62 protein-coding genes (2 of these 62 running past the window's edge) are annotated in these 115343 nt (G+C 37.0%); 40 read left to right on the top strand and 22 right to left on the bottom strand.

What is annotated here, in order from left to right; all coding sequences use genetic code 11:
• From E1J38_RS02215 to E1J38_RS02185, 7 genes are all read left to right on the top strand, one after another.
• On the top strand, positions 1-2064 hold the 3' portion of the coding sequence (locus tag E1J38_RS02215) for a GH92 family glycosyl hydrolase (protein WP_133354337.1). 198 nt of this gene lie to the left of the window's left edge; only the last 2064 of its 2262 coding nucleotides appear in the window; its start codon lies beyond the left edge, outside the window; it ends in the stop codon at positions 2062-2064.
• A 113-nt stretch (positions 2065-2177) separates the two neighbouring features.
• Entirely contained in the window at positions 2178-6992 is a 4815-nt protein-coding gene (locus E1J38_RS02210; protein ID WP_133354339.1) for a T9SS type B sorting domain-containing protein, read from the top strand.
• Positions 6993-7506: 514 nt separating this feature from the next.
• Positions 7507-10590, top strand: coding sequence for a SusC/RagA family TonB-linked outer membrane protein (locus E1J38_RS02205; RefSeq protein WP_133354341.1), 3084 nt, complete (start codon positions 7507-7509; stop codon positions 10588-10590).
• Positions 10591-10601: 11 nt separating this feature from the next.
• Positions 10602-12149: a SusD/RagB family nutrient-binding outer membrane lipoprotein gene (locus E1J38_RS02200; RefSeq protein WP_133354343.1), complete on the top strand. Its 1548-nt coding sequence runs from the start codon at positions 10602-10604 to the stop codon at positions 12147-12149.
• Between the two features lie 8 nt (positions 12150-12157).
• Positions 12158-14023: a LamG domain-containing protein gene (locus E1J38_RS02195; protein WP_133354345.1), complete on the top strand. Its 1866-nt coding sequence runs from the start codon at positions 12158-12160 to the stop codon at positions 14021-14023.
• Positions 14024-14108: 85 nt separating this feature from the next.
• Positions 14109-15413 (top strand): L-fucose:H+ symporter permease, encoded by a 1305-nt coding sequence (gene fucP, locus E1J38_RS02190; protein WP_133354347.1) that lies wholly within the window; start codon positions 14109-14111, stop codon positions 15411-15413.
• 34 nt (positions 15414-15447) lie between these two features.
• On the top strand, positions 15448-16533 hold the full coding sequence (locus E1J38_RS02185; protein ID WP_133354349.1) for a peptide-N-glycosidase F-related protein: 1086 nt from the start codon (positions 15448-15450) through the stop codon (positions 16531-16533).
• A gap of 136 nt (positions 16534-16669) precedes the next feature.
• Here the strand turns inward: E1J38_RS02185 and E1J38_RS02180 are convergent, their stop codons facing one another.
• From E1J38_RS02180 to E1J38_RS02085, 20 genes are all read right to left on the bottom strand, one after another.
• On the bottom strand, positions 16670-17152 hold the full coding sequence (locus tag E1J38_RS02180) for a RidA family protein (protein WP_133354351.1): 483 nt from the start codon (positions 17150-17152) through the stop codon (positions 16670-16672).
• Between the two features lie 15 nt (positions 17153-17167).
• Positions 17168-18067: a RidA family protein gene (locus tag E1J38_RS02175; RefSeq protein WP_133354353.1), complete on the bottom strand. Its 900-nt coding sequence runs from the start codon at positions 18065-18067 to the stop codon at positions 17168-17170.
• Between the two features lie 262 nt (positions 18068-18329).
• Positions 18330-20129, bottom strand: a complete 1800-nt coding sequence (locus E1J38_RS02170) for a class I mannose-6-phosphate isomerase (protein ID WP_255449758.1) — start codon at positions 20127-20129, stop codon at positions 18330-18332.
• Complete coding sequence (locus tag E1J38_RS02165; protein ID WP_133354355.1) at positions 20107-21405, bottom strand: GH36-type glycosyl hydrolase domain-containing protein; 1299 nt, start codon at positions 21403-21405, stop codon at positions 20107-20109. Before E1J38_RS02165 ends, E1J38_RS02170 begins: the two co-directional genes overlap by 23 nt.
• A 35-nt stretch (positions 21406-21440) precedes the next feature.
• Positions 21441-22376 carry an ROK family protein gene (locus E1J38_RS02160; RefSeq protein WP_133354357.1) on the bottom strand — a complete coding sequence of 312 codons (936 nt, stop codon included), beginning with the start codon at positions 22374-22376 and terminating at the stop codon, positions 21441-21443.
• A gap of 20 nt (positions 22377-22396) precedes the next feature.
• Positions 22397-24787, bottom strand: a complete 2391-nt coding sequence (locus E1J38_RS02155; RefSeq protein WP_133354359.1) for a GH92 family glycosyl hydrolase — start codon at positions 24785-24787, stop codon at positions 22397-22399.
• Positions 24788-24799: 12 nt separating this feature from the next.
• The gene (locus tag E1J38_RS02150) at positions 24800-27517 is read right to left on the bottom strand and encodes a GH92 family glycosyl hydrolase (protein ID WP_133354361.1); all 2718 of its coding nucleotides are present in this window, start codon (positions 27515-27517) and stop codon (positions 24800-24802) included.
• 1 nt (position 27518) lies between these two features.
• The gene (locus E1J38_RS02145; RefSeq protein ID WP_133354363.1) at positions 27519-30929 is read right to left on the bottom strand and encodes a glycoside hydrolase family 38 N-terminal domain-containing protein; all 3411 of its coding nucleotides are present in this window, start codon (positions 30927-30929) and stop codon (positions 27519-27521) included.
• A gap of 60 nt (positions 30930-30989) precedes the next feature.
• Complete coding sequence (locus E1J38_RS02140; RefSeq protein WP_133354365.1) at positions 30990-32003, bottom strand: LacI family DNA-binding transcriptional regulator; 1014 nt, start codon at positions 32001-32003, stop codon at positions 30990-30992.
• 339 nt (positions 32004-32342) lie between these two features.
• On the bottom strand, positions 32343-34646 hold the full coding sequence (locus E1J38_RS02135; protein ID WP_133354367.1) for a hypothetical protein: 2304 nt from the start codon (positions 34644-34646) through the stop codon (positions 32343-32345).
• Between the two features lie 6 nt (positions 34647-34652).
• Positions 34653-36080, bottom strand: a complete 1428-nt coding sequence (locus E1J38_RS02130) for a glycoside hydrolase family 125 protein (RefSeq protein WP_133354369.1) — start codon at positions 36078-36080, stop codon at positions 34653-34655.
• Positions 36073-37413: a GH36-type glycosyl hydrolase domain-containing protein gene (locus E1J38_RS02125; protein ID WP_186525800.1), complete on the bottom strand. Its 1341-nt coding sequence runs from the start codon at positions 37411-37413 to the stop codon at positions 36073-36075. The genes E1J38_RS02130 and E1J38_RS02125 overlap by 8 nt, the downstream gene beginning before the upstream one ends.
• 54 nt (positions 37414-37467) lie before the next feature.
• Entirely contained in the window at positions 37468-38892 is a 1425-nt protein-coding gene (locus E1J38_RS02120) for a glycoside hydrolase family 125 protein (protein ID WP_133354373.1), read from the bottom strand.
• A 7-nt stretch (positions 38893-38899) separates the two neighbouring features.
• A complete protein-coding gene (locus tag E1J38_RS02115; protein ID WP_133354375.1) occupies positions 38900-40225 on the bottom strand; it encodes a hypothetical protein in 1326 nt (441 codons plus the stop codon).
• Positions 40226-40261: 36 nt separating this feature from the next.
• Positions 40262-41308 carry a mannonate dehydratase gene (locus E1J38_RS02110; RefSeq protein ID WP_133354377.1) on the bottom strand — a complete coding sequence of 349 codons (1047 nt, stop codon included), beginning with the start codon at positions 41306-41308 and terminating at the stop codon, positions 40262-40264.
• Between the two features lie 20 nt (positions 41309-41328).
• Positions 41329-43518, bottom strand: coding sequence for a glucosidase family protein (locus E1J38_RS02105; protein ID WP_133354379.1), 2190 nt, complete (start codon positions 43516-43518; stop codon positions 41329-41331).
• 13 nt (positions 43519-43531) lie between these two features.
• A complete protein-coding gene (locus tag E1J38_RS02100) occupies positions 43532-47872 on the bottom strand; it encodes a glycoside hydrolase family 38 N-terminal domain-containing protein (RefSeq protein WP_133354381.1) in 4341 nt (1446 codons plus the stop codon).
• Between the two features lie 263 nt (positions 47873-48135).
• Positions 48136-49023 carry an AraC family transcriptional regulator gene (locus E1J38_RS02095; RefSeq protein WP_133354383.1) on the bottom strand — a complete coding sequence of 296 codons (888 nt, stop codon included), beginning with the start codon at positions 49021-49023 and terminating at the stop codon, positions 48136-48138.
• Between the two features lie 105 nt (positions 49024-49128).
• Complete coding sequence (locus tag E1J38_RS02090; RefSeq protein WP_133354385.1) at positions 49129-52710, bottom strand: glycoside hydrolase family 38 N-terminal domain-containing protein; 3582 nt, start codon at positions 52708-52710, stop codon at positions 49129-49131.
• Entirely contained in the window at positions 52707-56279 is a 3573-nt protein-coding gene (locus E1J38_RS02085) for a glycoside hydrolase family 38 N-terminal domain-containing protein (protein WP_133354387.1), read from the bottom strand. Before E1J38_RS02085 ends, E1J38_RS02090 begins: the two co-directional genes overlap by 4 nt.
• A gap of 378 nt (positions 56280-56657) precedes the next feature.
• Between E1J38_RS02085 and E1J38_RS02080 the strand changes: the two genes are divergently transcribed.
• From E1J38_RS02080 to E1J38_RS01980, 21 genes are all read left to right on the top strand, one after another.
• The gene (locus tag E1J38_RS02080; RefSeq protein WP_133354389.1) at positions 56658-57602 is read left to right on the top strand and encodes a 3-keto-disaccharide hydrolase; all 945 of its coding nucleotides are present in this window, start codon (positions 56658-56660) and stop codon (positions 57600-57602) included.
• A gap of 115 nt (positions 57603-57717) precedes the next feature.
• Complete coding sequence (locus E1J38_RS02075; RefSeq protein ID WP_133354391.1) at positions 57718-58737, top strand: LacI family DNA-binding transcriptional regulator; 1020 nt, start codon at positions 57718-57720, stop codon at positions 58735-58737.
• A 153-nt stretch (positions 58738-58890) separates the two neighbouring features.
• The gene (locus tag E1J38_RS02070; RefSeq protein WP_133354393.1) at positions 58891-62295 is read left to right on the top strand and encodes a glycoside hydrolase family 38 N-terminal domain-containing protein; all 3405 of its coding nucleotides are present in this window, start codon (positions 58891-58893) and stop codon (positions 62293-62295) included.
• 102 nt (positions 62296-62397) lie between these two features.
• Positions 62398-63522, top strand: a complete 1125-nt coding sequence (locus E1J38_RS02065; RefSeq protein ID WP_133354395.1) for a Zn-dependent alcohol dehydrogenase — start codon at positions 62398-62400, stop codon at positions 63520-63522.
• 4 nt (positions 63523-63526) lie between these two features.
• On the top strand, positions 63527-64324 hold the full coding sequence (locus tag E1J38_RS02060; RefSeq protein WP_133354397.1) for an alpha/beta hydrolase: 798 nt from the start codon (positions 63527-63529) through the stop codon (positions 64322-64324).
• A gap of 11 nt (positions 64325-64335) precedes the next feature.
• Positions 64336-65292 carry a phytanoyl-CoA dioxygenase family protein gene (locus E1J38_RS02055; RefSeq protein ID WP_116524466.1) on the top strand — a complete coding sequence of 319 codons (957 nt, stop codon included), beginning with the start codon at positions 64336-64338 and terminating at the stop codon, positions 65290-65292.
• A gap of 41 nt (positions 65293-65333) precedes the next feature.
• Positions 65334-66749, top strand: coding sequence for a sugar porter family MFS transporter (locus E1J38_RS02050; RefSeq protein WP_116524465.1), 1416 nt, complete (start codon positions 65334-65336; stop codon positions 66747-66749).
• A gap of 208 nt (positions 66750-66957) precedes the next feature.
• Positions 66958-69096 (top strand): GH92 family glycosyl hydrolase, encoded by a 2139-nt coding sequence (locus tag E1J38_RS02045; protein ID WP_369407148.1) that lies wholly within the window; start codon positions 66958-66960, stop codon positions 69094-69096.
• Positions 69097-69364: 268 nt separating this feature from the next.
• A complete protein-coding gene (locus E1J38_RS02040) occupies positions 69365-69709 on the top strand; it encodes a glycoside hydrolase domain-containing protein (RefSeq protein ID WP_116524463.1) in 345 nt (114 codons plus the stop codon).
• The gene (locus E1J38_RS02035) at positions 69636-69836 is read left to right on the top strand and encodes a glycoside hydrolase domain-containing protein (protein WP_116524462.1); all 201 of its coding nucleotides are present in this window, start codon (positions 69636-69638) and stop codon (positions 69834-69836) included. Before E1J38_RS02040 ends, E1J38_RS02035 begins: the two co-directional genes overlap by 74 nt.
• Positions 69837-70301: 465 nt before the next feature.
• The gene (locus tag E1J38_RS02030) at positions 70302-71681 is read left to right on the top strand and encodes a sugar porter family MFS transporter (protein WP_116524461.1); all 1380 of its coding nucleotides are present in this window, start codon (positions 70302-70304) and stop codon (positions 71679-71681) included.
• Between the two features lie 2 nt (positions 71682-71683).
• A complete protein-coding gene (locus tag E1J38_RS02025; RefSeq protein ID WP_133354399.1) occupies positions 71684-72460 on the top strand; it encodes an SDR family NAD(P)-dependent oxidoreductase in 777 nt (258 codons plus the stop codon).
• An 11-nt stretch (positions 72461-72471) separates the two neighbouring features.
• A complete protein-coding gene (locus E1J38_RS02020) occupies positions 72472-73695 on the top strand; it encodes a CaiB/BaiF CoA transferase family protein (RefSeq protein ID WP_116524459.1) in 1224 nt (407 codons plus the stop codon).
• The gene (locus E1J38_RS02015; RefSeq protein WP_133354401.1) at positions 73689-76763 is read left to right on the top strand and encodes a GH92 family glycosyl hydrolase; all 3075 of its coding nucleotides are present in this window, start codon (positions 73689-73691) and stop codon (positions 76761-76763) included. Before E1J38_RS02020 ends, E1J38_RS02015 begins: the two co-directional genes overlap by 7 nt.
• A gap of 15 nt (positions 76764-76778) precedes the next feature.
• Positions 76779-79469 carry a GH92 family glycosyl hydrolase gene (locus E1J38_RS02010; protein WP_133354403.1) on the top strand — a complete coding sequence of 897 codons (2691 nt, stop codon included), beginning with the start codon at positions 76779-76781 and terminating at the stop codon, positions 79467-79469.
• 9 nt (positions 79470-79478) lie between these two features.
• Positions 79479-82109 carry a GH92 family glycosyl hydrolase gene (locus E1J38_RS02005; protein WP_133354405.1) on the top strand — a complete coding sequence of 877 codons (2631 nt, stop codon included), beginning with the start codon at positions 79479-79481 and terminating at the stop codon, positions 82107-82109.
• A gap of 14 nt (positions 82110-82123) precedes the next feature.
• A complete protein-coding gene (locus tag E1J38_RS02000; RefSeq protein WP_133354407.1) occupies positions 82124-82537 on the top strand; it encodes a VOC family protein in 414 nt (137 codons plus the stop codon).
• A 237-nt stretch (positions 82538-82774) separates the two neighbouring features.
• Positions 82775-85075, top strand: coding sequence for a GH92 family glycosyl hydrolase (locus E1J38_RS01995; RefSeq protein WP_133354409.1), 2301 nt, complete (start codon positions 82775-82777; stop codon positions 85073-85075).
• Between the two features lie 53 nt (positions 85076-85128).
• Positions 85129-86523, top strand: a complete 1395-nt coding sequence (gene uxaC, locus E1J38_RS01990) for a glucuronate isomerase (RefSeq protein ID WP_133354411.1) — start codon at positions 85129-85131, stop codon at positions 86521-86523.
• 5 nt (positions 86524-86528) lie between these two features.
• Entirely contained in the window at positions 86529-87980 is a 1452-nt protein-coding gene (locus E1J38_RS01985) for a tagaturonate reductase (protein ID WP_133354413.1), read from the top strand.
• A gap of 6 nt (positions 87981-87986) precedes the next feature.
• Positions 87987-89612, top strand: a complete 1626-nt coding sequence (locus E1J38_RS01980) for a UxaA family hydrolase (RefSeq protein WP_133354415.1) — start codon at positions 87987-87989, stop codon at positions 89610-89612.
• Positions 89613-89618: 6 nt separating this feature from the next.
• Here E1J38_RS01980 and E1J38_RS01975 read toward each other — a convergent pair whose 3' ends face one another.
• Positions 89619-91193, bottom strand: coding sequence for a solute:sodium symporter family transporter (locus E1J38_RS01975; protein ID WP_133354416.1), 1575 nt, complete (start codon positions 91191-91193; stop codon positions 89619-89621).
• Between the two features lie 33 nt (positions 91194-91226).
• Complete coding sequence (locus tag E1J38_RS01970) at positions 91227-92084, bottom strand: inositol oxygenase family protein (RefSeq protein WP_133354418.1); 858 nt, start codon at positions 92082-92084, stop codon at positions 91227-91229.
• Between the two features lie 334 nt (positions 92085-92418).
• On the opposite strand from E1J38_RS01970, the gene E1J38_RS01965 reads away from it, so the two are divergent.
• The 12 genes from E1J38_RS01965 to fucP (E1J38_RS01910) all read left to right on the top strand — a co-directional run.
• The gene (locus tag E1J38_RS01965; RefSeq protein ID WP_133354420.1) at positions 92419-95475 is read left to right on the top strand and encodes a SusC/RagA family TonB-linked outer membrane protein; all 3057 of its coding nucleotides are present in this window, start codon (positions 92419-92421) and stop codon (positions 95473-95475) included.
• Between the two features lie 19 nt (positions 95476-95494).
• Positions 95495-96202, top strand: coding sequence for a RagB/SusD family nutrient uptake outer membrane protein (locus tag E1J38_RS01960; protein WP_133354422.1), 708 nt, complete (start codon positions 95495-95497; stop codon positions 96200-96202).
• 12 nt (positions 96203-96214) lie between these two features.
• The gene (locus E1J38_RS01955) at positions 96215-97153 is read left to right on the top strand and encodes a RagB/SusD family nutrient uptake outer membrane protein (protein ID WP_133354424.1); all 939 of its coding nucleotides are present in this window, start codon (positions 96215-96217) and stop codon (positions 97151-97153) included.
• 114 nt (positions 97154-97267) lie between these two features.
• Positions 97268-99352, top strand: a complete 2085-nt coding sequence (locus E1J38_RS01950) for a GH92 family glycosyl hydrolase (protein ID WP_186525799.1) — start codon at positions 97268-97270, stop codon at positions 99350-99352.
• Positions 99353-99355: 3 nt separating this feature from the next.
• Positions 99356-100984, top strand: a complete 1629-nt coding sequence (locus E1J38_RS01945; protein WP_133354428.1) for a glycoside hydrolase family 28 protein — start codon at positions 99356-99358, stop codon at positions 100982-100984.
• A gap of 4 nt (positions 100985-100988) precedes the next feature.
• The gene (locus E1J38_RS01940; protein WP_133354429.1) at positions 100989-103286 is read left to right on the top strand and encodes a GH92 family glycosyl hydrolase; all 2298 of its coding nucleotides are present in this window, start codon (positions 100989-100991) and stop codon (positions 103284-103286) included.
• Between the two features lie 43 nt (positions 103287-103329).
• Entirely contained in the window at positions 103330-104769 is a 1440-nt protein-coding gene (locus tag E1J38_RS01935; protein WP_133354431.1) for a glycoside hydrolase family 125 protein, read from the top strand.
• Positions 104770-104771: 2 nt separating this feature from the next.
• On the top strand, positions 104772-105836 hold the full coding sequence (locus E1J38_RS01930) for a phosphatidylinositol-specific phospholipase C1-like protein (protein ID WP_133354432.1): 1065 nt from the start codon (positions 104772-104774) through the stop codon (positions 105834-105836).
• A complete protein-coding gene (locus E1J38_RS01925; protein ID WP_133354433.1) occupies positions 105829-108780 on the top strand; it encodes a glycosyl hydrolase 115 family protein in 2952 nt (983 codons plus the stop codon). The genes E1J38_RS01930 and E1J38_RS01925 overlap by 8 nt, the downstream gene beginning before the upstream one ends.
• Positions 108781-108787: 7 nt before the next feature.
• Positions 108788-110572: a metallophosphoesterase gene (locus E1J38_RS01920; protein ID WP_255449757.1), complete on the top strand. Its 1785-nt coding sequence runs from the start codon at positions 108788-108790 to the stop codon at positions 110570-110572.
• Between the two features lie 4 nt (positions 110573-110576).
• A complete protein-coding gene (locus E1J38_RS01915; RefSeq protein ID WP_133354434.1) occupies positions 110577-114614 on the top strand; it encodes a hybrid sensor histidine kinase/response regulator transcription factor in 4038 nt (1345 codons plus the stop codon).
• A 139-nt stretch (positions 114615-114753) separates the two neighbouring features.
• Positions 114754-115343 carry the start of an L-fucose:H+ symporter permease gene (fucP, locus tag E1J38_RS01910; protein ID WP_133354435.1) on the top strand. 736 nt of this gene lie beyond the right edge of the window, so 590 of the gene's 1326 nt are visible here — the first part of the coding sequence; its start codon is at positions 114754-114756; its stop codon lies off the right edge, out of view.

The raw sequence follows: 115343 nt of genomic DNA, 5'->3' as shown, positions 1-115343 counted from the left end.
GGTATGGCAAATGTATCGCCATTTAATGTGGCAGGCCCTCAAAATTTACCATTAGAAAAAGACAGTCGTTGGTTATCCACACCATATGTTCATGAAAACACATTTTTAACAGGCTTCAGCCATGTCAATTTAAGTGGTGTAGGTTGCCCTGAACTTGGAGTTATTTTAGCAATGCCAACCACAGGAGATGTGGAGACCAATCACTTAAATTATGGGTCAACATATTCAAAAGAAAAAGCAACAGTAAGCTACTATTCCAACCACATTGATAAATACAATGTGAAAGTTGAAGCTACAGCAACAACACGCGTTGGGGTTAGTAAATATCATTTTCCAGCTGGGAAATCCAACATACTTTTAAATTTAGGTTTAGGTTTAACGAACGAAGAAGGGGCTATGGTAAAAGTAGTGTCGCCTACTGAAATTGAAGGTATGCGGTCTGTGGGTTCATTCTGCTATTACAAACCCGAAGAAGCATATCCTGTATATTTTGTAGCACGTTTTTCTAAACCAGCAGATACTTTTGGTGTATGGAAAACCCCAAGAACTTATGATGGTGTAGAAGGGAAATGGATGGGCTATAACGGTAAGAATCGTTTAAAAGAAAATTATACTAAAGAAGTCGTTGGCGATAGTATTGGTGCGTATATGCGTTACAATTTTGATAAACCATCAACAGTTGAAATGAAAATAGGCGTATCCTATATAAGTATAGAAAATGCCCGTGAAAATTTAGAGAAAGAAACGGCTAACAAAACATTCGATGCTGTTTTAGCTGATACCAAAAATGACTGGAACCAACATTTATCTAGAATAGAAGTTGAAGGCGGAACAGCCGATGATAAAACTATTTTTTACACCGCTTTATATCATACCTTAATTCACCCTAACACCTTAAACGATTTTAATGGCGAATATCCCAAAATGAAAACACGGGAAACTTTAAAAACCGATGGGACACGCTATACTACCTTTTCTTTTTGGGATACCTACAGAAATTTACACCAGTTGATGAGTTTGGTATACCCCGAACAGCAATCCAATATGGTTAAAAGTATGCTACAGATTTATGATGAATCTGGGTGGTTGCCAAAGTGGGAACTTAACGCCACAGAAACCACTACCATGGTAGGCGACCCCGCAGGAATCATCATTGCAGATACCTATTTAAAAGGTATTCGAGATTTTGATATTGAAAAAGCATATCAAGCTATGAAAAAAAGTGCAACGCAATTAGAAAATAATCCTTTACGTCCTGGACTCAAAGACTATATTGAAAAAGGTTATTTAACAACAAGCACTATACATAGTGGCTCTGTTTCTACTACTCAGGAATATAATATTTCAGATTTTGCCATTGCCCAATTAGCAAAAGCATTAGATAAAAAAGACGATTACAACACCTTTTCAAAACGATCTATTTCATATAGAAATCTTTTTGATAAAGAATTTAATTTACTTAGACCAAAAAATGAGGATGGCAGTTGGTTAACGCCCTATAATCCTGAATATGGCGCAAACTTTGTTGAAAATGTAGGTTTTATCGAAGGGAACGCATGGCAATACACATTTATGGTTTCACATGACACCAAAGGGTTAATTGATTTGATGGGAGGCGACGATGCTCTTGCTAACCAATTGGAAAACGTATTTTCAAAAAAGCAGTTTGATATGGCTAATGAACCTGATATTGGTTATCCGTTTTTGTTTAAATACATAAAAGGTAAAGAGCACAAAACAGATGCATTGGTACAGCAACTTTTAAGCACCTATTTTAAAAACACACCCGACGGATTACCAGGAAACGACGATACAGGTACCATGAGCGCATGGGCCGTATTTTCAATGATGGGTATTTACCCTGTGTCTCCAGCGGAACCTAGCTATGCAATTTTTCCATCAAAATTTGATAAGGTTATCATTCATTTAAACAATACCTACTACAAAAACAACAGACTAATATTATCTAAAGAATCGACACCAGAGGGTAACAAAGTTAAAGTTAATAAGGAGATTTATAAAAACCATTTTATAACTCATAACGCAATTACAAGTTCAAAATAAATTTTGGCTCCATTGGCTTTCGCTTTAGTTAAATACGCGATTATAAGTAAGTATCCAATTTGAACATTAAAAAATTATACACGTTAATAGTATTTATAATTATCTCTTTTGGTATGGGCATGCTAGATATGTATGGTCAGGATTCAGATGGAGATGGTGTTTTAGATGTTGTGGACCTGTGTCCTGGTTTTGATGATATGGCCGATAATGATGGTGATGGGTATCCAGATGGCTGTGACTTAGATGATGATAATGATGGTATTTTAGATATCAACGAGTGCGGAGCATTTGAGTTCGATTTAACTTCTTTTTCTATCCCTTCTCCTTTTACAAATGTAACTAATTGTAGCGGACAAAGTATTTGGTTTCAGTCTAATCCTGTTTATACCATAGCGCCTCCCAACCATCCCTGTTTTGACCCTATGGGTGCTATGGGAGTTGTTACAGACCATACCACAGGTTTAACTACAGGAGGTACCATTATTGGTATACAGGCAGGTGTGGGGTCAGATTTTTTACCTGTAATTAACATTAATAGAACCGTGGAGCCTAATAGTGATTACCTTCTTGAATTTGCCCACATGATATGGGCTAGAAGTGACGAACCAAATCCAGACTTTCGTGGGGCTATTCAACTTTATGTAAATGGTGTCTTGAATACAACATGGCAAGGTACTCCTGGATTATTATTTGGGGTTTGGGAAGATGGTAATGTCATAATTAATTCAGGAACTAATACAACAATTAATATAGAGTTAAGGGTAAGACGGGGAGGTACTATTGGGGGTAATGATTATATGATTGATGATTTGCGTTTTAGTCCACTTGCTCAATTTTGTGATACAGATAAAGATGGTATACCAAATCAATTTGATTTAGATAGTGATAATGATGGTTGCAATGATGTAATTGAATCTGGGGGTGTAGATACTAATAATGATGGCATACTAGATGGGTCAGGAATTGATTTAAACGGACAAGTTGTTGCGGGCACTGGTGGCTATAATAGCTACAGTGGCGATGAAACCACAGCAACAGCTATTTCAGTTATAAACACACCGCCTAATGTAATTTCAATAATAGAAGGAGATAATACATCTATTAATGCTTCATTTAGTAAGATAGATACAGGTGTATTTAATTCCGGAGTGCCCAATTATAGTTCAAGTACACCTTCTGTATCAGGGTTTGTATATCAGTGGTTTTTGGGAGACCCCAATTTAGGGGGTATGCCTTTAACCGAACTTTCACCAAATTATAGCGATGTTACATCAAATACACTAAACCTAATCAATGTTCCTCAAGCTTTTGATGGTAATATTTACTATCTGGTTGTTAATCATACAGATTACTTATGTTTTTCTGAAACTTATACTACAGCACTAAATGTAAATTCACAGCACCCGTGTGACCCTATACTTTCTGGTAATTTAGATTCAGATGGAGATGGTATAAGTGATATTTGTGATATTGATGATGATAACGATGGTATACTAGATAGTATAGAGTGTGCTAGCCAGACTGGAAATTTAATAGAAAATGGAGACTTTGAAATGGGCAATATGGGTTTTAGTACCTCTTATCTGCTAGGAATGTGCAATTTTGGAGGATTTACACCAGATGCCGGTGAATATTTAATTGTTAACAATCCTTTTAATTGCCACCAAAATTTTAAAAATATAGGAGACCATACTTCTGGTACAGGTAATATGATGGTAATAAATGGTAGTGAGGCAGGCAATTTTCCATTTTTTTATAGCCAAACCATTACACAAGGCATTGTTCAAAATAGATTATACGAATTTTCGGTATGGGTATTAAATCCCGTTAGAGTAGAGTTTAATGCTATAGATCCCATAATCGAACTTTATATTAATGGGATTTTAGTAGGCGGGCCCATAACAGTACCCGAAACAGTAGGCTGGACACAAATTGCTGGCGAATGGTTTTCTGGAACAAATGCATCAGCTGTCCTAGAAATTAGAACAAGGTCCTCCGGAGCCAATGGTAATGATGTTTTGCTGGATGATGTTGAGTTTTTTTCATGTACGACTGATACCGATGGGGATGGAGTATTAGATAGTGTTGATTTAGATAGCGATAATGATGGGATTCCAGACTTTATTGAAAATGGAGGAACATTAACTTTGCTTTCCAATAGCGATGTGAACCAAAACGGTTTAGATGACGCTTATGAAGCAAATCTAGCACCTATTGATACGGATGGAGATTCAATACCAGATTATCTAGATTTAGACAGCGATAATGATGGTGTTTTTGACATTGAAGAAACAGGGCCATTAGGAATTTTATTGTTTGATGCAAATAATGATGGAAGAGACGATGGGCCTTACGGAACTAACGGGTGGACAAACAATGCAGAAACATTTCCAGATTCTAGTGTTTTAAACCACATGCTTAACGATTTTGATGCTGATACTGTCTTTAATTACATAGATGCAGATAGCGATGGCGATGGCTGTAACGATGTTATAGAAGCAGGATTTTCTGATGCAAATAGCGATACCTATCTTGGAGATGTCTTACCCACAGTAGGCGTAAACGGTCTTGTAAATAACGCTTCTGATGGTTACACTACACCAAATAGTGATTATTTAAATGTTGCGCCTATATCTATAACCACGCAACCTATGGATACTGCGGTTTGTGAATTTTCAACAACAACCATAAGTATAATTTCTCCAGACCCTGAAAACTATCAATGGGAATTAAGCATAGACGGAATTAATTGGACAGTAATTTCAGATAATACCACATATTCAGGTACATCGAGTTCAAATTTAACAATAAGTAATACACCTCTATCCTTTAATAACTATAAATACCGCGTTAAATTAGATAGAAGTGGAAATACTTGTGGTTTATATTCAAATGAAATAAACCTAACCGTAAATGAGCTACCGGTTGTTAATAATCCTGAAACGTATATGCAGTGTGATGATGCTTCAAATGATGGTCAAGCAGTTTTTAATCTTACACTCAACCAAATTAAAGAAGAAATCAATCCCAATTATATTGCTGAGGGTTTGGATTTCAACTATTATGAAACCCAGATTGATGCGGAAAATGGAATCAATGCCATTCAATCGCCAGAGAATTATCAAGATGCTCTTGGATTTACGCCAGAAACTGTTTGGGTAAGAACCGAAACCATAAATGGATGTTTTAGGATAGTGCCATTAACTTTAGTAGTAAACCCATCTAGCATTGCTTTGCGAGACTACACCCCAACACCATTGTATCAATGCGATGACGGATTAGATGAAAGAGACGGTGTAGCAACGTTTAATTTCTCATCGCTTCGAAACGATATTTCTTCAAATGTGTTTCCAACTATTAATGTTACGGTTCATTTTTACGAATCACAAATGGATGCTGAGTTAGAAATTAATGAAATACAAGACATTTCAAACCATCAAAATACAAATGCACCAGTATCTCAAAATATATGGGTACGCGTAAAGAGTAATTTAGGAAATACTTGTTTGGGACTTGAAGAATTTCCCAACCTTTTAAATGTAGAAGCGTTACCTGTTGCAAACCCTGTTTTAATAGATAGTCAATGTGATTTTGATACAACAGATTCGTATATATCTTATCCATTTGATACGTCGTTGGTTGAGGATACCGTTCTAAATGGACAATTGCTTACAAATGTTACTATCACTTATGACTATTTAGATATTACAGGTATGGCCGTGAGTACAAACACGTTACCAAATCCGTTCCTAACAGAAACTCAAACCATAACAATTACGGTTACCAATACCACTACGCAAGATACCAACGGTCCTTGTAGTGCTAGTACAACTTTGGATTTTGTTGTAGATGAACAGCCAATAATTACCAATACTGTTATGCCTCAAATAGTATGCGATGGTGATAATGGAGATATTGATGACGACGGAATGTTTGCTTTTGATACGTCATCATTTGCTAATACCATCCTAGGTGCACAAACTGATGTGGACATTTATTTTGATTTTATTGACGAAAACGGTGTTTTAATTTCAGATAGTCCAACACTGCCAAATCCATTAAATTCAAAAACGCAAACAATTAATGTAAGGGTTGTTAACCCTATAGAAGTTAATTGTAGTGCAAGCACATCAATTGATTTAATAGTAAATCCACTACCTGAGTTTACGATAAACTCGGAATATATTGTATGTACTTCCGACCCTACTTTTATGGTGGAATTAGATCCCACAGAAGCCACTTCAGAAACGTTTAGCTATGAATGGCGTTGGACAAGTTTAGATGGCAGCATAGTAAAACAATTATTACCCCAAAGTACTGCAACTCTATTTGTGTCTGCTCCAGGAACATATCAGGTTACCTTAACAAAAACAGATGGTTCAAGTTGTTCCAGAACAAAGGATATTTTTGTAAATGCCTCAGAGAAAGCAACTATTACTCAAGATGATGTAACCATAGTTGATTTTACAGAAAACAGCAATAGTGTAACAATTAGTTCAGCAAATCTTGGACAAGGCAATTATGAATATGCTCTAGTTGATAATGGTTCTGGCTTTAAAGTGTATCAAGACCAACCAGAATTTAGAAATGTTAAACCAGGCTTTTACACTATTTATGTGAATGATAAAGATGGGTGTGGAGAAACTGCCTTAGATATTTCGGTATTGGGTTATATGAAATTTTTCACCCCAAACAATGATGGTTTTAACGACTATTGGCAAATTATAGGTGTTAGTGCTTCGTTTCAGTCAAACAGTAGAATTCTAGTGTTTGATCGCTATGGCAAACTACTAAAACAAATTTCATCTCTACAAGAAGGTTGGGATGGCACTTATAACGGGCAACGTATGCCAACCGATGATTATTGGTTTAAGGTGTATTTAGAAGATGGACGCGAGTTTTCTGGTCACTTTACTTTAAAGTATTAAACCCGTTTTGCATTTTGATAAAATTTTGTCAATTCGAGTTGATTTTACGATTGTAATGAGTAAAATTTGTATCGAGAATAAAAATTTTAATATTTTTAAACGTTCTCGATACAAATTTTCGTGTCTCAAAATCACTCAAACTGACATAATTTATGATTATTAGCCAAAATGCACAACGGCTTATTAAATCTCTTTATAAGAAGATTTTACTTTTATAAATTTATAACTATCCATTTAGTTGTCCATAATTCATTATGGAGTTGTTGTGAGTACATAAAACGATTAGAATAATTAATGCTTTATAGGGGTTGTTAATCAATTTTTTGAAATGAGTTACGTTAAGTGATTCACTATTTGTGTTTAAATTATGTTATAAAAATATAGTAGTAAAAGCCCAACTCCTTTTCAAAATTGTTGTTTGTCGAAAAACTGTTGTGCTTCTATGTTTTTTTTATTCCTTTAGAGTTGACAAAAAATTAAATAATATTTAACGAAAATTTAAACTAATCAAATTATGACAAAAAATTTACTAAAACTACTGTTTGTTTTTTGTGTACTGCTCAGCTATAGTATGCATGCACAGACTACGGTAAGCGGAACAGTTGTAGACGCAAATAGTAACTTAAGTTTGCCAGGAGTGAACATCATAGTGAAAGGTACAAGTCAAGGTGTTACTTCAGATTTCGATGGAAAATATTCCATAGAAGTTTCGGGTAAAGATGTTGTACTGGTCTTTTCCTATATAGGATATGCTTCTAAAGAGGTTCCTTTGAATGGGCAAACAGTAATCGATGTTAGTCTTGTTGAGGATGTCTCTCAATTAGATGAAGTAGTCGTTACAGCTCTTGGTATTAAAAAGGAAAAGAAAGCGCTGTCTTATGCTGTACAAGAGGTTGACTCCGAAAGTTTAACAGCTGCTGCAAATCCTAATGTAACATCAGCATTACAAGGGAAATCTGCTGGTGTTGTTGTAACTAACTCAGGAGGTATAGGTGGTAAGCCTAGAATAGACATTCGTGGAGCTAGTTCGTTAACAGGTAACGATAAATTACTTTGGGTAATAGATGGTGTGCCTTTTTCAACAGAAGATACAGCTACCGATGCACAAGGTTTATTTGGTGGTACTTCTAATGGGGGTGGATATCTTGATATCAACCCAGATGATATTGAGTCTATGTCAGTCCTAAAAGGAGGTCCAGCTGCTGCTTTATATGGGTCGCGTGGTGCAAATGGTGTGGTTCTAATTACCACCAAGAGCGGTGCTAAATCAAAAGGTTTAGGTATTTCTTACACGGGTTCAACAACATTTTCAAGAGCAGCCTATTTTCTAGATTTACAAAGAGAATATGGTCAAGGAACCAATGGTGTTTATGATCCGCAATCTAGAGTGTCCTGGGGGCCTCGTTTTGATGGCGTAGAACGCATTGCTTGGACAGGAGAATCTTTACCTTATCAGGCTGAAGACAATTTACTAGAAGACTTTACCAGAACAGGTGTTAGTACCAGAAACAATTTAATATTTACCAAAGCAGGGGAAGATGGTAATTTTAAGGTATCCATTGGAAAAGATAAAACAGAAGGGGTTTACGATGGCTTTAATGTTGATAGATTGAATTTTGATTTAAGAGCAAGTTATGACATTAATCCTTGGATGAATGTAGATGCAAAGGTTTCATATATTAACACAAAAGGTGAAGGTAGACCAACTATTGGGGTTTACAGTAGTGTGTCTTATTGGAACGGCATGCCAGCAAATATAAGAACACGTGACTTAGCGCCTGGTTTTGTGTTTGAAGACAATCAAACAAGAGAGTATTTGTTTGGGCCAAGTACTATTTTAACAGAAAATCCTAATGCCGATAATAGAAACCCGTATTTCTTAAGAGCGTCAAGCTTTAATAGTGATGAGCGCAATAGAATGTTTGGGTATTTGGCAACTACTTTTAAGTTTACAGATGATTTAAAATTAATGTTAAAATATGGTCTTGACCTTTATAGGTATGAGTCAATAAGTGGTGCGCGTTATGAAGATCTTATTTTCTTAAATAGTACGCCATCACTTAATACATCGGAGTCCTTCTTTAAAGAAGAAAACTCAGAGTTTTTATTATCTTATAACAAAGAAATCAATGAAGATTTTACAATTGGATTAAGTGCGGGAGGTAATCTAATGCGCCGAGGTATCGAAGCCTTAAATGCAGCTTCAGGTAAATTGTCGTCAGAAAACAATTTGTTTCTAAATGCAGCTACTAATTTTGGGGTAAATGAAACCTTTAACGATCGTGAGATACACTCTTTATATGGGTTTGCAGATGTTTCTTACAAGGACTTTTTATATTTAAACGCTACAGCAAGAAATGACTGGTCTTCTGCTTTACCAGTAGATGCTAATTCTTATTTCTATTCATCTGTTGGTTTAAGTGCTTTGTTGTCTGAAATATGGGAAATGCCAAATTGGTTAAATTACTTAAAAGTAAGAACATCTTGGGCAGAGGTAGGAAAAGACACCGACCCTTATCAAACAAACCCAGTATTTACCTTAGCACCTAATAACTTCTTGCTTTTAGCAACTACTACACCAGATTCAACGGTAAGCTTAGGTTTACAACCAGAGATATCTACTACAACAGAGGTAGGTCTTGAGTTTAAATTATTTGACAACAGACTAGGTTTTGATATTACTTACTATCAAGAAGATACTAGAAACCAAATCATTCCAGTAGTTGTTGGACAATCTGGAGGATTTACTTCAAGAGTTGATAATTTGGGGTTAATTAGAAATAAAGGATTGGAAGTATTTGCTAATGTGGTTCCGGTGAGAACAGAAGATTTTAACCTAGGTTTAACGTTAAATTTTGCAACTAACGTAGGAACCATAGAAGAGTATATAGCAGATCAACCAGAGGCTTTTCACCGTTTTTTCGGTACTACGGTGCAAGGTAGACCAGGTGAAAAATATGGTGATATTTATGGAACTGCTTACCAAAAAGATGACAATGGTAATGTAATAGTTGGAGCTGATGGTTTACCAGTAACAAGCCAACAAGATGTAAAACTTGGAAACATTCAAGCAGATTTTACGGGTTCTGTAGGTATAAATGCTAATTATAAAGGACTTTCTTTTAATGCGCTTTTCATTATGCAACAAGGTGGTGATATTTACTCATTAACAGAATCATCTGCAACTGGTAGTGGTAATACACCAAAAACATTGTCTTTAGGAAGAGACCCTTTCTTTGTTCCAAACGGTGTGTTAGCAGACGGAAGTACTAATACAACTATTGTAACGCCTCAAGCGTATTGGCAGGCTGTAACAAATATTACTGAAGAATTTATGTATGATGCGTCTTTCATGAAACTTGGAGAGATTTCTCTTGGATATTCATTGCCAAAGTCTTTACTTAATTCTATAGGGAATGGATTTTTGAGTGAGGTTAAAATCTCTGCAGTGGGTAGAAATTTATTCTATCTTTATAGAAATACACCTGGAACCGTTCCAGATACTGTTTATAATTCTGATATTGGTTCACAAGGTATTGACTTTTCACCAGTGCCAGTTGAAAGAACCTATGGTTTTGCCCTAAACGTTAAATTGTAAAAAAAAGTAATATGAAAAAATCAATTTTATTAATATTAAGTGTACTACTAACCATAGTTAGTTGTACCGAAGACTTCGAGGAGGTAAATACGCGTAAAGATGCTATTGTTACTCCAGAGGCGGGAGAGCTGTTTACCATTATAGTAACAGTACCTGTATATAATTATCAAAGAAATGTAAACCTATTTGCTGACTTTTATTCACAATACTGGGCTAATACCATTTCTGGTTTTGAATCTGGTAGATACGAGTATGTTGATGGATGGGTAGGTAATAAATGGCGTGAATGGTATACTATAGGATTATCAGATATCAGAACATTACAGAGATTATATGGAGAAGACCCAGCTTATAGTAATTTAATGCAAGTTTTAGAAATATGGGAAGCTTCTGAGTGGTTAAGAATGACAGATTACTACGGAGATATTCCTTATTTTGGAGCAGGCTTGGGTGAAAGTGTACCTTATAATTCGCAACAAGAAATTTACTATGACTTGTTTGATAGAATTACAGCGGCTGTTAATGCTATTGACACCAATGATCCTAGTCAAATTTCGTTGGCTAAAGAACCTGGACAATTAATAAGCCCTGATTTAATTTATGGTTGGGATTTAGAAAAGTGGAAACGTTTTGGGAATTCCCTTAAGTTACGTATGGCTATGCGTATTTCTAATGTAGATCCAGGAAAAGCACAAGCAGAAGCAGCAGCAGCTATTAATGCAGGGGTTATGCAAAGTAATGCTGATGTAGCACATATTCCAGCCTGGAATAGAGGGTTTTATGATTATTTAAGAAATATGGCGGTTTTTTGGGATAACATAAGATGTTCTAAAACATTTTTAGATTTTATGTATTCAGAAACATCCATGGAAGATCCAAGAGCTAGAATTTGGTTTGCTTACAAAGAAAGTTCTCCATTGGCAGGAAGTGATCGTTTAGAAGGGGTTGCCAATGGTTATAACATACTACCAGTAGACGCCAATGACTTTGCTACCCTCAATGCAGATACCAATTATATTGGTTTTGCAGGAGACGGCGGTGAAATTGATCACTACCAACCTGTTATGATGTATACTGAAGTGTTATTTCTACAAGCAGAAGCTGCTTTAAGAGGATGGACTGCTGGTGATGCTAATGCACTTATGTTAGAAGGGGTAAGAGCGTCTATGGAGTTTGTAGGTGTAGATCCTGCAGATGCTACGGCATATATCAATGAACTGACTGCCTTGTCAGGTTCTAATGAAGAACAGTTAAAGCACCTAATAACTCAGAAATATATAGCTAATTTCCCTAACGGAAAAGAAGCATGGGCAGACTTTAGAAGAACAGATTATCCAGACTTAACATTACCTATTGATGGTGTGAGTAGTGCTTCTTCTGTGAGTCCAGGTACTTGGGTTAAACGCATTAGATATGCTAACAATGCTCATGAATTAGAGCAAGAGTTCATGCCAGCAGGTCAAAACACGATAGATTCAGATAGAATGGATATTAGGTTATGGTGGGATACTGCAGACACTAAAACAAAGTCTAATGGTTTAATGAATAGTAATTTCTAAAAAATAGTATGATGAAGATAATTAATAATTTAAAAAAAATAGGGGTTTTAATCCCCTTGGTTATGGTGTTTTTTACCGTATCCTGTGGCGATGATGATGCGCCTACACAATCTTTTGATATAGCCCAATTGCAATCTAGGATTGCTGAGGCTGAAAATTTAATTGCCACAGGTGTTGAAGGTATTAATGCCGGTGATTATCAACCAGGGTCAAAAGACGCATTGCAAGATGTAGTAAACTGGATTTATAAACGTATTGAAAGTTCTAAATCTCAGGCTGATATTGATGATGCGGTTATTAAGCTTAATGCGGCAATCGATAAGTTTTTGGTTAGTGTAGTGTCTGAGGCTTTCCCATGGATTCAACATGGCGTTGGTTCTTCAATAGAGTTTTCTGCAAATGTTAAGCAGGCTATGTATCAACCTTCAACTTTGGAAATGGAGATTTACATTGTAGATTTAAACCAGGCAGGTTATTCTAATAACCTGATAAGTACCGAAGATGAGCCATCTAGAGGTATGACGGCACGTTATTTTGGGACTGGAGAAATTGAGTTGGTTGCTGGTACCACAGAAGGTTGGCCAGTGTCCCCAAGATCTCCTGCGGGAACTTTAAAATCCGGAGAGTGGATGAATGTAGCATATACCAATTCTGGAACTGAGCAAAATCTATATATCAATGGACAGTTGGTAGCTACCTTAGCAGGTGTTCCTGAAGTGACCGACGTACCTTGGGTATTGGGTAATAGTCCGACATTCACTGATCGTTCTTGTAATACGCTTTTTAAAGAAGTAAAGGTTTGGAATTCGGTGTTCGATCAAAGTACAATTCAATCCAACATTGGAGCTACAGTTGATGGAACCGAATCGGGCTTGGTAGCTTATTTCCCGTTTAGTTCAAACCTGGGGACCAGTTTTTCTGATGTAGTTGGTAATTCTACCGCCACACTAAAAGGAAATTTTGAATGGGTTGCCGAACCTCCAATCATTGTATTAGATTATACAAACCTGAATGCAGCTATTCAAGAGTTAACAGATTTTAGAGCTACTGTTGTTGAGGGAGATATGGATGGTGATTACCCAGTAGGCACTCTAGACTATATTGATAGTTTACTTGAAGGAGCTAATGATGTACTGGCTAATGAAACCAGACAAACAGCTTTAGATGATACTGCAGATGCTTTAGGAGATGCTATAACGTTAATAAATGCAAATTTGGTAGGACCAGCAGATGGTGTTTATGTAGATAGTCAAGACCCAAGTGCTGTAGGTTTAAGAATTACCCCTAATTATACGCCTCAGGGAGATTATACGTATGAATTTTATGTAAAATTACAAACCTTGAACCTAACAACCAACCCTCCAATTGGGGATATTATGGGTAATGGAACCGTTGGTTTTAGAGTTAATGGATATGCAGAATTGACAGAGGAAAATGTTCTGAATTCAGGAGGTGGATGGAACTGGACAGCTATTGAAGGTGTTGGTTACATAGGACCAATGTATCCAGCTGGAACAATGAAATCAGGTACATGGCAGCATGTTGCTATAGTACATGACAATACTGCCCTCACAACTGCTATTTATGTAGACGGAGAGATGGTTGGAGAATCTACTGATATAGGAGCTCCACAAGTATCAGGTTGGGGTGAAATATGGTTAGGAAATTCGTTCGGTTTTAAAATGAATGGCTCCATTAAAGACTTCAGAATTTGGGATGAAGTACGTAGTCCAGCTCAGCTTGGTGCAGATATAGACGGTTCTGAGCCAAATCTTCAAATATATTTCCCGCTAGATAGAGTTAAAGGTATTCAGTTTGCTGATGAAACTGGAGATTATAGTGGTGAAATGCGCGGTATAGTTTGGAATAATTAATAATTATTTTGAGTTAGTTTAGTTTTAGAGAAAGAAGAGCCCATAATGGGTTCTTCTTTTTTTTAATTAAGAATTAAATATTGATATGCAAAAGAAACAAAATGTAATAGTTTCAAAGGAAGTGTTGATTCCTTTTATTTTGGTAACCTCTTTATTTGCATTATGGGGATTCGCCAATGCTGTAACAGATCCTATGGTCCAAGCCTTTAAAAAGGTGTTGGAATTATCAAACTCACAAGCAGCATGGGTGCAGATGGCATTCTATGGGGGTTATTTCTGTATGGCATTGCCTGCCGCCATGTTTATGAGAAAGTACTCCTACAAAGTTGGGATACTCATTGGATTGGGCCTTTACGCTATGGGCGCATTGATGTTTTACCCAGCGGCAGTTACAGAACAGTTTTGGTTTTTCTGCTTGGGTCTTTACATTTTAACCTTTGGTTTAGCCTTTTTAGAAACGGCAGCCAATCCTTATGCTTTGGCAATGGGTTCCAAAGAAACGGCAACGCAACGATTAAACTTAGCGCAGGCGTTTAACCCAGTGGGACTAATTGCTGGCTTGTTTGTGGCACAACAGTTTGTATTAAAAAATTTAAAATCTGATGATATCTCAGATTTTAGTGCTTTAGACGAAGCTTCTAAAACCTTAATAAAAACATCCGATTTATTGGTTATAAGAGACCCTTATGTCATTCTTGGTCTTGTAATACTTGGGGTTTTTGTGTTGTTTTTGGTAAACAAAATGCCACAATCAAAGGAAGAAGGAGGGATGCCAAATATCTCAGAAACCTTTACGGTTCTTTTTAAGAACAAAAAATACACTTTGGGTGTTTTAGCACAAGTGCTTTATGTAGGCGCACAAATTATGTGTTGGACCTATATTTATCAATATGCTGAGGCTATCAATATGGATAGTGTGACTGCCGGCTATTATCAAATGGGGGCCTTCATAATTTTTACCATAGGAAGGGCTATTGGCACCTACCTTTTAAAGTTTATGAGTTCTGGTAAATTATTAATGTACTTTGCCCTATTGGCTATGTTGTTTGTCTTTGGTACTATTTTCATTAGAGGTGTTGTTGGTTTATATAGTTTAGTGGGTGTATCTTTTTGTATGTCCTTAATGTTTCCAACCATATATGGTATAGCATTAAAGGATTTAACCGAAGAACAATCTAAAGTAGGGTCTGCAGGTCTGGTCATGGCCATTGTAGGAGGGGCATTGATGCCAAAGTTGCAAGGTATAATTATAGATATTGGAGGTAATGGGGTCGCCGATGTAAATGTATTATCGGTGCCAGAGGTTAATATCTCCTTTGTTTTACCGCTGTTGTGCTTTACTTACATTGCTTGGTACGGTAAAAAGGTGTTTACTAGTTATGATAGATAGAAAAAAACAGATTTTAAAAAACTAAAAAATAATTATGAAAGAGATATTTTTGAAAACAGTCATCAGGGTTTCATTTTGCCTTATGTTTATTTTAGGCTTTAGTTACTGCAGTAGTAGTAATGATACAGAAAATGGTGGTAATAATTCCGAAGAGAATAATCCACCTCAAGATTTTAAAACATTAAACTATAAAACCTTCAGTCAAACCAGAATAGCATTTGGGGCAGGCCTTAGCCAAAGTAAAATAGCCACCTTTACTTTGAATGAAGATAATACTAATGTTAAGTCGGTAAAAATGTTTATACAACTAGACTGCCCCAGTGTTGGATGCAATATTTGGGATGTTTATGCCAATATTAGTATTAAGGACAAAAAAACAAATAAGTGGTTTGAATTAGGAAGATATATAACACCTTATGGTGTTGATACATCTCAATTGACAAGAGGTATTGAAATAGATGTTACAGATTTTAAGACGATGCTACAAGGCCAGGTAGAATTACGGGCTTTTATCGAAACTTGGGGAGATGATGGTTGGAATTTATCTGTAGATTTTGATTTTGAAGAAGGCATCCCAGACTATCCATATTATGCCGTTTCTGAAGTTATTGCATATAATGGTTTGTCTTTAGCAGGTGTACCTTATGGAAGTAGTACTGCGGGTTTTGATTTAACAAAAACCATAGCCATACCTAGTAACGCCTTTAGTACGCATTTAAGAACCGTAATTTCTGGATGGGGACATGCCACTCCTGCTGATAGTGATGGTAGAGGTTGTGCAGAATGGTGCTTTAGAACTCATCAAATTAAAATTGATAATGCCCCCAAATTTACACACGAGTTAAAACCTATTGGCTGTGGTAGTAATAAAATAAATCCGCAACGTGGTAATTGGTCACCAGATAGGGCAGGGTGGTGCCCTGGAATGGCAGTACCTGTTAGAATTGATAAGTTTGATAGGGCAAACTCAAATGTAACCTTTAATTTTGAATACGATTTTGAGGATTGGGTATCGGATGGAGGTACACAAAGCGGACAAACAGGAGCCTTTTATGCTATTTCCACTTATGTAGTTGTTAAAAGTAAAACCCCAATTGATGCCCCGATAATTACAAACTAAAAATTGACTACTAGTAATTCTTTTTTTAATTTACCAAAGACTAGAGCATTTCATAATACTTTTAAAGTTATTCAAAAAAACCCATAATGAACTAGCATTATGGGTTTTCTAGTGGGATGGTAAATCATTTTACTTTTTATTTAGCTGCTATAGCTTCAATTTCCAGTAGCCAGTTTTCATTGTATATACCTGTAATTACAATGGTTAACGCTGGTTTTATATTTAAAAGCTTTTGTTTTCGAAGTTGACCAACTTCGGGCAAATATTTTCTGTCAGAAACAAAAAAGGTAACTTTAACGAGATTATCTAAGGTCATGTTAGCCTCTTTTAATTGGGCTTCAACGTTGGACCATGCCATAGTGCACTGATCTTTAATATTATTTGGAACTTCTCCTTGGGCGTTTATGGGAACTTGACCGCTAATAAATAATAATTCAGAGAAGTCTGATATCTTAACCGCTTCCGAATAACTCCAATCTGCTCCACCGCCTATGTTCTGTTTTTTAAATTTACTCTCTTCTGGATTTTGACCAAAACTAAGGTTAAGACATAGAATGGTAACAGTTAAAGCAATAAATTTCTTAATTCCTGGTTTTTTATTTTTCAGTTTTAGTGTCATAGAAATAAGTTGGTGTTATTTAATAAGAACTGCTGTTCCTGATAACTCAATTAATTTTTCTTTACTATAAAGGGATGAAATTCCAATAAATACATTTGGAGGCATCTTTTTTTTACCGTAGAGTTTTTCTCTAACCCTAAAAAACATATCTAGGTCTTTCTCTGGGTCATAATCGACTATGTAGATTTTCATTTCCACTAAGTCAGAAAAAGATGCTCCAGCCTGTGCTAACCTTTTTTCAATAGCTTTATATGCTGTTTCAAGCTGTTGTTCTTTCGTTTTTCCAGTACCTACTTGACCTGCTATATATATGTTTTTGAAGTTTTCATGTTCTACGCATACAACATTGGTCAATGCTGTAATGGGATCTATATACTCTTTAGTAATTGTTTCTTTTTTTCTAGAAAATGAATAGTTTGAGGGTCCTGGTTGTAAAATATCTTCAAAATATTTTCTCCATATTCCATTTTTTAATGTCTCTCCATATTCGTGGAACTCACCATATTTAGTCTTTTCAAAAGTAAGTCGATTTTCAGGGTTAAAGTAAACTAGAAATTTACCATCCATAAAATATCCTTTTGATTTTTTATAACTTTCAGTTTTACTTGTAGGTTGGTAATAATAACAGCTATCATTCGCGCTATAGGTTATTACCGTATGAAGTTGAACACTAGAAGAATTAACATCTAAGGTAATTGCATTGCCGTCTAAAATATAATTTGCACTTTCACTTACTTTAACTTTTGTAGTGTCATTTTTTTGGAACGAATAAGAGTTTCCAGTCCAATTTCCAATCAAGAAGGATAATTTGGTCATATGTTGTTTTTCAATTTCTTGTGCGTACACAAGGCTTATTGCAGTTTGTAGCGCTAAAACCAGTAGAGTCAATCTAGTTCTTAATATTTTTTTAGTCATTTTAATTAAAAATTTTAAATGTATCCTTAGTCAAGGATTATTATTATTGAACCCGTTGTGCATTTTGAAACATTCAAACGAAAATTAATGTCAGTTCGAGTGATTTTGAGGAACGAAAAATTGTATCGAGAACTTTTTTCTTACAAAACTCTTAATTCTCGATACAAATTTCACTCATTTCAATCGTGAAATCCACTCGAATTGACAGAGTTTAATTAAAATGCACAACGAGTTATTATTTATTTCAAAGATAACCCGTTTATTATTTCATAAAGGCCTTAACAACCATAATTTCGGTGTCAGACTCATTAATAATTTTATAAGAACCTGCATGAGCTGGAATCACAAAGGTTTCGGCGTAATTAAAACGTTGGCGCATGCCATTTTCAGTTTCAACTATAATGCTTTTGCCTTCTACTAAAGATAATACATGGCAAATGTTATTGGTTTTAACCTCTACATTAGTTTTTAAATGAAAACGGTGTACATCGTACGAGTGTTTCTCATGGGTTGGTAAGTGATACAAGGTCCAATCTTCTCCTTGTTCTAAAACATACGGATGCGAAATTAATTTCTCTTTTACATAGTCTCCTTTACGCTCAAAGGATAGGTTCTCCATACCACGTTCAATATTTATAGGTCTTGGTTTTCCATCTAAATCTACACGCAACCAATCGTACATTTTAAAAGTAAAGATATAGGGTGTGGCACTAATTTCTAATACAAGGTTATCTGTACCAGAACCATGAATGGTCCCTGGAGGAATTAAAAATAAATCGTGCTTATTAGAATCATGAACCTGTACGTGTTTTGTAATATCTATCTCTTTGTTGTTTTCAAAACTATATCTTAAATCAGCTTCAAAAGCTTCAGGGTTGATATCCTCTTGAAAGCCTAGGTAGCATTTTGCGTCTTTTCCAGCATCTAAAATATAATAGGTTTCCTCTTGGGTAATGGGTTCTCCAAAATGCGTCTTCATGTAATCTAAATGCGGATGACATTGTATAGATAGGTTGCCCCCATCAAACGTATCAAGAAAATCAAACCGAATAGGGAATTCGTAACCATATTGGTTGGCATGTTTACCCATTACAGCGTTTAATTCTTGATACATTAAGCAATCAAATGATATCTCAAGCAAATTATCATCACTTTCAAAAAGCAAACCGTTTTCTGGTACTATTAGTTCGAAAGACCAAGCATAATTAATGACGTCTTTGTTTAGGCCATCAATCTTATTAATTATCCATTGACCACCCCATGCTCCTGGTTCAAACCAAGGACGCACTCTAAACATGTTTTGAGACATTTGTTTTAAACCCGCTCTAATATCGCTTCCTTTGGCCCATGTAATGTTATTGATACGTTGCTCATCAATAAAATAATCTACGTCTTCTAAAATATCTTTTTTATGTGCATTTAAAACAATCCAATCTATAAAATAATAGCGTTTGTACATGGGTTTGATAGCCTCTGGTTTAGAAGCCCCAATGTTTAAAATACTTTTTGCCCTGGCTCTAAATTGAAGCTCGTTTTTTGGTAAATCTATATATACCAAAGCACCTTCCCATCTGGCTAAAGTGGCTCCTACACCTATAATGATGTTTACATCAGCATCAAGATTAGGTTTTAAATGGGCTAGTTTTTCTTTGCTAAAGAAATCTTCTAACTGTAGGGTTGTGCGCTTTCCAAAAATGGGGTCGTCTCCTCCAAGAAAAGGTGCTATCAGGGTATCAATTTCTGCTTCTGGCCTTAGGGCAGTTTCGGTATTAAACCAAGCCACATCTTTTCCTTTGCTTTTAAATGCTTCAGTTATCTGGGTTTTTATCTTATCGAAAAATACACCAATGTAGCCATCAATGATAATAGTTTTTTGGTCTGCAAGTTCATCTACCAAACTGTTGATATTTGATGAAATTTTTCCAGTTTCTAAACGTATTGAAGGATATAAATCATACATCCCAATAGGCGATTCTTCCTTTTTCTGTGGTAGTAAGTATTGGTCTGATTTTCTTAGTGTTGAATGGCTCATAGCGCTTTTATTCATTTTTAATGTTTGCATAATTTTCTAATAGCTGTATGGCTTTGTAAAGCACACCAGCCGAACCACGAAAAGTTCCAGAACCTGTGGGCTTATTCTCTACGGTATACCACTCGTAAAAACCGTTGTTGTCTTTAACGCGTTTTACCATGGGTTGCAGTTGTTGATAGGCTTCTTCAACAAATCCGTTTTCAACAAGTTGCTGTATCATACGACCACCAAACCAGGTCCAGTCGCCTCCATTTTGATAACCGTAAGGCACCATTCCGGGGCTTTCAAACATACCTTTCGGATATGGAGGATACATGGTTAAGCCAATGGAGCCTGCTCCAGATGCTTTAACGTTTTCAATCATCTTTTCCAGTGAAACCTTAATCTGCTCTTTTGATAATAGTCCAGCTTCTATGGCTACTGCAGTACCGCCATGGTATAAAATTTCATTTTCATTAAACTCTTCGGGAAATGGCGACCCATTTAAGTATACGTGCGGAATGAATTTTTTATTTTCTTCATCCCAAAGGTGCTCCATCGTGTTTTTTGAAATATTGTTGCGTATGGGTTTCCATTTTAATTTGGTTTTTGGCACGAGCTCCATCATATTATCTAGGGCAATTAACATCATGGCATTGTCATAAATATCTACACAGTACTTTGTGCATTCTGTAAGATATACTCCCCAATTATGACAATGTTGTACATCACCCCAATCTGCTGTAGTAGCTCCCCAGATTAATCCGTGCTCTTTACTCCAACGATGATTCAACAAAAACTCCATAGACCACTCCAAACGTTCTGCAATGGTTTTGTCTCCTATTTTTTCGTTGAGAAACTCAATATCTCCTGTTTTGGTAACATATTTATAAACTGACTGTACAAGCGACGACTCATGGTCTGTTTCTACTGTATTTTTATGACCCGTATATATTGGCTCTAAATCGGTTTCATAATACGTATAGCCACCTTCTGTATGTACTGCTTTTTCTTTTGGTATAAAACCATCTAAAATATTTCCATCATCGCCTTGCAATCGGAAAAACACGCGAAGGTTTTCCTTTAAAGTTTCCTTTGGATATACTTCAGCAGAAAGCTCAATAAAGGTGTTGTAGTCTCTAATCCAAACTTCTCCATAGCCATCGCCGGCATTGAAACCAGTTTTAACAACTTCTAGAGCTTTTTGTTTGGTAAAAGTAAAGTACTCGTTAGATAAAATCTGTTCTTTTAAAACAGGGTTTTCGTTTTTTGTATTTGCTTTACAGCCAATTAAAAGGCATACTAAGATTAAGTTTAAATATTTCATTAATTATTTAATTTATTTAGTCTGTGATATACTAATTACATTTTTTGCAAAACAGGAAGTATCGTATCATAGGTTTTATTATCTATTAAAATAGCACTTCCCATAAATGCCGATTTTTCCTTTAAATCGGATACTACGATATCTACACGCAAGTCTACGCTATTAAAATAACTTTTAAGAGATTTTCCAAATAAAGGGTAGGCCCTGGAAATATTACCTCCTAGTACTATTACCTCTACATTTGATTTTCTTATCCATGGATGAAGAAAGCTTGCCATTTTTTCGCCAAAATCTTCAAGTAGCTGTTTTGCATCTGTGTTAGTTCCACATAATGCTACGATGTCTTTTACACCCTCGCATTTATATCCTGTTTTTTGTTCAAACCTGTTAATTAAACCACGGGTGGAAAAATAATCGTCAGCAACTGAATTTTCAAATGGCAAGTGCCATAAGCACCCACCTTGTGGCACCTCATTACCATGAACAACCGGCACGCCATTTTTTATAAAAGCAGAACCAAACCCAGTACCTAAGGTTATGGATAGGATGGATTTGTAGGTTTTGGCCTTTCCAAATTTGGCTTCGCCAAGGGCAAATGCAGTGGCATCATTTATAAATCTAATTTTTACCGGCTGGGATAGGTTTAAAAATTCTGTTAGCCGTTCTCTAACATTCATACCGTAGGTGTGCTCGTATTTACCATTTTGCCCATTAAAACAAGAAATGCCATTTAAGTAATCAAACGGTCCTGGCATTGCAAAACCTATACCTGCAACATTGTTTACCCCAATTTTAGCAATGCTATGTTTAATTACCGTGCCCCAGGCTTGTATTATAGCGTTGGGCATAGCATGGTTATCAATACAATTTTCGGAAAAAGTGTCAGGCAGTAATTGCTGGTTTTCTAAATCGAATCCCATACAACTTATGTGGCTTCCGCCAACATCTACTCCAATAGCTATATTTTTCATTTTATTGTTTTCTTAAATGATTACTTTACTGGGGTAATTGTTTTAAATGCCTCAATAGTTTTTGGTATCGAATCCATTTCTAATTTTAACATACCACCTTTTAAAACTGAATCGCGGTATATCCAACGCTTATCTACATCTTTATTGTTGAATGTGACTTTTTGTACATATTTGTTTTTAAGCGAATTATTATTAGCTTGGATTATTAAGTTTTTCCCGTTGCCTAATTTGATATCTATATGGTTAAATACTGGACTACCTATTTGAAAAGTGGCATCCTGTTCTACAAGTCCTTGTACATCAAATAACCCTAAAGAAGCCATTACGTACCAAGCACTTAACTGCCCTTGGTCTTCATCCTGACCATAGCCGTAACCGTGTATGCCATCTGTTCCATAAAATTCATCACAAATGGTTCTAGTCCATTTTTGTGTTAACCAGGGTTTTCCCGAATAGTTAAATAGCCAAGGCATGTGTAAGCAGGGTTGATTACCATGGTTATATGCAAAGCTTAAACCTGAAAATGCATCAATATTTTCAGCCCCGCCACAAAAGGCATTTTTTTGTGACGCTTCAAAAACCTGATTCAAGCGCTTGTTAAACTCGTCTCTTCCCAGTTTTTCAATTAACCCTTGAGGATTATGAGGAACAAAAAAGGTATAGGAGTTGGCATTTCCCTCTTGAAAACCTCTCCAGGGCTGAGTAGGGTCAAAGTTATCAACAAACTTTCCATCTAAATCTCGAGGGCGCACAACAGCTAACTCCTCATCAAACAAATTTCTCCAGTTATCTGATAAGGCCATCAACGTATTGTAATCATCTGTTTTACCTAACGCTTTTGCCATTTGTGCACCGGCGTAAGAGCTAAAGCTGTACTCTAAAGACCGAGATACCGAATACTCTGAAGCAATTGAATCTTCTCGACCCATCTCTAAAGGAATATAACCTTTGGTTAAGAATGGTTTGATATCAATTTTTCCTGCACCTCGTGCCCTGTTATTATATTCAAGATTATCCTTTAAAATAGCTTCATATGCTAATTCTACATCATAGTCTTTAATCCCCGAATTATAGGCACCAGCAATAACCAAACCAACAAAGTTAGTTCCAACACCTGATACATAACGGCTGTTAGCCAACCCATCTCCTAGCCATCCGGCATCTTTATATACTTGCAAATGTGTTTGTACAAAATCATTTAGGTATTCAGGCCAAACCAACGTCCACAATTGGGTTAAGTTCCAGTAGCCTCCCCATATAGCATCGGTATTGTAAAAATTAAACTTTGGGTTTCCATCTTTATCTAATGGTATCTGGCCAATGGTACCATCGTTTTTAGGATATGCACCATTCACATCATTTGCAATCCCTCTTCCAAGTAGTACATGGTATAAAGCTGTGTAAAATTTTATTTTATCGGTTTCATTATCTCCTTCTACCTTTATTTTACTTAACTCATTATTCCATATTGTTTCAGCTGAAGCTAAAGCATCTTCGAATTCTAAATCTTTGGCTTCTGCTTCTAAATTTAACTTTGCATTTTCTATAGAAGTATATGATAAACCAACTTTCACATCAATAGCTTCGTTCTGTTCTGTATGGAACGTTAAATATACACCTGCACCCAAGCCTGTGGTTTTGGATTTGTTATTTTGTATTTTATCCCCATTAAAAACTCCAAAAGTTTCAGGTTTTTTGTTGATTTGAGCGATAAAATACAAAGGTACTTCGGCACCATTTTGATATTTATTTACGTACTTAGGTGTCGTAATAACGTAACCTTTTACATATTGAGCGCCGTCAAACTCTACAAAGGCATCTTTTATATTACCGCTTTCGCCCAATTCATTTCCTATATCAAAAAGTATATTTGATTGGGAAGATTTGGGGAAAATGTACCGATGAAAGCCCACACGCTTCGTTGCGGTTAATTCGGCAGTTACATTGTAGTCTTTTAGTTTTACCTTATAGTATCCTGGCTTCGCTACTTCATCAGCGCGGTCAAAGTTGGAGCGGTAGCCCTTCTCAACCTCTTCCAGTTTTCCTGGTATAGTAATTAGTTTTCCTGTTGTGGGCATTAACTTAATACCACCAATTTGAAATTCGTGTAGGTTAGCGAACCCTTCTATTGATGTGTGCCTTTCATCGTATCCCACGGCCTCAAAGCCATGAACGTTGCCATAATGCCCATCGGTTGTTGGTGCTAATTTTGCCATACCAAAGGGTAGGGAAGCTGGGGTGTAAAAAAACCATCGGCTGTGGGCGGTTCCTATATTTGGATTGACATATTGAATTGTATTAAATACTTTTTCATTGTTATTTTTGGTACACGATTCTAATCCTAGGAAAATGAGACACAGTAAAACAGTATAAAGTTTTGATTTTTTGATTAAAAAGTTCTCTTTAAACATTTTGTTTGATTTTTAATTATTAACTGGAGGTGGTGTTTTGGTTCCCCATTTTTTATTTGGTTTATTACCCAACCATATTTCTAAGGTGCCTCCTTCGGCAAAATCCTTATGTAAAAACCAGAAGTTTTTAAGTTTTTTACCGTTTAGTTTTGCCTTTTTAATGTAGCAGTTCTCTTTGCTGTTATTGTAGGTTTTGATAACAAACTTATCTCCCTTGTAATAGTCATTATTTAATGCGATAGTAATTTGGTCAAAAATCGGTGCTGTAATTTCGTAGTACGGGGTTTGAGACTCTGTACCAATAATATTAAATAGCCCGATAGACATTAAAGCACTAACGCCACCCATTTGTCCTTGGTCTTCATCGTGACCGCCATAACCTAAATCTGGTGTAATTCCGCCATAGGCTTTTTCATTAACCTTGCGTACCCAGTATTGGGTTAACCAAGGTGCATTGGCATAGCTAAACACATGTGCATTCGAGCATCCTGGTTGGTTGGCATAGCTTATATGTCCTGAGCCATAGCTGTGTACAAAACTGTTTTCTTCTTCCTGATCAAAGGCGTAGTTTAGTTTTTTTGTGAGTTCGCTATCGCCTCCCATAAGCGCTGATAAAGTAGAGATATCATGCGACACGCCCCATGTGGCTTGCCACGCATTGGCTTCTACGTAGCCCCATCCTTTTAACGGGTCTTCATGTACAAAATTTCCTTTAGGGTCTACTGGGAATAATAATTTCTGTTCTGGATTGTAACACTTTTTCCAAGACTGCGAACGTTTAAAAAAGTAATTGTAGTCTTCTGTTTTTCCTAACTTTTTGGCCATTTGGGATGCTCCCCAATCTTGAAACGATGCTTCTATAGTAATACCCGCATTATTAGGCCACCAGCCGTTTTTATCATAAAAATCTAGGTCGTTTGCAAAGAATGTTCCTCCTCCCATCATACCTCCAGGGAAATGGTTGTTTTTTATTTGTTGAAATGCATTTTCATGGTCTGTTTTTGTTAAAATATCTTTCATAAAAGCACTTACAATAAGATTTGTTGCTGGGCATCCCGTCATAATAAAAGAATATCCTCCTCCTGAAGGTCCCCTTGGAAGCAAACCACCATTATTGGAATAGGCTACCATTGATGAAGCCATATCATCTTGAATCTCTGGCCATGCTAAGCCCCAAAGCACATTTAAATTCCATTGTGTTAACCAAAAAGCATCTGAGTTATACATATTATGTTTAACCTTACCTTCTGAATCTAACCCTGGATTTTTAACAAGAAAATTAGCGTCGGTTACAAAGCCATCTGTTAAATTTCCTGTATTGGTTTTTTCGCCTGTAGTTCTGTCAGGGTAGTCGCCGTTAACATCGTTTATGCGATGTCTTCCTAATAACACATGCCATAAATCGGTGTAGAATTTAATACGCTGTGCTACTGTGCCTCCTTCAACATCAATTTTATGTAGCCATTCGTTCCATATATTTCTACTATCTTCAGCTACTTTGTTGAAGTCCCAAGTGGTACATTCTGTGTTTAGATTATTCCTTGCATTTTCTATGCTTGTATAAGAAATGGCAATTTTCATTTGTATTTCTTCTCCAGCTTTTACATGATGTATGGAAGACACACCAGCCTCGTTCCCTTTTAGGGTTTTAATGTCTTGAAACCTCTCTTTGCCATCCCAACCTTCTAATGTTTTCCATGGTTTGTCTAATTGAACAACAAAATAAATTTTCACATCCTTAGGGCCAACATTATATGCTCTGTCCACAGAACTAATTGAGCCTTCATATTCTTGCGTATTGATTTTCTTTACATCTGCATTGGTCATTCGGCTGTTGCCCAACAATCCGCTTAGCGAAAGTAAAATTTGGGCTTCTGTGTTTTCTGTCCATTTAAAACGGTAAAAGCCAACTCTATCAGTGGAGGTTTGCTCCACCCAAACCTTACTGTCTGGTAAGTAAACACGATGGTATCCCGGTTGTGCTATTTCATCGTCATGTTTAAATTTCGATTTCCAAGCGTTTTCGCCTTGGGTGGGGTCAACACTAGCCAATGTTGGCATAAGGTTCAAACCAGAAAGTGTCCATGCATGGATTTGCGGGAAGCCTAATATTTCATCTGAAAAGTAGGCATAACCACCACCGCCGTTATTCCAGTTTTTGGTCATAGGCGCAGAGCAAGTAACCCCATAAGGTCTGGAGCCTGTTGCAAATAAAAAAAAGCGACCTCTATTTGTTTCAATAAAAGGGTCAACCCACTCTACGGGTTCTTTGTATTGTTTGGGCGATGAGAATACCTCTATTTCTGAAAGGCCAGCGTTTTCATTTACTGCATCATTAATAAGAAAGCGCACAAACGCTACTTTTTTATCTGAAAACGTAACGGCTTTTGCCGTACCACCTTCGGGTAGTTCTACAGCCATAGTACTACCATCACTAAATTCTAAAGTACCATTTAGCACTCTCCCTTCTGATGTGGGATAATTGTAAATAACCACTTTGTTAACCCATTGCGATGTTTCCCAAGTAAGTTTTACCCATGCGTTCTCTTTGTTTGCCAACCAGTTACCTTTGCCATGAATTGCTATAACGTTGTCGTTTATATGGTCATGGGATGACTGATTGATAGAAGAAGAAGCCGATGCTTTAGCTGTTGTAGCAATATTTTTAGACCCTGAATACGCAAATTGCGCTATTGATGCTATTACTAATATTAAAAACTTGTATTTCATTTTAATTTGTTTTTAAAAGGATAAATCGTGTTTCAAAATGCTCTACCAAGAAGGGAGCGGTTAGTTTCTCAATTTCTTCGCCTAAACTGTTTACCAGATATACCTCGCTAATGCCAGGGTTTTCAAGAAATTTATTGATATCTAAAATAGCATGATCACCTTCGGTTTCGCGAAGGTGTAGAATAACGCCATCGTTCGTTTCTGTTGGTCTGGCGTTCACTAATAGTAAATTATCAACCAAACCGAGGTCAATTAGTGATTCTGATATTTGATTGTTCTTCGATTTTTCTTTACCGCTATTTGCTTTACTTACAAAAGGCACACGGTTGCCCCAACCAAATTTGGTAGCAAAGGTGTTTGATTTGTTCTCTGAAGAGGTTATTTGATATTTCCAGTTTAACTCTCCAAACTGGCTAGCCCTAAAGTTGGTTACCCAATAATTATTAAGTACCCACGAGTAAATATGGCCTTTGTTTTTTACGGGGTTTTTATAGTAATACCGTCCTGTATTTATACCACCAAATTGCACCAGTGGTGTATCTTCGCTACAAAATAGAATTTGCGAATCGTCGAATTTTACCGAGGCATAATTTTGAATGGTATTCCAATCTGATGCAGACCCCGCCAATTGGTCTATACCAGGGCGAACCGGCCCACCTTGAGCTTCAAAAACCAATTGTGCATTTTTATTTGAAAACGGAAATGCGACATATAATCCTTCGGGTTCTATTATATCGAGCTTTTTCATATTGTATAAAAACTCAATCTCTTTTTTATGATGGTACAGTCGAATTTCTAAAGTGATGCCCGAGGATTCTTCGGCACATTCAGGAAGTTGTGCTTTGCATATAATAGATTTCCAGATGTTACCATCTGTGATTTTTTCAATTTTGAAGCTCGAAAACTCGTAATGTTTTTCATTTAGCGGTTTAAAAACAGTATCTCTTCTCGTGGCTGTTAATCGCTCTAAATCCCTTCTGTCACGGATTCTTTCGTAGACCATAGTACCTAAAGAATGTTTACTTTCCGTATCGAGAAGTTCTTTATTTAAGGCTTTGTCATAAATACTGGTGATGCCTTTTTTAGCTTCGTCAATTTGAATCGTATAAAAAGAATTTTCAACGGTAGTTGCAACCGGTAATTTTAAATCTTTTAAAGTTGCCTTTTCATCTAAAACCTTTATGGTGTATGTTGCATAGCCCAGAGGCGGGACATCTTTTACCCAAAGTGCCCAATAGGTGCCCTCGGCACGTTGTCTGATAATCTGTGTTGGGATTTCATTTCCGTTACTATCAACAATGCTCGATTTCTTATCTAGTGGTAAAATGTCGTAATCTATAAAGACTTCGGCTATACCACTTCTAGACCAATTTAAAGTATTGAAAACTGTTACTGATGGTGCTTTCGGAACTTTTACATGGGGCTGAATTAAACCGATGGCTTTTTCTCTTAATAAATTTGCCTGCTGGTTGGCCGACCATATATAAGAGGATTTTTGGCTCCATTGGTCCATCGTATTTTTATTGTAAGGGTCTCTTATACTTTCTGCGGCCCCGAAGGTGTGTTCGCTGTAAAGCAAAAGGTTGTCATAGCAGTTTCGTATTTCATCATGTATTTGTTCTGGTATGTCTCCACCCGATGTTTGTACCATAGACAATAATCCCATGGTAGCTAACATTTGTGAGTAGCTATTACGAAGCACTTTGGTTTCTTTCATAGCAGAGCCAAAACCATCGGTCCACCAATCTGGCCATGATACTTTTTTTGTTTCTATATCATCGGGATGGTTTTTTTCGATGTGTACCATAAACTCGCTGGCTAAGGCAGATTTTAACTTAGGCCACTCGTAAGTTTCATTCCATTTTTTAATGATGTCGCAAGCTTTTGTTGATGGTGGAGAATTGTCTGTGGTATAACCAGAAAACTGAAATGCCACCCTATCAAAAGGATAGTCTTTATCTTCAAGTCCGTCAAGGTATTTGGATAAATTAGTTCCAAATACATCCATTTCTCCAGATACCAGAGCCAATGCATTACCATGCATATAGTGCTCACTTCTGTAGGCTAAGAGTCTTTTACCAGAAGGCGATTCCCACCAAAATGAGGTTGGTTTATTAAATGGCAATCTAGCCCGATGTGCATGTACCCCCATGGTCAAGTATTTTACTCCTGTATCTTCGTACATATCTGGCATACACCAGCCAATGCCATTAACATCGTTTTGCATTGCTGTTGTTACGTCTATGCCTTTAGCTTTAAATTTTTTAAGGGCTTGTAATTGAATGGCTAATGCGGTTTCATCAATAGTTTCAGAGTAGTTTAAAAACATCCCTGTAACCTCAATTCTGCCTTCTTTTACACGCTGTAGAAGGCGTTCCACTTGTGCTTTTGGTCGGCTGTTGATGTATTCCCGAACGGTCCAAGCCACTTCACAGGTCCAACGAAATTGTGCTTCTTTTGGGTAGTGGTCTGTTTGGTCGCAGTAATCTAAGGCATCATCAATATATCTTAAATGTTCTGCTAAAATTTCAGACTGTTGGCGTGTGTAACCAATATCAGTATGGCTATGTTGTACCAAATAAACCGTCCATTCTTTTGTTGGTTTTAGAGCTACTTCTATACGTTCTTTTATTTTGCCATATTCTATTTGTGCATTAACGGTTCTAGGTACTTCCACTTTCGGTACTAAAACATCAATTTCGTTAAGCCCTGTATTTAGTTTTACTTTTTTCGATTTACCTTCAACGGATACCCTAGCATTAATAGGTTCTCCTAAATGCACCATACTAAAACGAATGACACTAAAAAGTTTATCAGCTTCTTTTTTTATAACCTTTAATTGATGCGCGTTAAAGTCATTTTTTGGATTTATCTTAAACGTCATATACCACGCGTTACTATTGTTAGGTACACCTTCAATTTTTAATCGTACGGGAGCTCCAAGGGTAACCATTGATGTTGGCATTGTAAGTACAGCATAGCCCATTTCGTCTCTATTAGAATCTACCATAGATTGAATGAAGTTGAGCGATACACCATTGTCGCCATGAGTGGTTCTGGACTTTTCCTCAGTGGTAACAGGGTTTTTAAAGGTTAATACTTTTTTATCGTTTATTGATAAATCAAATGCCTCAGGGTTGTGAGTAACATCCATACCATAGACCCAAATGAAGGACACGGTTTTACCATTGTATGATTGAGGAATGGCAACTGTTTCCCATTCCATGGGGCCTACATCTTCGGTAGCTCTAGTTAAATAACACGGGTCGTTGTAGGAATGAGGAGAAGGGTACGCAAAATTCACCCCTGACACATCTTTACCATAACCATTTAGATATTTTGACTGTGCAGAAACATCTAAACTAAAACTAACCAACAATGCAATGAAGCATACATAATTTAATAATTTCATGATAGTATTATTTAGTATTAAGTTACTTAACCGGTTAAGCAATTTTGCAAATAAAAGGGATTAGCTTCCGCAAGATTGTTTAATATCCAGTTTCGTTTTCATTATTATATTTTTATAATTATTTGTTCTATTTTCAATAGTATCCAATAACAAATCTACAGCAGCATCTCCCATTTCTATGATGGGGAAATCAACAGATGTAAGTGGAGGGTCAAATAAATCAAAGCCTCTATCTTTTCCAAAACTTACTATGGCTACTTCCTCGGGGACATTTATGTTGTTAAGCTTTAATAAACGCAACCCTTCTTCAGCTAAATAGTGTGTTGCAAATACAATACCATCTACTTTTTCTTGTTGCACCAATTCGTGCATAGCTTCTTTAAGACTGGCTTCTACATCGTTGTAAGTTACGTGTTTCACAACATTGGTGTTGTAGGCAATATCTTTATTTTTAAGTGCTTCTTTATAACCTTTTAAGCGGTCTTTTATAGAATCTAAATCTAGGGAAATGGTTATAAAACCTATATGTTTTCTACCGTTATCTATAAGTAGTTCTACGGCAGAAGTCACGCCTTCCTTATCTTCTAAGGCTACTACATTGGTTTCTATATCGGTGTATTTTCTACCCACAATTACAAAGGGAAAGTTCCCTTTTTTTAATTTTAAAATATCGTCGTGGTTTTTTTCACTAGATACTATTATAAGACCATCTACTTGTCTATCTAACATAGACTGTATGATTTTTGATTCTCTTTCTGGAGATTCGCCTGTACTACTAAACACCACATTATAACCCAGTTTTTCTGCTTTTTTTTCAATGCGTCTGGCTATTTGGGCAAAAAAGCTATCGGATATATTAGGCACAATTAAGCCTATCATGTTACTTTTTCCTAAGCTTAAACTTCTGGCTAATTGATTGGGTTTGTAGCTGTGCGCTTCGGCATACGCTTTTATTCTATCTTGTGTTTCTTTGCTAACCCTTTTTTCATCGCCTCTGTCGTTCATGACATATGATACTGTTGTCTTAGACAGATTTAATGCAATGGCAATATCTTTAAGGGAAATACTTTTCAAATGAATATATTAGTTTAACCGGTTAAGCAAATATATAAAAGTTTTCCATAAAATTTGAATTTCCAGAAGAAATATAAAGATTTTAACACTGATGATTTTCTAAATTATAGGATGGGAATTAAGGGTGTGTTAATGAGGTACAAATATCAAATCCAATTACTTTGCCGTTAATTATAGTATATTTTTATTGACATTTTAATGTGTAGTGACCTAAGAGAACTCTTGTCTTTATGAGATATCTCGTCGCTCATACTTCGCTATGTCGATATGACAAAACATTGTTTTTTAGTTTTGAAAAAATAAGTTATGTATTAAAATTCAAATTACGTTACCTCAGGGTTATTCTTTAACCATAACTGGTTTGTTATCCATAAATTCAATACGATAGTACTTTTCATTGAAATACACATGATGTAGTTTGCCCCTTCCCTTAAAAGGCCAATCATCATGATTCATATCCAAAGGTTTTTCTGAATCGATTTGAGGATTGAATCCAAAGAAGTTTTTCAGCATTACTTGAGAAATCCCTATACCAGATGAACTCTCACGATTATTCCATCCACGGTCTGCTATACGTACTTTTGCTGTTTTATTTAATTTGTCTTCTCCCCATAATTCCCTAGCCTGAGCCCAAGCACCTTCATAGGTAACGGGTTCTATATCATGATAAAAAGTAAGTGCGTCTTTGGCATAATCCATATTCACCATGGCGTCCATCACTTCTGGCACCCAACCATCAAAACTGCCTAAAGGCCCATGGTCTGGTCTGTCTGAATCTTTTGCGGCAATATCATCCAAAGACTGGGCCCGCATCCATAAATCTGTTCGTAGCTCCGTATTTAAAAAATCCATCATCTCCTTTCTAATTTTTGGATCTACATCGTTTGAGAGATATTTTCCAAAATATATAAAATCTAGCACATGCCGAACCTCTACTTTTTTATTGTTAGGATAAAGGCTGTTCCAAACACCGTTTCCTGCATAAAGTTCTAAAATTTTTTTTGACATTTCATCTGCTTTGTTCCGTAGTGAAATGGCTTTGGAGTTGTTGCCCCTTTTCTCGTGTAACTTAGCGGTTTCCCTCATCATCCATACATACCCTATGTTAAAGGATGGTACGGTATGAATATAGGTAGGTACACACTCTAATAAATTCCATGGATTAGCACCAAAATCGGCAAGTTTGTACAAGTCATTTTCGTATCCCGCTTTACCGTAATTTGACAAGTTTTGCCAATTTAAGGCATAAGATTCCAAATGCGAAATTACGCTTTTATCACCTATTTCATCATCAAGAAATGCATAGTCTCCCGTGGCAGCAATATAAGCCCTAATAATTCTAAATAAGCACCAATAATTGGCTGAATAGCCATTGCCGACCCCATTACCGCCAAAATTATCTTTCCCGTAATGCAAATTTGGGTCTATTTCTATCCAGGCCATGATGTGTTCTTTCATCATTTCTGGGTCTACCACGGCCCAAAGTTCTGACCAAATGGCTATATCCCAAAAAAATGTGGTGGTTGCACCCCACCTTGGGCCTCCCGTTAAATACACACGGTCATGTTGGGGTAAATTTGTATTTAAAAGATACAACATGGTCAGTGGACCGTTGTAATACACCCTTTTAGCTTTTGCATCATCCGTTTCCAAAACCGGAAAACATCCAGATACAAGGTCGTTGTTTGGTGTAAATAGCTGTTGCCACTTGTTTTCCCAATTTGTCTTTGTGCTTAAAAACAAAGAATCAAATTTTATGGTCCAATCGTTAACGTTTCGATGTATGGTGGTTGCATTATCCCCATAAGTTAAAAAATACTTGATTTTTTTGGATTCATTTGGACCCAGTTCAACATGCCAACCTGCCGTACCACCGCTATTCATTACCCTTAGATTATCAGGAGCTGTGGCCAGGGCAAATGCCGAAACTGCCGTGGTATTATTATCCTGTATAACAACACTTTGATTTACCTTTTGTGCTTGAAAATGTGTTGCGTTTAGTATCTCATTATCTGAGGGCCAACTCATCTCTGGTTCGGTTTCACCATCTACAATATGCCTTCGCATAGCTTCAATATTACCGTCTCTTCCTTCTGAACGTTTTCCCTCCCAATCTGGGAATGGATACCACCATTTCCAGTCTCCTTCCTTGTATTGACTTATATATCCTATCATATCCAAGTCTATCTGAACGTTTTTTCTGATTTTTTCAGTGTTGATAATTTCTACTTCCCACATAATGGCATCGTTTTCTACCAGCATTCGTGTAGCAGAAGTTATATCCAGTCCATCCATATTTCCTTTACGAAGTGCTTGATAAGGTTGCCACCGAAATAAGGAAGCTTTAGGTGTTTTACCGTTGATTTTCAATGTTCCTGTATGGTGTCCTCCGGAGTAGGGAGCAGAAACAAACCAACTTACGGAAGTCATATCCCGATTTAGTAGGGCTTGCCCACGGAAATTGCGAACGGAGGGTTCTATGGCCATGGTATCTGAAGCCATCCAAATGCCTGATACTTCATCTAAGGTGGGTACATTGGTAATGGTATCAACATCGCTTTTTGATTGATTTTTACAACCAACTATTGCTAACGTTAAAATAATTGCAGCGAACCAAAAATTAGGTGTTAAGATATGTTTCATGTTAATTTAGGTAAGCAATTTTGGATGTTTTTCTAACAGAATTAATATCATCTCTCCAAAATACGTATTAACCCATGAAAACCAAGGGCGTGTAAAATCTTCGGGGTGGTCTGGTAAATATGATTCATGAATAAAACCGGTACCTGCGTTACTGCGCTTTAGTTGCTCTATACAAAATAGTATTTCATCTTCATTATTGGCGGTTAATGCTCTTGAAATTGTACTTAATGGCCAAATCATTTTAGGAGGTTCAGCATAATGTGTGCTACCAATCCCTTCATCGCGCTTACCTCTCACAAATTTTGGATTCCAATCGCTTAATAGCCACTTTCTGGTATTCTGGTAAACGGGGTCATCAATTGAACAGGCACCAATATAGGGTAAGGACATAAGGTTGGGTACTGTAGATTCTTCCAGTAGTATGTGGCTACCATAACCGTCTACCTCAAAGGCATACATTTCTCCAAATACACGATGGTTGATAATGGCGTAATCTTTTACGGCTTTATCTACTTGGTCAGCCATTTCAAGACATAAACGCGCATGTTTTTTATTGTTCCTTATGTTTTCAAACATTTCTGCAAGATGCTTCAATTCTACAACAGCCATAAGGTTGTCAGGTACGTAAAGTGGAAATACACAGGCATCGTCTTGTCGGTGTGTGGCATGTATCATGCCTATTTTACGGGTAGGTCGGCCATATCCATTATTGGCAACTACTTCATTAGCACTAACAGATTCTCGCATAAAAGAATAGGGGCCGGGACTTTCAAATCGTTGCTGTTCTTTCAACGTATCGTAAATAAGTACCATGGCTTTTTCCCAGTTGTCATCAAATACTTGAGTATCGCCAGTTACCTTCCAGTATTCGTAGGCCAAACGAATCACAAACAGTAAGGAATTTATCTCCCATTTTCGTTCATGCAGTTCATCCTTCATGTCTGTTATGTCATTAATCCAATGGGTTTTTTCAGATATGTCTTTTTTAAATGCGTTTGCGTAAGGGTCTACTAAAACACAATCTGCTTGCCAGTTAATTAACCCAGCAACTATCTTTTTAAGCTTTTTATCTTTTTTGGTATATGGTATATATGGCCATACTTGGCATGTAGAATCTCTTAACCACATGGCATTTATGTCACCTGTTATAATGTGGGTTAAAGGCCTGCCGTTTTCTTCTTTGTAGAATACGGTGGTATCTAAGGTATTAGGGAAACAGTTTTCAAAAAGCCATGCCAGCTCTGGGTCTTTAAGTTGTTTTTTTACTTTTTTTATGACCTCTTCGACAGCTTTACTGGTAAATAACCGCTCTTTCTTTGGAGGTCTTTTAGATATAAAATCCTTATACGTTTTTTGCGAAAGTGTAAATTGAGGAGTTAATGCCAGCCCCATAGTGCCCAATGCTGTTTGCTTTGCAAAAATTCTTCTATTCATTATTTTTTTTTATTTGCAAAGCTTCAGCTTTCATTAACTTAATAGCCTTCCCCAGTGCTCCTGCTGCACCAAGAAAAAGATGGTTACCATAATGCTTGTGGTCAATTACGGAATACCATTCATAAAAGCCCTCGTTTTTAATCACACGGTCTAAAAAGGGGCTTATTTCTTGATAGGCCAATTCTAGGTGCCCAGTCTCAATCATTGCTTCGATAGTGCGACCACCCCACCAAGTCCAGTCGGCAGTATTAACGTAGCGATAGGGTATAGTACCGGCTCCTTCATAGAAACTTCCTAATGGGTAAGGTGGCCAGTTAATAACAGCAATGGTCATCGCGCCTGACAATTCTTTGATGGCAATCATTTTGCGGTAACTGAGTTCTATCTCTTCTTCTGTTAAAAAGCCAGCCATGATAGCGTATACGGTTCCGCCTAGGTAGTATATTTCGTCTTCATCAAATCCACTAAAAGGTGAGTCTTCAAGATATCTGTGCGGTATAATTTTCTTTCTTTGCTCATCCCAAAGGTGCTTTCTTACATTGGTTTTAATGGATTCTTTTTCAGCACTCCAGAACTCATATTTTTCCGTATCCTCTTTTATCCATTCAAGGTATTCATTAAGGGCAAGCACGTAAATAGCGTTATCGTAAACATCCACACACCAATGGGTGTCCTCTGTGATGTAAACGCCCCAGTCACTCTCGGGTTGTACATCGGTCCAGTCTATAGTAGTAGCTCCAAATATTAATCCGTATTTTTCAGAATACATTTTTGTTTTCAAAAAATTGAGTGCCATTTCGCAACGTTCTAGCACTGTTTTGCCAGCTATTACCTCATTTAGAATATCCTTTTCACCTGTAGATCTAATGTATCTTCCAATAGCTAATATCAAAGAAGATTCCTGATCGGTTTCTACTGTGTTTTTATGACCCTTAAAATCGGGTGCCGTTTTAGATAGTCTATAATCATAACCTCCAACTGTTGAAACCTCCGTGTAGCCGTCAATTATGTTACCATCATCTCCTTGAAAGTCGAAGAAAAGCAACAACCTTTCTTTAATCAACTCTCTAGGGTTTACTTCTAGTGCCACCTCAATGAATGTGGCAAAGTCTCTAATCCAAGTTTCTTTGTAGGCGTGTCCAGCTTGAAATCTTCCATCTTCTGGTTTTAAGGTTTGTTCAGCTTTTGCCAAAACCTTATCTAAGCGTTTGTCTGCCAAAATAGTCTCAGCTAATTGTAGCTTAGGATTATCTTGTTTTTCAGTTTCTTTTACAGAATTGGTACAAGAACAAATGATTAAAAGTACTAGTGATAATTTAAGAAATTTGCTCAAAATTAAAATTTTTGATTTATTAGGCTATTATTGATTAGTCTCACTAAAATTTGTCTACGTTAACAAGTGCGGTTTTTCTTTTAAGAATTTCAGTATCATCTCCCCATAAAAAGAGTTTACCCAGGCAAACCACGACCTTGTATAATGTTCTGGGTCATCAACGACATAAGATTCATGGATAAAACCAGTTCCTGCATCGGTATTTCTTAATTGATCGAGACAGAATTTAATTTCATCATCATCCTCGGTGGTTAATGCCCGTGAAATGGTACTAAGCGGCCATATTCTTTGGGGTGGCTGCGGATAGTGCGTACTACCTATGCCTTCTGTCCATTGGCCTTTAATGTATTGTGGATTATATTCACTTAGTAACCATTTTCTGGTATTTTGGTAAACGGGATAGTCAATATCGCAATAGCCAATGTAAGGCAGGTTCATCAAATTAGGAACTGTTGATTCTTCTTCAAGAATACGCCCCCCGTAGCCATCTACTTCAAAGGCAAATATTTTTCCAAATACCTCATGATCTATAATAGCATCTTTTTCTACACCGTTCCTAATTTGTTTTCTCATGAGTTCGCAGGACTTAGCAGCCTCCTCGTTGTTTTTGAATTCGCGGAACATTTTGGCAAGATTCTTTAATTCAACAATGGCCATCAGGTTATCAGGTACATAAAGCGGTAAAATACAAGGATCATCCTGACGGTGTGTGGCATGTATCATTCCGTTTTTCCTTGTAAGTCGACCATAACCATGGTTCACAAAGTATTCATAATTATCACCATAATTTCTGTAATGTTTATAGGGTCCGGGGCCATCAAAGCGTTGTTGTTCTTTCAAGGTTTTGACAATTGTTAACATAGCTTCCTCCCAAACATCGTCAAAAGGAGAGGTATCCTTGGTTATTTTGTAATACTCGTCACATAATCTGATGACGAACAATAGCGAATTGATTTCCCACTTTTGATGATGCACCCCCGGCTTAACTGGATATTTTTCTGTTGACCAGAAGCTAACCCGTTCAAAATCATCATAAAAACAACATGCATAGGGATCCCAAATAACAGATTTTACTGTTTGGTTAATTAAGCCCGCAATCATACGTTTTAATTTCTCATCTTCATTCAAGTAGGGCATATAAGGCCATACTTGGCAAACACAGTCTCGTAGCCACATGGCATCAATATCTCCGGTAATAATGTAGGTAAACGGTTTGCCATCTTTTTCTTTATAGTAAACAGTCGTATCTAAGGTGTTTGGGAAACAGTTTTCGAAAAGCCATGCCGTTTTATGGTCCTTTAATTGTTTTTTAACATCCACAATAACTTTTTCAATGGCTTCACTGGTAAATAATCGTTCTTTAACCGGTGGACGTTTGCTCACATATTTGTTGTCTTTTATTGCTGCCAATAGTGGGTTTGAAACAAGTACTCCTCCAGTTAATAAGCCTGCTTTTTTTGAAAATTCTCTCCTGTCCATGTGTTTATTATTGTTTAATTGAAATTTCTTCTTTCAGTAATTTAATAGCTTTACCTAGGGCACCTGCGGCACCAAGGAAGGTGTTTGAGCCATGGGGTTGATGGTCTATAACAGAGTACCACTCGTAAAACCCATCATTTTTAATTACTCTATCTAAAAACGGACTTATTTCTTGATAAGCCAATTCTAGATGTCCTGTTTTTATCATAGCTTCAATCGTGCGCCCTCCCCACCAGGTCCAATCGGCTGTATTTACATACACATAAGGGTCTACACCGGGGTTTATAAAACTCCCTTTTGGATATGGCGGATAGTTAATAACAGCCACCGTCATTGCGCCAGTTAGATTTTTAATAGCAAGCATTTTTTTGTAACTGGTTTCTATTTCATCTTCTGTTAAGAATCCAGCCATTATGCCGTAAACGGTTCCTCCTAAATAGAAAATTTCATCTTCATCAAATCCGCTAAAAGGGGAATCTTTTAGATATCTATGTGGTACAAATTTTTGGAGTTTTTCATCCCAAAGGTGTTTTCTAACATTAGCTTTTATAGATGCTCTTTCTGCATTCCAGAAGTTGTATTTTTCTGTATCATTTTTTACCCATTCCAAAAATTCGTTAATAGCAAGCACGTAAATGGCATTGTCATATACATCCACACTCCAATGCGTGTCTTTAGTGATAAATACACCCCAAGGACTTTCTGGTTGTACATCTGTCCAATCTACTGTAGTAGCACCAAAAAGCAGATTGTATTTTTCTGAATACATCTTTTCCTTTAAAAAGTTAAGTGCCAATTCGCAACGCTCTAAAACGGTTTTTCCGTTTTTGTTCAGTTGTAGTATGTCTTTATCGCCCGTAACATCAATGTATCGCGCTATGGCTAGTATTAAGGACGATTCTTGGTCGGTTTCTACCGTGTTCTTGTGGGCTTTGTATTTTGGTGCTGTTTCCGAATAAATATAATCATATCCAGCCTCTGTAGCTATATCAGTATAGCCGTCAACAATATTGCCGTCTGTACCTTGAAAATCGAAGAATAATAAAATTCGCTCTTTAATCATTTCTTTTGAATTTACCTCAAGGGCAACTTCAACAAATGTGGAAAAATCGCGTATCCATGTTTCTGGGTAGTTGCTACCTGCATTAAAGTTGCCATCTTTTGGTTGCAAGGTTCGTTCTGCCATAGCCAATACTGTATCTAGGCGTTTGTCCGCCAGAATAGTCTCAGCTAACTCAAGTCTTGGGTCTTTTTCTTGTTTTGTCTCATTTTTGGACTTGGAACATGATAAGATCAAGAGAAAAACTAAAGTTATGGTTGATAATTTCTTCATGATAAACCTATGTGGTTTAATTAGTTTTAAAACATTTTAGTTGTCATGGTTCAGAGAAGCAATAATGCCTTTTATATAACCAATAGTAAACGCCCTTCCGCGTTCTTCCCAAGAAATATCGCCAATAATTTTTGGTACGTGCCCTGGCATAATCATGCCTTTATAGCCAACGTCTTTAAGCTTTTTTAGTATTTTAACAGGGTCATAATACCCTGGCATATCCACAAATACCTCATTTAATTTGGTGTCATTTACCAACGAGTTGGATACGGTTTGAAAGTGGACATATATCAGCTTATCCTGCTTTGCAAAATACTCTGTCACCTCATCCAGGTCTTCTCCCATTGCCGAAAAATTACCCAAGCAGTATTGTAAACCATGATTTTCACTTTCTACCAAAGACATCCCTTTTTTATAGGCCTCAAAGCTTCTAAAAAGCTGTGGCACACCTGCCAAGGAAGGTACAGGTGGGTCGTTGGGGTGAAGTGCCAAGGTTACCCCAGCCTCTTCCGCTACTGGTAATACGCCTTCAAGAAAATATTGGTAGTAATCCCACATTTCGTCCTCTGAAAATACACGCCCGTGAGACAGTGGTGCTCTTTTAAAATCATCAAGGTCTATGCTCATAGAGTGGGCCCCACCGCGAATAGGATAGGTGGTTGAAGAGCGCCAAACACCGGTAGGCGTCCATCCATAGCCTAAAACAGGTATGCCTGCGGCACCCATATTGGCAATGGTTTCTTGCACATGTTTTAACTGTTCTTCCCTACCAGGTTGCCCCATCATTATTTTATCGTAGAAAGAAAAAGGCATGTTCTCTAAAGCTAAAAAGCGGATACCTGCGTTTTCAACGGTTTTTCGTAACATCAGGAGGTCCTTATAGTCCCAGTGGTGGTCACCCGGAAGCGGCAAGCTGTCAAAATTGGTGTCGATGAGATTGTTTCTGTACATGTTCAGAATAATTTCATCAACGCCCAATTGCTTTATGAGCATTAATTTATCTTCGGTGGGGTGCATAAAGGACCCAAAACCTGGACGCATGGGTAAATCTTTCCACTGTCCGCTCTTTAAAAGTCTTTCCATATATTTTTAAGTTGGATTCGTTATTTAGTAATTGAATAGGTTTCGCCATAGAACTTTGTAGTTTCCAGTTGGCCGTTTTTGTAAATTGAAAATGTTTTTCTTTCTAGTTGAATGCTATAGCTGTCGTTGTTCCATTGTACATCTTCCAGTAAAGCTCTACCAATATCCTCGTGGTTATAAGGTTTTATAGATAAGCTGTTTTCTTGAATGTTTACACCAAAGGTTCCAAATACAATGGCTTCTAAACCCGCGCCAGCGGCTATCTGAACAGGCATGGAGGAGCGGTCCTGTTCCGCAACATCAATACGGGGGTTTTGTGGGAGATACGGGAAATGCTCTATGTAACGAATGTTGCGCTTTAAAACGTCCCACCCTTTGCCTGCAAAACCTTTAGCGTATAAATTACGTGAAATACGACCGGGCATACCGGCGTATTGGCCTCCGCCACCCCAATCGGAATCTATTAAATCCCAATGCACGGTATCGCGACGGGCAATGGAGTAAACACCATATTTTCCTAAAAATTCGCCTTCTTGAAGATGGCTTACTAGTTTATAGGCTTGGTGGGTGGGTAAATAATCGGTGCCTAATAAATCGAATAGGTGGTAGGTCCAAATGGTGCCTTTGGTTCCGTCTGGATAATAATTATCAAACCACCCCAGTTCTTCATTCCACATATACTCATCAACTAAAGATTTTAGTTTTTCAGCGTCTTTAAAGAATCTCTTTTCTAATTTACTTTCATTTCTTTTCTTCGCCCAATCGGCCATGGTGTATAACAAATCGATGGTAAGCGTATTGGTAATGGGTACGACATGATTATAACCATCGGTTCGTATTTCAATAATCTTTTCGGTATTGTAGCCCACATCTATTAAACCTAGTTTGTTGGTGTAATTATCCTGCAATTCATCTACCCAGGCTTGCATCCATTGCCAAACGGTCTTACCGGCGGCCATTTCATCAAAAATGGAATAATCGTTGGTATGGCGTAAGTAGGCTTCTATCATAATTTGAAGCGCAAAGGGTTCTTGTATGTATAGAATATCCCAATGGGCACCGTTCCAGCCAACATAGGTGCGTTTTAACTGTACTTGTTCAAAATCGGTTATAATGGCACCTTTTAAGCTTTCGGGGTCCAACATAGCGAGAACATCCGAGGAATAGGAATTATCCCAACTAATCGTGTAGGGCCAGGTACCTACGGCCCAAAACACGTCTGATATATAACTTGGGTTTTCATACCTGCTCATGAGTACAGAAAGCAAACATCTGTAATAATACTCTTGGAACTGCGCATTATCGCTCGTTAATTTAGGGAGTTTTTTATAGGCCCATTGGAGCATCTCGCGTGTTTTTTTATCCGCTTGCTCCATACGCTCTTTAATATCGTTTTGTACTATTTGTGGCGCGCTATCATTGGCATCATAAAAATGAACGGCAAAATAAAAAGTTTGTGTAGTGCCGGGAGCCATACTAATTTCAAAACCTTTATCGCTTATGGTCTTAATAGAGGATGATACTCTTACATGTGCTTTTTCACTACCAATGGTAAAGGCATCTATATTCTCAGCTTTTGCAGAACCTGCCGTTGCACCTTGTTTGGAGTACTGCTCTACAATTTCTGTAACCTGATTGGGTATAATGGCCATGTTTAAGTCCTTGGAATTTCTATTGGTCAATTCCAGTTTTATAAAGACTTCATCGTCTTCAAAGGACACATTGGTCCAACTTTTAGCTGCAAAGCTTACCCATTTCTTGTTGTATTCCTTATGAAAGGTGGCCGACCTGTAATATTGGTTGGGTTGCCATTTTTCATCTTGTGTTACCATTATTGATGGCGAGTTAGGCCTGAAGTTAGACCCTAATGGGTCGTGGCTTTCCCCATCATCAATCCACGATTTCCATTTGGTAGGCACATCGTCTTCAATTAATCGTTCCGTGCCCTTATCGTAAAAATTAAGGTTGAATTCATACCGTGGTGCCCCTAACGGTAGAAACCACACATTTGTAAATTGCGTCACACTGTACTGCCTTGGGGAAATAAATCCGCGATAATTTACTAGAAGAACCTGCTCATCATCAAACTTGATGTCTTCCCTATGCATGGCATAGTACTCAGGGTCTGCCGGTGTATACTTTTTTTGTGCCGTGGCTAAGTTGCATAGTGTAACACTTGCCAGAAAAATGAATAATCTTTTTTTTATCATGGTTCTATTTTATTTATTCAATGGGTAATAAATCGGTTCGGCGGATGGATTGGTTGTTATCATCTAGTAAGGTCACTTCATTAAGCCTTACTAAAGCGTCCTGTTCTGGATTACCAATGGTTGGTAAGCTATCTTTTTCAAATAAAATTTTGATACCATCTGCGCTAACAGGAGTATTGAATTTAACATGAAATGTATTTCTGATTTTTTCGTCCGGGGTACTTTTAAATTCAATTTCACTTAACTTCTCTCCATTACGGGCATACAATTTGAAGGTATCATGGATTGGAAAGATATCTCCTCTATCGGCGATTATTATCATACCACCAACGGTTTTTTCTTCACTTAAATTAAATGCTAACCATATATCTTCTGGCTTCTCCTTAGTGCCTCCACCATATTGTTTGGATACCCAACCACTGTAATAACTACCATCGGTTGCTTTTAGAGAATTGAAGTAATTGTTGTAATCTGATTGACTGATATTTTGATTCACGTCTACAAATCTTCTATAGCGATAAACCATGTCTTTAGTATTCGTTTTATAGACTTCCACATTGATTACACTTCTTTCTTTAATTTCAAAAGGGCCGGTGTATTTTTTAGCCTCACTACTAATGGTCCTGGTTTCCAAGGTATAGTACATCTCCAATCCAGGTTTTGCGCACGTAATGGTAACAACTGTTTTTGGTCTAAATGTTTCAAAGGTATTGGGGGACAGGTATTCATGTGAAATCTCCACTGGTATTTTCTCCATAGTTATAGTGGCAGCATCAGAATAGTCTCCAATATTGCCCGCATTGTCCACGGCAGCCACTTTGTAGTAGTACGGTTGGTTTACTTTAGCGGTAGAATCGGCATACATTTGCCGGTTCAATTCTGCGGTACTGTATGTTTTATGAAATGTTATGGAATCTTTTGATGGTATTAATTCATCAAGAAGGTTTTCTTTACTTGGTGTAAAGTTTGCATTTTCACTTCTGTGAATGAGATATTTATCCACATCATTCTCAAAATTTGTATAAAACCAAAGGTTCACATAGTCTTCTGGAGCCAAAGAAGATACGTGGGCCGTATATACGCCCTGCACCTTATTGGGTTTCGCATTTTTCTCATCGCTCTTTAACGTGGTACACTTTACGGCTTGCGATGTATTGCCCCTGTTGTTCGCTTTATCAACAGGTTGTACCCTATAATAGTAGGTGGTATTGGGTTCAACACGTTTATGCCCCCAACCACCATAATTCAGCTCGGTTTTATCTAGGTATTCGGTTGTTTCTGATGTTCCAATGAAATTCAATGCATTGGGTTCGCACAAAGCATTCAGACTTCTGTACACATTGTAATGACTGTGTGTATTTGTGCTACCCTCATTATTCCAAGTAATACGCACTGCTTCATTAGATACCGCTTCTGCCTGAACTGTAGGCACAATTTGTGATATGTTAGGTTCGCTTAAAAGGCGTATGGTCTGGATACCATGGCCATTAATTTCAAAAGTTATTTCATTATTGGTAACAGGAATTTCTGTTTTGTCCTTTTCAACAAGATTTAAAATGTAGGCTTTGGTAATAGTTGCATCTAGGTTGAGTTTTACGTTCACCTTGGATGTTTTACCCTCTAATTCAAAAAACCGTATGATGAAGCCATCCCCGTTCGCTTCGGCCTTTTTTAATGTAGTACATACTACGTTTTTGGTATCGGTACCTAAGTATGAACGTTTTGGGGCGTTTTGGCCTTTTTTGTTTTTTTCTATGTATTGAGGTATGATAGGATGTGAACTTTCCCAACCAAAATTGTAGGCCTTTCCTTTTTGCCAATTACCGGCATGACTGTTTATTGAAAAGGTGTAGTTCTTAATACCCGGTTGGTCTACCTGCACATTGGTTTGAAAGAAATTGTTCATTAAAAAGAGGAACATGTTACTGTTCTCCGGTTTTACAACATCTTCTTTAGGTCTTCTACCGTCATTGTTCCAATACACAGGTCTTGGATGCCCGTAGTTCACCAAATTTGTTTCAACGGTTGATAGCGTTACCCCAAACTCATCATTGGAGGCATCGGCAAAATGTTGAATAGCATAAAATGATGATTCTGCCGACTCAAATTGTAAATCCTTATTACCGGGTTGAGTTACCGCACCTGCCAATTCATGATGGTGCTGATAATTGGGAACCTTAACAGGAATGGCACAAAATGCAGCTTCTTTTAAATATCTGTTCCATCCAGAAATGAGGGCTTCGCCATTGGAGAGTTTCTCAACTTCCAAATCAAAATCAAGTTTCTTTACCTTATGATGTACATAAACAATGAGTTCTACCTTACCGGTTAAATAAGCGCTTTGGCTAATATGAATTTCGTCCATTACCGGTCCCTTGTAAAGTTTTATATTGGTAAAGTCCGTTTCTTTCCATTCCTTACTAAAATGGTCGTAGTGAATGTATTCGCCCAATGCGTAAGGGGAACTTTTATCTATTATATTTTTGTTCAATTCTTTGTCAATAACATCTGATATGATGTTTTTTCCCCTATCCAATGTCAATTCATAGAAATCATTTGCTATACTGTTGGCATCACTTAAAGTAGAGCTATTATATGTTGGTTTTTTTGTTTCTTTAATAGCATAGGTTTGATACCCCATTGCCGGTATATTTTGGGCATAAAAAGCGATTCTACCGTCTGTTAACTTTTGATGTGTTAAGGGCTTTTTGGTATTGGGGTCGATAATGTTGAAATGGACGTAGGGAATTTCATTTTCATTAAGGTACACTACCTCGCCCCGTTTCCAATTTAAACCATTGTAAACTACTATGGCGTTGGATTTGGTTTGTATTTGGCCTCCAATTTTTTCCAACGACACATTGAGCGCATCCTCGTTATAGGCTATGGCCTCATCCACCAAAGTTTCATGCATTTCATTTTCGGTCTCGTAGTACTTATGATTACCCCCGTCATAACAACCATTAGTGTGCTCATGGTACATGACGATGCGGTTATAGGCTTGAAAAATATCCTTTTCCGGATAACCACCGCTTGTGTTCATAGCTATGGTTGCCAGTTTCTCGGTAGTGGGTATGGCGTAATTGGCGCGTCTTGCTTTTGCCAATAAGTCGGCATCAATAATTTCTTGGTCGTTCCAGCTGTCCGGTGCGTCTTTGGCCACTTCTTCTATCATACCAGGTTTTAGTTGCGACTCTAAATCCTCAAAATAGCTGCTTACCAAAGAGGTTCTAAATTTTGGGTATTCATACTTGGCGTTCCATTCCTTTATGTTTTTTGCGTTATCTAGGGTTGGCACTGAAAAATCATGACTATCATATGCCAAAATACAGTCGAACTTCCAGTCCAATTCCACATGGCGGTCTATAAGATAGGACACCCCTTCCATGTCCCAAGTAGTTACCTTATTGGGCGAATAATAAGAGTCTGTTCTTGCCAATGGAACGTTTTCTGTATCTCCATCAGGGCTTAGCCATTTAAACGCTGGTTTATCGAACATATCGTACAGGCAATTTGGGTGGTTGCTACCATGCATAAAATAGGATATATCGGCCTCTTTAAGGTATAGCGGCCACGAGCGGGTAATCCCCGTTACATCATTAATTAAGGCTAATTTAGAAGGAGCAACGTCCAGTTTGTCTATTACGTAGCGGTTTGGCGTATAAAAGCTTCGTGCCAACATTTCATAACCCACCATTTGTGAAGATATGGTGTTATGGTTTGCAGAAAAACCAATTCTGCCTTCGTTCACCCTTCGCTCAAACTCTTTGATTTTTTCAGGTGTTTGTTTTGATATCCAACGAATTAAAGGTTCACTGGTTTCAATATTCCACCTAAATTGGTCATTTTCGTTCCAGGAATCTGTCTGTTTACAAAACTCAAGTGCAGTATCGATACCCGCTTCTCGTACTGCTTTTCTAATATTTTGGTAATATGTAATGAAACCGAGGTCTTGATGCGAAACAGCCGCGTAATATACTTTCCACTTTTTTTGTGGTTGCCATGTAAGCTTTTTTTGTGCCACAATTTTGCCTCGGCTATTTAACAGTTCTAAGGTGATTTGGGTTGCTTTATTTATATCAGCAATCATAACATCATGTACTGAAGTCCCCTTTGCTAAATCACCTAAATCTTGTTGGTAGGTTTTAGAACCATCTACTTCAATGTTTAGTTTTACTGGAGTTTTAATTGATTTATTTTCAATACTAAGTTTAGCTATCTGTTTTAGGGATTCTCCATATTCAACTTTAGGAAAGAATGGTGTAGGTGTAACATCTGTAATTTCAATTTTTGAGTTTTGAGCAGGTAGCGAAAGGCCACAAATTAAAGCTACTAGGATAAAAAAGTTTCTCATAATTTTTTTAAAAAATGAATATTGCTGTTGATGATTATAGAAACCAGACAAAACATATCAGCTTTTAATAGCGCATAATGAATGAACCAGAATAGCCATTCAAAAGACTCAATTTGTGGGAAGCAATAGTTTAGTGGTTTTAATAATCTGAATAATAAATCTTATTCCCTGTAAAATTAAGTACAATATAGATGTGAATATGATATAAAAGTTGCTAAAATTGAGTCAATATTAACACTCTGTTTCAAAAGATGCTTTTTAGATTACATCTTAATTTTGGTATTCAATTTCAAAAATTGTTTTGGGGTAAGCCCATTATTAAGGACCTTAAACTTTTTGTTGAAATGTTGAATGGTGGGAAAACCGGAGTGTAAAGCAATAGTGTTTATCGATTGTCTTTTAGAGTCTAAAAGCAGGCGCTTTGCATAGTTTATGCGATACTCATTTAAAAAATCAAAAAACGTTTTTCCTGTTTTTTGCTTGAATAAACGGCAGAAGGAAGGTTTTGTTAAACAGGCTATATCAGCCATTTCTTGCAAGGTAATTTTGTCCTTAAAATTGTTTTCAATGTGACTGAAAATCTTGTTCACAAGCCCATGGTCCTTGTTGGTTAATTGTGGCAAATAGCCAGGGCTTGCTAGTAGTTTATAGTCTTTGGCTTCGGTTAATTCGAATAACAAATTGAATACCGATATCCATTTTCTAAGTCCGGTTTTATCGTTTATGTCTAAAAAAAGGGATTTGATTTTTGCGCTGGTCTGAGGTGAAAATGACATACCTCTTTCGGCCAATTCAAAGAGTTCTACAAGAGGTTGTAGCTCTTGCGCCTTTTTGAACATATTATGCATGAGGTCTGGTGGAAATTGAAGGGTGATGCGAATACTTCTATCTAAATCTTTGGTCTCAATGGAAGACGTTGTGCTGTTATTTATCCATCTATGCGGTAAATTAGAACCTATTAAAACTAAATCTCCAGCCTTGTATCTGGAGGTATGGTCACCAATGTAACGCACACCTTCACTTTCTAGAATTAATGTTAATTCTAACTCAGGATGAAAATGCCAAGGCATATCAAAATCTGCTTGGTCTATATAGGTACACCTAAATGGCGTTTCCTCATCGAACAGAATTTTATAAAATGATGCTTTCATTTAATTTTAAATACAGCTAAAGTTAAAAATAACTGACTAAAAATAAAGCCGGCTACCTTAAAAAATTAGATAACCGACTTTGTTCTTGGAAAATACTAAGGGTTATTAATCAGTTTTTAAACTATAAGTTTCTATAGCATACTTGCCAATTTCTAATTGAGGTGCAACGGGTACAGGGTTTTCTTCAATAATGTTGGTATGATGATAAGATTTAATATCAAAATAAGAGGATACATTCACTGTTTCCGTACTACCCTCTACATTATACATCCTTGTAATAAAATCTTCAGAATCTTCTGCTTTTTTGATGGTAGTGATGATAATATTTTCAGCGTCAATAGAAAAGAAACTCAAGTTTTCAGATAAAAAAGGTTTTGATGCCGTAATAGGATTCACTACCACTTGGATAGGCTCGTTTTTTTGTTTCGCTATTTTTTGACCTAATACACTACCTGCTTTGGTAGAGGTGAGCACATTATGAAAATCGTGATTACCACCCTGAGAATATTCATTCCCTTCCCAGTGGCAGGAGGTTCTGCTGGCTAATAGCAAATGCTGTAAAATATTGCTGTTGGTTTTGCCCGTTGGGTCTATCCAGTCGGCAGCAGCTACAGAAGAACTAAGGGTAATCGATACGTCATCATCTGTTGCCGAAATCCAATCGATAATAGCTCTTGGATGCACATCTTTACAAAGTGGAGTGTAACGCTCTCCAGCGGTTTCAATTTCATCTTTTCCAACTCTTACCGTGCCAAAAGGTACCTCATGGGCTATTTCTGGATTATCCATGTTTACTGGGAATGCTGTTCTAAATTCTCTGTAAAGTTCTCCAGACCAATTGCGTAAAGTTGTATCAAAATAAATACGTTTTAGGTTATGGTAAAGCGTTACATCTTGCCTTACAATAGCATGCTTAATTTCCTGTTCTAGTCTGTATTTGGTGTAAACAGGGCCGTTTTCTAAAACTTCCCAATTGGAATTGTGCATGCTGACTTGGTCATAATCTACCATAGTGGGCTGTTGTACGTCTCCAAATTCTCCAGCGCCATTTCCAACAGATTGCATTGTGAATACATCGCCTGTTTTAAAGGCGGTATTATCAAAAAGTTCTTTGTTCAATTCTTTATCGAAAACCGAGGTCATACCACCTTTTTCAAAGTTGATGCGATAATATGGGTTTTCGTAAGCACCTTTTGAAGCATTGGTATTGTTGGAAAAGGTTATTTTTTTGTTTTGCACATAATACGTGGCGTACCCTATCGATGGAATATTTTCGGCGATAAAAGTAACATCAGCGCTTTTTAGGCTTCCATCGTCATGATATTTAACATTGGTAATTTGCGATGGTATTTCCTTTTTGTCTTTATTTACTATAGTGATACCGTTTTTAAAGCCTTTTGGAAATTGAAGAGTAGTAGTTACCGGGTCTGTTCTTTCCCAAGACAAACTGTTAAAAAGGACAATAGGTATTCCTAATTTTTCATTTTTTTTGATTTTAGAAGCAATGAGATCTAAACCTTCATTTAAAAGGTTTTGCCCCATGGTCCTTGATTTCACCAGATTTTCCTTAAACAGATTATCTGTAACGTCTCCATCATGTCCACCCCAACCGTGGTCTGGATAAATCTTGGCTTGCCAAGCTTCATCAAAAGTTTCAAAGGGATAAGGTGCTTTAACGGGGTCTAGTTTATTGGCAATGGATAGAAATTTTTCAGCGGCCGGCAGTAATTTAGAACCCTCTCTACTCGCAGTAAGGGCATCATGATGCCCAGGCCCATGAATGTACACCCATACATTAGGGCGTTCTCCCATAATGGTATCTACTTTGGTGGCATGTTTTTCGGCTAATGGCAAGTATTCATCAACCGTCATCAGTTCCATTTTTGGTAAATTCACTTCAATCTCTTTTCTGTTGCTATCCTTTATTTTTTCAAAAGTATTCCACGTATCAATGTAGTCTGAATAATCAATGGCTGGCAACATGTCTTGGCTAGATAAAAGCGGAGTGTGTATTTTACCGTCTTCAAAACTATTTTCCCACCACAATATTTGCTCCGCGCCATATTTCATTTTATTGTTCATGTCTCTGGAGAGATACAGTAAATCGTTGCCATAATGGCCAGGGGAGTAGGTAAACACCGAACTACCATCTGGACTCGCCCAATGGAACATACCTTTGGCATGTCTGCTAATTACCATATAATCTACACCTGCTTTTTTAAGTATTTGTGGCAACTGCATGGTTTTACCGGGCACATCCACATTCCAGTATACTTTAGAGTCGTATCCACCAAAGGTCTTTTTTACCCATTTTTTACCTAAATACAATTGCCTTACCTGGTCTTCGGCATCGTACATATCTTCATAAGGACAGTTGTAGGTGGCGCCAACGGATACTAATTTTCTATTAAGCAATTCTGTAATTTTCGCTTCAGACCCTGGGTGACGGTCTATGTATTCGCGTAACATTAAACCATCTTCAATGTCAAAACCATAGTCGTCGCGTATAAATGCGTCTTTAAGTACTGGAGCCAGAAGTAAGGTGTCTCTTAAAATAATGCATACCGCTGGTCTGTCTACCCAAGCAATATCTTGATGGCTGGAATTCATTATTGAAACCAAACCTTTTTCGTATTTATTATCAAAGAAGTTATCATAAGTATCGAAGAATTCAGGCTTATATAGCTTGGCTAAAGAGGCGGTCCAGTAGGGATTGTAATTGGTCATATGATGGTATAAAAATGAACCAATAATGTCGGTTTTCATACCAGAGCCGTCGCCTTTTTCAAAAGTTACTTTTATAGTTTCATTGTTATAAATAACCTCAAAACTATGTTTAGGGGCATTAATTTGGAAAGACGCTTTTGCCAGTTCGCCTTGACCTTTAAACGTTTTTAATTTACTCTTTTTTCCGTCGGAAATTAATTGAATGGATTTGCCCGCAAAATGGGCAGGCGCATCTACATAAAGCACATTATCTTTCTGTTTGATGCTGAAGGCCATTTCCTCTGTAACTGATTTATTGATGCGCTCAACCACGTCCGTACCCTTAAAAATCATAAACCAACAGTTGGAATTTTTTTTGCGACCTATCACTTTTATTTTGGCACTTTCTCCTTTTTTAATTTTTGAGGTAGGCACCGACAATCTAAAAGCTCCGAGACCATCCCCATTGGCATCACGTCGAACCAAAATGTATTCAGCATTACCATTACCTGGATTTTCGGTAACTGAGAGTGAACCATCCTTATTAGAATTGAAGGTTAGCAGGTGTTGGTCGTTTACAAAAATGTCAAACGATTCTCTTAGATTAAAATCTATGTCGCTTAGATAAAAGAAGTTAACTACTTCCTTATTGTAGTTTTTAGGAACTTCTCCTGTTAAAAATTCAAACCCTTTTTTACCCGTAGTCGCTCTCGAAATCATGGCAACATTCATGTCTTCCCGAAGCGATGGGTAAAGAAAATATTCTGAGCCAGAAAGCATTTCTTTGTAACCTTCAATATCATCTTTACAAATTTGATGCAAGCGGTAATTGGTGTTTAGCTCTTGAATATGGCTTATACTAGTACCACCACCATGATACAGTTTGTTGGGTGACGCGTTGGCATAGGATAAGCATGTTGTTAAAACAATACTTAATTTTAAAAACAAATGTTGCATTACATTATGATACGTTGTCCTCATTTTTTATTCTTTTTAATTTCGAGACTGAAAGTTTCTATGGCAAATTTGCCTATTTCTAAATTTGATGAAATGGGTTTTGCATCCTCCTCAATGATATTGGTATGTTTATAACCCTCAATATCAAAGTAAGAAGTTATGTTTACAGTTTCTTTCACATCTTTCAAATTATACATGCGGGCAATGACATCATCTGTATCTTCCGCATTTTTGATAGTGGTAATAATGATGTTCTCAGAATCTATAGAAAAGAAACTTAATTTTTCGGATAAATAAGGTTTTGCTGTTGTAATGGGGTTTATAACCACTTGAATAGGCTCATTTTCTTGTTTGGCTACTTTCTGGCCTTCAACACTACCTTTTATTGTTGAAGTTAATACATTATGATAAAAATGGTCGCCTCCTTGCGAATATTCGTTACCCTCCCAATGGCAAGACCTTCTACTAGCCAACAATAAATTCTGTAAAATTGTGGTGTCGGTTTGTCCTGTTGGGTCTTTCCAATCGGCTGTTGAAACAGAGGAACTTAAGGTTACGGTCATATCATCATCTGTAGCCGAAATCCAGTCTATAATACCTCTTGGGCGAACATTTTTACAAAGGGGTGTGTAAAAATCTCCGGCTGTTTCAATTTCGTCTATCCCAACCCTTACCTTTCCAAAAGGGACTTCATGAGCTACCTCGGGGTTATCCATATTTATGGGAAACGCAGTTCTAAATTCTCGATACATTTTACCATCCCAATTTCTTAAACTGTTATTAAAATAGATGCGTTTTAAATCGTGGTAAACAGTAACATCTTGCCTTACAATGGTATGTAAAATGGGTTGTTCTAATCTGTATTTTGAATAAACAGCGCCATGTTCTATAATTTCCCACTTTGGGTTGTGTTTACTCACATGGTCAAAATCTTTCATGGTAGGTTGTTGTACATCCGAAAACTCGCCAGCTCCGGTACCAACAGATTCCATAGTAAATATTTCACCTGCTTTAAAAGTATCATTTTTAAAAAGATTCTTTTTTAATTCTTTATCATAAACCTGTGCAATACCACCGTCTTCAAAATCAATTTTGTAAAAAGAGTTTTCGTATTGGTTTGTATTGCTATTGGTTTTTGTATTGCCTTTTGAAATGCCATTATTCTGAAGGTAATAGGTGGCATACCCTATAGATGGCACTTTTGCAATAAAAGTGATATCTGCACTTTTAAGACTGCCATCTGAATAATATTCTGGGTTGCTTATTTGAGAATGAATTTGTTCTTTTTTTGAAGTAACTACACTGATATTAAAAAAGGAACCTTTTGTAAATTGAACTTTGGTTGTTACGGGATCCACTCTATCCCATGACAAACTATTGAATAAAACCAAGGGCATACCTAACTTTTCGTTTTTCTTTATTTTGGAAGCGATGAAATGAATGCCTCTATCTAAAAGCTTTTGCCCCATAACTCTAGATTTCACCAAATTAGCCTTAAACAGGTTGTCGGTGACATCGCCATCATGACCGCCCCAACCATGATCTGGATATATTTTGGCTTGCCAAGCTTCATCAAATTCTTCAAAAGGATAAGGCATTTTAGCAGGGTCTAGTTTATTGGCAATGGCAAGGAATTTTTCGGCTCCTGGTAATAATTTAGAGCCTTCCCTACTAGCGGTTAAGGCTTCATGGTGACCTGCGCCATGGATATATACCCATACATTGGGGCGTTCTCCAATAATAGTATCTACTTTGGTGGCGTGTTTCTCGGCAAGTGGCATGTACTCATCAACCGTCATTAATTCCATTGGTGGTAAATGGATGTCTTGAGTTTCGCCGTCCTCGTTTTTTATCGATTCAAATGAATTCCAAGCCTCGATATAATCAGAATAATCAATGGCGGGTAACATGTCTTGGCTAGAGAGTAGTGGAGTTTGTACCTTATCTGTATCAAAGTTTTGTTCCCAAAACATAATTTGTTCTGCACCGTATTTTATTTTGTCTTTCATTTCTCCGCGTCTTAGCATGGTTTCATCAACGCCATAATGTCCGGGAGAATAGGCAAAAACAGAACTACCATCAGGACTTGCCCAGTGAAACATACCACGTGCATGACGGCTAATAACCATATAGTCTACACCCGCTTTTTTCAGTATTTGTGGTAATTGCAAGGTTTTTCCTGGTACATCAACATTCCAATACACTTTAGAATCGTAACCACCAAATGTCTTTTTTACCCATTTTTTACCTAGATATAATTGGCGCACTTGGTCTTCGGCATCGTACATATCTTCATACGGGCAGTTGTATGAGGCTCCAACCGATATAAGTTGCTTATTTAAAAGCGTGGTTATTTTGTCTTTTGAATCTGGATTTCGGTTTAAGTATTCTCTTAGCATCAGACCATCTTCTATATCAAACCCATAATCATCTCTAATAAATGCATCTCTTATAACAGGTGTTAACAGCATGGTGTCTCTTAAGATAATACACACTTCTGGCCTGTCTACCCAAGCAATATCTTGGTGGCTGGAGTTCATGATGGATACTTGCCCGTTTTCGTAGGTTTTATCAAAAAAGTCATCATATGTATCGTAAAATTCTGGTCTGTAGAGTTTTGTTAAAGTAGCTCGCCAATCATTTTTATAGTTGCAATTATGGTGTAAGAGGTAGGGACCTTGAATATCGGTTGTTGTGATGGTACCATCATTATTTTCAAATTCTATAGTCATGCTTTCATCTCCATAAGTAATTGAAAAACTGGTTTTAGGCGCTGGAATTTTAAAGGAAGCTTTTGCAAGTTCACCAATGGCTTCAAATATCTTTATTTGACTTTTAATACCATCACTGGTTAGATATACTTTTTTTCCAGCAAAATGGGTTGGGGCGTCTACATAAAGTAGACCATCTTTTTCTTTAATATCAAAAGACGCCCCATTAAGAGCTAACTTGGTAATGTGCTTAACGGCGGTATTGGATCTAAATATCATCGCCCAAGCATTATCATTTTTCCTGTGACCCTCTATGCTAATTTTTGCAGATTCACCTTGCTTTAAAAAAGAGGTGGGTACTGTTAATCTCACGGCCCCGTAACCGTCACCATTGCCATCACGTTTCACTAATACGAATTCAATTTGGCTTTTGGGTACATTATTGGTTACTTCTAAAACACCATTCTCGTTAGCCTTAAATGTGAGAAGAAATTCATTGTTAACACGGACATTAAAATGGTCTCTATGCTTCAAGGATAGGTTGCTTATCATGAAAAAAGTAGCTGTTTCTTTGTTATAATCTACAGGTACTTTACTGGTAAGAAATGCGATAGGTTCATCGTTACTGTTAGACCTTGTAAAAAGCGAATTGTAGAGTCCTTCTTGTATACAGCCATAAGCAGAAAAATGCCTGCCACTTAAAGGCTTGTAATAGCCTTCAAAATCATTTTTACAAATATTATAGAGTTTATAATTAGTGTTAAGCTCTTGAATATGACTATTGCTGTTGCCTTCATGGAAAAAAAGAGAAGGATTGTTATCAAAATGATTAGCATTGAGGCTAAAGGTTAGACTGAGAAAAATAATGAAGATAAATCTCATAATTTCTTATTTTTTTTAAGTTTACATTGTGCTAAATCGGTTTAGTTTTCAAATACAACGTTTAACTAAATCGGTTTAGTTTTTCAAATATATAGAAAAAAAGCAAAAAAGCAATGAATCGTATATGGATTTAGATAAAAAAAATTGAGTGAAGTTATTCGGGTTATTTAAAGAGTTGTTTGTCGAAATAAATTAATCATAAAGAATCCTTTTATCTAAATTTAAAATTAGTTAAATGATGGTGTAATTTCATTATTACCGTTAAAGATGATGATTACATTTCTTGTGGCTAGTTAGTACTACATTGTAAAATAATATCTTTTTTTTTATCTTAATTAGATAAAAATCAAAAAATAATTAATTCATAAATTTAAATTAATGAAAGTCAATTTAACTATCAAATTTAAATTGACCATTATATGGTTATTTGTAATTCCAATTTCGATAATTGCTCAAGAAAATGCAAAGTCAATTGAAGGTAGATGGAATTTAACAATTCACGAAAAGGATAATAATTATGCTTCTTGGCTAGAGATAAAGCCTTGGAGCAGTTTTATGGTAGGCTCATTTTTGCATATAGGAGGGTACCCTAGGCCTATTTCAAAAATTGATGTCAATGATAATTTCTTTAGCTTTTCTTTACCTTGGGAGATGGAAGAAGATATTCTCATGGTAAAAGGTAATATTAGTGAAGACAAACTAGAAGGCGAAATTTATTATCCAGATGGTAAGCTTTGTAAATTATCAGGAATTAGGGCTCCTGAACTGCCATATGTAAAGAATCCCGTTTGGGGTAAACCTATTGTGCTTTTTAACGGTAAAGATTTAAACGGATGGAAACCCATGGGGATGAATCAATGGATTGTTGAATCTGGAGTTTTGAAAAGCCCAAAACCAGGGTCAAACCTTATTTCTATTCAAGAATTTATGGATTTCAAGTTACACATAGAGTTTAGGTATCCCAAACATGGAAATAGTGGCGTATACTTGAGAGGAAGATACGAGGTACAAATTGCCGATAGTAAGGGAAAGATTCCAGCAAATGATCAATTTGGTAGTATTTTTGGTTTTTTAGAGCCTAATGAAATGGTCGCTTTAGAACCTAGTGAATGGCAACGTTATGATATTACATTAATAGGAAGGAGAGTAACTGTCAAGGCTAATGGTAAAATAATTATTAATGATCAGAGAATTCCAGCTATTACAGGAGGAGCAATTAATAGTAACGAGTTAGAGCCAGGACCATTTATGCTTCAAGGTGACCATACTCCTGTAGAATATAGAAACATTGTTGTAACACCATTAATAATTAGAAATGATTAACTTTTAAAGCTGTTGAGGGTTTAAACAATGTTGTTCGTCTAAAAAATAAGTTAAGGCAAAAAAAAACTTTTAGTTTCGACTGATTTGCTCAAACGTTTGTGCTTATTTTGAAAAAATGAAAACAATATCATTACAAGAAATATCAACAGCGCTAAAGGTTTCAAAATCTACAATTTCCTATGTGCTAAACGGAAGGGGTGATGAAAAAAGAATTAGTATAAACACTCAGCAAATGATTGAGGAGTATGCTAAAGCACACAATTATAAGCCTAATCCACTAGCTAGAAGTCTCATTGTGGGTAAAAGTAATATGATAGGTTTTGTTTTACCTAATATTGCAGATTTCTTTTTTGCAAGAATTACAAGGAGCATAGAAAAAAAAGCAATGCAATCAGGTTATGAAGTTGTTTTTAGTAGTACAGGTGAGGATAAAGAAAGAGAAGAGAAAAGTATACAATCAATGCTGGATCGTAATGTAGATGGTTTAATAATAGCATCAACTCAAAAAAATGAAAAGGACATTTTGCGGCTTACTCAAAATAAATTCCCTATGGTACTCATAGATAGAAAGTACCCTGATATTTCAACCAATTTTGTGGGTTTAAATAATATAGGAGGTATTACCATGCTGGTAGAGCATTTAATTAATATGGGTAGAAAAAAAATAGGATTTGTTTCGCTTAATATGGATTTATTAACGCTCAATGAACGATTGAATAGCTATGAAGAAACTATGAAACGAAATGGGTGTGAAGTTAAAAAAGGTTTTATTCAACAATTGGAGTATAATCATACTGATAATGATATGGAAAGAATTATAAAAATTATGCTCTCAAAATCTATTGGTGTTGAAGGTTTAATTTTTTCTACACAGTTCTTAGCAGCAGATGGAATTAGGGCTTTAAATAAAATGAATATTAAAGTTCCAACAGATATGGCCGTTGTTAGTTATGGTCATAAAAATGATTTTGATCTATTTAAGGTACCTCTTACTGCAATTGACTTTCCTGTTGAAGAAATAGGAGAAAAAGCTGTAGATATATTATTGGAAAACATGAAAGATATAAATATGAAAAAAGAAGAGTTTTACTTTAATACTGAGTTAATTGTAAGAGAATCATGTGGGAGTCATTAAATTTAAATTTTGCTAAATGCTCAAACGTTTGAGCAATAGTGTTGATGAAATTTAAATTTCTCTAAGTCCCAGATTTATGGAGCAACAAAAAAATAAGTATTACTAAAATTAAGTTAGGCCTATAGAGGTAATTATTAAAACAATTATAAAAAAATGAAACAACTAAATTTTTTACTAATGGTGATCCTGCTCGTGCTTTCAGGAAGCATTCAAGGCCAAAATTACATAAACGGGTATGATAAGGATGTGGACGGGGTAAACTTTGCTTACCCTTCGCCCTATTCATACAATAATGAGTGTTATTTGACCAGAGCTCATAAAGATGTTGGGAAAATGGAGTGGCAAACTGATGAAATTCCAACATCACTTAAATCTAAAACGGTCTCTTTCATCTGGGTATATGGAATAGATGTAACCCCAGACCCACAGCAATTTAAACTATGGGTTAACAGCGAGGAGGTCTTAACATTTGCTAATCCCACTCATTCGAGTGATGAAGCCAGAGTAGTCCATGGAACAAAGGACATTACCTTAAGCTTCTTTAAATCAATGGTTGATAATAATGGGGACGAAATGGGTTATGCTGTTTTAACAGTACCTAAAAAGATCGTCAAATTAGGTGAACCTGTAAATGTGAAAATTGATGGGGTAGATAATAATAGTGCTGCATGGTATATGACCTATAAAATCAAGCTTAGCAAGGATCTCTCTATTTCACAATTGAAAACGGTTAAGCGGCAAAACAACAAACTCTTCAATACCCTGAGATTCGATATTGTACACCTTGCAGAGGCTCAAAAAGCAGAGGTTTGGGTAGGACAGGAAAAAAAAGAAATAAATCTACAAACCGGATTAAATGAAATAGACTTTGATATACCAAAGGTAACTGCTGATAAAACGGTAACAGCAGGTATTACGATCGGGAAGGATACAAAGTCACTCGATGTTGCTCTGAAACCCGTGAATGAATGGACAGTCTATTTGATTCAACACAGTCATACGGACATAGGCTATACACGTCAACAATCAGAGATCTTAGCGGAGCATTTAAGATACATCGATGATGCATTAGATTTTTGTGATCAAACAGATCATTATCCTAAAGACGCTCAATTTCGCTGGACATGTGAAGTGTCCTGGACAGTAAGGGAGTATATCAACAGTCGTCCTCAGCAGCAGGTTGACCGATTGCTTAAGCGTATCAAAGAAGGCAGAATAGAGGTTGCCGGGATGTTTTTGAATTTTGCTGAAATCGTAGATGAAACAGCTTTGGCTATTCAGCTTCAGGCGCTTAAGGATTTTAAAGATCAGGGCATTGACGTAACTACAGCTATGCAGAATGATGTGAATGGAATTGGATGGTGCATGCCTGATATGTACGAAAATACTGGTGTAAAATACCTAACCATGGGCGTGCATGCGCATCGTGCGCGTTTGCCATTTAACAAACCTACTTCGTTTTGGTGGGAGTCACCTTCGGGTAAAAAAATGCTTGCCTACCGGAGTGAGCATTATATGCATGGAAATGCTTTGAGTCTGACGTCAGGGGAATTAGATGTGTTCAGAAGCAACTTATCAAAATACTTGACACAGATGGAGGAAAAAGAGTACCCCTTCAATAGAATCGCTTTCCAGTTTTCGGGCTACATGACTGACAACTCGCCTCCATCCACCAAGGCCTGTGATATTATTAAAGAATGGAATGAAAAATACGAATGGCCTAAACTCCGGTCTGCATTGGCTAGTGAATTCATGGTGTATATGGAGGAAAATCACCCAGATAAGATTGAAACGAAAAGGCAGGCATGGCCGGATTGGTGGACGGATGGCTTTGGATCTTCCATGAAAGAAACTAAAGTATCGCGAAATACACATGCTGAAATGTTGGCAACTATGGGGATACTCTCCATGGCAAAGGCCTCAGGAGCAAAAATATCGGAGCAAATTAATAACGAGGTACTCAACTGCTATGACAATCTATTGCTCTACGGAGAACATACATTTGGTGCGTCAGAAAGTATTCGTGATCCTGAATCAAAAAACTCAATGGATCAGTGGAGTCAGAAATCCTCCTATGTATGGATGGCGAATCAGCAGGCAAACCTATTGCGCGAAAAAGCTATCGGTTTAGTTCAACCTTATGTAGACGTTCCTAAAATGCCTTCAGTTACCGTTTTTAACACGCTAAACTGGAAACGAACCGGAGTAGCCGAGGCATTTATAGACTATGATTTATTGCCACTCGATGGTGGATATATTATTGTAGATAGCAAAGGGAATAAAATTCCATCACAATTAATAAGTAGAAGATGGGAAGGTAGTCGCTGGGCGCTTTGGGTAGAAGATGTGCCTGCTATGGGCTATGCCACTTACCGAATACTACCCTCCAATGATGAAAGTCATGCTGATAAAACATCACTGGAGATATCAAATACAGTTGAAAACCAATACTATAAAGTCGGCATTGATGAATCAAAGAACGGTATCACCAGCATTTTTGACAAAGAGTTGAAAATGGAGTTGGTAGATCAGAACAGTCCTCACAAGCTGGGAAGTTTTATCTATGAATTGCTGGAAACACGCAGTTCACTTGAGCGACTTACCGGGATGATTCGCGATACGGTTTACCGACCATTAAATAAACGGTTGGTTGAACTTCAAAATTTTGAAATAACGGGAATTGAAGAAGGAGAAATCTGGACCAGTATAAAGTGTCATGCTGATATACCCGAATGTGCAGGCCCATCAGGGTTGAACATTGAAATCCGTCTTTATAACCAAAAGAAAGAAGTGGAATTGCTGTATAACATGCGAAAGAATGAAAATACCAATCCTGAAGGTGTGTTTATTGCCTTCCCATTCGCAAACGATAATAATGGAGAATTGGTCTTCGAGGCACAAGGAGGTATCGTTAGGCCGGGTGTAGACCAGCTTGCCGGTTCTTCTTCCGATTGGAACACGATTCAAAACTTTGTAGCGGTCAAATCCGACAATGCGCAGATTGCCTTCAATAGCAGTGATATCCCCTTGGTTCATTTTGGAGGTATCAATACAGGACGCTATTACTATAAATTGGACTTGGACAATGCCCATATATATTCATGGGTACTCAACAACTATTGGACAACCAACTTTAAAGCCAGTCAGTTTGGTGAATTGGATTGGAAGTATCAGTTTACATCTACGAGAGACAAATCAAATGCATTTTCTACTCAGTTTGGCTGGGGTAATAGAGTTCCGTTGGTTACCAGAACCAACGCTGGAAGGCAAGATGCAAATGTGGATGCCGAATCAAAAACATTCGTGGAGCTAAATACGCCTAAGAATCTTTTGTTGGTAAGCTCCAGGCCTGCATTTCATAGTAACGGTGTGGTACTTCACTTAAGGGAAACAGAAGGAGATCATGCTATTCTGGATGTCCATAAGTTGCTAGAAAACCCAACTATTAAGGCTGTGTACAATGCGAATGCTTTAGGGGAAAAATTGGATCAGATCACTTCACCCCTGCTCATTGAGCACTGGGAAACAAGGTTCATCTTGTTGGAGACGGAAAAGTAAGCTTATCGGGTATGGGCTGGTCTATTATCAAACCAAAAGACCAGCTCCTTTCATTGATCAGAACATATAGGATATTGTTATGAATACAAAAAACGAATTAGAATGTTAGGTAGAGCCGCAATAACAGATGGTAAGGGCAATTTTTCGATCGAAAACATAGAGGTAAGCCAACCCCAAAAAGATGAAGTATTGGTTAAAATGATGGCGGCAGGTATTTGCCATACCGATTACGATTCGCTCAGCTGGAATACCCCCTTAGTTATGGGGCATGAAGGTGCAGGAATAGTTGAAGCAGTAGGCAATGAAGTTACTACTGTGAAGGTTGGCGACAAGGTTGTACTTAATTGGGCTATCCCTTGTGGCAAATGTTTTCAGTGCCAGGAAATGAACCAGAATATCTGTGAAAATAACTCGCCGGTAACAGTTGGTAATCAAACTAGTGGTGGCGCTATATCTCAAGGTCACGCCAGGCTCGAAAGCACCTTGTACAAAGGAAAAGGAATTCAACGCTCTTTCAACCTCGGAACCATCTCTACACATGCTATGGTAAAGGAAAATGCAGTTGTGAAATTCGATACACCAATCTCTTTTGCATCGGCTGCCATTATCGGTTGTGGAGTAATGACCGGTTATGGGTCAGTGGTGAATACAGCGCAGGTTAAGGCCGGTTCATCGGTTGCTGTGCTGGGAACCGGAGGAGTTGGCTTAAGCGTCATTCAAGGAGCTAGGATATCGGGTGCTGAAAAGATTATTGCCATCGACATTAATCCTTTACGCCTTGAAATGGCCAAACGTTTTGGAGCCACACACACTATCGTAGCCGATAAAAACGATACAAACCTGTTACATGCAGCAGAAGAAGTAAAGGAAATGACTGATGGAAGAGGGGCTGATTATGCTTTTGAATGTACAGCCATTCCGGCACTGGGTGCAGCACCTTTGGCCATGATCCGAAATGCCGGAACTGCGGTACAGGTGAGTGGAATAGAAGATGAGATAAGCATTGATATGAATCTGTTTCAGTGGGACAAAATATACATCAATCCCCTTTATGGAAGATGCCGACCTCAGATAGATTATCCAATCTTATTAAATCTCTATAAAAAGGGAGATTTAATGCTTGATGAAATGGTGACATGTAAATATAAATTCGAGGATTTGCCAAAAGCTTTTGAGGATATGCTGGCAGGTAGAAATGCTAAAGGCGTAATTGTATTTGATCAATAAGTTTATGAGTACAAAGTTTAGGACCATATTCATTTCAGATCCTGCTTTTGAGCAAGGCAACCTCAGGTTGATTACTGTAAAGAGTGAAAACCTGAAAGGTCGTAATGACATATCTGTTTATGTTCCCGAAGACAGGTCACTAAAAGATTTACCTGTTGTTATGCTTCTTCATGGGGTATACGGTAGCCATAGTGCATGGCTATATAACGCTGGGATTCACCAAAAAATGGATAGTTGGATCAAAAATGGTGAAATCAAACCCATGGTATTGGTCATGCCATCTGATGGGCTGTGGGGGGACGGGAGCGGGTACCTGCCCCATAGTGGATTCGATTTTGAAAAATGGATAGTGGAAGATGTGATAGCCGCTACTCATGAAATGATCCCGCAGGTCAGTACCAAATCAGACATATTTATATCGGGTTTATCTATGGGCGGTTTTGGGGCACTAAGGTTGGGGGCAAAATACGGAAGTGTTTTCAAAGCTTTTTCGGGATTATCCTCCATCACGCACCTCGATCAAATGAAGATGTTCATTGAAGAGGACGTCACCTTGATGAAGCAGGAAAGTGTAATAGAGCATTCGGTTTTGGAAACATTACGAGCCAATAAAGGCAATTATGGTCCCTTCCGTTTCGATTGTGGCCTGGATGATACACTACTCCCTGCAAATAGAGAACTACACCAACAACTGCAAGAAAATAACATACCACACTTATATGAAGAATTCCCAGGTGGCCATGAATGGTCCTACTGGGCTAAGCATGTCTTTCGAAGTATCAATTTTTTTAATAATCAATAAATATTCATATTATGAAATTGCCAGATGAAATTCAAACAAGTGATCTTTCAGAATATAGTAGCCCTATATCAGATTTTATTAAGCAACCACAGACCCCAGAAGATTGGCAACAATACGTTCTGTCTGAAGAACAGATTAAGTTCTATGAGGAAAACGGGTTCCTTTCAGGTATAAAAGTACTTACAGAAACGCAAGTTGACATCTTAAATGAAGAACTCGAAAAACTTCAGTCGGTATCCGATGAAGAGAGGAAGCTTTTTTACCATTATGAGAGTAATGAAGCTGAAGACCCAACAAAAGTCCTTTTTCACGCCATTGGCGGATGGAGAGTTACACCCGGTTTCCATGATTTGTGGTGGTCTCCTGCGTATCGCATGGCTGTTTACCAATTGATGGGAGGTGACTTTAAGGTTTTTCATGATCAATTATTCTGCAAGCCCGCAAAGCATGGTGGTGTTGTAGCGTGGCATCAGGATTTTTCCTATTGGACTTTTACAAAGCCGATGAACCATTTGACCTGTTGGTTGGGATTGGACGATGCAAATGCGGATAATGGATGTATGTATTATGTTCCTGGTAGCCATAAATGGGGATTGTTGCCGATAACAGGACTTACGGGTGACATGGATGCTGTGCGTGAGGTATTGAACGAAGATCAGAAGGCAAGCTTTGACAATAAGTTTGTCAATGAACTGCCTAAAGGGTACTGCAGTTTCCACCACCCCTTAATGATGCATGGGTCATATGCCAACCTCTCCGAGCGCTCACGCAGAGCGATCGTTTTGAATACAATGGGTACCAAAACCCTTTCAAACGTTGATGATTATGAAAGGAAAGAAGCACTCCAAAACTTTCCTCCCTTAGGAAAAACTGGTGACCCCTTAGATGATAAATGCTTCCCGATATTATTTGATTCTACAAAAGAGTTAGGTGACATGTTGCAAGCTATACCAATGGCCAGTGTTTAGCTACGAAACTCCTAAGGCGCCAGGAAAATAAACTTCATCCCATGGTAAATAACTTTTTCTCAAAAAAACAGGCTGAACAGAAAGCCGGAAATTCATTTTTGGTTTTCATTGCAGTGACTGCCTCAGTAGGAGGGTTTCTGTTCGGCTATGATACTGCTGTAGTATCGGGAACTATCGGTCTTGTCAAGGCCCAGTTTGAGCTTGACGCAATCATGGAAGGGTGGTTTGTGAGCTCAGCGTTGGTTGGCTGTATTGGAGGGGTTTTAGTAGCCGGTGAGCTCTCTGACCGTATTGGGCGAAAAAAGACCTTGATTCTATCCGGGTTTTTATTTAGTCTTTCTGCCCTAGGATGTATGATACCCGAGACTCACAGTGAACTGGTATTTTATAGAATTTTAGGTGGTATTGGTGTCGGAATTGCATCAATCTTGTCGCCTTTATACATCTCTGAAGTTTCGCCAGCCCATTTAAGAGGAAGAATGGTAGCCCTCTATCAATTGGCCATAGCTGTAGGAATCTTGAGTGCGTATTTTACCAATGCATGGCTATTGGATCTTGGTGATAGCACTGACATTCAACAAGGTTTTTTGCACGAGATATTCGTAGAGGAAGTCTGGCGATCCATGTTTGGCTTGGAGTCTATACCAGCTATCTTGTTTTTCCTGACGTTGTTTTTTATCCCTGAAAGCCCAAGATGGCTGTCTTCTAAGGACAGAAACCAGGAGGCGAAGATAATTTTAGAAAGGATTGAGGGCAATGTGATTGCGGATGAAGACATACGATCCATTAAATCAGCGATTGCAAAAGAGGAAAAAGGCACATGGAATATATTGTTTCATCCAGGTATCAGGGTGGCCATGTTTGTAGGAATACTGCTGGCTATTTTATCTCAGTTTACGGGTATCAATGCCATTATTTATTATGGTCCCAGAATTTTAGAAGAGGCTGGCTTAAAATTGAGTGAAGCTTTGGGAGGTCAGGTATTTATCGGGTTTATCAACGTAGTGGCCACTATTTTCACGATTTGGAAAATCGACAGTTTTGGACGTAAAAAACTGCTATTGGCAGGTGTAAGCGGTATGGCTCTTTCGCTGACCACTATTGGTATTCTTTTTCTCTTTAATCTTACAAGCGGGTCTCTGGTTCTTATTTTCATACTTGTTTTCTGTGCTTCATTCTCTATTGGCTTTGGTCCAGTGGTATGGGTGTTGCTATCCGAAATTTATCCGACTAACGTCAGGGGAAGAGCCATGTCATTGGCAACCTTTTCACTATGGATTGGTACGGCCGTAATCGGTCAGGTGGTTCCGTGGATGCTGGAAACACTAGGCGCGTCATGGACCTTCTTTGTCTTTGCTATATGCTGTATCCCAGTGCCCTTTATCCTGAAAAAAATACCAGAAACCAAGGGGATGTCTTTAGAGGATATTGAATCAGTATGGCAGAAAGACGAATAAAAACAAACAGAGAATCGCAGAATTTATTTAAGAACGATTTAAAACGGTAAGTTTTCCATTTGGGAGTAACCTTGTTGTTTGCTTGTTCTGCTGAGGTAGATGAAACAGAAAATGAAACAACCAACTACAACCCGACAAATAGGTTCGGGAAGTTGTCGTTATTCATTTTCAATAAAATAACAGAAATCAATAAAATAACAGAAATAGGATTATAAAAATAGTAGTTATGATGAAGGTCGTTTTCTTTTTTAGTTTTTTAATAACGGTTGTGATCAGCCTAAATGCTCAAAATTATGCAAAATTGGTTAACCCAGAAATTGGTACCCAAGGCGAAGGTTACATGCATTGTGGGTTTACCTATGTCGGAGCAAGCTACCCTTTTGGAATGGTGCAGTTTACTCCTAGTTTTTTCGCTCCTCAGCGTGGTTTTGCCATTAACCAGATTAGTGGTGGGGGCTGTGCACAAAAAGGTAATTTTCCGGTAGTTCCCATTTCTGGTAAAATTAGCGTATCTCCAAACAGCATGGATTCTCTGCCACCTTACAAAACGATAAATGAAGCTTATGCCGGCTACCTTTCGGTTACTATGCAAGATGGCTCTGTAGGTGAATTTACCGTTAACGAGCGTTCGGGTATAGCCAGGTTTCTGTTTCCCGACCATGAAAATACAGGGACAGTGATCATAGGTTCGGGTGTGAACTCAACTTTTGTAGAAAACTCAATGGTGAAAATTACCTCAGCAAAAACCTGTGAGGGCTTTGCCGAAGGGGGTGAGTTTTGTGGCATAAACATTAATAATTACCGTGTATATTTTGCCGCTGAGTTTGATGTGCAGGCAAGCGAAACCGGTTTTTGGATGCAGGATAAAATCTTAAATAACGCAGATCGTGCATTTGGAAGAAATGCTGGAGCCATATTCTATTTCGATACCCAAACGAACAAGGAAGTTAATTACCGAATTGCCATTTCTTATGTGTCAATTGAAAATGCCAAGCAAAACCTTAAAGCGAGTAAAACCCATACGAATTTTGATGAATACAAAGCTTATGCAGAACAGGTTTGGAACGAGTATCTGGGTAAAATAAAAGTGGAGTCGGAAAATACCGATCGGGTGGTGCAGTTCTATACCCACTTTTACCATGCCCTAATTCACCCAAATATTGTTAGCGATGTGAACGGCGAATACATGGGAGCCGATTACCAGGTGCATAAAACAGAAAGGGGCGATCATTATAGTACCTACAGTGTTTGGGACAGCTATCGCACCCAGGCGCAATTGGTGGCTATGTTGTTTCCTGAAAAGAGCAGCGATATGATGCAAACCCTGGTTGAATTTGCCGACCAGAGCGGTGGTTTCGGGCGCTGGATACTGGCCAACCTCGAAACGGGCATTATGCAGGGAGACCCTACAGCTATACTGTTATCGAATTCATATGCTTTTGGGGCAAATGACTTTGATGTCGAATCGGCCTATAGGCATATGAGGCGGGGTGCCACAATTCCTCATTTGCATTCCCAGCAGGTTGAAATTCGTCCGTTCCTGAAAGAATATGAAAAAGGGGTGGCTCCGGCTTCCATTCTGCTTGAATATGCCAGTGCCGATTATGCCATCGGTCAGTTTGCAAAACAGGCTATTGGGAATGAAACGGATGCTCAGTTTTTTATGAATAGGGCACAGATCTGGAATTCGATTTATAATCCGGAAATAAACTGGCTAAACTCCCGTAATTTTGATGGAAGTTGGAAAGATATCACGCATGACTGGCGCGAAGCTACCTATAAAGATTACATGTGGATGGTGCCTTTTAACCTGAATGCATTAATCGATACCATTGGTGGAAAAGATTTTGCGGAGAAACGCTTGGATACCCTTTTTGTTAGGCTCGACGCCTCGTATCACGACGACTGGTACGCTGCGGGTAACGAACCCGGCTTTCAAATTCCATGGATTTACAATTGGACTAATGCGCCTTATAAATCTTCTCAAACCGTTCATCGCATTTTTAGCGAAATATTCAGCAACGAACCAAGTGGTTTGCCGGGCAATGACGATGCAGGAGCCATGGGGTCGTGGTATGTTTTTGCCTCAATAGGGTTTTATCCGATGATTCCCGGCGTGGCTGGATTTACACTAAGTGCGCCACAGTTCGAAAACATAACGATGGAACTGCCCGGTGGAACCGTTAATATACGAGGTGGATCAAGCGATAAAATTTACCCTGTAGATTTAAAACTAAATGGAAAAAAACATGCCTCCACATGGATTGATTTTGACGATATTCGTTCAGGGGCAACTCTGGAATACAAAACATCGGCTAAAATCAATAAAAAGTGGGGAGTCAAATAATTCGGTGGAAGGTAATATATTAATTATCAGGTATATTTAAACAGCAAAAATCAGAACGGAGCAGGATCGATTATCCATGCCTCTTGAGATTTCTGCAGGTACAGATAGGAGACCATTGTGTTCGGAACTTTTGAAGTGGATATAGGTACAGATCAGTTGTCGATTAAGCCTTTCAATCATCAAGGTTTTAGTTAAGCCAAATTAAAGGAGATACCGTACAATGGAAAAGAATATAATATTTGGTTAAAGCAAAAGTAATTCTCAGTTTATGGAAAGGGCTATGCGTTATAAAAATGTACTTGACCCGGAGACAAAACTGGTGCGTGGAAGAAATGCCGATGGTACATGGAGAGATCCCAAAGACTTTGCCATTAGTGGTTGGACTGGTCACGATGAAAAGCAGCGCAACATTTACTACCACAACATTATGCTGTTTGCTCCACACGATGTTCAGGGCTTGGTAAACTTTATGGGTGGTGATGATGCGTTCATAGAATTCCTCGACAATTTCTTTCCCATGGGTGACGAATGGTCGATGCATGCCCCCTTATTTGTACAATTACCTGGGACCACCGTGGAAAACTCAAAAGATTATCAGAGAACTGCTGGCTGAAAACTTTACAAGCGGTTTGGGAGGATTACCAGGCAATGAATATAGCGGACAACTTTCTTCGTGGTATGTGTTTGGAGCCATGGACTTATATCCTGTGAGCCCCATACCTGACTTACCAGATTTGTAGTCCTGTACTCGATAAAGTTGCTTTAAAGTTGTCAAACGGAAAACCTTTACTGTAATTGTACATAACAATTCAAAGAAAAATATGTACACCCAGTCAGCTACTTTAAACGACAACCTTATACCAAGGCATCGATTCACCATAAGGATATTATGAGCGGTAGTACCCTTGAATTTGAAATGGGGCAGGAGCCGAATAAGGAGTGGAGATTAGCCGTTGAGGACAGAAAAATTTAAATACAATAAGTATGCTAACAAAATCATAATTTTAATGAGCTCATATAAAATTATGATTTTAATTCAATAATATAATCTTTTCTATAACCCACAGTTATTTGTGGTTTTATATTTGTCATTCGTCTAAAAAACACTAAGTAGCTATTACAAGTTTTTATCTTAGTTAAATTTTAAAAATTTTCATGATATTGAAATATTTGTCATGTATTATGAAATTTAAAGATACCTAAGGATGAAAAACAATGTTACATTACTTGCTTTAGTTGCCGCACTTGGCGGATTTTTATTTGGCTACGATACAGCCGTTATTTCTGGAACAGTAGGCTTGGTTAAGGCCCAATTTGGTTTAAGCACCGTCATGGAAGGTTGGTATGTAAGTTCTGCACTTATTGGAACTATATTAGGTGTGTTGTTCGCCGGATTTTTAAGTGATATCTATGGAAGAAAGAAAATACTCATTCTATCGGGTATATTTTTCGCGCTCTCAGCTATTGGTTGTGCAGTGTCTGGAAGTTTCAACGGACTAGTTGTTTATAGGCTTATAGGTGGTATAGGAGTGGGTATGGCTTCCATGTTATCGCCACTTTACATCTCGGAAATTGCACCTGCAAAAAATAGAGGTAAGTTAGTGGCACTTTACCAATTAGCCATTACCTTGGGGATTTTAGTGGCTTATTTCTCAAATGCTTATTTGCTACACGTATCAACTTTAAATACCGTATCTGAATCTTCAGGTATGCTTCATAAAATTTTTGTTGCCGAAGTTTGGCGTGCCATGTTAGGTAGTGAAACTATTCCTGCACTTATTTTTCTCTTGCTGCTGTTAGCCATACCAAAAAGTCCGCGTTGGCTGATTATGAAGGGAAGACAAGCTGAAGCTGAAACTATTTTGATGCGATTTTTATCAAAAGAAACTGCGCAAAGTGAAATAGAAAATGTTGAAGACGTGCTTTCAAAGCCATCTATGGGCATCAAGGATGTATTTAAGGGACCGTTTAAACTGGCTATGGTCATTGGTATCGCATTAGCATTATTAAGTCAAATTAGTGGCATTAATGCGATTATTTATTATGGTCCTAAAATACTAGAAGAAGGTGGTTTGCAATTGGGTGAAGCTTTGGGAGGACAAGTTATTATTGGTATTGTAAATGTACTATTTACTTTCATAGCTCTTTGGAAGATTGATAATTTGGGAAGAAAACCGTTATTGATTTATGGTATCATTGGTATCATGACATCCTTACTAATTGTGGGCGTATTGTTTTACATGAACACAGATAACACTTATTTATTAATGACCTTTATTTTGACCTTTATTGCTTGTTTTGCTTTTTCATTTGGACCTGTTTTATGGGTGTTGCTATCCGAAATTTATCCACTAAAAATTCGTGGAACAGCTATGTCTATAGCCACTATGGCCGTTTGGCTGGGTACCACATTTGTTGGGCAAATGACTCCGTGGTTTTTAGAGAATTTAAAACCTCATGGCACTTTCTGGTTTTTTGCACTTTGTATGATACCCGCTTTATGGTTAGCAGTTAAAGTTTTGCCTGAAACCAAAGGTAAATCCCTTGAAGAAATTGAAAATTTTTGGTTAACCAGAAAAAAATAAAAATGAGTCGTTTAGAAAATAAAGTCGCCATTGTTACAGGAGCTGCAGACGGTATAGGTTTGGCTATTAGTAAAGCTTTTGCTAAGGAAGGTGCAAATGTGGTCATGTGCGATATTGATGGGTTGAAATGTGAAACTGAAGCTAAGGCTATTGAAGCGGAAGGAGGTTCTGTGATAAGCCATCAATGTGATGTAGGTAGTACCGAAGCTATTGGTCGTTTAGTAAAAGCTACTATTGATAAATTCCATAAGATTGATGTTTTAGTGAACAATGCGGCCGTAGCCATACCTGGAGATGTTCGCGATATGCCAGAAAGCGATTGGGATATGCTCATGAACATCAACCTGAAAGGTGTTTTTCGAGGTATAAAAGCCGTATTGCCTTATATGGTAAAAGCTAAATCCGGAAGCATCATTACCTTATCTTCAACCCAAGCACATAGGAGCTGGGATAATTGGACAGCCTATGCGGCGGCCAAAGGAGGCATTCTTTCGATGCACAATCAATTAGCAGGACAATTTGGGTCGGAAAACGTACGCTTCAATACCATCTCGCCGGGTGCAATTCTTACCCCAATGAATCAAAAACGTGTTGAAACCGAAGGCGAAGGCTTTTTAAAAGGTAGCATTAATCAAGCGGCGATGCTAAGATTAGGGCTACCCGAAGAAGTGGCTATGACAGCCGTTTTCCTAGCATCCGATGAGGCGCAATTTATAACAGGACAGGATATAATTATAGATGGGGGCTTAACTACTTTGCCTCGATATTTTGAAAATTAAACACATATGAAATGCAACAAGCCCTAGAAGGTGTAAAGGTTTTAGATTTTTCTCAATTACTACAAGGGCCTTACGCCACCCAAATGATGGGGGATTTAGGTGCCGATGTCATCAAAGTGGAACGCAACGGCACCGGAGATATTTACAGAGGTATGACCTTCTTCAACAAATGGATAGCAGGCGATGAGTCGCCTTGTTTTATGGCATGGAACAGGAACAAACGCTCCTTGGCTATCGACATTAAATCTGAAGAGGGCAAAGCGATAATTTATAAACTTGCTAAGGAAACCGATGTGGTGGTTGAGAACTTTCGCCCCGGTGTCATGAAACGTTTGGGCTATAGCTATGACGATTTAAAAAAAATAAACCCTAAAATCATTTACTGTTCTGCAAGTGGTTGGGGGGCCGATGGGCCTTACCTGTCCCGACCTGGACAAGATTTGTTGGTGCAGGCTGTTAGTGGTGCCATCATGACTAGCGGAAAAGCGTCTTACGGACCAGTAGCATTAGGAACTGCGTTATGCGACCAAGTAAACGGACTCAATTCAGTGTATGCCATTCTATCAGCTTTATTTTACAGAGAGCGTACAGGAAAGGGGCAAGAAATAAAGACCAATTTATTATCATCGGCCATCGCATTTCAAATGCAGGATTTTTTCGCCATTCAAAATTTGGGTACTAAATTTGAACGTCCTGAATCGGGCATTGGCCACCCTGGAAACGGTGCACCTTTTGGAACCTATAAAACAAAAGATGGGTATTTGACCATTGCCATGAGTCCTTGGCCAAAATTAGTAGAAGCGTTGGGCGATAACACTCTAATGCAATACAACGATCCCAAAGTGCTTTATAACCAACGCGATGAGATTCACAGCATTATTGAAACCATAACCGTTACCAAAACCACCGATGAGTGGTTAGAAATTATGTTAGGTTTAGATTTATGGGTAGCAAGGGTGTATGACCAATCTGAGGTGGAGCATAACCCCCAAGTCATTCACAATAATACCTTTGTTGAGGTAGAGCATCCTAAAGCAGGAAAGGTTAAAGTAACTAATATTCCGTTTACAATGAGTGAAACACCAGGAAAGATTAGTCGACCGTCTCCTATGTTAGGTCAACATAACCAAGAAATTTTAGAGGCGCTAGGATATACTTCCGAAGCTATCAAAAAGTTAACCGATGATAATATTATTTCTTCAGAAGTGATTAATAAAAGTGACAACTCATGTTAGGTAAATTATCGATTTTCAAAATTCAAAACTACAGTCTTAATCTTGTAATGATTAGCATCTGTATTTGCATAATTGGGTGTTCTAAGAAACCTGAAAAAGAAACTTATAACGGCTATATTCAATATGTAGACCCCATGATTGGCACTGATGCTCATGCCCACACTTTTCCTGGAGCTACAACTCCGTTTGGTATGGTTCAGCTAAGTCCTAGTAACGACCTAAAGGGTTGGGATTGGAATTCAGGTTATCATTATACTGATTCAATCTTAAAAGGCTTTGCCCATAGCCACATAAGCGGGGCAGGTTTAACAGCCTTAGGTGATTTTCTGTTAATGCCAACCGTGGGTAGCGTAAAAATTAAAGATGGTACTGAAGAAGATCCTGATAGTGGTTTTCGTTCCCGGTTTTCACATGACAGAGAAGAGGCTTCAGCTGGATACTATTCTGTAATCCTTGACGATTATGATGTAAAAGTAGAGCTTACTGCAAGTCCTCGTGTAGGGTTTCATCGTTATACCTATAATCAGGCTGGTAAAGGCAATATCATCATAGATGCGTCTCATCAATTGGGTGAGTATTTATATGGTTCAGGAATTGAATTTATTTCTGACAATGAAATAAAAGGTTATAAACGTTCCAATGGCGCCGCCGGTGTTCGGAATGTTTATTTTTATGCACAGTTTTCCAAAAAATTCAAGGAGAAAGGGATAGCCATAAACGATATTATAATTCCAGCAACAACATCTGCCGATGATAAAAAAGTAAAGGCATTTGTTAGTTTTGATGTGGAAGCGGGAGAACAGGTGGATGTTAAAGTTGCTATATCTTACGTTAGTTATGAAGGAGCAAAAGCCAATTTTGATGCTGAAGCGAAGACAAAATCTTTTGACAAAGCTCTAGTGGAAGCACAAAAAGTTTGGGAGCAGAAAATGAATAAATTCCCAATAGAAACAGAAAGTGTTTCTGATTTAAGAAGCTTCTACACAGCCGTATACCGTACCATGATTTCTCCAAACCTTATATCTGATGTAACAGGCGAATATATTGTGGAAGGAAAAAAATACCATTCCGATTTTGAACAATATAGCAATTTCTCAACCTGGGATACATACCGTGCACAAAACCCATTAATGGCTTTAGTAGAACAAGAAAAAGTGGTTGATTTTGTTAACAGTCTTACTTCGCGTTATACAGATGCCAAAGTTGGCCTACCGGTATGGGAATGTATTGGATTTGACAATGTTTGTATGATTGGACATAATACCGTATCGGTCATGGCAGATGCTATTGTAAAAGATTTGCCTGGAATTGATGTTGAATCTGCATATATAGCAATGCGAGATGCCGCTTTTGAATTAGATAAGCATAGTGGTCCCTACGGAGAAAATGGTATGGAATATTACATAGAAATGGATTTTGTACCGGCAAGTATTGGTATGTCTGTTTCCAAAACCACCGAATATAATTACTTTGATTGGTGCATTGCTGAGGTTGCTAAAAAATTACACAAACAAGAAGACCTGAAATTGTTTCAAAAACGAAGTAAAGGATATAGAAATAGCTTCGATAAGGAGACCGGATATCTGCTTCCCTTAACTGAAACAGGAAAACTGTTAGAAATGGATATGACCCAATGGGAGGGTTTGGTTAAAAACTATATTTCTGGAAACATTTGGGGGTATTCAAGTTATGTTCCGCATGACATGGGGTATTTAATGAAGCTTCACGGTGGTAAAAAGAACTTTGCCAATTGGTTAGATGGTGTTTTTACTGATAGTACCAAGATTTCAGGAGGGCAACATGTTGATATTTCGGGCTTTATTGGAAAATATGGCCATGGAGACGAACCTTCAAACCACATGTCTTACTTATACACCTTTGCAGGAGAGCCATGGAAAACACAAAAATTAGTGCGGGAAATCATGCCGAAATTTTACAGAGATGTCCCAGATGGTTTAGATAATAATGATGACTTAGGCCAAATGGCGGCTTGGTATGTATTTAGTTCTCTTGGGTTTTATCCCGTTTGTCCCGGTAGTAATCAATATCAGATAGGGTCGCCAGCGTTTAAAAAGGCAGGTCTTGTTTTGGAGAATGGAAAGGAGTTTGTAGTAGTTGCAAAAAATAATTCAAGGGAAAATGTTTTCATTCAATCAGCAACCTTGAATGGAGAGGTTTACACCAAGCCATATATAACATACAACCAAATAATTTCTGGTGGCGAGCTTGTATTGGAAATGGGTAACCAGCCCAATAAAACCTGGGCGAATAGTGATAACGATCTGTCAGGTATGGTTGGTATGAAAGCGGATGTTGATTACAATCTGTATATAAATCGCATGGTGAGTATTCCATACACAACAGATAAAGAATTATGTTTTGCGCAAAGCAAAAAAGTAAATTTATATTGTAATACCGAAGGTGCCATTATAAGGTATACTTTAGATGGTAGTGCGCCAGATATCAATTCTAAAGTATATAATGCTCCCTTAATCCTCAATAATGAAACAACCATAAAAGCAAAGGCATTTAAAGAAGGTTTAGAAGCGAGTAGAACTTTTGAAGCTACTTATATGAAGGGAATTATGTATAACCCAAAAACCAAACTCCCCAAAATAGAGGTAAGTCAGAAAGGGCTTGGATATGGAAACCCTAATGGCGTACAGTTAATTGATGGAGTATTGGGGTCAAATAGTTTTGGAGATGGCTTTTGGACCGGAATAAATGAAGAGGATATGGAGGTTGAAATTGATTTTGGAAGTGAACGGTGGATAAAAAAAGTTAGACCGGGATTTCTTGTTGACACAGGACAATGGATATTCAATCCGGACGAAATTATTGTACAAGTGTCTTCCGATAATAAGGAATTTAGAGAAGTTGGAAGAGTGAAAACCAATACGCCTTCTAAAAATCTTAATAAAAGATACATTGAAAGGCCCAATATATCTTTTTCTCCAGAGTTGTGCCGATATGTGAAATTCACTTTTAAGAATAAATCAATTCCTAATTGGCATGTTGGGTCGGGTAAGAATCACTGGATTTTTATAGATGAAATATTAGTACAATAAAATACTTTTAAAAAAATGACTAAAAGAAATATTTTTTGGTTTGTACCTTTCTCAATCTTGGTACTTGTAATAACTTCCTGTTCTAAGACTACGAAGAATAATAATACCAGCGATTCTGGTTTTATAGATTATATAGACACCAGAATAGGAACAAAACCATGGTCTGGTAAATCGACCTTGAGTCAGGCAGAATTGCCACAAGGTCATGTGTATCCAGGCGTTGGTTTGCCATTTGCCATGACTCAAATAACCCCACAAACCACAACAAAAGATATTCCGTACTGGTGGGAGAACGAAAAAATACAAGGATTCCGCAGTACGCATTATCCCAATGGGGCTTCCATGTCTGAATATGGCCCTTTGACCATAATGCCAATGGTGGGCGAGTTAAGGACAACTCCTGAAGACCGAGCATCCAATTTTAGCCATGACTATGAAATAGCACAACCTCATTATTATTCGGTAATACTCGATGATTATGATATTAAGGCAGAACTTACAGCAGTATCTAAAGCCAAGTTTTTACAATTTACCTTTCCAAAATCTGATGCGTCTCATATTGTTATTGATAATCCCGAGGCGCACGGATACTTTCGTGTCAATCCAGAAAAAAATGAAATAGAAGGCTATACCGACAACACTGGTAGAGCAGGTAATAAAGGTTATACAGGCAGAGAATTTGCATCTTATTTTGTTGCAAAATTTAGTAAACCTTTTGAGGATTTTGCCCTAATGGCAAAGCCAGATTTAAGTAGAACAGTTCAGCTATTTCCTGATGGGTTTAAGGGAGAATTCTACAATAATATGGAACTTTCGGGAAAACCGAATTTACAGCGCATAGATTCCTCCATTGATTTCGAATGGTCGGGAGCCCCGGCTAGTACTATCAATGCAGACCTGTTTTCAGTGAGATATACGGGAGAGCTTATTGCAAAACAATCTGGTCAACATACATTTTATGTGACTTCAGATGATGGCGTTCGTTTATTTGTCAACGATACATTAGTCATTGATTCTTGGGTTAATCGAGGTGCAACCACAGATGATTTTAGTATGAATTTGAAGGCTGACGAATCTTATAAAGTAAAAATTGAATACTATGATAATTATGGCGGAGGAACATTAAAATTTGGTTGTGCGCAACCCACATCTTTTAATGCATCTAAATTAATGCAAATGGCTACAAATGGGGCTGAGGCCTCGGCGGTTCATGTTTCTTTTAAAACGGAAGCGGACGAAAAAGTTCAGGTAAAGTTAGGTACCTCTTTTATAAACATAGCCCAAGCAAGAAATAATTTAGAAAGTGAAATTAACCATTGGGATTTTGAGAAAACGTCACAAGCCACTAAAGAGGCATGGAATAAGGCCTTAGAAAAAATACAAATTGAAGGACCAGAAGACCAAAAGAAAATTTTCTATACAGCCTTACAGCGTAGTTTATTGTTACCAAGAAACATCACAGAAGATGGTTACCACTACAGTGCTTTCAATGGCAAGGTGATGCCCGGGATAATGTACACCGATTTTTCAATTTGGGACACCTTTCGTTCAGAGCACCCTTTACTAATTTTACTTGAGCCTGAAAAGGTTTCAGAAATGATTACCGCCCTATTAAATTCATATGATGAAGGTGGATGGATGCCCAAGTGGCCCAGTCCGGGGTATTCCAATATCATGCATGGTACCCATGCCGATGCGGTTGTTGCCGATGCCTACATTAAGGGCATTCGAGATTATGACTCAGAAAAGGTTTTTGAAGCCATGTTAAAAAATGGCACAACACCTGGTACCGGTCATTACGTGGCGCGTGTAGGCATTTTAGACTACCAAAAGTTAGGTTATGTGCCTACTGATAAGCACGGTGAGTCGGCTATTAGAACTTTAGAGTTTGCCTACGATGATTATTGTATTGCACAAATGGCCAAAGCTATGGGTAAAGAAGCAGTATACGAAGAATACATAAAGCGTTCACTTTATTACAAAAACTTTTTAGACCCAGAAACAAAGTTGGTACGAGGTAGAAATGCCGATGGAAGCTGGCGTAGTGCTACTGACCCTTCTATTAGTGGTTGGGCGTATGGTTCTGATAAGGATAGGGAAAATTATTTTAGAAATATTACACTTTTTGCGCCACATGACGTACAAGGGCTCGCCAATTTTATGGGAGGCGATAAGGCTCTTGAAGCCTACCTAGACCATTTTTTTGAAAACGATTTTTATTATGTGGGCGATGAGTATTCCATGCACTCGCCTTATTTGTATAATTACATTGGCGCACCTTGGAAAACCCAAAAACTAATTAGAACCTTACTCAACGAAAACTTTTCTTCGGGTCCTGGAGGGTTACCGGGTAATGAAGATTGCGGACAAATGTCGTCGTGGTATATTTTTGGGAGTATGGGCTTTTATCCCACATGTCCTGGTAGCCCAACGTATCAAATTGGAAGCCCCATGTTTGATAAAGTTAGTTTGAAATTATCCAACGGAAAACAATTTACCATCATTGCACATAACAATTCAAAAGAAAATGTGTATATCCAGTCGGCAACCCTTGATGGGAAGCCCTACACAAAATCATGGATTCATCATGATGATATTATGGCCGGTAGCACACTAGAATTCGAAATGGGACCTGAACCAAACAAAGCGTGGGGAACTAAGTTAAAGGATAGGCATGTGTCTATCAGTAAGCCGTTAACCAATTAGACTAGGTTTATGAAAAATATTTTGAAAACCTTAATAGTATTCATTTTAATAACATTTTACGCCTGCACTAATACAGAAAAAACACCATCAGTATTAAACTATGTAGATACCAGAGTGGGAACAGCACCAAGTATTGCCGACATTACGGTAACCGAGGTAGAGGAGCCTTTAGGTTATGTATCGCCTATTGTTGGAAACCCGTCGGCATTAACCCATTGGACGCCACAAACGGCACTGTTTACCAAGCGTGTTATTACGGTTCCTGTGCCATATTGGTACGACCAAGAAAAGATACAGGGTTTTAGAGGTACCCGTTACCCCAACGGTTCGGTTACAGGCGATTGGGGGCCTATGTGCGTCATGCCGCTAACAGGTAAAGTTAAGATTGATGCTGAAGAGCGCGCTTCAAAATTTAGTCACGATAATGAAATTGCAAAACCGCATTATTATTCGGTGATGCTAGATGATTATAATATTAAAACAGAATTTACAGCTTCGGCTAAAACGGCATTCTTTCAATTTACATTTCCACAGTCGGACGCATCCACCGTGTTATTTGACGGTGTATATGTTCCTGGAAATTACAAGGTCATACCCGAGCGCAATGAAATAGAGGGTTACACCACCATAGCAGGTCATTTCAGAAACCATTGGGTCGCTAAGTTTGATAAGCCTTTTGAAGTTTTTAAGGTTGATTTGCTTCCTAAGGTTGTTGATGAGGATTTAGTTCCTGAGGGCTTCAAGGCTGAATATTATAATAATGATAAATTTGAAGGTCAGCCCGAAGTTGTCACTACCCATAAAAAGTTAAATTTTGATTGGTTGAAAGCACCTGCTGAAGGTGTTAGGGCAGATTTCTTCTCAGTCATTTACAAAGCGAATTTTATTCCTAAGCATTCTGGAGAACACCTTTTTGAACTCATTACAAAAGATGGCACAAGAATGTATGTGAATGATTCTTTGGTTATTGACGAGTGGAAATACCGAGCGACGAGCACAAATTCGTTTGCCATGAATATGAAGGCCGGTGAGTCTTACGCATTAAAAATCAAATATTACGATGGTTCCAGTTCAACCGAAATGCATTTGAGGTGTAAAGAACCGAAAGCACTAGACGCTAAATTAGGTTCTAAAATGGCATTAAAAGGTGCTGATGGCAATGCGGTTTACGTATCTTTTGCAACATCTTACGGTGAAAAAGTTAAAGTTAAAGTTGCTACTTCCTTAATTAGCATCGCACAAGCCCGTGCTAATATGCAAAACGAATTTCCAGATTTTGATTTTGATAAAGCGGTGAACGCACAAGCACAACTTTGGGAGGCGGAACTTCATAAAATTAAAGTAGAAGGTAGCGAAGACGATAAAGCTATCTTTTACACGGCACTTACCAAATGTTTTGTGAATCCGAGAAATCTAAATGAAGACGGGAAGTATTTTAGTCCGTTTGATTTTCAAGTACATGAAGGCGGACAAATGTATACAGATCTTTCGCTGTGGGATACCTTCAGGTCTTTGCATCCGCTATGGGTTATCATAAAACCCGATGAAACAACCGATGTGATAAACGGTATGTTAAACGCGTTTCAAGAGGGTGGGTGGATGCCCAAGTGGCCAAATCCTTGGTACCGAAACATAATGATGGGTACCCATGCTGATGCGGTAGTTGCAGATGCTTACGTAAAAGGTATTAGAGGTTTTGATACCGATTTAGCCTTTGAGTCTATGCTCAAAAATGCGAATCAAAAAGGAGACCGAGGATTTTCAGGTCGTGTGGGAATCGATTATTTCAATACCATTGGCTACGTGCCAACAGATATTTTTGGGTTTTATGGAGAACCAGTAGCCAGAACTTTGGAGTTTTCGTATGATGATTATTGCATCGCACAAATGGCTAAAGCCTTAGGGAAAGAGGATGCCCATAAAGAATATATGCAACGTTCCAAACGATATATCAATGTATTGGATAAAGAAACAGGTTTGGTTCGTGGTAAAACGAAAGATGGTGAATGGCTTTCTCCCTTTGATAAATCCATTAGTGTTTGGGCGCAAGGTACAGAGGAAGATACCAAAAATTACTATTATAACCATACGCTTTTAGTACCACACGATATTGAAGGATTGGCAGAGTTTATGGGAGGTCATCAAAAACTAATCGATTTTCTTGATCATTTTTTCGCCAATGATATGTATTATGTGGGCGATGAATTTTCAATGCACGCACCATATATGTACAACAGCGTGGGCGCACCATGGCGTACACAGAAAGTAGTGCGCGATATGTTGGCAAAATACTTTTTTAATGATGTGGGTGGTTTACCTGGAAATGACGATTGCGGACAAGTTTCCTCATGGTATGTTTTCGGAGCTATGGGATTTTACCCCGCTTGTCCAGGAACACCAGTGTATCAACTATGCAGTCCCATTTTTGATGAGGTATCTATAAATATTGGTCATGGAAAAGCCTTTAAAATTACTACAGAAAACAATTCAAAAGAAAACTGTTATATACAATCGGTAACTTTAAATGGACAACCGTATCACAAAAGTTGGTTGCATCATGACGATTTAATTAAGGGAGGGGAGATGGTTTTTGAATTAGGGCCAGAACCTAATATATCATGGGGTAAAGATGCAGTATAAAACTCAAGACCATTATGCGAGCATTTCATTTTGCTTTTAAGGTGAAAGATATTCAATCGACACGAAAATTTTATGTGGAAATACTAGGGTGTAAAGAAGGAAGGTCAACCGAATCATGGATAGATTTCGATTTTTTTGGGAACCAACTTTCTGCTCATTTAAGCGATAATTTTCCAGAATTGGACTATTGCGGAAAAGTAGATGGCGTGCATGTACCCATTCCTCATTTTGGGTGTCTGTTGGCTAAAAATGAATTTAAAAGAGTTCAAAAGAAATTAGAAACAGCAAACATTGATTTTGTTATAAAACCCCAAAAACGTTACGAAGGAAAAGTTGGAGAGCAAATGACTATGTTTGTTTTTGATTTTAGCGGAAACCCAATTGAGTTTAAATCTTTTGTAAATGATAGCGAAGTGTTTTCAGAATAAAAATGACTGAGTATATACTCCTTATTAAGTTTGATTGGTTTTGGTGTAATTTGAGTTTCTAATCTAAGCAAGTGGCTTGTGAGTTTAGTCTTGAATAGAATGTCCATGAATTAGGTGAATCTATGCACCATCAACTGTAATACAAATTATAGTTTTACTAGACAAAATATATCTGTTTCGCTAGGTTTCTGATTAGGTAAAAAAAATTGAGAATACTTTCAAAATAAAAAGATATCAATGAATAAAATAATACATCTAAATACGGTAGTAAAAAGTGTAGTTTACATTTTTTTTACGTTAATCCTTTCATGTGAAACTAAAGAAGTACCGAAAGATTATACTGTTTACGTAAACCCATTTATTGGCACTCAAAACGAAGGGCACACCTTTCCAGGGGCTACTACACCTTTGGGTATGGTACAACCAAGTCCAGAATCCTACAACACCCACTACGAAGGTTACGAAATGGACCATATTGCTGGCTATCAGTACAACGACCCTTGGCTTATCGGTTTTACCCAAACCCATTTAAATGGCGTGGGGTGTCCGTCAATGTCCGATATTTTGTTGCAACCCTTAAATACAGATACCATCAATTCTAATTCTAGATTCAATTATAAATCAACCTATAAAAAAGAAAGTGAAGTTGCAACACCAGGGTATTATAAAGTGTATTTAGATGATTTTAAGGTACAAGTAGAGCTTACGGCTTCAGAGCATGTTGCTTATCACAGATATACTTTTGATGATCCTGAAAACGCTAAGTTACTTATAGATTTACAATATGGCGTCTCTTGGGATATTAACGAAATTCCACTCAATATTTTAGAAGCGCATCAGCAATTTGAAGACGATTACACACTAAGCGGATACCGAAAAGCACGTGTTTGGGCGCATCGCGATTTGTATTATGTTATAAAATTCAATAAAAAGATTAATAGTAAAAACAAATTGCCATCACCTAATGCCAAAGAAGAAAAAGCACCGCGGTATATTTTGGATTTTGAAATGGAAGACAGTAAAACGCTAGAGGTGAAAATAGGTGTTTCAACCGTTGGTATAGAAGAGGCCAAAAAGAATTTGGAGGCACAAATACCCACATGGAATAGTTTTGATAACGTAAGAACAAGCACCAATAAAAAGTGGAATGATATTTTAGGCAAGTTTAATCTTAAAGGCGATGAGGATAAAAAAGAGGCATTCTATACCAGTTTGTACCATTTATATATTCAGCCTAACAACATTGCCGATGTAGATGGTAAATTTAGGAGTTCAGATTCTGGAGTTCAGCAGGCCACTGCGGGTAAATACTATTCAACCTTGTCGTTATGGGATACCTACCGAGCGGCCAACCCCATGTACACTATGTTAAGTCCAGACTTGGTTAGCGACATCAATACCTCAATGTTGGATAGCTACAAGTATATGAAAGCCGATTCCTTGAACCCAAAAGAAGCGAATAAATACTTACCACGATGGCAATTATGGGGGCAAGAAACTCATACTATGGTAGGCAATCATGCGGTACCTGTATTGGTAGATGCTTACTTAAAAGGCATTAAGTCTAAAGGCTATACCGATGACGAAATTTTTGATGCCGTTTGGACATCGCTAACTAAAGAACACTACCGAAACCATGTAAAGCTTGTAGACTCCTTTGGCTATATTCCTTATGACGTAAAATTATCTAGTATTGACGACGGGAGGGAAACTGTATCTCGACTTTTAGAAAACACGTATGATGACTATGCTGGTGCTTTACTAGCAGAAAAATTGGGTAAAACCGAGAAAGCCAAATTTTTAAGAAATAGAGCATCTTTTTATAAAAATGTGTATGATAAAGAAAGTGGTTTTATGCGAGGTAAAAATGCCAAGGGCGAATTTAAAACCGATGTTGATGTAACCGAAGTTGTAGGCGAATGGTTGGAAGGTTCAGATTTTACAGAGGGTAATGCATTTCATTATCAGTTTCATGTGTTGCATGATATTCCTGGTTTGGTAAATATAATGGGAGGTAAAACAGCATTTGGCGATAAGCTGGATGCGATGTTTTATTCCAAAGAAAAACCAGAGGTGCGTACTTTAGTTTGGAATATTCATGGGACTTACGGACAGTATTGGCATGGAAACGAACCTTGTCATCATGTGCCGTATCTCTATAAATTTAGTGACAGACCCCATAAAACAGATAAAATAATAAAAACCTTAATTGACGAGTACTACTATACAAAACCCGATGGCTTGATGGGTAATGACGATTGTGGGCAAATGTCTGCATGGTATATGTTTGGAGTGTTAGGGTTTTATCCCGTAAATCCAACAGGTGGCGAGTATGTTTTGGGTGCACCACAAATAGAGGAAGCTATTATTAATCTTCCTAATGGAAAAACTTTTACCATGACCGCCAAAAATTTGAGTGATACCAATTATATCGTGCATTCCGTTACGTTAAATGGTGAAGTATTAGATAGAGAATATATTACCCATGATGAGATTTTGAATGGTGGGGAATTGGTTTTTGAGATGACTGCAGAATAATCGATATACTCAGTTTCAAAAGCGAGCATCATACATAACTTAAGCTATTTCTTATGAAATTTATACACGAAAATTTCTTGTTACAAAATAGGTTTGCAGAAGAACTCTATCACAATTATGCCAAAAATCAACCCATAATAGATTATCATAATCATTTATCGCCAAAGGATATTGCCGAGGATACCATTTTTGGGAATTTAACTCAGGTTTGGATACATGGCGACCACTACAAATGGCGTGCCATGAGAACTTTAGGGATTGACGAACGATATATTACGGGCAATGCCTCAGACAAAGATAAATTTAATAAATGGGCCAAAACTGTACCATTTACATTAAGAAATCCGTTGTATCATTGGACGCACTTGGAACTCGCAAGATACTTCGATATTTATGACTTATTGAATGCGAATACAGCCGAAAGTATTTATCACGATACGCTTGAAAAACTAAGTTCAAAGTCATTTAGCTGTCAAAATTTACTGAAAATGGCTAATACCGAAATAGTCTGCACCACAGAAGACCCAATAGATGACTTAATGTATCATAAACAATTACAACATTCAACTTTAGAGGTGAAAGTTAGTACATCTTTTAGACCAGATAAGAGTATTCTAATTCAAAATGAAGGATATAATGATTATATAAATACCTTAGCTAAATGTGTTGAAAAAGACATAAATACCTTTAAAGATTTATGCGACGCTTTACATGATAGAATTACCTTTTTTGATGCTAACGGATGTAAATTAAGTGACCACGGATTGAACCAAATTAGCTGTGAAAACTTTACTGAAAAAGAGGTTGATGCTATTTTTAAAAAGAGGCGAGAAAACAAATCTATCAGTGAAAAAGAGGCTGTAAAGTTCCAAAGTGCTATTTTATTATTTTTAGGAGAAACCTACCATGCTTTTGGGTGGGTACAACAGTTTCATTTAGGAGCCTTAAGAAATAATAATGCGCGGATGCATAGCATGTTAGGGCCTGATACAGGTTGGGATTCTATCGGGGATTATACACAAGCACAAAGCCTTTCAAAATTTTTGAACGCTCTGGATAATAATGATAAACTGACTAAAACCATTTTATATAATCTTAATCCAGCTGATAATGAAGTGTTCGCTTCAATGATTGGGAATTTTAATGACGGTAGTATAAAAGGGAAGATGCAATTAGGCTCTGGTTGGTGGTTTTTAGACCAAAAAGATGGTATGACCAAACAATTAAATGCGCTTTCTAATATGGGACTCTTGAGCTGTTTTGTTGGCATGCTAACGGATTCTAGGAGTTTTTTGTCGTTTCCCAGGCATGAATATTTTAGGCGGGTGCTTTGTAATATTTTGGGTAAGGAAATGGAGAGTGGAGAATTGCCCAATGATATGGGTTTAGTTGGGGGTATGGTGTCGGACATTTGTTATAATAACGCTAAGAAATACTTTAATTTTTAATAGGTATGCATAAACCATCGCTAAATAGAAAAAACATTAGTTGTAGTGATCCCAAACCGATAAAAATTGTCCAGTTTGGTGAGGGGAATTTTCTTCGTGCTTTTGTTGGATATGCAATCAATGAGCTAAATAAATTTACTGATTTCAATGCAGGTATAGCAGTTGTACAGCCTATAAATAAAGGATTGATTCCCATATTGAATGAACAAGATGGCTTGTACACGCTGTTTATGAGAGGGTTTAAAAACGGTAAAGCAGTTAATGAAGTCGAATTAATAGACACTATTGTAAAAAGCATAAACCCTTATTCAGATTTTAATAACTTTTTAGAATTAGCAAGAACCGAAACTTTAGAGTTTGTTATTTCGAACACAACCGAGGCAGGTATTAGTTTTATTCCATCAGACACTCAAGATATGATACCTCCAAGTGCTTTTCCTGCTAAATTAACCTTGTTTTTATTAGAACGGTACAACTGGTTTAAGGCCGATGTTTCCAAAGGGTTAAGCATTATTCCATGTGAGTTGATAAATTATAATGCAGATACCTTGAAAGCTGTCATTTTAAAGTATGTTGACCTATGGAATTTAGAGGGGAATTTTAAAAATTGGATAGACAAGGCATGCACTTTTCATAATACATTGGTAGATAGAATAGTTCCGGGATTTCCAAAGGATAATATTGAGTATTACAATAAGCAATTAAACTATTCAGATAAATTAATTGTTAACGCTGAAACCTTTTTTCTTTGGGTCATAGAAGGTGGTGAAAGTTTGAAGGGAAAGTTGCCATTCTCAAAAACAGATTTGGATGTTAAGATTGTGCCAGATATGCAGCCTTTTAGAACAAGAAAGGTTAGAATTCTTAACGGGGCGCATACAGTAATGGTCCCTTTATCGATACTTTATGGAAATACTACCGTGAAACAAACCATGGATGTAGATTTTACGTCAAACTTTGTAAAACAAACGGTTTTTGATGAAATTATCAATACCTTGGAAATGGATAAAGATGAACTAAAATCTTTTGCAAATGCTACTTTCGAGAGGTTTCAAAATCCATATATAGTGCATAATTTGTCCAGTATAGCCTTGAATATGGTATCGAAGTTTAAAGTTCGGGTGTTGCCAAGTCTATTGTCATATTTCGATAAATGTGGAAAAATCCCAACCCGTTTAACATTTGCTTTTGCTTGTTTAATATGGTTTTACAAAGGCGAATATAACGGTTTATCAACGCCTGTTAATGATAATGAGTATGTAACTCAAAAGCTATCACTAATCTGGCAATCAAATAACTATGGAAAAGTGGCTCAAGAGGTACTGGCAAATGAGTTGTTTTGGGGACAAGATTTAACAAAAATAGAAGGATTGAAAGATGCTATTACACTTGCTTTAGAAACCATAGATGGTTATGGTATTGAAAAAGGGTTTGAGTCGTATAGTAAATCCTATTGATATACAATGAGTAGCAGTCTACACCATAAAAAACTTTTAAAAATTAATGCTTCGGATAATGTGGCAGTGGCTTTGGTGGATTTAAAGGCTAATGAAGTCTTAACACTTCATAGTGATTCGATTATCGTTCTAAAAGATACGCCACGAAAACATAAAATTGCCTTAGAAAATCTTGAAAAAGGTGATAGGGTTATGATGTACGGTGTTCTGGTAGGAACAGTCAGTGAAGCCATTAAAAAAGGAGAAGTATTAACGGTAAACAATATTACCCATAAGGCTGAAAAGGTCGTGAAGAAAACGGGGTCAATCAACTGGAATCCTCCGAATATTGACAAATGGAAAAATAGAACATTCTTGGGGTATCATAGGGAAGATGGTCAAGTAGGAACTGAAAATGTATGGTTGTTTTTTCCTCTGGTGTTTTGTGAAAATAGAAATATAGAGCTTTTAAAGGATATTTTTGAAAGCGAGCTTAGGCCAAAGCAAGTCAGTTCGCATCAAATGTTGTTAAGAGGTTTGATTAATGGTCAAGAGCCGTCTATAGCATTGGATGATACACAGTCAAATGTGTTCAACAATGTTGAAGTTAGATTTATTACTCATTCTGGTGGTTGTGGTGGTATTCGTCAAGATTCTGAAGGTTTAGCAAAATTATTGGCAGGATACGTAAATAATCCAAATGTAGCAGGAGCAACTGTGCTAAGTTTAGGTTGTCAGAACCTACAAATCAAAATATTTAAAGATGCTTTAAATACCATGGCTTCCAACTTTAAAAAGCCGGTACTTATCTATGAGCAACAACAAATGGGGACTGTGGATGATATGTTATCTGTTATCATAAAAGATTCCTTTGCTGAAATTAAAAAGGCTAATAATATTACACGTAAACCAGCACCGCTTTCCAAATTAACTTTAGGATTGGAGTGTGGTGGTTCAGATGGGTTTTCTGGTATTTCTGCAAACCCTACTTTAGGTGTTGTTTCGGATATTTTAGTGGCTTTAAAAGGAAAAGCTATTCTTGCAGAGTTTCCAGAATTATGTGGTGTAGAACAGGAATTGGTAAACAGATGTAAAAATGATGACGATGCTGTTAAATTCTTGAATTTAATGAAGGCATTTGAACAAAGCCTCATCAATGTAGGTTCTGGTTTTGATATGAATCCCTCTCCTGGCAATATTAAAGATGGGTTGTTAACAGATGCCATGAAATCTGCAGGAGCCTATAAAAAAGGAGGTAATAGTCCAATAGAAGGTGTTTTGGATTATGGCGAATATATATCTAAACATGGGCTTCATTTATTGTGTACACCAGGTAATGATGTAGAAAGTACCACGGGCCTTGTGGGGTCAGGTGCAAACATGGTTTTGTTTACAACAGGATTGGGTACGCCAACGGGAAACCCAATAGCTCCGGTTATAAAAGTGGCTTCAAATACTGAGTTAAAACAAAAAATGCCTGATATCATAGATTTTGAAACGGGTCCTGTTATAAGGGGAGAAAAAAGTATTCATGAGATGGGACAAGAACTTCTTAATTTTATTATTGAAGTAGCTAGCGGTAATATAGAACCAAAAGCAAAAGAATTAGGTCAAAACGATTTTATTCCTTGGCGTAAAGGTGTGTCTGTTTAAAGTTGTTTAAGACAGTAAAACGTAAATCAATACCGTTAAAAACACCAATACGGCACCATACATTTTTACATTAGGCCAAGAAGTTTCTTCAAGTTCAGTTTCTTGATAATATTCAGATGTTTTTTGAGACGGATACAATCTAGAAACTAAAAACATGATTATGAAGTTGAGTACAAATTCAATACCCCATAAATGTACAAAGTGAATATCTAGATTCAGTATAAAAGTTGTTAGAATATAAAATGTAAATCCGAAGAACAGTCCTGCTTTAGCCCCAATAGTATTTATCTGTTTAAAGAAAATACCAGCAATGATGATAGAAGAAATAGGTATAAAGAATATACCGTTAAGTTCTTGTAATAGTTGGTATAAACCCTCAGGGGCATAAGAAACCATTGGAGCCACCGCAATTGCAATTAAAGCAAGAACAACAGATGATATCTTGCCATACTTTACTAGTTTTTTATCCGAAGCATTTTTGTCTATGATTTTTTTGTAAATGTCCAAGCAAAAAATAGTACTGGCAGAGTTAAGTACACTATTAAAAGTACTTAATACAGCTCCTAAAATTACGGCCGCAAAAAAGCCAAAAAGGTAAGACGGCAATACCTTTTTTACGAGCATGGGGTATATCAAATCTGGGTTTTCATAATAAGTGTCTCGAAAATAATAGTATCCGATTAAGCCAGGTAGGACTATAATGGCAGGGACAAAAAGTTTTAAAGCACCTGTGTAAATGAGTCCTTTTTGAGCTTCTACTAAATTTTTTGCTCCGAAGGCACGTTGAATAATGGCTTGGTTCATCCCCCAGAAATATAATTGATTAATCATTAATCCAGTAAACAAGACCGAAAATGGAAGCACAGAATCCGGCTTTCCAATAATATCAAATTTATCAGGAGCAAAGTCATAAACAGTGCTTAAACCCTCAAACATATTACCGTTACCAATTTGATATAAAGCAATAACGGGTATAAGAAGACCTCCCAACATTAGTCCTATACCGTTTAATGAATCGGAATAGGCAACAGCTTTTAAACCTCCAAAAATGGCATACATTGAACCCAGAATACCAATGGTTAGTACGGTGTAAATAAGCGATTCTCTCTTTGATACGTTAAATATGGCAGAAAAATCAAATACGCTTTCAATGTTTATAGCACCTGAATATAATACAATTGGTAATAAGGTTATCACAAATGAAGACATTAATAGAAAAGCAACAATAGAGCGTATGGCTCCATCAAAACGTTTTTCTAAAAATTCGGGAATGGTAGTAATTCCAAGTTTAATGAATTTAGGTATAAAATAAATGGCCGCAATCACCAAGGCGATTGCAGAAGTAACTTCCCAAGCAATAATGATAATGCCATTTTTATAGGAACTACCATTCATTCCAATTAAATGTTCGGTAGAAATATTGGTGAGTATCATAGATCCAGCTATGATAGGACCTGTTAAACTTTTTCCAGCTAAAAAGTAACCTTGCGATGTTGTAAACTTGTCTTTTCGGAGTTTGTATGTTGTATAGATTATTACAAATAAGGTGAATCCGAAAAATCCAAGATAGGTGTAAAGCATTATTCTTTAGCTGGTTTAATTAGTTGTTCTTTTTTAAAATTTTAGTACTTCGGGTAAGTATTTTTTAACAAGTTCTTGGTAATAAGGTTTTAAGGCTTCAGTATCAGGTTTTACGGGCGCTTTGGTGTATAAATCGTAAGGGTTAAATTCCTTCACCCATTCAAACATTTCATGGTCTTTATCGTTCATCAAATGACTGTATTCGTTTTCACGATGCTGCGCATAGAATGAGTGGTATCTAATAATGTATAGCGCTGGTTCAGGTAAATAATCTTTCATAATTTGATATAAATACTCGTCATGTCCCCAACTCATTTTAACATTATCTAAACCACAATTGGGTTCATAGATTCCGTATTTGGTATTGTATTTCGGGTTTGTGGAATCTGGGTTTGCATTAAAAAACTCAGCATGTACAATTTTATCAGAGAACTTACATCCCACTGGAAATGTATCCCCAACCACAGCCCATTGCGGTTCATCAAACAAACATAAAACTTTACCAACATCGTGCAAGAACCCTGTTAGAACAAACCAATCTGGGTGTCCATCAGCTCTAATAGCTTCAGAGGTTTGTAATAAATGTTGTAGTTGATCCAAATCAATATCAGGATCGCTATCATCCACTAATGTGTTTAAGAAATCAACAGCTTCCCATAAAGACATTTCCTTGCGATTAAATTTTAAAAAATCGGCCTCTTTTTCACATACAAAATTATAGGTTTGGTAAGTGTGATTTAATCTATAGAATTCTCTGACGGTTTCTGCCCTGTCAGAGTCTTCGTAATTTCTAAAATCCTCTTTTTCTTTTTTCGGAAGGTCTGGATCAGGATATCGTTTCAATATATCTTCCTCCCAATGCTCTATGTTTTTTAAAGGAGATTTTTCCATAATTTAAATTTAACGTTATTTAGGGTTTGATGTCAATAGTATATTTGCCAGAAAGGCTAATGGTTTAAATCCGTCTTTTCAAAGATACAGGATTAAACAATTTTTGGGAAAGGACAAATAATTCAAAAAAATGGATTATTTGTGTATTCTACAAGAGTTATTCAAAACAGCTTTTATAGCTTTTTAGACTAGCCATGCAACGATTAGATTTTACATAATTAGTATTTAGGTTAATCAATTAATCCATGTATTTGGGTTATTATTACATATCTTATTTAAGGCATTAATATAATTTCACAGAAATATTTTTAACGAATTAACTAATTAAATTACAATGAAAAAACTTAAACTATTATTAACCCTATTTATAGGGGTCTCGTCTATAGCATTTGCGCAGGATACTGTATCAGGTGTTGTAACAGACGAGCAAAATGTGCCAATACCGGGTGTAAATGTCCTTATAAAGGGAACAACAACAGGTGTTGCAACAGATTTTGATGGTAATTATACAATTGAGGCTACCAATGGAGCTGTTATTGTATTTTCTTATCTGGGGTACCAGACTTTAGAGATTGTTTATTCAGGACAATCGCCTTTAAATGTTCAAATGAAAGAAGATACGGCGCAATTAGACGAGGTAGTTGTAATTGGTTATGGTGCAGTTAAACGTAAAGATTTGACTGGTGCTGTAGTGTCTATTGGAAGTGATGATGTTGTAGAGCAAAGAAAAACAGATGTAGCGTCGGCAATTCAGGGGCGTCTGGCTGGTGTAGATGTTCGGGTCTTGAATAATAAACCTGGGGCACCTTTATCCATCAATATTCGTGGAAATGGATCTATACGGAATAATAATCAAGGTAATGATGGTGTTAGTGACTCTCCTTTTAGCGATTTATCTCAACCTCTTTATGTAGTTGATGGTATTTTCTTTGATAATATTATTGCATTAAATCCTGCTGATATTCAACAAATAGATGTTTTGAAAGATGCTTCCTCAACAGCTATTTATGGAGCAAGAGGAGCAAATGGTGTTGTGATTATAACAACTAAAAACGGTTTGGAAGGTAGAACGCGTTTTACTTACGATGCAACCTTTGGTGTACGTAGCGCCGTAAATGTTCCTAATTTTTACAATGGTGATGAATATGTTGCTTTTGTAAATGATGTTGTTCGTGCTAGAGATTTTGCTAATTTACTGAATGGAGGTCCAGCCACCGTAGCAGATTATAACAGCATAGTCCCAGATACAACGGTTGAGTTTATTGGTGCAGAAGAACAAAGTAATGCTGTAAACAGAAATTATACAGATTGGATTGGTTTATTTCAAGAAACTGGGATACAAACAAGTCACACCCTTTCCGCTTCAGGAGGAGAAAATGGTTTAGTTTATAACACATCTATTGGTTATTTAAAAGATGAAGGGGTTGTAGGCATTGAAGCTTTTGAGAGATATAATCTATCAGCAGCTCTTAGTAAAAAAGTTAATGAGCAACTAACTTTTGGAGTAAAAGCTTATTTGTCATATTCAGAAAGAGAACAAGGGAGTCTTGAATTGTTTAGAAGTTCATTTCGCTTAGCACCTACAGTTAATCCATTTAATGATGATGGTTCCTTAGATTTAATTCCAGATGAACAAGACCAACGATTTATCAATCCAATCTATGAAGAACAAGGAGCATGGCGCTTAAACACAAAACGTTTTGATATTATAGCTAATGCTTTTTTACAATACAAGCCATTAAAATGGTTGGATTTAAAAACACAATTTTCACCAAGTGTATCCTATGATAGGAATGGAGAATCTAGAGGATTGCTAACCAAGGCAGCAAGGAACGAACCTAACAGAACACGTGCTGTATATAACTCAGCTTCCGTGGTTACCTATACTTGGGATAATATTGCTAACATGAATTTTGATTTAGATGAAAATAATAATGTAAAGGCTACCTTAATTTCTTCTTTATTTCTAAGAGAATTTGAAAGAGGAGATATTCAAACACGTAATTTAAATACCGATAATTTCTTATTCTTTAATACACGTGCTGGTTTAGATATTCGCGATTATAACAGTGGGTTTTTAAAGGACAATATTGCCTCTTTTGCAGCCAGAGTAAATTATGCCTACAAAGACAAATACTTACTAACTTTAACAGGGCGTTATGACGGTGCTTCGCGTTTAGCGGTTGGTAATAAGTGGGATTTCTTTCCATCTGCAGCTTTAGCATGGAAAGTTTCAGAAGAAGATTTTATGCAAAATATTGATTGGCTCAGTAATATGAAAGTTCGTTTAAGTTATGGGCAAACGGGTAATATTGATACGGTTGGACCTTACTCATCCTTGTCTTTTTTAGGGAATTCAACTTATTTGCTTGGTGATGACTTAGTAAACACACAATTTGTAGCTGGGTTACCGAATACCGAGTTGACTTGGGCGGTATCTACCGAAACAAATGTTGGTCTTGATTTTAGTTTGTTGAATAGTAGAGTTAATATTACTATGGATTACTACAATAAAGATACTGATGGCAGCTTGTTTCCAAGATCACTTTTAGCCTTATCAGGTTTTAGTAGTGCCATAGGAAATTTTGGTGAAGTAAGAAGTAGAGGATTTGAATTTGTATTGAATACAACCAACATACAAAACGATAATTTTAAATGGACAACAAATTTTAACTTCTCAAGAAATAGAGATGAAATCCTAAGAATAGATGGAGATGTTGAAGAGGTGCCTTTTGGACGTCATGGTGTGACAAAAGTAGGAGAAGACCCTGCGGCAATCTTCTCTTTTGAAAATGATGGCATATGGCAATTAGATGAATATGCAGAGGCAGCTACTTTTGGAGCAAGACCTGGGCAATATAAGTTTGTAGATCAAAATAATGATGGTGTTATTAACAATGAAGATAAAGTGGTTATTGGTTCACCTACTCCGGATTGGATTGCAGGTATGACAAATACCTTTACATACAAGAATTTTGAAGCTAGAATTCAAATTAATACGCGTCAAGGTTCTCTTGGACATTCCGAGTGGTACCAAAATTTTGCACCATACCAAAATGATCAGGCTAAATTTAATAAGATTAATATTGATTATTGGACGCCGAACAACCCTAATGCTTCTAGACCAGCTCTATCTTATGCGCATCCTGGTGAATACTATTACGAATCGTTTGATTTCGTAAAAGTTGGTAATATAGGATTTTCGTATACTTTGCCTTCAGCATTTTTAGATAAAATCCAATTGGATGGTGCAAGATTGTCTTTAGATATTCAAAATCCATTTGTTTTTACAGATTATGAGGGACCAGACCCAGAGTCAGGATTACAGAATTCTTACGGAGCCGGTTATATGACTAAAGTTGTATTATTCGGATTAAATGTATCACTATAAATTTTAAATTGTTAAGAAGATGAAATCAATTTTTAAAATAAAATATATTATAATTGCTCTAGCGTTTGTAACTGCGGCGTGTGACAGTTATATTGAAGAAGAGTTTTACGGCGGTTTGGTAGTGGAAAACTCAATTAATGAGGATAATGCTGATGCGTTAGTAGTCTCAGTTTATAGCCACTTAAGGGGTGTTTACAAGAATTATGGAATTACGTTTGCTGGAACAGATATGTTTACTTCTCAGGATGATGTAAGAAGTAATTCACCACTAAATGATTATTTCGGATTAACTGCAAGTGAGGGTGCTTCAGCAGGTTATTGGGGAGCTAATTATGCTTTAACTTCTGAGGCCAATACTGTTATTAATCGTTATGAAAATCAAATTAGTTGGAGTGATGCTAAATTAGCAGATCGTGATTATGGTATTGCTCAGGCTAAAGCTTTAAGAGCCTTAGGGTTTTATAATTTAGCTAAACACTTTGGAGGTATTGTTTTAGAACTGAATGAAACCAATTCTATTCGTACAGATTATGTGCGTTCTAGCGAGCAAGAAACTTTTGACCAAATTATCACTGACTTAGAAGCTGCTATTCCAAACTTGTTAGATAGCCCTCAAACAGGCAGAATATCAAAACGTGCAGCGCAACATTTATTGGCCGATGTCTATTTAACTAGAGCTTATAAGTCTTTTGGTAGCGCTTCAGATTTTACAACCGCTGCAAATTAAGCAGAACAAGCCATAGGGTCTTATGATATTAGAAGTCAAACCTATGCTCAAGTCTTTGATTATGGAAATCAGGTAAACCCTGAGGTTCTTTTTGCTGTACAATATGGCCCTGGTGGTAATTTTGATGATAGAAATAATTCTAAACACGGTATTTTTATGAACCCTGTGAATGATTATGTAGGTATTGGAAGAGGTAATCCTTACGGAGCCAACAATACAGGTTTAATGCCAACACCGCGTTTCTTTGATTTGTTGGCGGCTAATGATACAAGAGATGAAGCAACGTTGCATAGAGTATTATATGCCGACGAGGCTGCTACATTCACTTCGCCTGAAGGTTCTGACAATGTAATTCCTGGAGATACCATAGTTTATTACCCTAAAACACCACTAGCCCCTGCAGAATTAGCGGATAAATTACAAAGGTACTGGGTGTACCAACCAGATCAGTACTTGTTTGGGTTACCAGATAATATTCCTGGTGTAATTTACCAGTATTCATCTAACGTGCTTAGGACTAATTTTCCAATATTCAAAAAGTTTGATGATGTGGGTATTGACGCAGAGAATGGGGGTTCTAGAGATGCATTCATATTTAGAATTGCAGCAACGCATTTGATAGCTGCCGAGGCTCATCTTGGAGCAGGTAATACAAGTGCTGCCTTAAGTCATTTGAATAGAGTTAGAGAACGTGCTACAGGTGTAGCAAATCATTACACTACTGTAAATATCGATACCATTCTTGATGAGAGAGCTATTGAACTGGCAGGTGAAGAAGATAGATGGGCTGTTTTGAAAAGAACTGGAAAATTAGAAGAACGTATAAACATTCATAACCCTCATATTGTAGATCATGGAGCTTTTAATGCTAATACACATTTGGTAAGACCAATACCTGATAATGAGGTAGCATTATCCGAGGGTTCAATACAGCAAAATCCAAACTACTAAAAAGGTAGTAATGGATTTATAAAAGTAAGTAGAAGTATTTTTTTTCTATTTGAGTTAGTTTAGTTTTATAAAGGCAGATACTTTTACATGTCTGCCTTTATTTTTAACTTCATTATGCGTAGATACACCCCAATTATAATTGCTTTTGTTTTTTTGATTGTTTTCTCATGTCAAAAGCAAGCTGGTATTACTGTAGCTGTATCAAATCAAAGTATAGAAGACTTCGTCAATCCATTTATTTGTACAGCAGATGATCATGGGCAAACAGATGTGTCTGCATCCATACCATTTGGAATGGTAAAACCAGGTCCAGATACACGTCCTGTGGGACATTCTGGGTACGAATACATGGCCAAAGAAATTATCGGTTTTTCAAACACGAGATTTTCAGGTGTAGGCTGTAGGGGTGTTGGTGGTAATTTACGAGTACTACCTTTTGTGATTTCAGAGGGTGACTCAATTCCAAACCGTATAAGGTTTTCAAAAGAAAGTGAACAAGCTCAAGCGGGATATTACAAGGTTATGCTAAATAATGGCGTAGAAACGCAACTTACAGCGACACAGCAAGTGAGCTTTCATCAGTATACATTTCCAAAATCAGAGAAGGCTGGATTTACAATTGATTTAGCTAGCTCTTTTGTTGAACATGTAACAGAAGAACATCAGATAGGAAATGGCATTATTAGTGGAAAAGTTACCAGTGTGAATATTTGCAAAAAAGGGAAATACACGTTTTACTATGCGATCGCATTTAGTCAAGAGCCTGAAGAAATAAAAGAAAAGGAGTCTAAATTGATTGTTAGTTTTTCTACTAAGGAAAATCAAAATGTATTGTTGAGGTGTGCATTATCAGTAGTAGATGTAAGTAGTGCTATTCAAAACTTAAAAGCATCGAAAAATTTGAGCTTTTCTCAAGTCAAATCTCAAGCTTCCAAAGCATGGAATAATTTGTTAAGCGCAGTTGATGTTGAAACTGAAAATGACTCATTAAAAACATTGTTTTACACACATTTATATCATGCTACGCAGTCGCCTTTTATAATTAATGATGAAGGAGGTGAATTTAGAGGAAGTGATGGAAAGCAGTACCAATCAGAAACCCCGTATTATCACGGATGGTCTGTTTGGGATACGTTTAGAACCAAACTGCCATTACTGTCACTGTTATATCCAGTCAAGTATAGAGACATGTTATTGTCATTGAAAGCCTTGTACAAACAAGGAAAAGTAGATTGGGTAACAGACACGGAGCCTTTTTTGTCGATAAGAACGGAACATACAATTGCAGTGGTTTTGGATGCTTATAAAAAAGGACTATTACCATTTCCATTATCGGATATTTATAAAGAAATGAAAGTAGAAGCTGAACATCTACCATTTAAATCTCCAGATAATGTATTAGAATCTAGTTATGATTTATGGGCGCTTTCAGAAATTTCTAAAGCTTTAGGAGAGAATGTAGATGCAGAATTTTACAGAGCACGCGCATTTGAGTATAAAACAACATGGGAGAATAAATTCATGAATATGGATGAAAATTCAGATATCATGCATGGTGATGGTTTATATGAAGGTACCCTGTGGCAATATCGGTGGTTTGTGCCTTTTGATATACAAGGCATTCAAACCATGATGGGAGGCAAAGACGAATTTGAAAATCAATTAGAGTATTTCTTTGATAACGAACTGTTTAACATTGGTAATCAACCAGATATCCAAGTGCCTTATTTGTATAACTATACCAATTCGCCTTGGAAAACACAACAGTTGGTAGACAAATTACTCAACAAAGTAACTAATAACTGGTACGGTACCCACGAAAAGTTTGAAGCACCAATAGTAAAAAAAATATTTACAGCAACACCAAATGGCTATATCAAAGAAATGGATGATGATGCAGGCACCATGTCTTCATGGTATGTTTGGTCCACTATGGGGCTTTACCCTGTGTTTCCGGGAAGTACGCAGTTAGCATTAACAGTACCACAATTTGATAAGATAACCATAAAAACAAAAGACAAACCATTGGAAATTATAACCAATGGCAGAACACCAAATACAATTTACATTCAAAAAGTTACATGGAATGGAGAGGAAATAAATTCAAGTATTATAGACTTTAATTTAATTTCTAAAGGAGGCGTTTTACAATTTGAATTAACAGACATGCCCAATACACTTTGGGGAAAACAAAATTAGAAAATGATATACAAGACAAAATTTAATAGTTCTGTTTTATACGTGTTGTTACTGACCTTATTTTTTTGGTCGTGTAACGAAACACCAAAAACAGCTGTAAATGTCTCTCAAATTGAAATAAATAAGAACTATATAAAAAAAACCAACGATACAGAATATCTGGTTACAGATTATGGTATAGTTGGTAATAGCACAACCCTAAACACCATAGCATTACAACAATTAATAGATAAGGTTCATAAGGAAAATGGGGGCACCTTGGTATTTCCTAAAGGGCAATATCTTTCAGGAGGTTTGGTAATGAAATCTAACGTAAGTCTTTATTTAAAAGAAGATGCTATATTGTTGGGAAGTACAAACCCCTATCATTATTCAGATGTGCCAATGCCAGAACGTCCAGAATCTCCCAAGCGTGATGACTATTCCAATATGGCATTTTTGGTGGCTTATAAGGCCAACAATTTTAAGATATATGGCCAAGGAAAAATAGACGGTCAAGGTAGAGCATTGGCTTTAAATATTGACAGCTTACATCATTCAGGAGAACGCAAAGACCCAAAATATAACTACAGGCGTATGCGCCCCAACGAAACAGCTAGACCTAAGTTGCTCAGATTTTCGATGTGTAAAAATGTAGATATTTTAGACCTACATCTTCAAAATGGGGCATGCTGGGGATTGTCTTTCGAATTATGTGAAAAATTAAAACTGGATAATTTAAAAATTATCAATAGAGCCTATTGGAATAACGACGGTATGGACATTACCGATTGCAAAAATGTACAAATCACAAATTGTGATGTAAATTCAGCCGATGACGGTATCTGCCTAAAATCATACTTCCCGGCGTATTACAACGATAGCATTTACATAGCGAATTGTAAAATAAGAAGTAGCGCTAGCGCATTAAAATTTGGAACAGCTTCTTACGGCGGATTTAAAAACGTAACCATCGATAGTATAGAAGTATTTGATACGTTCCGTTCAGCCATAGCTATTGAAAGTGTAGATGGTGGTGTTATTGAAAACATCAACGTTTCCAATATCATAGCGAAAAATACAGGCAATGCCATCTTTATAAGATTAGGGCATAGAGGCGGAGATGCACCGGGAGTAGTAAAAAATATTCACATTAAAGATATCAAAGTTGAGGTGCCTTTTGGAAGGCCCGACATAGATTACGATTTACGAGGACCTGAAGTAGACTTCTTCCACAATCCTTTTCCATCTTCCATTGTTGGTATTCCTGGACACAACATTGAAAACGTAACCATTGAAAATGTAGAAATTACATATCCAGGAAGAGCATCAAAAGGGATGGCTTATGTGCCATTAAGCAGATTGGAACAAGTGCCCGAGAAAATAAAAGATTATCCGGAATTTTCAATGTTTGGCGAGTTGCCAGCTTGGGGATTTTATGTAAAACATGCAAACAACATTACATATAAAAACGTAAATTTAAAGTTAGAACATCACGATTTTAGACCAGCTTTTGTGTTCCATGGTGTTGATGGTGTACATTTAGAAAGCGTCACAGTTCCAGAAACTATCCACAAACAATTCGTTTTTGAGGGAAAAGAGAATTTTACACATAGTGATGCTATAAAGGAAAATATTCTAGTAATCAAGTAACTGCATGAGAAAATATTTAATAGTAACAATAACCGTTTTAAGTATACTGTTTTCATGTAAAAATGAAGATAAAACAACTGTTGATAAAACCAAAAAAGCAATGGATTACGCGAGTTTGGTATATCCGCATTTAGATACAGAGAATTCCAGATGGTTTTTCTTTTCATCAGCATGTCGCCCATTTGGCATGGTAAACCTAAGTCCAGATAACGAAATAGACGGTGCTTGGGGCAGTGGTTATCGTTATAAAACCGATACCATTAAAGGCTTTAGCCATATACATGGTTGGCAAATATCGGGTGTGTCGGTTATGCCGGTAACACTTTCTGATGCGAATACTAAAACCGTTTTTAAGGATTTTTATTCAAAATTCAGTCATGATAATGAGACGGTAACACCTGGTTATCATAGCTTGAAACTACAACGTTATGATATTAAAACAGAGCTTACCAGTACCACAAGAGTGGGTTTTCATAAGTATACCTTTCCAGAAAACACCAAAAATGCCGTTCTATTTAATTTGAATACCATACTTGGGCCATCAGATAATGCCCAAGGCGAATTACGCCAAATTAGTGATACGGAATTTGCGGGTTCAGTAGTGGCAACACCAACCCACAGAAGGCCTCAAGAATTTAAGGTATTCTTTAGAGTAAGTCTCGATATTCCAGTAACCGAATTACAAAAAGATGAAGCAACAGGCAATTACTTGATGCATTTTAAGGATTTGGAAAATCCCTTACTTATGAAGGTGGCTATCTCGTACACTTCAGAAGAAAATGCAAACTTGAATCTTAAAACAGAGTTACCGCACTGGGATTTTGAAGCGGTAGTTAAAGATTCTAAAGACCATTGGAATTCGTTATTGAGTAGAATAAAGGTTGAAGGTAATACCGAGAAACAACAAAGACGTTTTTATACAGATTTATGGCATGCACTTCAGGGCAGACGCATTATTAATGATGTCAATGGTGCGTATCCGGATAATACTGGAGGTAAATTTAAGATTGGACAATTGCCATTAGATGCTTCAGGAAAACCAAAATTTAATCATTACAATTCTGATGCACTTTGGGGAGCGCAATGGACACTAAATACACTCTGGGGACTAGCTTACCCAGATATTTATGAGGAATTTGCCATGTCTTTTCTTCAATATTATAAAGATGGAGGCTTGGTTCCCAGAGGACCATCAGGTGGAAATTATACCTACGTTATGACAGGTACCCCAGCCACACCGTTTTTTGTCAGCGCGATTCAAAAAGGTATTTTGAAGGAAAATATAGAAGCTATATATAACGCTTTGAAGAAAAACCATGTAGAAGGAGGTATTATGGAAAAAGCGGGTTATGAGCATAAAACCAATATTGGTGGCGGACTGGATTTCTATATGGAAAAAGGCTTTGTGCCACATCCTAACCCTAAAGGGAAGTTTGGCGGACATCAAGATGGTGCAGGTTTAACTTTAGAGTATGCCTATCAAGATTGGGTATTGGCCCAATTGGCATTGAAGCTGAATAAAACGGAAGATTATGAATACTTCCTAAAACGTTCAAAAAATTATGGAAAGCTTTTAAATGATGAGGGCTGGATGCAAGCCAAAAATGTGGATGGTAAAATGCAGGTAGACTATAGTCCGTATACCTACGAAGAAGGGTTTATAGAATCCAATGGCGCGCAATCTACTTGGTTTGTACCTCATGATTACGATGGACTAGCTGAACTCATGGGAGGCAAGGACAAAGCTGTCAATAAATTGAATACACAATTTGAACAAGCGGAACAATTAAACTTTACCTCGGGAACATCGCATGCTTCAGAATTACATCCAGAATATCGTAAAATCCCCATAAATTATGGAAATCAGCCTTCCATTCAAACAGCTTTTATTTTCAATAAATTAGGAAGACCAGATTTAACCCACTATTGGTCTAGGCAAGTAGCTTCTAAGGTTTTTGGTGGTTTAGCCCCATCCACAGGATACAATGGCGATGAAGACCAAGGCCTCATGGGAAGTTTAGCCGTTTTAATAAAAATTGGGCTGTTTCAAGTGAATGGAGGTACAGAGGAAAATCCGGAGTATCAAATAGGAAGTCCTATTTTTGATAAGGTAACCATCCAATTACATCCAGAATATTATTCAGGGAAGACTTTGGAGATTCAATCTGTAGACAATAGCAGTTCTAATGTTTTCATAAAAGAGGCCTCTTTTAATAACGAGGATTTGCCTAAATTTAATGTGTCTCATAAATCCTTAACTAACGGCGGGGTGCTAAAACTTGAAATGACTGGGACAAAGTAGTCTGTCATGCAGATTGAAAAAGGTTTAGGTAAATATCATTTTTATGACCACACGACGAAAATTTATAAAGCAAACAATTATTGGTACAACGGGAGTTGCGACACTAAGTTGCTCGGCATTTACGATGGCTTCAAGTATATCATCTTATACATCTAATAGACCACCATTAGCCGATAGAACCTTTATAAGTCAAGCCGTTGAAAATACCATTAAAACGGTAAAAAAGGGCATAAAAAACCCAGAATTGTCGTGGCTTTTTGAAAACTGTTTTCCAAACACTTTAGATACCACGGTAGATTTCGAAGTCATGAATAACAAAACAGATACCTTTGTTATTACTGGCGATATTGACGCCATGTGGCTCAGGGATTCTACAGCCCAAGTATGGCCTTATTTGCCTTTGGTAAATCAAGATAAAGCATTAAAAAAGCTATTTAAAGGTTTAATCAACAGGCAAACCAAATGCATTTTGTTAGACCCCTATGCCAACGCATTTTATAAAGACCTGACCAGAGAAACCAAATGGAAGGATGACCGTCCAACGCCAATACCAGGAGTGCATGAGCGTAAATGGGAAATAGATTCGTTATGCTACGCTATTCGTTTATCTTATGGATATTATAAGGAAACTGGCGACACATCGGTTTTTGATTCAGATTGGGATAAAGCCATGAGACTCGTAGTAAAAACGCTAAGAACAGAGCAACGTAAAAATGGAGAAACACCCTATTATTTTGAGCGTGTTAGAAGGAATAAAAACGTTACAGCTCCCTTTAGTGGAAAAGGCAGGCCAATAAAACCCGTGGGTCTCATTTGTTCTGCGTTTAGACCATCAGATGATGGCACGATGTACCCATTTTTGATTCCATCTAATTTATTTGCGGTGGAGTCTCTAGCACAGTTAAGCAAGATTTATAATGATGTTCTTTGCGATAAAGTGTTTTCAGAAGGATGTCAATCCTTTTCAGACGAAGTGTTAAGCGCTGTAAACAAATATGCCATTTCGGAACACTTAAACTATGGTAAAGTATATGCCTTTGAAGTGGACGGTTTTGGTAACAAAGCATTTATAGACGACCCAAACATTCCATCTTTAATCGCCATGAAGTATTTAATGAGCGAGCAGTATTATGATTTAGAGGCGTATAAAAATACAAGAGCTTATCTGTTAAGTGACGACAACCCATACTATTTTAAAGGAAAAGCAGGCGAAGGACAAGGCGGTCCGCACGCAGGATTAGATACCATTTGGCCTATGGGGATTATATTACGAGCCATGACCAGCGATAGCGATTCTGAAATTGTGTGGTGTGTAAAACAACTCATGAACACGCATGATGGCAAGGGGTTTATGCACGAAACTTTCCATAAAGATGATGCGTCCAAATTTTCGCGCTCTTGGTTTGCTTGGGCAAACACCCTTTTTGGCGAGTTAATTTTGAAATTATACAACGAAAAGCCAGACCTACTTAAATCCATTTAAATATGAAGCACTTTGTTCTACTTGTTGTGCTTCTAAGTTTTGGGTGTTCAAAAGAGCAACGCATAAAGCTAAATGATATTCAGGTTATAGGGAGCCACAATTCCTATAAAATAGCGATTGAACAACCACTTTTAAACTACATCGCTTTAAAAGATTCCAGTAAAGCGAAGTCATTGGAATACGAGCATATTTCCATAGAAGCACAGTTAAATCTTGGCATACGTAATTTAGAGCTAGATGTGTTTTACGACCCCAAAGGCAGTCATTTTTCAAATCCGAAAGGCTTAGACATTGTAAAACAATCGGGAGAAACGCCAATGCCTTATGACGAAGCAAAACAATTAAAACAACCGGGGTTTAAACTATTTCATATCCAAGATATCGATTTTCGAAGTCATCATTTGTTATTCAAAGAGGCGTTAAAAGCGATGAAGAAATGGTCGGATAACAATCCTGCACATCTGCCCATCATAATTTTAATGAATACGAAAGACAAGGTAATACCAGACTTAACCAAACCAATTCCCTTTTCAGCGAAAGCCTATCAAGAATTAGATGCTGAAATATTTTCAGTATTTACAACAGAGGATTTAATACGACCCGATGATGTAAGAGGAAACCATGATACTTTAGAAGAAGCCGTTTTAAAACAAGGTTGGCCAGAATTAGAAGAATGTAAAGGGAAATTTCTGTTTGTTTTAGATGAAAAGGCTCATAAAAATAGCCTATACATGAATGGTGATTCTACTTTAAAAAATCGCGTATTTTTTGTAAATAGTAAAGAAGGAAATCCAGAATCGGCGTTTAGAATTGTAAACAATCCTATTGCCGATTTTGAATATATCAAGCAGTTGGTGGCAAAAGGCTATATGGTTCGTACACGTGCCGATGCAGGAACTAAAGAAGCCAGAACAAATGATTCCACCAAATTTGAAAAAGCAAAAGCTTCTGGAGCACAAGTTATTTCAACCGATTATTATCAACCTTCAAGATTGTTCAAATCTACTTTTGAAGTAAAATTTGAGGACGGTACTTACGAACGTTTTAAAGACATCAAAAATGAATAAACGCTATATAAGATTCATATTTCTAATAATTTGTTCTTCTCTTTGGGGGCAAAATAGTATTCAATTTCCAATAGTTCAAAATGGAGAAGTAGCCTCTATTATCATAGATAAAAGGGATGCCAAAGTCGTCGATATTGCTTCAGATATTTTGGCGAGCGATATCCAAAAAGTTTCAGGGAAAACGGTTGTGAAACATCAAAAGAAAGCCTCATGTCAAATTATAGTAGGAACATTGGGGAACAGTAAAGTTATCAATCAACTCATTAACAAACACGCTATTGATATCTCTCAAATTAGAGGAAAATGGGAAACCTACACGATTCAGGTCATTGAAAATCCTTCAAAAGGCATAAAAAAAGCATTAGTCATTATTGGTTCAGACCGAAGAGGAACGGCTTACGGACTTTTAGAAATTTCTAGAAGGATTGGCGTTTCCCCGTGGGAATGGTGGGCAGATGTTACTCCAGAAAAGCAAGAAAGTATTGTGCTTAATGTTGAAAACAAAACCTACGGAACACCATCAGTAAAATACCGAGGCATATTTTTAAATGACGAAGATTGGGGCTTGCAACGGTGGTCGGCACTCAATTACGAACCAGAAACGGGAGATATAGGCCCAAAAACCTATGCCAAAGTATTTGAACTATTGTTGCGCCTACGAGCTAATACTGTTTGGCCCGCCATGCACAAATGTACCAAGGCATTTTACCACTATCCACAAAATAAAATAGTAGCCGATAATTACGCTATTGTTATCGGTACATCGCATGCAGAGCCTATGTTGTGCAATATCAATGCAGAATGGAATCATGCTACTATGGGCGATTATCGATACGATACCAATTCAGAATCGATAAAATCCTTATTCAAAAAACGTGCTAAAGAAACCGCAAATTTTGAAGGTATTTATACCGTTGGTATGCGTGGGGAACACGACTCCCCAATGATTGTTGGAGAAGATGATACCGATTCGCAAGTAAAACTTTTAGAACAGGTTATAACCGACCAACGCGAGATTTTAAAAGCAAATTCTAAAAAAGGCATTACAAAACCACAGGCTTTTGTGCCATATAAAGAGGTGTTGCATTACTACCAAAGCGGATTGGATTTACCGGAAGATGTAAGTTTGGTTTGGACCGACGATAACTACGGGTATATTCGGCAATTAAGTAATGCTGAAGAGCAAAAACGAAGCGGAGGAGCAGGCGTTTATTATCACACGTCCTACTGGGGTAGGCCACATGATTATTTATGGTTAAACTCGACGAATCCTGTTTTAATGTGGGAAGAAATGACCAAAGCATACGAGTTTGGGTCTCAAAATATTTGGATTTTGAATTGTGGCGATATTAAGCCACATGAATATAATATCGAGCTGTTTTTGGACATGGCTTGGGATATTGATGGCTTTAAAAATGACAATGCCGTTAGAGCACATCAAAAGGATTGGAGCGCCAGAGAATTTGGAAAAAACAATGCAGAGGCTATTACCGATTTGATGTATCAATACAATCAATTGGCGTTTCAAAGGCGACCTGAGTTTATGGCGTGGAGTAGTGTGGAGCCTGTTACCAAACCGGGCAACACCGAGTTGACGCAATACCATTATGGCGATGAGGTTAGCAAGCGTATCAAAACGTATCAAGATTTAATTACTCGTGTGAAGGCTATTCAAAAAAATATTCCCAGCCATAGGGCAGATGCCTTTTATCAACTCGTTTATTATCCAATTTCGGGTGCCTCGAACCTAAATTTAAAATGGTTGTACAGTTATAAAAATGCTTTTGTAGCATCACAAGGGCGAGAGAGTGCCAAGGATTTTGCAACGAAATCTTTAGAGGCTTACAAAACCATTCAAAAGGAAACCGATTATTTTAATAACACGCTTCAAAATGGAAAATGGAAGCATATCATGAGCATGTCGCCTAGGCACTTGCCCGTGTTTTCAGAGCCAACGGCGTCTATTCCTTTAACCGAAAAATCAAATACCTTGGGGATAGCCATCGAGAGCTATCAAATGGAGGTAAATGATGAGATTATAAATTCTTATGCCGATGTTTTTCCTGTGTTTAATGCTTACACTGAGAATACATATTACATGGATGTGTTTTTAAATGGACAAGGCGAATTGGAGTGGGAATTACAACCAAAAGACGATTGGATTATACTTTCTAAAACCTCGGGGAAATTAGATGAAAACCAATTAGAAGAGCGTATTTGGGTTACCATAGACTGGGATAAAGTACCGCAGGGCGAAAATAAAAAGGAAGCTCCGTTAGGACACGATTATCAATTAATACCGCCAAGTTACAAAGTGAATTCGGCTATAGATGTAGTAACCAAAAACAAAACTACAACGCTTGGTGTTTCGGTCTTCAATCCAAAGTTTGAAGATTTAGAAAATTATAAAGGTTTTGTTGAAGACAAAGGTTTTGTATCTATAAATGCTGAAAATTTCACTAGAAAAACAGACGGAAAGAAAGCCAAATGGACCACCTTCTCTGGTCTAGGCTACTCAGGAAATGTAAGTGTGGCACTTCCGCGAAGCGCAACTTCTGAAACCACTATTGAAGGCATAAAGCAAAATAGTCCTATTTTAGAATATGATTTTTATACCTTTAATTTTGGAGAGGTAGATGTGTTTTTACAGGCTGTGCCTACTCATGCTTTTAATAATGATACGGGTGTGCGTTGTGCAGTAGCTATAGATGATGCAGAACCTGTAATAGTTGATTTTCAGACTTTTGGACGAAGTCAAACTTGGAAGCAAAATGTATTAAAAAATGCATCGGTAAAATCCGCTAAGCAAATAGTAAACACAGCTGGAAAGCATAAATTAAAGATTTGGATGGTAGACCCCGGAGTGATGTTAGACCAGATTTTAATTGATTTAGGCGGTTGGAAAACCTCGTATGCCTTTCCATCTGAAACTAAACTAAAATAGCAAAATATTGCACAGAAGTATCATCATATTAATACTATTGGTGTGTCTTTCTTGTAAAAAAGAAAGGGATGATAAAAGCTATAAAGTAGCTTTTATGGCAGATGTGCATTTGCAAGATATCTACGGTAGTTTTTCTGATAGTGATTATAAGGGTGTTTTAAACCCTGAAACGAATACCTATACACTATCCAGAACCATGCAGTCTCAGTTACAATCTACACGGTTGTTCAATGAAAACTACTTCGCTTTTTTGTCGGCTTTAGACGATATAGTATCCAAAAATATTAAATACGTGGTATTGCCTGGAGATTTTAGTGATGATGGGCAAATGGTGAATATCAAGGGCTTAAAACGGATTTTAAAAAAGTATTCGGAAGAACATAATATTAAGTTTATTTTAACTACGGGTAATCACGACCCGGTGCGTCCATTTTACCAAGAAGCGGGCAAGCATGATTTTATAGGCGAAGGCGGAAAACGGCAACCCATATTTAGTTCAGAAGAGATATACAAAGCGAAAGACTCCAACGCGTTAGCACCTATTTATACAAAAGATATTGCAAAATTAGGTTACGAAGACATCTTAAATGAATTAAAAGATTTCGGTTTCTATCCAAAACAAAATGATGTGTATTGGGAGACACCATTTACAGATTATGATTACGATAATTATCAATTTGATGAAGCTCTAAAACAAGCTGAATTATCAAATAGAAATTACAAAATCCCACCCTTTGGAAGCCAAATTCCCGATGTGAGTTATTTGGTAGAACCGACAGAGGGACTATGGTTTTTAGCTATTGATGCTAATGCGTATGTACCTAAGGATGCCAATAACTATAACAGTGCAAGTATTGGCTATAATAATGTATTATCGCATAAGTCACATCTGATAGCATGGATAAAAAGCGTGACACAACGTGCAAAAACGTTGAATAAAAAATTAATCGTGTTTAGCCATTTTCCAACCGTAGAATTTAACGATGGTGCTTCAGAAAACATACGAATGTTACTAAGAGAAAATAAAATGCAATTGCATCGTGTACCAGAAGAAGCAGTAGCCAAAGCATTTATTGAAACCGGTGTAAAAGTACATTTTGGAGGGCACATGCATATTAATGATACAGGTGTCGCTACTTTTGAATCAGGTAGTTTGGTAAATGTGCAAGTTCCTTCACTATCGGCATATATTCCTGCTTATAAAGTTGCAAGGTTCTCCGCAGATGAAGTTGAGATTGAGACTGTAGTGATAGACAATGTGCCCAGATTTAAGGAACTTTTTCCATTATATCAACAAGAGTACGCCCATTTAAAAAGTAAAGATGCTAGTACGTTATGGGATTCAACAATTTTAGATGCTAAAAGCTATAGAGATTTTACACAAAGCCATTTGAAAGGTCTAATTAATGATAGGTTTTTGCAAAACGATTGGGATATTCCGTTTACCAAATTTTTACTGAGTTTAACCAAGAATAGTGTTTCAGAATTTGTTCCAATTGACAAAAACTCTTTAGAAGGATTTGAGGACTGGACAGGTTTTGATATGTTATTCGATTTGTATCGCTTGCGTTCTGCAGATACGTTGGCATTTCAAGATATTGGAGCAAAAAAAATTGAAAACTATAAAAGCATTATAGAAGCCTACTTGGTTCATTTTAAAGAGATTAGTGAGCCATCAGAAATAGAAAATGACTTCTTACAATTCTGTATAATCTTTAAAAAGTTTTTAAACGGAGCACCATCTGATAATTTTGTGATACATTTAGATACCAATCAACTGATGTCTAAATAATATAATGACTTTAAAAATATTTAAACTTTTATTATTAGCTGTTTTCTTTTCTTGTTATAGTTCGCAAGGACAAGAACTTGTTTTTGAGCACTATAATGAAATTAATGGGCTGTCTCAAAACTCTGTAAGATCTATTGTTCAAGATGATGAAGGATTTTTATGGATTGGTACGTTTTGGGGGGTAAATAGATTTGATGGTTATAATTTTCGGGCGTTTCAAAGTAACATAAATAGGGAGGATTATTTGCATAGTAACGACATATTGCAAATAGTAAAAGATAATCATAATAACCTATGGATTGCAACTGATTTTGGACTAACAAAATACCACATACCAACCCACACATTTAAAACGTACCATGCTAATGAAAATGATAAGTATTCTCTGCCCGATAATAAGGTGAGATCTGTTTTTATTGACAATACAGATCGATTATGGGTGGGTACCATGACCAGTGGTATTTGTTATTTTGACGAAGAAGAGGAAAAATTTCATAAAGTAGATATTCAAAGTGTTGAAAATATTAGGGGTATTTATCAAACCCATGACAATAAATTATGGTTTACAACTTTTAATAATGGGGTTTATAGTTTGGAATTTGACAACTCAGGTCGAATATTAAGATCCAACAATTTTGACTTAAGCCCTTCAAAAGGCAGCTTCAATATGCAATCGGACGCCTACTTTCTCTTTGAAGATAGCCAATTTAATTTATATGCAGGAACCAAAGATGGCTTGTATGAATATAAAAAATTAGAAAACGTTTTTAGTTTAATAAATTTCGAAGGTCAAGGAGACTATTTTAGATGTTATACCGTCTCTGATGATGGAGAATTTTGGTTTGGGACTTCAAACGGTATAATTACTTGTAGGAGTATAGATGCATTAAAGAATGGGAAATACAAACGTCATATTCCAGATTTGACTAATACCAATTCTTTGGTTAACAATTATATATTATCACTTTTCTTTGATGCTTCTGGAATACTTTGGGTAGGTACCGAGAATGGTTTGGATAAATTAGACCCTTTTGAAAACCAATTTAAAACCATTAAGGCAAATTTTACATCAAGCGGAAAAATCCCAATTGTTAGTTGTCTCTCCAAAACCTATAAAAACGAACTGTTTTTAGGAACACATTCGGATGGTTTATATGTAAAGGAAGCCAACAGGTTTCGCAGGGTTCTAAAAGCTTATAATAGAATAAGTAGTATTTACACAACTGACAATAGGTTATTTTATATTGGGCTATGGAATGGAAAAGTTTTAAAATATGATATGGTTACTGGTACCAACCGTAGTTTAGACGTTGGTTTTTCCAATTCACCAGTCATGTCTTTTTATATAATAAACAACAGAACACTTTTAATAGGTTCCGTCGGGGAGGGGCTCGTAGAATTTGATTTAATAAATGAAAAAAGTATTAGAATTAATGAAGAATTGGATGCTCTTTTAGATGTCAATAAAATTGTTCCTTATCAAGAAGATAAAGTTTGGTTAGCCACAGAAGAGGGTATCTTTAAATATAACTTTATAACTAAAGAAACTAGGCATTATCAATCTATACAAGATAGAGTTAGTTTATCAAATAATAAGGTGAAAGATATTGTAGTAGATGGGAACGGTAAAGTTTGGGTAGGAACTAGAAATGGCCTTAATTTTTATGATCCCATAAAAGATGATTTTTTACCTCAAGAAAAACCACTTGAATTAAAAAATAGTTGGATTACAGATATTGCCATTGATGTAAATGGTTGTCTTTGGCTAAATATGAATTCGAATAAAATTGGAAAATATTTGCCAGATAAAAGTGAATTTAGGTCTTTTCATATCAATAACGGCGTAAGATCAAACATTATTAATAAACGGGGTTTTCTTCAATATGATAACAATACAATTTTCATAGGAGGGGACAAAGATATTATACACTTTTCTCCATTAAGTATAGAGGAGAATAAATATTCACCAAAACCAATTATAACAACTTTTAAGATTAATAATGAAGAGGTTTTGCCTCAGGTCGAAGTTGACGGTCAAATTGTCATAGAAAAAGACCTAAACTATACTGAAAATGTAGCACTGGGTTATAGGAATAGAAATTTTTCTATAGAATTTTCAATGCCATCTTTTGCTAATGAAAGATTAAATTGCTACCAATACAAACTAGAGGGTTTTGATGAAAAATGGAATACTACAACCAGTAATTCCCGTACCATCCAATATACCAATTTATATCCTGGTGATTACAACCTAAAAATTAAGGCTTCCAACAACAACGGGTATTGGAGTAGGGAAACAGAGCTAAAGATTACTGTTTTATCACCTTTTTGGTTAACCTATCCTTTTTTTATTGCGGTTCTGTTAGTTGTTATTGCTGTAGTTTATTTTTTAAGAAAGCAAATAAAATACAGGCTTCAACTAAAACAAGAATTATTACTGGAGAAAGTAAAGCGAGAAAGAGATGAAAAACTAAACAACGAAAAACTGAGATTTTTCACTAATATTTCACATGAGTTAAGAACACCTCTAACTCTAATTTTAGGGCCAGCAAAACAATTGCTTAATCAAGACAATAAAATTAATCAAGAGAAAAACAAGTTAGAATTAATTTATCATAATGCTAATAGACTTTTAAGGTTGGTTAACCAAATATTGGATTTTAGAAGGGCTGAGACCGGAGAATTACAATTAAAAGTCTCAAGAGTGGATGTGTTGCGGAGTACAAAGCTTATTTTTAATTCATTTATTGAGTTAGCTAACACAAAGAATATTAATTTCAATTTTAATACAGAAGATGAGAATATAGTCTGTTGGGTAGATTTTGATAAACTCAATAAAGTTCTATTTAATTTATTATCCAACGCCATGAAGTTTACCAATAATTATGGGAATGTTGATCTATTTGTTGGTGTTAAAGAAGATGAAGTCAAAAAACTAATTATCGAAGTTAGTGATGACGGTATTGGAATTCCTCAAGAAAGTAGAACAAAAATTTTCAATAGATTCTACCAGGCAAAAAACAGTAAGGAAAATACCACAGGAACGGGAATAGGCTTGTCTTTGGTCAAGGCTTTGGTTGAAATCCACAAGGGAACCATAACGGTAGATAGTGAAACTGATTCAGGGAGTGTATTTACTGTAGAATTACCTGCAAGTAAAGAAGCCTATACACTCGATGAAATATTAGAGCACGATGCAGAAAATTTACATAAAGCGCAAGATGAACTATTAAATATGGAATCAGTATTGAATCTAAATACAAAAGGTGTCAAGAAAAGTTTAAATACAGATTTAAAACATGAAATTCTGGTAATTGAAGACAATCCCGAATTAAGAAATTATATCGTTCAAAATCTATCTGAGTTCTATAAAGTTTATGAGGCTGAAAATGGTCATGAAGGGTTTGAAATATGTAAAAAAGTGAAACCCGTATTGTGCGTTGTTGATGCTATGATGCCTGTTATGGACGGATTTGATTTTGTGGAAGCTATTAAAAACGATGACAATATGAGTCACACAGCTATTATTATGCTTACAGCACTTGCTGAGAATGAAAATAGAATAAAGGCTTATAAAATTGGAGTAGATGGTTATTTAGTAAAACCTTTTGACCCTTCGCTTCTTAAAACTAGGATTGAAAATGTAATTAAAATACACTTTGATTTGAAACAAAGGTTTTCTGGAGAAGCAGAAAGTGATGTTATGACATTAGCACATTCACAAATAGATATCGACCTCATATCTAAAATCAAAGAGATTATTGAGAATAACATCAGTTCTCCAAATTTATCACCCGCATTTATTTCTGAACAAATGGCTATGAGTTCCTCTAAGTTATACAGAAGAATTAAACAACTAACAGATTTATCTCCCAATGAGTTTATAAGAACCATTCGGTTAAAAAAATCAGCTCAATTATTGAAATCTAAAAATTATAATGTTTCTGAAGTTTCTGATTTAGTGGGTTTCAACGATCCATTATATTTCAGTAGAGTGTTTAAAAAACAGTTTGGTTATTCACCTAGTAAACTCATTAAGTAAGTTGAAATTTTGATATATGTCCAAAGAATGCAGTATCTGCTATGGATATAATTAAGATATCCATGTATTTGATTAAAATTTCAGTATTTACAAAACTTATTTGTTTCATTTTTGAAAGTATTAAAAACAAGACTTTAACATGAATATAAAATCAAAAATTCCAGTTGTTCCAAAACAGATGGTCATACCATTTATTTTAGTGACTTCCTTATTTGCTTTATGGGGATTTGCAAATGCAGTCACAGACCCTATGGTACAAGCTTTTAAAAAAGTGTTAGAGTTATCAAATTCTCAGGCTGCGTGGGTACAAATGGCATTTTACGGTGGGTATTTTTGTATGGCATTACCTGCAGCTATGTTTATGCGTAAGTATTCCTACAAAATAGGGGTTTTAATTGGGCTTGGTCTTTATGCCATTGGTGCTCTATTATTTTACCCTGCAGCTACAACAGAACTATTCTGGTTTTTTTGTTTAGGTCTGTATATCTTAACTTTTGGTTTAGCATTTTTAGAAACAGCAGCAAATCCCTATGCTCTAGCAATGGGGCCAAAAGAAACTGCTACACAACGACTAAATTTAGCACAGGCATTTAATCCTGTAGGTTTGATAATAGGCTTGTTTGTTGCGCAGCAATTGGTGCTTAAAAATTTAAAATCTGATGACGTAGATAACTTTAGCGCCTTAGATGAAGCTTCTAAAATTCTGATCAAAACATCTGATTTATTAGT

This window comes from Seonamhaeicola sediminis, assembly GCF_004358095.2.
GTDB lineage: Bacteria > Bacteroidota > Bacteroidia > Flavobacteriales > Flavobacteriaceae > Seonamhaeicola > Seonamhaeicola sediminis.
This window is presented reverse-complemented; position numbering and strand designations above follow the sequence as displayed.

What these genes read in the sequence shown, in the direction of transcription:
- E1J38_RS02105 (WP_133354379.1), bottom strand. Translation starts at nt 43,518, where the DNA reads ATGATAAAAAAAAGATTATTCATTTTTCTGGCAAGTGTTACACTATGC.
- E1J38_RS01940 (WP_133354429.1), top strand. Translation starts at nt 100,989, where the DNA reads ATGAGAAAATATTTAATAGTAACAATAACCGTTTTAAGTATACTGTTT.
- fucP (WP_133354347.1), top strand. Translation starts at nt 14,109, where the DNA reads ATGCAAAAGAAACAAAATGTAATAGTTTCAAAGGAAGTGTTGATTCCT.
- E1J38_RS02075 (WP_133354391.1), top strand. Translation starts at nt 57,718, where the DNA reads ATGAAAACAATATCATTACAAGAAATATCAACAGCGCTAAAGGTTTCA.
- E1J38_RS02095 (WP_133354383.1), bottom strand. Translation starts at nt 49,023, where the DNA reads ATGAAAGCATCATTTTATAAAATTCTGTTCGATGAGGAAACGCCATTT.
- E1J38_RS02005 (WP_133354405.1), top strand. Translation starts at nt 79,479, where the DNA reads ATGAAAAATATTTTGAAAACCTTAATAGTATTCATTTTAATAACATTT.
- E1J38_RS02185 (WP_133354349.1), top strand. Translation starts at nt 15,448, where the DNA reads ATGAAAGAGATATTTTTGAAAACAGTCATCAGGGTTTCATTTTGCCTT.
- E1J38_RS01980 (WP_133354415.1), top strand. Translation starts at nt 87,987, where the DNA reads ATGAGTAGCAGTCTACACCATAAAAAACTTTTAAAAATTAATGCTTCG.
- E1J38_RS02030 (WP_116524461.1), top strand. Translation starts at nt 70,302, where the DNA reads ATGAAAAACAATGTTACATTACTTGCTTTAGTTGCCGCACTTGGCGGA.
- E1J38_RS02055 (WP_116524466.1), top strand. Translation starts at nt 64,336, where the DNA reads ATGAAATTGCCAGATGAAATTCAAACAAGTGATCTTTCAGAATATAGT.
- E1J38_RS02115 (WP_133354375.1), bottom strand. Translation starts at nt 40,225, where the DNA reads ATGAAGAAATTATCAACCATAACTTTAGTTTTTCTCTTGATCTTATCA.
- E1J38_RS01915 (WP_133354434.1), top strand. Translation starts at nt 110,577, where the DNA reads ATGACTTTAAAAATATTTAAACTTTTATTATTAGCTGTTTTCTTTTCT.
- E1J38_RS02015 (WP_133354401.1), top strand. Translation starts at nt 73,689, where the DNA reads ATGTTAGGTAAATTATCGATTTTCAAAATTCAAAACTACAGTCTTAAT.
- E1J38_RS02210 (WP_133354339.1), top strand. Translation starts at nt 2,178, where the DNA reads ATGGGCATGCTAGATATGTATGGTCAGGATTCAGATGGAGATGGTGTT.
- E1J38_RS02070 (WP_133354393.1), top strand. Translation starts at nt 58,891, where the DNA reads ATGAAACAACTAAATTTTTTACTAATGGTGATCCTGCTCGTGCTTTCA.
- E1J38_RS02035 (WP_116524462.1), top strand. Translation starts at nt 69,636, where the DNA reads ATGCCCCCTTATTTGTACAATTACCTGGGACCACCGTGGAAAACTCAA.
- E1J38_RS01945 (WP_133354428.1), top strand. Translation starts at nt 99,356, where the DNA reads ATGATATACAAGACAAAATTTAATAGTTCTGTTTTATACGTGTTGTTA.
- E1J38_RS02090 (WP_133354385.1), bottom strand. Translation starts at nt 52,710, where the DNA reads ATGAGGACAACGTATCATAATGTAATGCAACATTTGTTTTTAAAATTA.
- E1J38_RS02065 (WP_133354395.1), top strand. Translation starts at nt 62,398, where the DNA reads ATGTTAGGTAGAGCCGCAATAACAGATGGTAAGGGCAATTTTTCGATC.
- E1J38_RS01960 (WP_133354422.1), top strand. Translation starts at nt 95,495, where the DNA reads ATGAAATCAATTTTTAAAATAAAATATATTATAATTGCTCTAGCGTTT.
- E1J38_RS02100 (WP_133354381.1), bottom strand. Translation starts at nt 47,872, where the DNA reads ATGAGAAACTTTTTTATCCTAGTAGCTTTAATTTGTGGCCTTTCGCTA.
- E1J38_RS02040 (WP_116524463.1), top strand. Translation starts at nt 69,365, where the DNA reads ATGGAAAGGGCTATGCGTTATAAAAATGTACTTGACCCGGAGACAAAA.
- E1J38_RS01995 (WP_133354409.1), top strand. Translation starts at nt 82,775, where the DNA reads ATGAATAAAATAATACATCTAAATACGGTAGTAAAAAGTGTAGTTTAC.
- E1J38_RS02000 (WP_133354407.1), top strand. Translation starts at nt 82,124, where the DNA reads ATGCGAGCATTTCATTTTGCTTTTAAGGTGAAAGATATTCAATCGACA.
- E1J38_RS02110 (WP_133354377.1), bottom strand. Translation starts at nt 41,308, where the DNA reads ATGGAAAGACTTTTAAAGAGCGGACAGTGGAAAGATTTACCCATGCGT.
- E1J38_RS02150 (WP_133354361.1), bottom strand. Translation starts at nt 27,517, where the DNA reads ATGAAATACAAGTTTTTAATATTAGTAATAGCATCAATAGCGCAATTT.
- E1J38_RS02135 (WP_133354367.1), bottom strand. Translation starts at nt 34,646, where the DNA reads ATGAAACATATCTTAACACCTAATTTTTGGTTCGCTGCAATTATTTTA.
- E1J38_RS01970 (WP_133354418.1), bottom strand. Translation starts at nt 92,084, where the DNA reads ATGGAAAAATCTCCTTTAAAAAACATAGAGCATTGGGAGGAAGATATA.
- E1J38_RS01965 (WP_133354420.1), top strand. Translation starts at nt 92,419, where the DNA reads ATGAAAAAACTTAAACTATTATTAACCCTATTTATAGGGGTCTCGTCT.
- E1J38_RS02205 (WP_133354341.1), top strand. Translation starts at nt 7,507, where the DNA reads ATGACAAAAAATTTACTAAAACTACTGTTTGTTTTTTGTGTACTGCTC.
- E1J38_RS02200 (WP_133354343.1), top strand. Translation starts at nt 10,602, where the DNA reads ATGAAAAAATCAATTTTATTAATATTAAGTGTACTACTAACCATAGTT.
- E1J38_RS02165 (WP_133354355.1), bottom strand. Translation starts at nt 21,405, where the DNA reads ATGAAATATTTAAACTTAATCTTAGTATGCCTTTTAATTGGCTGTAAA.
- E1J38_RS02010 (WP_133354403.1), top strand. Translation starts at nt 76,779, where the DNA reads ATGACTAAAAGAAATATTTTTTGGTTTGTACCTTTCTCAATCTTGGTA.
- E1J38_RS02180 (WP_133354351.1), bottom strand. Translation starts at nt 17,152, where the DNA reads ATGACACTAAAACTGAAAAATAAAAAACCAGGAATTAAGAAATTTATT.
- E1J38_RS02085 (WP_133354387.1), bottom strand. Translation starts at nt 56,279, where the DNA reads ATGAGATTTATCTTCATTATTTTTCTCAGTCTAACCTTTAGCCTCAAT.
- E1J38_RS02080 (WP_133354389.1), top strand. Translation starts at nt 56,658, where the DNA reads ATGAAAGTCAATTTAACTATCAAATTTAAATTGACCATTATATGGTTA.
- E1J38_RS02155 (WP_133354359.1), bottom strand. Translation starts at nt 24,787, where the DNA reads ATGTTTAAAGAGAACTTTTTAATCAAAAAATCAAAACTTTATACTGTT.
- E1J38_RS02020 (WP_116524459.1), top strand. Translation starts at nt 72,472, where the DNA reads ATGCAACAAGCCCTAGAAGGTGTAAAGGTTTTAGATTTTTCTCAATTA.
- E1J38_RS02145 (WP_133354363.1), bottom strand. Translation starts at nt 30,929, where the DNA reads ATGAAATTATTAAATTATGTATGCTTCATTGCATTGTTGGTTAGTTTT.
- E1J38_RS01930 (WP_133354432.1), top strand. Translation starts at nt 104,772, where the DNA reads ATGAAGCACTTTGTTCTACTTGTTGTGCTTCTAAGTTTTGGGTGTTCA.
- E1J38_RS02170 (WP_255449758.1), bottom strand. Translation starts at nt 20,129, where the DNA reads ATGCAAACATTAAAAATGAATAAAAGCGCTATGAGCCATTCAACACTA.
- E1J38_RS02025 (WP_133354399.1), top strand. Translation starts at nt 71,684, where the DNA reads ATGAGTCGTTTAGAAAATAAAGTCGCCATTGTTACAGGAGCTGCAGAC.
- E1J38_RS01985 (WP_133354413.1), top strand. Translation starts at nt 86,529, where the DNA reads ATGCATAAACCATCGCTAAATAGAAAAAACATTAGTTGTAGTGATCCC.
- E1J38_RS01925 (WP_133354433.1), top strand. Translation starts at nt 105,829, where the DNA reads ATGAATAAACGCTATATAAGATTCATATTTCTAATAATTTGTTCTTCT.
- E1J38_RS02060 (WP_133354397.1), top strand. Translation starts at nt 63,527, where the DNA reads ATGAGTACAAAGTTTAGGACCATATTCATTTCAGATCCTGCTTTTGAG.
- E1J38_RS01950 (WP_186525799.1), top strand. Translation starts at nt 97,268, where the DNA reads ATGCGTAGATACACCCCAATTATAATTGCTTTTGTTTTTTTGATTGTT.
- E1J38_RS02175 (WP_133354353.1), bottom strand. Translation starts at nt 18,067, where the DNA reads ATGACTAAAAAAATATTAAGAACTAGATTGACTCTACTGGTTTTAGCG.
- uxaC (WP_133354411.1), top strand. Translation starts at nt 85,129, where the DNA reads ATGAAATTTATACACGAAAATTTCTTGTTACAAAATAGGTTTGCAGAA.
- E1J38_RS02130 (WP_133354369.1), bottom strand. Translation starts at nt 36,080, where the DNA reads ATGAATAGAAGAATTTTTGCAAAGCAAACAGCATTGGGCACTATGGGG.
- E1J38_RS02120 (WP_133354373.1), bottom strand. Translation starts at nt 38,892, where the DNA reads ATGGACAGGAGAGAATTTTCAAAAAAAGCAGGCTTATTAACTGGAGGA.
- E1J38_RS02050 (WP_116524465.1), top strand. Translation starts at nt 65,334, where the DNA reads ATGGTAAATAACTTTTTCTCAAAAAAACAGGCTGAACAGAAAGCCGGA.
- E1J38_RS01935 (WP_133354431.1), top strand. Translation starts at nt 103,330, where the DNA reads ATGACCACACGACGAAAATTTATAAAGCAAACAATTATTGGTACAACG.
- E1J38_RS02195 (WP_133354345.1), top strand. Translation starts at nt 12,158, where the DNA reads ATGATGAAGATAATTAATAATTTAAAAAAAATAGGGGTTTTAATCCCC.
- E1J38_RS01975 (WP_133354416.1), bottom strand. Translation starts at nt 91,193, where the DNA reads ATGCTTTACACCTATCTTGGATTTTTCGGATTCACCTTATTTGTAATA.
- E1J38_RS02160 (WP_133354357.1), bottom strand. Translation starts at nt 22,376, where the DNA reads ATGAAAAATATAGCTATTGGAGTAGATGTTGGCGGAAGCCACATAAGT.